Source organism: Peribacillus sp. B2I2, assembly GCF_041261685.1.
Classification (GTDB): Bacteria; Bacillota; Bacilli; order Bacillales; family DSM-1321; genus Peribacillus.
In genome coordinates, this window is sequence record NZ_JBGCCB010000001.1 from 1,558,734 (window position 1) to 1,674,076 (window position 115,343).

The following is a 115,343-nucleotide window of genomic DNA, read 5'->3' on the forward strand; positions in this document are numbered from 1 at the left end:
TATGTTCATGGGAGAGTACCATCATAACATCGATATAAAGGGCCGTTTGATAGTCCCAGTGAAATTCAGGGACAATCTAGGGGAGCAATTTGTTCTTACCCGCGGACTCGATCAATGTTTATTTGGTTACCCTATGGAAGAGTGGAAGCTGCTTGAAGAAAAGCTGAAAGCCCTGCCTTTAACAAAAAAAGATGCCCGAGCCTTTACCCGTTTTTTCTTTTCTGCAGCTACAGAATGCGAAATTGATAAACAAGGGCGAATTAATATCCCCACGCCGCTTACTTCATATGGCCAATTGGAAAAAGAATGTGTAATTCTTGGTGTTACCAATCGTATTGAGATTTGGAGCAAATCCCTTTGGGAAAACTATTTTTCAGCTTCGGAGGATTCTTTCGCTGAGATAGCAGAAAATATGATTGGCTTTGATATTTAAGGCTGCCCTCAGAAATAGAGTCACTCAATAACCGATTGGAAGGATGTCTAGCATGTTTCAACATACAACAGTGTTATTAAAAGAGACGGTTGATGGATTGAACATCAAACCTGATGGAATTTATGTGGATTGTACTTTAGGAGGAGCCGGTCACAGCGAATACTTAATTTCACAGCTCTCTGACAAGGGCAGGCTTTATGCTTTTGATCAGGACGAAACGGCGATTCGGAATGCTAAGGGAAAATTGGAAAGCTATGGCGATCGTATTGTTCTTGTTCCTAATAATTTTAAATACTTAAAAGAAGAGTTGAATGCCCGGGGAATCGAAAAAGTGGACGGGATTCTTTATGATTTAGGTGTATCATCCCCGCAATTGGACACACCGGAGCGCGGTTTCAGTTATAACCATGATGCCCCTTTGGATATGAGGATGGACCAAAGTGCTGCAATTTCTGCCTATGATGTCGTGAATAACTGGTCATTCCATGATTTGCTGAGAATTTTCTTTCAATATGGAGAAGAAAAGTTTTCGAAGCAAATCGCCAGGAAAATTGAAGCGGCACGTGAAATAAAACCGATTGAAACGACGTTTGAGCTTGTTGAGTTGATTAAGGATGGGATACCTGCTCCGGCAAGACGTAAAGGCGGACATCCTGCGAAAAGAGTATTCCAAGCAATAAGAATCGCTGTGAATGATGAACTTGGTGTCTTTGAAGATTCGTTAGAGCAAGCTATATCGCTATTGGATAAAGAAGGAAGAATATCTGTCATTACATTCCATTCGCTTGAAGATAGAATTTGTAAAACGGTATTTAAAAAAGCGAGTGCCCTTCCAGACCTTCCGCCTGGACTTCCAATTATCCCGGATGAATTCAAACCAACCATGAAAATAATAACGAGAAAACCGATATTACCTTCAGAAGAAGAATTGGAAGGGAATAATCGTTCCCGATCGGCTAAACTAAGAATCGCCGAAAAGCAATAATTACAGAAAAAAATCAGTAAGGGGGAACATGAATGAGTTCCATAGCCAAAAAAATGCAAGAACAGCAATATGAAGACCAACAACAGCAACAGACACATCAAACAGTGGTCATCCGTAAAGCGAAGATATCCATTGGTGAAGTTTTCTTACTATGTGCCCTTGCTATAATGGTTACCTTTATGGGAGTGAAAATAGTCTCTAATCAAGCGGCAATTTATGAAACGAATAAAGAAATCCAGCTAGTGGAAACTTCAATTGAAGAACAGGGTAAAGTGAATGATGATTTGAAAGTGCAGGTTGCTGAACTTAGTACATACGAAAGAATTTGGAAAAAAGCTGCAGCGCTAGGGTTCAAGTTAAATGAGAATAATGTGAAGGGTGTGCAGTGATAATGCAGAAACAAAAAAATATGAAGCATGGGGCAGCCGGATTATTCTTCTTATTCGGCCTGCTCTTTTTTGTATTAGTCTGCCGCTTTTTGTATATTCAGGTGACAGGTACAGCAGGCGGGGAGGTACTTGCTTCGAAAATCGACAAGAAATATGAAAAGAAACAGGTCATAGAAGCAAAAAGGGGAAGCATACTCGATACAAAAGGTGATGTCATCGCCGAGGATACTTCGTCCTATATTTTAAGGGCTGTACTCAGTGAAAAGGAACCAGAGCATGTCAAAGATCCTGAGATGACCGCGAACAAGCTTGCAAAATATATCGACATGGATGAACAGGACATCTATGAAAGACTTACAAAAAAAGAGGCATACCAGGTAGAGTTTGGCAGTGCCGGCAAGGATTTGACCCAGGTCGTCAAGCAGAATATAGAAAAACTGGAACTGCCGGGAATTACATTTGGAAGAACCAATAAACGTTTTTATCCTAATGGGATTTTCGCATCCCATCTGATTGGTTATGTAGAAAAAGATGAAGAAACGGGAGAAATGGCCGGTAAGTTCGGCATTGAAAAGTACCTCAATAAAGAATTGCAGGAAACGGACGGGAAGCTTACATATGACAGTGACTCATGGGGACTGCTTTTACCGGATTCAAAGGAAAAGGTGGTTGCTCCGGATAATGGCAGTGATGTCATGCTTACCATCGATAAGAAAATACAAACGTTCCTGGAAGATTCGCTGAGTAAAGTGCAAGCAAAATACGATCCCGAGCAAATCATAGCGATTGTGTCCAATCCTAAAACGGGGGAGATTGTCGCGATGGGGCAAAGGCCTACCTTCCATCCGACAACGAAAGTCGGGCTTACGGATACATGGCGTAACCTGGCTATTGAAGAAAGCTTCGAACCGGGATCAACCATGAAAACATTCACCCTTGCCGCGGCTGTTGAGGAAGGGGTCTTTAATCCAAACGAAAGTTTTGTCGCGGGAACCTATAAAGCCGGATCGGGCAAAATCGGTGATCATAGCGGAATCGAAAGAGGGAAGAGCATGACCTTTCTGGAAGGGGTTCAACGTTCTTCAAACGTCGCATTTGCCACTCTTGCAATGGATAAGATCGGAGCGGATACTTTTCGTGAATATTTGACTAAGTTCGGTTTCGATAAAAAAACGGGAATTGACCTGCCGAACGAGATAACCGGTAAAATTCAATACAAGTATAAGCTTGAAAAAGTTACTACTTCCTTTGGACAAGGTTCGACCGTTACGCCGATTCAACAGATCCAAGCTGCATCCGCAATAGCCAATGACGGAAAAATGATGCGGCCGTACGTGATAAAAAGCATTTCCGATCAGGATACCGGAAAAGTTTTGAAAACGACAAAGCCGAAAGTGACAGGGGAACCGATTTCGGCAGAAACTGCAAAACAAGTCCGTGATTATTTGGAAACGGTGATTTCCGCGAAAAAAGGAACAGGGAAAAAATATGCCATTGATGGATATGAAGTAGCGGGGAAAACCGGTACTGCACAAATTGCGGGCCCGACAGGTAGATATTTAGAAGGAAAAAATAACTATGTATTCTCCTTTTTAGGTATGGCTCCAAAAGATGATCCGCAGTTGGTCATTTATGTGGCGGTCAAGCAGCCGAAGTTAGGTGTATCTTATGTTGGGGCTGATCCATTATCAGAGATATTTAATCCTGTCATGCAAAATAGCCTGCAATATCTAAACATCAAACCTTCTGATGTTAAAAAACAAAAAGCAAATAAAATCGTTGACTATACGAACCAGACCGAGAGTTCGGCGGTCGCAGAACTGAAGGAACTTGGCTATGATGTAAGTACGATCGGGAGTGGACGTAAAGTGCTCGATCAATCCCCAAAAGCCGGGAGTATACTCTTACAGGGTGAAAAAATAATCCTGAGGACCGAAGGCGAAATGAAAGTTCCGGAGATGAAGGGATGGTCTTTGCGCGATGTCATGAAATTAGCTAAGGTTGCAAAACTGGATCTAAAAACTAAAGGAACTGGTTATGTGAGTAAACAGAGTCTCGGGGCCGGAAAAAGGGTGAAGGAAGGAGAAACCTTCAATATTGAATTATCCCAGCCTGAAGGGGCTGCTGAAGATATACAGACTAATGAGAAAACAGAGTGAAAATAACGATGGGGGTCCATTTGGACCCCCATCGTTATTTTTTTGAATGTTTCTTAGTCTAGCAACGAGTAGACAAGCATATATTGAAGCATGTATGAAATGGAGGTGCCTGTTTTTGCGTGTTTCGAATGTTACTGTCCGAAAACGGCTGGCAATCGCATTGGCAGTAGGTATCGTTGTTTTTTTTATCATTGATATCCGTTTGGGAATTGTGCAGTTTTATCTAGGGGATAAGTTGACGGGGCTGGCTAAAGATTCCTGGAGCAGGAATATTCCTTTTGAAGCCAAACGAGGAGAAATTCTGGATCGGAATGGTGTCGAGCTGGCAACGAATATATCCGCGCCAACAGTCTATGTCATCCCAAGACAGATTGAGAATCCTGGGGAGACGGCGGAACAGCTTGCTTCAATATTGGATATGACAAAGGAAAAGGCTTATCAATGGTTAACGAAACAGGCGATGAGCGTCAGAATCCCGGAAGGCAGAAAGATATCTCATGAAAAGGCTAAGGAAATTAAAGCATTAGGGATAAAGGGCGTTTATATCGCTGAAGATTCAAAGCGCCATTACCCCTTTGGTGAATATCTTTCGCATGTTCTTGGCTTTACGGGATCTGATAATCAAGGGCTGATGGGTATTGAATTGTCTTATGATAAGGAACTGAGTGGGGAAAGAGGATTTGTTAAATTTTATTCTGATGCGAAAGGGAAAAGGCTTGAGAATATGGCAGATGACTATAAGCCTCCTGTTGACGGTGATAACCTGAAGCTTACGATCGATAGCAAAATCCAGACAATCGTGGAGAGGGAGCTCGATAATGCGGAGGCCACATATAATCCCGATGGTATTATTGCCATTGCCATGGACCCGAACACAGGGGAAATATTGGCAATGTCGAGCAGGCCAACTTTTGATCCAGCCAATTTTCAAAATGTACCGTCAGAAGTGTATAATCGCAATTTACCAGTTTGGAGTATATATGAACCAGGTTCGACCTTTAAGATCATCACGCTTGCTGCAGCGCTGGAGGAAGGGAAGGTCGACTTACAAAAGGAACATTTTTATGATTCAGGACATGTGGAAGTGTCAGGGTCTACACTGCATTGCTGGAAAAGCGGAGGACATGGGGACCAAACTTTTCTTGAAGTCGTCGAGAACTCATGTAACCCTGGTTTTGTAGAATTAGGGAACCGGCTTGGTAAAGACAAGCTGTTTAAATATATAAATGATTTCGGTTTTGGGCAAAAGACGGGGATTGATTTAACCGGAGAAGGAAAAGGAATCATGTTCAACATGGATCGAGTGGGTCCGGTTGAGCAGGCAACCACTGCGTTTGGACAAGGTGTTGCCGTAACGCCCATTCAGCAGGTGACAGCGGTGTCGGCGGCCGTGAATGGTGGGACTTTGTATACACCTTATATCGCAAAGGAACTGGTGAATCCAAAAAATGGGGAAGTACTGATGCGAAAGACCCCACAGGCGAAGAAAAAGGTGATTTCAGAAGCAACCTCAAAGAAAGTCCGTGAAGCACTTGAATCCGTTGTTGCTCAAGGGAGCGGTAAAGGAGCATTCGTGGAGTCGTACCGAGTTGGCGGGAAGACGGGTACAGCCCAAAAAGCTGAAAATGGCCGATACCTTGAAAATAATTATATTCTCTCATTCATTGGTGTCGCTCCAGCGGATGATCCGCAAATCGTCGTCTATATAGCTGTGGATAATCCGAAAGGAACGGTACAATTCGGCGGTGTCGTTGCAGCACCGATCGTTGGGAATATCATGGAGGATTCACTTAGGGCAATGGACGTCAAGCCAAGAAAAAACCAGATTGAGAAGGAAACGGTCTGGACGGATCCCGTCATGGTCGAGGTACCTGACGTTGTTGGACTTAGTAAAAAAGAGTTGCAAACACAGCTCATCGATCTTAAGCTGGATATTGCCGGTAATGGGGAAAAAGTCATAAATCAAGCACCGGATCCAGGTGTTAAAGTAAAACAAGGCTCTACAATAAGAATTTATCTTGGCGAAAATACAGAATAAGTATAATATAATAGATGAATAGTTAAAGCGGCTGAAGAATCATCAGCCGCTTTGTTTACGGAGTCGTGAAAACCCCGTATAATTGAAATTGGTTTCTCGACAAGCCAAGGCTAATCACATATAATGAATCCTCAAATTAAGTTGAGAGGGATGGAAAAATGAAGCTTCACAAATTACTATCTTATTTAAACTCCTTATTTACGTATGAAGGAGAAAATCCTGAAATCACCTCCATAGAAAATGATAACCGTAAAGTCATAGACGGAAGTTTATTTGTTTGTATAAAAGGTTATACAGTCGATGGTCATGATTTTGCCCAACTCGCTGTAGAACATGGAGCTGCAGCAGTCATTGCGGAAAGGCCGCTTGAACTCGATGTTCCCGTGATCGTTGTCAGGGATTCAAGCAGGGCGATGGCCGTGCTTGCCGATGCATTTTATGGACATCCGACTCAAAAGATGCGTTTGATTGGAATTACAGGAACGAATGGAAAAACGACGACCAGTCACTTATTGGAAAAGATTTTCGAGGATCGACATGAAAAAACAGGACTGATTGGCACGATGTATACAAAAATTGCCGATACGGTATATGAAACCAAGAACACGACGCCAGATAGCGTTACGCTCCAGAAGGCATTTCATGAAATGGCCGAAGCGTCTGTCTCCACGGCCATTATGGAAGTTTCTTCGCATGCACTTGAACTTGGGCGCGTCCATGGCTGTGATTATGATATTGCCGTTTTTACGAATCTCACACAGGATCATTTGGACTTCCATAAAACCATGGACAGATACAGGCAGGCAAAATCCTTATTTTTCTCACAGCTCGGCAATGCTTACATAGAGAATCGTCCTAAATATGCTGTGCTTAATGCTGATGATGAGGCAACAGCTGATTTCATTAAAGCGACAGCTGCTACAGTCGTTACTTACGGCATCGACAAAGAAGCGGATATCAGGGCGAAGGATATAAAAATTGACGCAAAAGGAACATCGTTCACCTTGACAGCAGGTAAAGAAGAGCGTTACATTCAGCTGAAGCTAATTGGTAAATTCAGTGTTTACAATGTACTCTCAGCCATCTCTGCTGCTCTGTGCGCCGGTAACGATCTAGATGAGACCATTAAATCCATCGAGGCAATAAATGGTGTTGCAGGCCGTTTTGAACTCATTACAGCGAATCAGGCCTTCCCGGTCATAGTTGACTATGCCCATACCCCGGACAGTTTAGAAAATGTTTTAAGAACTGTTGGTGAGTTTGCTCAAAAGAAAATCTTTGTGATAGTGGGCTGCGGTGGGGACCGAGACAAGACAAAACGTCCTATCATGGCCGAAATTGCATGCAGCTTGGCGACTGACGCGATTTTCACATCGGATAATCCACGCAGTGAAGATGCTGCCCAGATCCTGCGGGATATGGAAACTGGCGTAGCAGGCAAAGAATATACGGTAATTGAAGACCGTAGGCAGGCGATTGCTTATGCTGTTTCCAAGGCGGAAGAGGGCGACGTTATTTTAATAGCTGGAAAAGGTCATGAAACATATCAATTGGTCGGTGACGAAGTGCTTCACTTCGATGACCGTGAAGAAGCAAAAAAGGCGATTCAAAGTCGTTTGGGTTCAGTTTGAACAATCGGTGAATGAATTTGCCCTGCTGCAAATAAGAACAGACAACAAGCAGAATTTTATATTTGAATTGTGTTAGGAATGAGGGAGTAAGGAATGTTGGAACAAGTAATTTTTTATACGATTTTGGTGGCGTTTTTAGTAACCGTTCTTCTTTCGCCGATTTTTATCCCGTTTTTAAGAAGATTGAAATTCGGGCAAAGTATCAGGGAAGAAGGTCCACAATCGCATCTGAAGAAAACGGGAACACCCACCATGGGCGGTTTGGTCATATTATTATCTGTTACCATCGCTACACTGGTCATGACTTTGAAATTTTCGGTACCTTCGACCGAAACGTATTTATTATTATTCGTTACTTTAGGATTTGGTTTATTAGGTTTCTTGGACGATTTCATCAAAGTGGTCATGAAGCGAAACCTGGGACTGACTTCTAAGCAAAAATTGCTTGGGCAAATTGTGATTTCGGTGATCTTTTACTTCGTCTTTAAACAGACAGACCGTTTTAATCCTGAATTGACGATTCCAGGCACTGACTTTGCCGTTGATTTTGGCTGGTTTTATCTCTTTATCGTTATTTTCTGGCTGGTAGGTTTTTCGAATGCCGTCAATTTGACGGATGGACTTGATGGACTTGTCTCAGGAACATCAGCCATTGCTTTTGGTGCTTTTGCCATATTGGCCTGGAGTCAGTCACAATACGATGTCGCTATTTTTTCGGTGGCGGTTGTCGGTGCGGTGCTCGGATTTTTGGTATTCAATGCACATCCTGCAAAGGTATTCATGGGGGATACGGGTTCCTTGGCCCTTGGAGGAGCGATCGCTACCATCGCCCTGTTAACGAAGCTTGAAATCCTCCTGGTAATCATTGGCGGAGTCTTCGTCATTGAGACGCTCTCAGTCATCCTACAGGTAGGATCTTTTAAAACGACTGGAAAACGTATTTTTAAAATGAGTCCGCTTCATCATCATTATGAGCTTTCCGGCTGGTCGGAATGGCGCGTCGTCGTGACTTTCTGGACAGTGGGGCTGCTGTGTGCGGTACTCGGAATCTATTTAGAGGTGTGGATATAATTGAAAGAGACTGCAAAGTATTCAGAGAAAAAGATATTGGTATTGGGATTGGCAAAAAGCGGAGTGACGGCAGCTTCGCTTCTACATAAATTAGGAGCTTTCGTAACGGTGAATGACATGAAGCCATTATCGGAAAATCCTGAGGCTCAAGGACTTCTTGAACAAGGAATTAAAGTCATCTGCGGTAGTCATCCGATCGAGCTTCTTGATGAGGGTTTCGAGTTGATCGTGAAAAACCCGGGAATCCCTTATCGGAACCCTATCGTAAAAGGGGCATTGGAAAAAGGGATTCCGGTTATTACGGAAGTTGAATTGGCCTATCAAATCAGTGAGGCCCCTTTCATAGGCATCACTGGTACAAATGGGAAAACGACTACGACAACATTAATATTCGAAATGTTGAAGACCGGTGAAAAGTCCCCACTTATTGCTGGGAATATCGGGACAGTGGCTTCGGGGGTTGCTGAAAAGGCAAAATCAGATGACTCGATCGTCATTGAATTATCATCGTTTCAGTTAATGGGAATAGAGGAATTTCGTCCTGAAATCTCAGTCTTGACAAATTTGTATGATGCGCATTTGGATTATCATAGTTCCAAACAGGAATATGCCGAAGCAAAAGCTGCGATTGCGAAAAATCAAATAGGTTCAGATTTCATGATTTATAATGCAGATCAAGATCCCGTTGTATCCATGGCGAAAAAGACCAAGGCTGAACTTGTACCTTTTTCAACTGAAGTGAAACATGAGAATGGAGCCTATGTAGAAGAAGGTGCCGCATACTTCAGAGGAGAAAAAATCATTGATGTTTCAGAGATAGCGCTTCCTGGAAAACATAATTTGGAAAATGTGCTCGCGGCCATATCAGCGGCGAAACTGAAGGGTGTTGCCAACGAAGCCATTCAGACTGTATTGAAAACATTTTATGGTGTGGAGCACCGTTTGCAGTTTGTTGCAACGATCGAAAACCGTAAATTTTATAATGATTCGAAAGCGACGAACATTCTAGCGGCGTCCAAAGCATTAACATCCTTTACGGAACCTGTCATCTTATTGGCAGGCGGGTTGGATCGCGGGAATGAATTCGATGAGTTGAAACCGGCTATGAAAAATGTCAAAGCCTTGATAACTTTTGGCGAAACCGCAGAAAAAATTGAGCGGGTAGCAAAAGAAATAGGAATAGCGAATATAAAACGTGTCGATAATGTAGAAAAGGCCGTACCGGCTGCATTTGAATTATCAAATGAAGGCGACTGCATTCTTCTCTCCCCGGCTTGTGCAAGCTGGGATCAATATAAAACTTTTGAGCAAAGAGGAGACATGTTTATGGAGGCCGTGCATAAACTTAAGTAAGAGCTTTCGCAGAGAGAAGTGAACTTGCTTCTACGTTGACACCTTGGAAAAAAGCGATAATGAGCCGTTATCGCTTTTTTTTTGACTAAAGTGCTGACAAGCAATCAGCAATGATGTTTTTATTCGTACAGGCTCGAAAAACTTCCTAGAGGTGGATGTCCGTGCCATTAAAAAAATCGAATCCTGATCTCATTCTCATTATCGTCACCTTAAGTCTTTTGACCGTTGGATTAATCATGGTTTACAGCGCGAGTGCCATTTGGGCAACATATAAATTTGATGATTCATTTTATTTTGCTAAAAGACAGTTGCTGTTTGCCTGCGTTGGTGTCATAGCCATGTTTTTCATCATGAATGTGGATTACTGGACGTGGCGGACTTGGGCCAAGATTTTGATCATCATTTGTTTCATTATGTTACTGGCTGTGCTGGTGCCGGGTATAGGGATGGCGAGAAATGGTTCGAGGAGCTGGATTGGTGTAGGTGCCTTTTCGGTCCAACCTTCTGAGTTCATGAAGCTAGCGATGATCGCTTTTTTAGCTAAGTTTTTATCCGAACGGCAAAAGCTGATCACCTCCTTCAAAAAAGGTATGCTTCCATCCTTGGGTTTAGTGTTTTTGGCATTTGGATTGATCATGTTACAGCCCGACCTTGGAACGGGAACGGTAATGGTAGGAACCTGCATCGTCATGATCTTTATTTCCGGGGCAAGAATCAGCCATTTTGTCGGCTTGGGTCTTATCGGGGTGGCTGGTTTTATCGGTCTGATTTTGTCAGCGCCTTACCGGATAAAAAGGATCACATCTTTTCTAGATCCTTGGGAAGATCCTTTGGGTAGTGGATTTCAGATGATTCAATCGTTCTATGCAATTGGGCCCGGGGGATTATTCGGGCTGGGACTCGGGCAAAGCCGCCAAAAGTTTTTCTATTTACCAGAACCTCAGACTGATTTCATTTTTGCCATACTGTCCGAGGAACTTGGCTTCATCGGAGGCTCTCTGGTCATTTTGTTATTTGCGCTTATGCTTTGGCGGGGCATACGGATCGCACTTGGTGCCCCTGATTTATATGGGAGCCTTGTAGCGGTGGGAATCATTGCAATGGTCGCCATTCAAGTGATGATCAATATAGGGGTGGTAACGGGATTGATGCCGGTTACGGGTATCACCTTGCCCCTCTTGAGTTATGGTGGTTCATCTCTGACACTAATGTTGATGGCGATCGGAGTGCTTCTGAATATAAGTCGTTATTCAAGATTCTGACATCAGGAAAATATATGATATGAGAAAAGGGAAGTCCTGTTAAATGCAGGGCTCCCTTTTTTTACGTTGAAAGCCCTTGCAGGAAAAAGATTTTGGAGGGGACCTTGCCGGAATTTAGAAATAATTGAAATGTCGCTTAAATATTACCATGTATGAATGTTGGGGAATCCACAATAAATATTGGCAATACGGCTTTGTTTAGACTATAGTATAAGAGGGTTAGGCCGTACTGGGGCTTGCTTCTGTTTATTTTTCTGCTTAAAAGGTGTTATTAATCTTCTAAAATAAGTGACCTCATGGAAGAGGAATTGAAAATCGTAACTTGGAATTTTTGGAACAACAAGGAGGTTTATCATGGATAAAGTGATAAAGCAATTAACTGAAATGAAAATCGGCAAAGTTCTAGAACAGGAACCGCTTGCGAATCATACAACTATGAAAATTGGGGGGCCGGCTGATTTATTCATCGTGCCATCTTCCATTGAAAATATAGAAAAAACGATGCAGGTCATTAAAGAACATGGGATACCATGGAGGGCGATTGGCAGGGGCTCGAACCTACTTGTAAGTGATGGCGGAATTGAAGGTGCCGTGCTTAAATTGGGTAGAGGACTTGATCATCTTGAGATAAATGGCGCCGAGATTAAAGCAGGGGCTGGGGTATCACTTGTCAGCCTGTCCGTACAAATCAGTAAAAAAGGGTATGCAGGATTGGAATTTGCCAGTGGAATCCCTGGTTCGGTCGGCGGAGCTGTCTATATGAACGCTGGTGCGCACGGTTCCGATATGAGTGAAATTCTCAAGGCGGCACATGTCCTTTTTGAAGATGGAACCCTAGCTTGGCTTTCTAAGGAAGAAATGGATTTTTCTTATCGTACTTCCCTACTTCAGAAGAAAAGACCTGGAATCGTACTTGAAGCAATTTTTCAATTGACTGAGGGTGATAAAACCGAAATCGTTGAAAGAATGCAGAATAACAAAAATTACCGTAAAGAGACGCAGCCGTATAATCTTCCATGTGCCGGGAGCATATTTAGGAATCCTCTTCCGCATCATGCAGGTAAACTGGTGGAGAATGCAGGCCTGAAGGGACACTCGATTGGCGGAGCTCAGATTTCACCGATGCATGGGAACTTTATCGTTAACACAGGTAATGGAAGTGCAGCGGATGTTCAAGCCTTGATACAGCATGTGAAGGATACTGTGTATGATATGTTTGAAATTGAAATGGAAACAGAAGTGGAAATTATCGGCCGGAAATAATAATGGAGTTATTTTTTATATCCAAATTTTGTGATATAATGTGTTACCTTTTAAAGTTTATTTATAACCAAATTTTGAGTTTGATTGATTTCGTACTGTGTCAAAAACCATCCATTTTTTCAGGAAGAGGTGAAAGGGATGGAAAAGGGAAAAATCGTTTCCATTGAGGACCGCATCCCGAAATTAAAACAATTAAGAAAAAGTAAAGCAAACAGGCGGCTTGTTCTTTTGCTTTCCCTTTTCTTCATTCTGGTTGCTTGTGTGCTATATTTTTTATCCCCTTTGAGCTATGTGAAATCCGTGCAGGTGGAGGGTAATCGTTATATTACTTCCAAGCAGATCATTAAATTGAGTAAGGTGAAGAAGGATCGAAGCATCTGGAAGGTTGATACAGGGGTAACCGCGGCTAATATCAAAAAGAATCAGGAAATAAAAAGCGTTAAGGTAACACCTGTATTTCCTAATGCCATTAAAATTACGGTTTCGGAACATAATAGGATGGCATACCTGTCCAATAATGGGAAGTTTGCCCCTATTTTGGAAAATGGGACCGTTTTGGAGGAGCTAGCAACAGGAGAAATTCCAGTATTTGCCCCGGTTTTAATTGGTTTCAAAGAGGGTAAAGCATTAAAGTTGCTTTTAGAAGAATTGGACAAGCTTCCTGTCGAGATTCAGAATGCCATTTCCGAAATTCATTATGCTCCAACCAAAACAGATGCCTATCATATCGTCATGTTTATGAACGATGGGTTTGAGGTAAGTGCTACAAGCCGGACTTTATACGAAAAAATGATTCACTATCCATCGATTGTCAGCCAGTTGGATCCTGATGTAAAGGGTGTCATTGATCTGGAAGTGGGTTCTTATTTTAAAGCATATGAAGACGCTGAACAAAAGGAAGACACTAATGAGGAAAATTAATGGCAAACGGGTGGTTTTGCCCCTAGTTTGCGTAGTTCTCGGATTTATGATTGCCTTCTCTTACAATCTGACCAAAGATGGTAAAGGAGTAGGGAAGGACAAAGCCTGGGATCAGGAATATGAACTCAGGCAACAACTGATCGAACAAGAGAAACAGAACCGGGACCTTCAGAAGGAACTCCTTCAAAAGCAAGAAAATGTATCCAAAATAGAAAAGGACCTAGCACAGGAAAAGCAGCTTTTTTTCAATTTGGCAAAGGATACGGAGAAATACCGGATGTTTCTCGGAAAAGTGAAAGTGAAAGGCACAGGCCTTCAGGTGACTCTTGAAGATGGTACAGATATGGACTCAAAAGCCAATGTCAATAACTACCTGGTCCACGAACAGCATGTCTTCAAGGTCGTCAATGAACTATACATATCAGGTGCAGAGGCTGTTGCGATTAACGGTCAAAGGTTAAATCATAATTCGTACATAATCTGTAATGGGCCAGTGATCACAATCGATGGCCATCAGCATCCTGCTCCATTTACCATTTCTGCGATTGGGGACCCTGATGTCCTGGGTGCTTCCCTGGACTTACCAGGTGGCATTAAGGAACAGCTGGTTAATGAGAATATTATCTTTACAGTGGAAAAACAAAAGAATATCATTTTTGATCCAATTATTGGAGGGTGATTAGATCGCCGGATTCGATGAAAGATTGGTGAGAAACTGGAAATGAAAAAAAAGCTTTCTTTTAGTTTGGTTACGTTGATTGCTGGCTTCATGCTCGCTATTCAATTCAATTTGGTGAATCAGCCTGTCATTTCCGATACAAGGGATATGTGGGAGCTGAAAAATGATTTATTGAAAGAACAGCAGACCCAGGTGGAATTAATTGAGGATATCAGTAAGCTTGAGGGGAAAATTGCCTCCTATGAAACAAAGAAAAATGAGAGTAAAGAAGAAGTATTGCGTGACACCCTGACCGAATTAAAGACTGACGCAGGGTTGACCGAAATAAAAGGTAATGGGGTAATCGTGTCTATACAGCCTATCAAAGAAGATATCCTACTTGGTGAGAGAATCGAGTATATTTCACCTGTGCTGATAATTCGGCTCATTAATGAAATGTATAGGTTTGGAGCTGACGAAATTTCCATTTCAGGGCAAAGGTATATATCGACATCGGTTATTCGTGATATTAATGGACAGCCGAAAATGGACGGATATCCCCTAGTCAATTACCCTGTCGAAATGCAGGCAATAACCGTTAATCCAAAGAAACTTAAGCAGCGCATTGAAGGTTCTGAACTTATGGATGATTTCTTTATAGATAATTTTGAAGTGCAGATTAAGGTGCCGACTGGTGAATTAACATTGCCGGCATACCAAAATGCTATTAATGTGGAACACATGGAACCCATTATGGATGGGGGGGAATCGTGATGTGGTTGCCAGTTTTTGGACTCTTAATTGGGATCACCCTTGGTTTTTTGGTGGATTTTGATATTCCCCAAGAATATTCAAATTATCTCTCCATTGCCGTGCTTGCTGCTTTTGATACCTTGTTTGGAGGCATACGGGCGCATCTGCAAAATCTTTATGATGAAGTAGTATTTGTAACAGGATTCTTCTTTAATATTGTTTTGGCCGCAGGTTTGGCTTTTCTAGGTGTACATCTTGGTGTAGACTTATATTTAGCCGCAATCTTCGTGTTCGGCGTAAGGCTCTTTCAAAATATCGCCCTGATTAGAAGGATCCTAATTGAAAAATGGTCCATTTCCCGGAAAAAGCAGAAAAAAAATCTATAATTTTAAAGGGAATTAAGTTATAAATGACGAATAGTTTATGGCAGTATCTAGTTTAGTAATATATCAGTTAAGTTGAGAAGCGAACAATTAGAATCTTAAAGTGAGGAATCTACGAGTTCTGTTTGGGAAATACAAATGAACTGCTTAGTATGACTGTTGTAATCAGTTCTGTTATTCTATAATGAATAAGTCTTTCGATATAAAAATGTTATTCTACTAATACATGTATAAAACTGAAGGAGGTGCCATGGAATGAACAGCAATGAAATATACGTAAGTCTTGACATCGGTACATCCAGTGTAAAAGTTATCATTGGGGAAATGGTCAATGACACATTAAATATAATCGGCGTGGGAAATGTTAAATCAGAGGGGCTCAAAAAGGGTTCGATCGTCGGTATAGATGAAACCGTCCAATCCATTCAAAAGGCTGTAGAGCAAGCAGAACGGATGATAGGGATGGAGATAAAAAAGGTAATCGTCGGTATAAGTGGAAATCACGTGACGCTTCAGCCCTGTCATGGGGTAGTAGCGGTATCCAGTGAAAATAAAGAGATTACTGAGCATGACGTTTTCCGTGTTAGGGAAGCAGCGGAGTTAATAACGATACCATCCGACAGGGAAATAATCGACGTGGTGCCGATTCATTACAAAGTTGATGAACTTGATGAAATAAGTGATCCAAGGGGCATGATAGGTGTTCGGTTGGAAATGAGAGGGATTTTAATCACAGGTCTTCGGACAATTTTACATAATACGCTGCGTTGTGTGGAAAGGGCAGGGTTAGAAATAACAGATATCGCTCTTCAGCCATTAGCCGCAGGTTCCCTTGTTTTATCCAAGGATGAAAAAGAACTTGGTGTTGCACTTGTCGATATTGGCGGAGGTTCCACGACTCTGGCAATTTTCGAACAAGGCTATTTACAATATACGTCTGTGATACCTATAGGCGGTGAAACACTTACGAAGGACCTTTCCATCGTTCTAAGGACAACGATGGAAGAAGCTGAGAAAATAAAAGTAAAGCATGGACATGCCTTTTATGATGATGCGTCTGAAGATGAAGTATTTCAAATACCTATCATCGGCAGCGACCAGCAGCAGACCTGCAACCAGCTAATGCTTTCGGATATCATTGAAGCGCGGGTGACCGAAATATTCGAGTTGATTCAAGATGATTTGAGGAGACTTGGCTTCCAGGATATACCGGGTGGTTTCGTGTTGACCGGAGGCGTCGTCAAGATGCCGGGAGTCCTGGAGCTTGCTCAATATGTGTTCCAAAATCGCGTCAGGACAGCTGAGCCGAATTACATCGGAGTTAGGGAACCCCAATATACTACAGCTGTTGGTCTGATTAAACATGCATGCAAGAAAGAGAGAATGCAAAAAAACACCGCTAATAAAACCCCTGTAGCAGCTGGACAAGCACATGAAGATAACGACCAGCGCAGCCAGAAGGTTTCTCAGAAAAGCAAAGAGAACACGGCTAAAAAACAAGGTGAAAAAGGTGAATCTAAATTCAAAAAAATCCTGGGTTACTTTTTTGAATAACAATCATAAAGAATCGGGAATTTCGTCAAAATAGGAGGATTGTCATGTTGGAGTTTGATTCTAATTTAGAACAATTAGCAACGATAAAAGTAATAGGTGTTGGCGGCGGCGGAAACAATGCGGTAAACAGAATGATCGAGCATGGTGTACAGGGTGTTGAGTTTATTTCTGTCAATACTGATGCACAGGCTCTTAATCTATCAAAAGCAGAAATTAAAATGCAAATCGGTGGGAAGCTTACACGCGGTTTGGGTGCAGGTGCCAATCCGGAGGTAGGAAAAAAAGCTGCAGAAGAAAGCAAAGAGCAGATTGAAGAAGCGCTAAAAGGTGCCGATATGGTATTCGTAACGGCTGGAATGGGCGGCGGTACGGGAACGGGGGCTGCTCCTGTCATCGCTGGCATTGCTAAAGATTTAGGGGCGCTTACAGTCGGTGTAGTTACTCGCCCATTTACTTTCGAAGGCCGAAAACGTGCAACACAGGCACAAGGCGGCATTTCATCCATGAAGGAATCGGTTGATACACTGATCGTCATTCCGAATGACCGTCTCCTTGAAATCGTCGATAAAAGCACACCAATGCTTGAAGCATTCCGTGAAGCCGATAATGTACTTCGTCAAGGTGTACAAGGGATTTCAGATTTAATCGCTGTTCCAGGTCTTATAAACTTGGACTTTGCCGATGTTAAGACCATCATGTCCAACAAAGGTTCCGCACTAATGGGAATCGGGATTTCCTCAGGGGAAAACCGTGCAGCAGAAGCGGCGAAAAAAGCCATCTCCAGTCCGCTGCTTGAAACATCGATTGATGGTGCCCAAGGCGTGCTGATGAATATTACCGGTGGTACGAACCTAAGTCTTTTTGAAGTCCAGGAAGCGGCCGATATCGTGGCTACTGCATCCGATCAAGACGTAAACATGATTTTTGGTTCGGTTATCAATGAAAATCTTAAAGATGAAATCGTCGTTACAGTAATTGCAACAGGCTTTAACGAGGTTGAAGCTTCAATAAGGCCTACAGGACGTCCGACACTCGGACAACAGCAGCAATCAAGACCTCAGACACAACAAACGCCACAGTCAAACGTGAAGCGTGAAGTGAAGAGAGAAGAAGTCAATGAACAGCCTGCACGTAATGCCAATCAAGGTGAAGAGGCCTTGGATATTCCAACCTTCCTCCGTAACCGTAATAGACGCCGTTAATATCGACGTCATATGCCGTTCCCATTTGGGGACGGTTTTTTGTCGTCTGAAAAATGAATTCATAAAAATGCAATTGTGTCCATTGACCTTAATGATGATGGGGCTTTCTCGGGCATTGTCACTCTGATCGAATAGCTAATCGAAATCTGGAAAATTGCACCCTTGATCGGTGTCTGAATGCTCCGGTTCGGTGGAAGGCCCGATTCCGCTTCTTGATGGAGTTCCTGGTCATGCACCTTCGTTTACGGTTACCGGGTCGGGCCATTTATATTTGGTAAATGTAACAAGATAAGAGAGTCAATAAATTATTAAACTTTTATAACATAAATCGACAGTAGTAAAAGGGAGCAGGATAGTCTCTAAGACAGTATTGAAAATATCAATAGCTGTTTTTCTACAAAAAGGGTAAAAATGACTGAAAAAATCTTAAGTTTTTCAGTACAAAAAGTGACACACTTTCTAAGGGCAGGTACGCTATACTTTTTGCTAGTGGAAGGTTAGTTCATAAAAGGAGGGGAGGGTGTTTGACCTTATATTTAGATGTGATCTGGTTATTGAATTGGTTATTTGACTGCCTCCTTTTATATTGGACCGCCATCATTCTCAAACGTAGGGTAGCTCTTTGGCGGGTATGCATCGGCGGGCTGATCGGTTCCTTCATTATCGTATTGGCGTTCACTCCTTTTTATGCAATTGCCGACCGAGCGTACATGAAGATTTTTGTATCCCTGGTCATGGTGCTGGCAACCTTTGGGTTCAATAGGTTAAAACTTTTTATGAAATCGGTGGCCACTTTATATTTTGTGACGTTTTTATCGGGAGGTATCCTGCTGGGACTTCACTACCTATTTGAATTTCAAATCGTTTCCAAGGACCCTGGTCAATATGCAGGAATCAATCGTTTTGGTGACCCTGTCAGCTGGATATTTGTAATGATTGGGTTCCCGCTCGCTTGGCAATTTTCCAAGCGAACACTTGAAGGGATGGAGATGACAAAGCTTACACATGAACAAATGGTTTCGGTCTCGGTTAAAATTTCTGAATTTGAAGGTACGTTTCTTGGTTTGGTGGATAGCGGCAATCAATTATATGATCCGATTACACGTTCCCCAGTGATGATCATCTCTCTTTCAGGCGGAGAAGCAGGAATTCCAAACGACATGCTAGAGCTCTTTAAAAACCCTGATAACCTGATTAAGCAGGAAGTACAGCCCGAATATTCATGGACCGGAAGAATGCGTGTCATCCCTTATAAAGTCGTGGGTCATGAACATCAGCTGTTAACCGCAATCAAGCCGGATTACATTAAAATCGTTCAAGGGGAAAAAGAATATCATGTCAAGCAGGGTCTCGTTTCGTTTACCTTTCAGCAACTCTCTCCCGACAATAGCTATCAATCTATCGTTCACCCGAAAATGTTAACCGGAATACCGGTGCAAAATGCCTCCTGATTCATTGATTCATTCTTAAATTTGAACCATAATCCGTTTATTAGAAGGGAGAATTATTTTGAAGAAATTCATTCTTCGGCTCACTTATTTTTGGTACAAACTATTGTTCAAGCTCGGATTGAAAACGGACGAAATATTTTATATAGGAGGGAGTGAGGCACTGCCGCCGCCCCTTTCAAAGGAAGAAGAGGCAATACTGATCAATAAATTACCCAAGGGCGATGAAGCTGCACGATCGATCTTAATTGAACGGAATTTAAGGCTGGTGGTTTATATTGCCAGGAAATTTGAAAATACGGGCATCAATATTGAAGATTTAATCAGCATTGGTACCATAGGTTTGATCAAAGCTGTGAATACATTCAATCCTGAGAAGAAAATTAAACTGGCTACATATGCTTCGAGATGCATCGAGAATGAAATATTAATGTATTTACGCAGAAATAACAAAATCCGTTCTGAAGTTTCTTTTGATGAACCTCTGAATATCGATTGGGATGGAAATGAACTACTGTTATCCGATGTCCTTGGAACTGACGATGACATCATCACGAAGGACCTCGAGGCAAACGTTGACCGCAAGCTGCTGACAAAAGCACTTACGCAGTTATCCGAACGTGAAAAACAGATAATGGAACTCCGTTTTGGACTTGCAGGTGGGGAAGAAAAAACACAAAAGGATGTTGCCGATATGCTGGGGATTTCCCAATCCTACATTTCACGTTTGGAAAAAAGGATTATTAAGAGGCTTCGAAAAGAATTTAATAAAATGGTGTAAAAAAATAAAGAGCTTAAATGCCAATTAAATCAATACTTTGTTAGCTATTTTGAAAAATAATGATGATTTTCCGTTCTAGCCATGTGCATATTTTTTCCTCCCGCGGAAATACTGTTTTTTGTACAGCGCTCCTGTGAGGAGGGAATAATTTTGTCTCGTAATAAGGTTGAAATCTGCGGTGTGGATACATCAAAATTACCGGTTTTAAAGAATGAAGAAATGAGAAAACTCTTTAAAGAACTGCAAGATGGCGATATTTCAGCAAGAGAGAAACTGGTAAACGGGAATCTTCGACTCGTTCTAAGCGTCATTCAGCGCTTCAACAATCGGGGAGAGTATGTAGATGATCTATTTCAGGTAGGCTGTATAGGGTTAATGAAGTCGATAGATAACTTTGACCTAGGTCAAAATGTTAAGTTTTCAACGTATGCTGTACCGATGATTATTGGAGAAATCAGAAGATATCTTCGTGACAATAATCCGATTCGGGTATCCCGTTCTTTAAGAGACATCGCTTACAAAGCTTTGCAGGTAAAAGAAAAGCTCATAAGTCAGACCCTTCGTGAGCCGACAGCTGAAGAAATCGCCAAGGTGTTGGAAGTACCTCATGAAGAAATTGTTTTTGCACTAGATGCTATACAAGATCCAGTTTCACTTTTTGAACCGATTTATAATGATGGCGGGGATCCGATTTATGTACTCGACCAACTGAGTGACGAAAAAAATAAAGATAGTACCTGGATTGATGAAATAGCTATAAATGAAGGCATGAGACGGTTGAATGACCGGGAAAAAATGATCCTTCGCAAACGGTTTTTCCAAGGGAAGACGCAAATGGAGGTAGCCGAGGAAATTGGCATTTCACAAGCGCAAGTATCCCGATTGGAAAAAGCGGCAATCAAGCAAATGAATAAAAATATCCAACAGTAGAAGCTGAGCATGAGAAAAAGTTAGCTGAAGCGGGTAGGGCAAAAATGTCGATTACCCGCTTATCAGCAACTTATCCATAGCGGCTTTTTTATTTTGTGAAAATCCCTTCCAGAAGGGAATCGGAAACTGTATGTACGTTTATTTATCGTATTCTTCATCCTTGAGTGAATCATGTCATATACATAGGAATAGGACCTTCATCTATGATGAAATTTTGAGGAGTTGAGTGATATGACCAGGATTTCCGAATTTCAAATTAAGGATATCGTCAATATAGCCGATGGAAAGAAATTAGGTAATATGTCAGATCTTGAAATCAATACGGCCACAGGGAAAATAGAGGCCATCATCGTTTCAAATGGAACAAGGCTAATGGGTTTCTTCGGGAGGGAACAGGATATTGTGATTCCCTGGCGCAAAATAAAAAAAATCGGTGCAGATGTCATTCTTGTTGAACATCAGACGGTATTTCAAGCAGAGCTGAAAGATGAACGGTTTTAAAGGTACATGGCGTAAATATATGATACACTAGACTAAAACTAAAGAGGTTTATAGCATGAAAGAGCCATTTGTTTTAGTAAAAGACCAATATATGCTCATTGACAGCTGGAGACAACAAAATCTCCAGCTCGTAGCGGGCTTCACCACAAAAAATGGGGGAGTCAGTTCAGGGGATTTTCAAACATTGAATACCGGTTTTCATGTCGGGGATAAGCTTGAAGATGTCCAGGGAAACCGCAGGATTTTAGCCGATAAGCTGTTGTTTCCGCTTAATGAATGGATAGGCGCCGAGCAGACACATGAAACGAATATCCATCAAGTTACCAGCCGCGATGGCGGAAGAGGTGCAATGGATTATGATTCTGCCTTTAAAGCAACTGACGGATTTTATACAAAGGATCAAAATGTTTTACTGACCCTTTGCTATGCGGACTGCGTGCCCTTATACTTTCTTGCTCCGGCACATGGTATGATTGGGGTGGCACATGCTGGCTGGAAGGGTACCGTTAATGGAATTGCCCGAAAAATGGTTGAGGTATGGCTAGATAAGGGTATAAAGGCAACGGAGATATTTGCTGTTATTGGACCTTCGATTTGTTCGAAGTGCTATGTAGTGGATGATCATGTTATGGATTTAGTGCAGAATTTGCTGGTAGATAATGACGAAAAGCCATATAATTTAATCAGTGAAGGTCAATATCAGTTAGATCTTAAGCAACTTAATGCATTGATTCTTCAAAAATCAGGAATTCCAAAAAGTCAGATCGACGTTACATCATACTGTACAAGCTGTGATCATGAATTGTTTTTTTCGCATCGCCGTGATAACGGGAAGACAGGTAGATTGATGAGTTTTATCGGTTGGAAGGAGGATTTAGGGTAAGTGAAAGTAGTGGACAATTTAAAAAACATCGAAGAAAAAATAAATATAGCATGTGAAAATAGTGGAAGGGACCGTAAAGATATAAGGTTAATCGCAGTGACGAAATATGTTTCGGTCGAGAGGGCAAATGAAGCATTGGAAGCGGGAATAATTGATTTGGGTGAAAACCGTGACGAAGGGCTTTTGAATAAATATGAAGTGCTGAAGGACAAGCCCCACTGGCATTATATTGGTTCCATGCAAACACGAAAAGTAAAGAATGTCATCGATAAAATTTCTTATATCCATTCGTTGGATCGCATTTCTTTGGCGGAAGAAATTCAAAAACGCGCAAATGAGCCGATAAACTGTTTAGTGCAGGTGAACGTTTCAGGTGAGGAATCGAAACATGGCCTGAATTCTGAGGCGACAATGGATTTCATAAAAGGGTTAGCTGTTTTTGATAAGGTGAATGTTGCAGGATTGATGACGATGGCTCCTTTGACGGATGATGAACAGGTTTTGCGGAAATGCTTCCGGAAACTGAAGGGCATCCAGGTGGAAATACAAAATGCCGGGTTGAAGCATGCCCCCTGCACTGAATTGTCCATGGGGATGTCCAATGATTTCATGATTGCCATTGAAGAAGGCGCAACAATGATTAGGATTGGTACTGCACTTGTAGGCGAATAATTTTAAGGAGGTACGCTATAGATGTCGTTCGTATCAAAATTTAAATCTTATTTCGCTCTGGATGATGAGTATGAGTACAAGGATGAAGTGATGGAAGAAGAGGAGGCTGAACCAAAAGTCGTGAAGTCAGGTAAACAGCAGCAGCCCGCTTCTGCAGGGAATAATACCAATCAGAATATCGTAAGTTTGCAAAGCGTACAGAAATCTTCTAAAGTAGTATTATTGGAGCCTCGTGCTTATGCAGAAGCCCAGGAAGTAGCTGATCATTTAAAAAACAGACGTGCTGTTGTTGTGAACCTTCAACGAATCCAGCATGATCAAGGAAAACGAATCATCGATTTTCTAAGTGGGACTGTCTATGCAATCAGCGGGGATATCCAAAAAATCGGAACAGATATATTCTTATGTACCCCGGACAACGTCGATGTTTCCGGTAATATTACCGGCTTTGCGGCCGAAGAGGAGTACGAAGAAGCGAGGTGGTAATGGTTAATGGGTTTAGTGCTTCAGGGTTTATATTATTTAATAGAAATTTATTCAATGGCATTAATCGGTTACATATTGATGTCATGGTTCCCAAATGCAAGGGAGACATCGATTGGTAAATTCCTTGAAAAGATTTGCGAACCGTATTTAGAACCGTTCAGAAAGTTCATACCGTCACTTGGGATGATCGATCTTTCACCTCTTGTGGCCTTGCTGGTGCTTAATTTTGCCAGCGGTTACGGAATCAATTACTTACAGACTTTAATAGGATGATCAACAATTAACCTGACATGCATCATTACTACACAGTCGGAAGAATTTCCGCTGTGTAGTAGCAAGCAACGAAGAACCAGTTAATCAATTCCTTATGATCGACCATTAACTTGATAGCTAAGGAGCATTTATTCAATCATGAGTATTTATCAGCATTTCAGGCCGGAGGAAAAAGAATTTATTGACCAGGCAATGAATTGGATTGATCAGGTTAAAAATTCCTACGCTCCGAAACTATCTGATTTCCTTGATCCGCGTCAGCAGGAAATTCTTACATCCTTATTAGGGAATGATCCGGATGCGAAACTGCAATTTAATGGCGGGAGCGATTACGTAGAGCGAAAACGTGTGCTCATTTACCCTGATTATTACTCTCCTGAACCATCGGATTTCAATATCTCCTTATACGATATCTCCTATCCAAAAAAGTTTGTTACGCTTGAACATAGGCAAATACTTGGAACCTTGATGTCACTTGGGGTAAAACGTGAAAAATTTGGTGATATAATAGTGACGGAGGAGCATATTCAATTTATAGCTGCCGAGGAGATGGATTTATATCTCACAGGAAACCTGGAGAAAATAGGTAACGCTTCCGTTACCATCAAACGGATTCCAATCGGGAATATCATCCAAGTTAACGAAGAATGGGAAGAGCAAGTATCCACCGTCAGTTCTCTTAGGCTTGACAGTGTGCTATCGTCCGTCCTGAATATGTCCCGTCAAAAAACGCAAGCCTTGATAACGTCAGGAAAAGTAAAGGTGAATTTCAAGCAAACGGAAAACGTCTCGGAAGAATGCCGTGAGGGTGATACACTTTCCATCAGAGGTTTTGGCAGATGTAAAATAGCTTCAATTGATGGGAAAACCAAGAAGGATAAGTGGAGAATCTCGTTAGGCAGACAAAAATAATTCAATATCAAGCAGGATTCATACATTTATTGTCGAATATAGAGTTTTAACATACTAGAGTAGAAACCGTTCTGGAGGTGCCGTAATGCCCTTAACCCCGATAGATATACATAACAAGGAATTTAACAAGGTATTTCGTGGGTATGATGAAGATGAAGTAAATGAATTTCTCGACCAGGTCATTAAAGATTATGAACTGATTTTGAGGGAGAAGAAAGAAATTGAAGATAAACTAAACGAGACATATGATCGTTTGGGACATTTTACGACAATTGAGGGTACACTTAATAAGTCGATTATTGTCGCACAAGAAGCAGCCGAAGAATTAAGGCGCAATGCCCAAAAAGAAGCGAAACTGATCATAAAGGAAGCAGAGAAAAATGCTGACCGGATCGTCAATGAGTCACTTGTGAAAGCAAGGAAAATTGCTATGGATATCGAAGATTTGAAAAAGCAATCCAAAGTATTCCGGACGCGTTTCAAAATGCTTGTCGGTGCACAGCTGGATTTGCTGGACAATGACGATTGGGATCATCTTCTGGATTATGAAGTAGATGCGACTGAAATTGAATTAAATGAGAGAGTGGAAGAGGAAATTTAAACGATTCCTTGACTTTGAACACTTTTTTCGCATATAATTTTTTAACAATACTATTCATTATGACATTAGGCGATGACAGGGAAAGTAAATTCTTCACACACTTATTTTTAGCGAACCGGGGATGGTGAAAGCCCGGAATAAGCGAAGATATTGAAGATCACCCTTGAGTTCTGAGTTGAACCTGCTTTTGCAGTAAGTAAATGAAGCGTTTCATTCACGTTACGAATGCTCGAGAGGTTGGATTCACTTTGTGGATCTTTCTAGCCAGGGTGGTACCGCGGGAAGCTAAGCTTTCTCGTCCCTTTTTTCAGGGATGAGAAGGCTTTTTATTTTGGCCGGATATCAAGTCATTGGTTCGAATGAATTTTTGTAAAGACGGATGGAGGATTTTATGATGGAATACAAAGATACCTTATTGATGCCTAAAACTGAATTTCCAATGCGGGGGAATTTGCCGAAACGTGAGCCGGAAATTCAAGAAAAATGGAAAGAAATGAACATCTATAAAAAAGTGCAGGAACAAACGGAAGGACGCCCTTTATTCATTTTGCATGATGGACCTCCATATGCTAACGGCGATATCCATATGGGCCATGCAATGAATAAGGTTTTAAAGGATTTCATTGTCCGATTTAAATCGATGAGCGGTTTTCAAGCACCGTATGTACCTGGCTGGGATACGCATGGGCTTCCAATCGAAACGGCATTGACAAAAAAAGGCGTGAAACGGAAAGAAATGAGCGTTGCCGAGTTCAGGAAGCTTTGTGAAGAGTATGCTTATGTTCAGATTGACAATCAACGTGAGCAGTTTAAGAGAATAGGGGTCCGTGGTGATTGGGATAATCCTTATATCACATTAAAGCCTGAATATGAAGCACAGCAAATCAAGGTCTTCGGTGAAATGGCGAAAAAAGGCTATATCTATAAAGGGAAAAAACCTGTTTACTGGTCTCCATCAAGTGAATCAGCCCTAGCCGAAGCTGAAATTGAATATCAAGACAAACGTTCTGCGTCAATCTATGTTGCTTTTGAAGTCACGGATGGCAAAGGTGTAATCGAAGAAGGCGTAAAAATCATCATCTGGACGACAACTCCATGGACGATTCCTGCTAACCTTGGTATCTCATTACATCCGCAATTAAATTACGTAGTAGTGGCTGTCGAAAATGACAAATTCTTAATTGCTGAAGCACTCCTTGAATCGGTTACAGAAACTTTAGGCTGGGATAACCCGTCTATCCTGAAAACGGTAAAAGGGAGCGAGTTGGACCGTGCTGTTGCCAAACACCCTCTTTATGACCGCGAATCTTTAATCATGTTGGGTGAGCACGTAACAACTGAAGCAGGTACGGGGTGTGTTCATACTGCACCTGGACATGGTGAAGATGACTTTATCATTGGGCAAAAATACGGCTTGGACGTACTTTGTCCTGTAGATGAAAAAGGAGTCATGACGGAAGAGGCAGGGGAATTTGCTGGGTTATTTTATGATCAAGCGAATAAACCAATTACTGAAAAATTAACAGAAGCAGGCGCGTTATTGAACTTGACGTTCATTACACACTCTTACCCACATGACTGGCGGACTAAGAAACCAACGATTTTCCGTGCAACAGCACAATGGTTTGCGTCAATCAAAGACTTCCGAAGTGAACTTCTGGAAGCGATTGAAGAAACCAAATGGGTACCCGCTTGGGGCGAAACTCGCTTATTCAATATGGTCCGTGACCGCGGGGATTGGTGTATTTCCCGCCAACGTGCATGGGGCGTGCCAATTCCAGTCATTTATGCAGAAAATGGCGAGCCGATCATTACAGATGAAACCATCAACCATATTTCAAATCTATTCCGCGAACACGGTTCGAACATCTGGTTTGAGCGTGAAGCGAAAGACATTCTGCCTGAAGGCTATACACATGAAGGCAGCCCGAATGGCATCTTCACGAAAGAAACGGATATCATGGACGTATGGTTTGACTCAGGTTCTTCTCATCAAGCGGTACTTGAAGAAAGAGACGACCTGCAGCGCCCTGCTGACCTTTATTTAGAAGGTTCCGATCAGTACCGCGGCTGGTTTAACTCGTCACTTTCAACAAGTGTTGCGGTTACGGGCAAAGCACCATATAAAGGTGTGTTGAGCCACGGGTTCGCATTGGATGGCGAAGGCCGTAAAATGAGTAAGTCAATTGGGAACGTTGTCCTGCCATCCAAGGTCATGAACCAACTTGGTGCAGATATTTTACGCCTTTGGGTTGCTTCGGTGGATTACCAATCGGATGTCAGGGTTTCCGATCCTATTTTAAAACAAGTTTCGGAAGTGTACCGTAAAATCCGTAATACATTCCGCTTCCTGTTAGGGAACTTGGATGGATTTAATCCAGAAACCGATAAAGTGGCAGTCCAGGAGTTACCTGAAGTCGATCGGTACATGCTAGTTAAATTGAATAAGCTGATCACCCAGTCGAAGCTAAGTTATGAAAATTATGAGTTTGCTACAATTTATAATATGGTCAATAATTTCTGCACTCAGGATTTAAGTTCGTTCTACCTGGATTATGCAAAAGACATTCTTTATTGTGAAGCACCAAATGGTAAAGAGCGGTTAGCCATTCAGACTGTCCTTTACGAATCATTGGTCAGCTTAACGAAATTGGTGTCACCGATCCTTTCGCATACATCTGATGAAGTATGGGCGTTCATTCCGGGTGTAACGGAAGAAAGTGTACAGTTGACATTGATGCCTGAAGCAATTTCCATTGATGGTGCTGACGTCATTGAAGAAAAATGGACGGCGTTCATGAACGTCCGTGATAATGTACTAAAAGCATTAGAAGAAGCCCGTAACCAGAAGGTCATCGGAAAATCACTGAACGCAAAAGTGATGGTATATGTTAATGAAGAAACGAAGAATCTGCTGGATAGCATCAAGGAAAGCTTTGAACAGTTATTCATTGTATCCGAATTTGAAATCGCTGGCGATGTGGCAAGTGCCCCTACAGAAGCGGTGAAGCTTGAGGATATAGCGATTCTTGTTACCAAAGCAGAAGGTGAAACGTGTGAACGTTGCTGGAATGTTTCGAAAGAAGTAGGTCACGTGGAAGAGCATCCAACACTTTGCCCGCGTTGTGCAACAGTCGTTAAAGAGCATTATGTGAATCAATAATTCCAAAAGGTAAGCCGGTCCCTTTATGAAGGGACCGGCTTTTTGGTGGAAATGATAGAAGCAAAGGCTAAAAACTTTTTTGATAGTATAACAACCTCCATAAGGAATGTTGCCTTTTTTCAATCGGCCCTTTATTCTTCAGGTACAGATAACTGACTTCTGTTTTTCGGATTAGTCATTATTTCTAGTTTATGCTACAATTCAAAAGTGAAGATTTGATTAGTTTGGGGGAAAAAATGTGTTTTATTATTTGATTGCCCTTTTGGTCATAGCTCTCGATCAGCTGACAAAATGGATGATTGTGAAAAAAATGGAGTACGGAGAAAGCATTGAAATTATTGAAAACCTTCTATATATCACCTCGCATCGTAATCGTGGGGCAGCATGGGGAATTCTACAAGGTCAAATGTGGTTTTTCTACATCATCACCATCGCTGTCATTATTGGACTTGTCTATTATATTCAGAAAATGGCGAAGGACAGCCGTTTGCTTGGAGTTGCACTTGCTCTCATGCTAGGCGGTGCGATTGGTAATTTCATCGATCGTGTTGCTCGTCAGGAAGTAGTGGATTTCGTTCATACCTATATTTTCAGCTACAGTTTCCCGGTATTTAATGTTGCTGATGCTGCGCTTTCAATTGGTGTCGGTCTGCTCGTGATTCATATGTTTTTAGAAGAAAAAAACGCTAAGGAGAAAGATAATGGATAAAAGGTTATACAGCATCGATGAAACACTAAAAGGAGTCAGGATTGATAAAGCTCTTTCCACTTTGAATGAGGAATGGTCACGTACTCAAGTCCAGCAATGGATTAAGGATGACCATGTTTTAGTAAATGGCTTGGCTATAAAGACGAATTACAAAGCTATCCCTGGCGATACAATCGAAGTAACCATTCCTGAACTTGAGGAATTGGATGCGGTAGCAGAGGAAATGGATTTGGATATCTATTATGAAGATGCAGATGTACTCGTTGTTAATAAACCAAGCGGTATGGTCGTCCACCCGGCACCGGGACATGTATCTGGCACGCTTGTAAATGGATTGATGGCTCACTGCAAGGATCTTTCTGGAATCAACGGAGTCATGCGGCCTGGAATCGTCCATCGAATCGACAAAGATACATCAGGTCTATTGATGGTTGCAAAAAATGATATGGCACATGAAAAACTTGTACAGCAGCTGGTTGACAAAACGGTTACACGTAAGTATCAAGCTGTAGTTCATGGTGTGATCCCTCATGACTTCGGAACGATTGATGCACCGATCGGCCGGGATAAAAAAGATCGCCAAAGCATGACTGTCACAGATTCAAATTCCAAAAATGCTGTCACACATTTCCGGGTCATCGAACGTTTCAATGGTTTCACTTTGGTGGAATGCCAGCTTGAAACAGGCAGAACACATCAAATCCGTGTTCACATGAAATACATTGGCTTCCCACTAGCGGGAGATCCGAAATATGGTCCGAAAAAGACCCTGAAATTAGATGGACAAGCATTGCACGCGGGACTTCTTGGTTTCATTCATCCACGTACGAATGAGTATATGGAATTCGAAGCTCCGATTCCGGAAGAGTTTGAAAATCTAATTAATCAATTACGTAGAAGTAAGGATTGACAAATACATTTTTCTGATATATTATAATAACAACTTAATAAGAACCTTTAACACAGTTCAGAGAGACTGAGAAGGAAACGGATACGCAATGTGGGATAATTATACCCATGGCGATAAAATCCTCATGCCTTCTTGGCATGAGGATTTTTTGTTGAAACTGACCTATCAGAAAAAAGGAATCGGGGTGGCCGACATGTTGAATGAGAAAGCCATAGTACTTGATGAGCAGGCCATTAGCAGAGCCTTGACGAGAATTGCCCATGAAATTATTGAGAAGAATAAGGGGATTGAAGATTGCGTCTTAATCGGGATACGCACACGCGGGATTTTCCTTGCTGACCGACTCGCAAAGCGCATCAATCAAATAGAAGGTAAGGAAATAGAGCTGGGTGAACTGGATATTACACTTTATCGCGATGACCTCTCCAAAAAGACCAATGATGGGGAACCCATCGTAAAAGGTTCAGACATCCCGGTCAATATCAGCGACAAGAAAGTGATTTTAGTGGATGATGTCCTTTTCACCGGCAGGACCGTTAGAGCGGCAATGGATGCTCTGGTGGATTTGGGAAGACCTTCGCAAATCCAGCTTGCCGTATTAGTGGATAGGGGACATAGGGAACTGCCTATACGTGCAGATTTCGTCGGGAAAAACGTTCCGACTTCCCAATCTGAAAAAATTACCGTTACTTTAACAGAAGTAGATGAAGTAGATCAAGTTACTATATTAGAAAACTAAACAACATGAAAATTTCATATCACCCTTTTAAAGACAGTCCAGAGAGGCTGGCAAAGGGGAGTCAATCGGGAGAGTTGTGCCATGCATAGGCATTCACCTTCTGAGAAACCCTCTTTGTATATACTGCAAAGAGGGTTTTTGCAGTTTTGATGCAATTTTCATGAGGGGGATACGAAAATGGAAGAAACAAAAAGGGACATCGTACTGGATGTCGAGGACGTGCCAAAGGTTGGCCAGTGGATTACGTTAAGCATCCAGCATTTGTTCGCCATGTTCGGTGCAACGGTGCTAGTGCCATTCCTGGTAGGGTTAAGTCCGGCGGTAGCACTGGTTTCAAGCGGATTAGGCACACTTTCTTACTTATTGATTACCAAAGGGCAGATACCTGCTTATCTCGGTTCATCTTTCGCCTTCATTACGCCAATCATCGCGGCAAAGGCTTTAGGAGGTCCGGAGGCGGCCATGATCGGCTGTTTTGCAGCAGGATTCATATATGGGATAGTAGCTTTGATCATCCAAAAAGTCGGGTTGCGCTGGTTAATGAATTTACTTCCTCCGGTTGTGGTGGGTCCGGTCATTATCGTAATCGGATTAAGCCTTGCCGGAACGGCCGTGGAAATGGCAATGTATGATCCACAAGATAAATACAGCGTCACATATATAGTTATAGCGCTGATCACTTTAGCGGTAACCATTATCTGCAACGTGTTCTTTAAGGGATTCATCAACTTGATTCCCATCTTAATGGGAATCATAGTGGGCTACAGCTGTTCGGCAGTTGCAGGAATAATAGATTATGAACCAATCAAGTCAGCACAATGGTGGGAAATGCCTGACTTCATGTTTCCATATGTAACCTATACACCGACCTTCTCATGGGAGGTCATTGCCATCATGGTACCCGTTGCCATCGTGACTTTATCAGAACATATCGGGCACCAGATGGTACTGAGCAAAGTAGTTGGCAGAAACTTTTTGGAAAAGCCCGGTTTGCATCGTTCGATTTTAGGAGATGGAGCAGGAATCATGATTGGTTCGTTCATCGGTGGTCCACCGCTGACATCATATGGTGAAAATATTGGGGTCCTTACGATGACAAAGGCATTTAGTGTGTATATCATCGGAGGGGCAGCATTAACTGCGATCATCTTTGGCTTTAACGGTAAGATATCAGCAGTCATCAGCTCGATACCTACAGCTGTAATGGGCGGCATTTCCATCTTACTCTTCGGTATCATCGCATCAAGTGGATTAAGGATGCTGATTGATAATAAGGTTGATTTTGACAAGAAAAGAAACCTGATGATAGCTTCAGTCATCCTGGTGTTAGGAATCGGGGGAGCGTTCGTACAACTATCGGACACGGTATCGCTTTCCGGAATGGCACTTTCAGCCATCGTCGGAATCCTTCTTAACTTGATTCTTCCTGACAGGGAAAAAATATCAGGAGACATCTTTGAAAAATAAGTGAAACTGCATTAAACAATAAATCACCTTTTAAAAGAAGTCCAGAGAGGCTTAAAAGGGTGTTGCTGTAAAGATGAATGAGAACGGGATAGGTTGTTATAACCATTCCGTGACCTCACGCTTCTTTATGACCTACACCCTGTCCTTAATGGCGGGGTGTTTTTTTATGCCCCGCATCACAAATGTGAAAGGAGCAGGATCGATGAAAAAATTATTGACGATGAATGAATTGACTATACCTGAAATTGAAAGAATTCTAGACGAGGCTGAGGGATTTGCCAATGGCTCGGGATGGAATCCTAAACAGCAGACCACAGTTGCCAATCTCTTCTTTGAACCAAGCACACGTACAAAATCAAGCTTTGAAATGGCTGAAAGAAAACTGGGCCTTGAGGTCATTCCTTTTGATGCGGGTACATCATCCGTGTTAAAAGGCGAAACCTTATATGACACTGTTAAAACGTTAGAAGCGATAGGCATCAATGCCTTGATCATCCGTCATGAGCAGGATAATTATTTTGACGAATTGAAAGGGAGGATAAAGATCCCGATAATCAATGCAGGGGATGGATGCGGGAATCATCCAACCCAGTCATTACTGGACTTATTGACGATAAAACAAGAGTTTAAAAGTTTCGAAGGTCTGAAAATTGCGATAATCGGGGATGTCAGGCATAGTCGGGTTGCGAAATCGAATGCAGAAGCATTAACTCGATTAGGAGCGAATGTCGTATTTTCAGGTCCGCCTGAATGGTTTGACAGAACAAACAGTTTAGGAAGGTATGAAGACATCGATCAAGCGGTAGCTACTTCGGATGTGGTCATGCTGCTCAGAATCCAGCATGAAAGGCATAATGAAAAATACGATCAGGCAAACGGAAATTATCTCGAAAGTTTCGGCCTGACCAAACAACGTGAAAAAAATATGAAACCGGATGCGATCATCATGCATCCTGCACCAATAAACCGCGGTGTTGAAATAGACAGTGATTTAGTCGAATGCAGCCGCTCAAGAATTTTCAAACAAATGGAAAATGGCGTGTTCATCAGAATGGCCGTATTAAAAAATGTGCTTGAACAATCTGAAGGGGGAATCATCCATGAAAACCGTAATCAAAAATGGAGTATTGCTAGATAATCAAAACTCATTCAAAAAAGCGGACATCGAAATAGAAGGAAAGGTCATCACAAAAATCGGCGAGAACCTGGCTACGGAAAATTGTAAGGTAGTTGACGCTGAAGGGTTACTCATTACATCGGGATTTATTGACCTGCATGTCCATTTACGCGAACCGGGCGGTGAACACAAGGAAACAATCGCAAGTGGAACGCTTGCAGCGGCAAGAGGCGGTTTCACTACTGTAGCGGCGATGCCTAATACTCGGCCCGTTCCTGATACAGTGGAAAACCTTGAAGCGCTTAACCGGAAAATTGAAGAAACGGCGCATGTCCGGGTACTCCCTTATGCATCCATAACGATTAGGGAAGCTGGCAAGGAATTGACCGACTTTTCTTCATTAAAACAAACGGGTGCTTTCGCCTTTACGGACGATGGCGTAGGAATTCAAGAAGCTGGGATGATGCTGGAGGCCATGAAGCGGGCAGCCGCTCAGGATATGGCCATAGTTGCTCATTGTGAAGATAATAGCTTAATCAATAAAGGCTCCGTCCATGAAGGAAGATTCTCAAAGGAACAGGGGATCAATGGAATTCCGTCGGTATGTGAAGCTGTACATATTGCCCGGGATATCCTCCTTGCGGAAGCGGCGGATTGCCATTATCACGTTTGTCATATATCCACGAAGGAATCGGTTAGAACGGTAAGGGATGCCAAACGCGCCGGTATCCGGGTCACAGCCGAAGTTACACCGCATCACTTATTATTGTGTGAAGATGATATACCGGGACTTGATACGAATTATAAAATGAACCCGCCTTTAAGGGGCCGTGAAGATCGGGACGCGTTGATAGAAGGACTGCTTGACGGAACCATCGATTTTATAGCAACAGACCATGCCCCGCATGCGGCTGAGGAAAAGGCTCAGGGAATGCAGCTAGCACCTTTCGGAATAGTAGGATTGGAAACGGCCTTCCCGCTGCTTTATACCGAATTGGTCAAAAAGGGCGTCTTAACATTAAAGCAATTAGTCGATTTCCTGACAATCAAACCGTCTGAATGTTTCTCCCTTCCATATGGAAAGCTTAAAGAAGGTGCTACTGCCGATATCGTGCTCATCGATTTGGAAACGGAAAAAGAAATCAATAATGAAGAGTTTGCTTCAAAAGGGAAAAATACACCTTTTAATGAAAAGAAATGTTATGGCTGGCCAGTCATGACGATTGCAGAAGGAAAAACAGCTTGGGAAAAAGGACGTGTTCAAGGATGAAAAGACAGCTTATTTTAGAAGATGGAACGGTTTTCCTTGGGGAAGCATTCGGAGGGGACGTAGAAAAAATAGGTGAAGTCGTTTTTAACACAGGAATGACAGGATACCAGGAGATTCTATCCGATCCATCTTATTGCGGTCAAATCGTTACACTTACGTATCCATTGATCGGGAACTACGGGATAAACCGGGATGACTTTGAATCCATCAATCCAGCGATAGCAGGATTCGTCGTTAAGGAAACAGCAGAACTTCCTTCTAACTGGCGAAGCCAAACATCCCTAGATGAATATCTGAAAATGAAGAACATACCTGGAATAAGCGGAATCGATACGAGAAAGCTGACAAGGATCATCAGGAAATCAGGTGCACTTAAAGGAGCGCTCTGCAATATCAATAAAGATGCAAAAGAGGTTGTTTCCCAGTTGAAAGCAACGGTGATTCCTTCTAATCAAGTGAAACAGGTTTCAACAAAATCACCTTATTCTAGCCCGGGCAGAGGCCCGCGGGTAGTTCTTGTAGACTATGGCATGAAGCATGGGATTTTACGTGAGTTGACGAAGCGCGGCTGTGATGTCGTGGTTGTGCCTTATAACGTCACTGCCGAGGAAGTGATGCAATATCATCCAGATGGTGTGATGCTTTCAAACGGTCCTGGGGATCCGAAAAGTGTTCATGAGACACTTGAAATGATCCGTACAATCCAAACGGAAGTGCCATTATTCGGAATCTGTTTAGGACATCAATTATTCGCACTTGCAAACGGGGCGGATACGGAAAAATTAAAATTCGGCCATCGAGGTTCAAATCATCCGGTTAAAGACCTTCGCACCGGGAAGATATCCATCACATCTCAAAATCATGGATATACAGTCGAAGAGTTTTCAATTGAAAAGACTGATCTTATTGTGACACATACAGCATTGAATGACGATACGATTGAAGGACTGCGCCATAAAAAATATCCAGCTTTCACCGTACAATATCACCCGGAAGCATCACCAGGGCCGGAAGACGCAAACTACTTATTCAATGAATTCTTACAAATGATTGAAGCTGCAAACACCAAGGGGGAAACAACATGCCAAAACGCACTGATATAAAAAGCATCCTAGTAATTGGTTCCGGTCCGATCGTCATCGGACAGGCCGCCGAGTTCGATTATGCAGGAACCCAAGCATGTATAGCCTTAAAAGAAGAAGGTTATCGAGTGATCCTGATCAACTCCAACCCTGCCACAATCATGACTGACAGTGAAATGGCTGATGCGGTCTATATCGAACCGATCACATTGGAATTTGTCAGCAAAATCATTCGTAAAGAGCGCCCGGATGCACTGTTACCTACCTTGGGCGGACAGACTGGCCTGAACATGGCCGTCGAGCTTGCCGAAGCGGGAATTCTTGAAGAATGCAATGTACAGATCCTTGGGACGAAACTTTCCGCCATCCAACAAGCGGAAGATCGTGACCTGTTCCGTACCCTCATGAACGATCTTGGAGAACCAGTACCAGACAGCGACATCATTCATAACTTGGAAGAGGCTTATACATTCGTGGAACGAGTCGGCTATCCGGTCATTGTTCGTCCGGCCTTCACGCTTGGCGGAACAGGCGGTGGGATTTGTGATGACGAAGAGCAACTGATTGAGATTGTTGAGGGTGGCCTGAAAAGCAGTCCAGTTCACCAATGTCTGCTAGAGAAGAGCATTGCCGGGTTCAAAGAAGTTGAATATGAAGTGATGCGTGATTCCAATGATAATGCAATAGTTGTATGTAATATGGAAAACTTCGACCCTGTCGGTGTCCATACTGGCGATTCGATAGTTGCCGCACCTAGCCAAACTTTAAGTGACAGAGAATATCAAATGCTCAGAAATACGTCTTTGAAGATTATCCGTGCCTTGAAAATTGAAGGTGGATGCAATGTTCAGCTTGCGCTAGATCCAAACAGCTATCAATATTATGTCATTGAAGTGAACCCAAGGGTCAGCCGTTCGTCGGCACTTGCTTCAAAAGCAACAGGTTATCCAATTGCAAAGCTTGCAGCAAAGATAGCAGTTGGTTTGACGCTTGATGAAATGATGAACCCGGTCACAGGTAAAACCTATGCGAGCTTTGAACCGGCCCTGGACTATGTCGTTACAAAGATTCCGCGCTGGCCTTTTGATAAGTTCGAAAGCGCCAACCGCAGGCTCGGGACACAAATGAAAGCGACCGGAGAAGTCATGGCAATCGGCCGTACATTCGAAGAATCCATCTTAAAAGCTGTTCGTTCCCTTGAAGCGGGTATATACCATCTTGAATTGAATGACGAGTTTGAGGATGAAAAAATAGAGAAACGGATCCGAAAAGCTGGAGATGAACGGTTATTCTATATCGGCGAAGCATTAAGAAGAGGGAAGACGATCGAAACCATTCACGAATGGAGCGAGATCGATTTATTCTTCTTGCATAAGTTGAAAAAGATAATCGACTTTGAAAAGGAACTTAAAGAACATTCCTTTGATAGTGAAGTATTGCAAAAGGCTAAAGAACTAGGGTTTTCTGACAAAACGATTGCAGAAATCTGGGAAGTTCCCGAAATTGACGTCTATGAGTACCGGAAAAAGCAAGGGATCATCCCTGTTTACAAAATGGTCGATACATGTGCTGCCGAGTTCGAATCGGAAACACCGTATTTTTATGGAACTTACGAAGATGAAAATGAATCCATCGTTACTGACAAGAAAAGTGTCATTGTTCTGGGGTCTGGCCCAATTCGGATAGGGCAGGGAGTAGAGTTTGATTATGCGACCGTACATTCGGTATGGGCAATTAAAGAAGCGGGATATGAAGCGATCATCATTAACAACAATCCCGAAACAGTTTCAACGGACTTCAGTATCTCCGACAAACTTTATTTCGAACCATTGACTCTTGAAGATGTCATGCATGTCATCGATTTGGAAAAACCAGAAGGGGTCATCGTCCAGTTTGGCGGACAGACAGCGATTAACCTTGCAGATGGTCTTGTTGAAAGAGGAGTGAAGATCCTTGGTACTTCACTTGAAGACCTGGATAGGGCGGAAAATCGTAATAAATTCGAAAAGGCACTTAAGGATTTAGGCATTCCGCAGCCAAAAGGTAAAACCGCAACATCGGTTGATGAAGCGATCGTCATTGCCGAAGACATTGGTTACCCGGTATTAGTAAGGCCATCGTACGTACTCGGAGGAAGAGCGATGGAAATCGTCTATAAACAAGAGGAATTGCTGCATTACATGAAAAATGCCGTGAAAATAAATCCAGATCATCCTGTCCTGATAGACCGCTACTTGACGGGTAAGGAAGTCGAAGTCGATGGCATTTCCGATGGCGAAACGGTCGTTATCCCAGGGATCATGGAGCATATCGAACGTGCCGGCGTCCATTCCGGTGATTCGATTGCAGTCTATCCGCCTCAAAATTTAACGGAAAAACAAAAAGAAGTAATCATCGACTATACGACCCGATTGGCAAAAGGCTTGAATATAATTGGTCTCTTGAACATTCAATATGTCATCAGCAATGAAGAAGTGTATGTCATTGAAGTAAATCCACGTTCTAGCCGAACCGTTCCATTCTTAAGTAAAATTACGAATGTGCCGATGGCTAACTTAGCAACGAAGGTCATCTTGGGCCACTCGCTTGAAAGCCAAGGTTACCAATCAGGATTAGTGCCAGAACAATCTGGGGTCTATGTGAAAGTGCCGGTCTTCTCTTTTGCGAAATTAAGAGGTGTGGACATTTCGCTTGGACCTGAAATGAAATCGACTGGTGAAGTAATGGGGAAAGATAGCACACTTGAAAAGGCTTTATATAAAGGCCTGGTCGCTTCCGGCTTCAAAATTGAAGGGCATGGTTCGGTCTTATTGACGATATCCGATAAAGATAAGCAAGAGGCGCTGCTTTTAGCAAGACGTTTCCATAATATCGGTTTCAAGCTGATAGCCACCAGCGGAACTGCTGCCCTATTGGAGCAATCCGGCATCCCGACTGCAATTGTCGGTAAAATTGGCGAAGAAGGTACAAACCTACTGGATGTTATCCGAAACGGGGATGCACAATTTGTCATTAACACTTTGACCAAAGGAAAGCAGCCGGAACGCGATGGTTTTAGAATCCGACGTGAATCGGTTGAAAATGGAGTGACATGCCTAACATCACTCGATACGGCAGAAGCCATTTTAAGAGTGATAGAATCCATGACCTTCTCGGCAGAAGCGATGGGAAAAACGGAAATAAGTCGTGAGGTGAGCTATATATGATCAAGAAGGAAAGAATGAAGGTGTTAACTCATAAAGAACTGGCCCCATCCATCTTTGAACTTACTCTGCAAGGTGAATTGGTTTCAGAGATGAAGCAACCAGGCCAGTTTGTCCAAGTCAAGACAACAGATGGTACTGAGCCATTGTTAAGACGCCCGATTTCAATTTCTTCTTATAATGGCAGTGAAAAACAGTTCACGATGATTTATAGGGCTGAAGGTAAAGGAACAACGTTGTTATCACAGCGTAAACAAGCAGAAGCGGTCGATATCCTTGGTCCCCTTGGCAATGGATTTCCCGTTCATGAAGCGAAGAAGGGCGAAACAGCGTTATTGGTTGGTGGTGGGATTGGTGTCCCGCCCCTGTATCAATTATCACAGATGTTGGTTGCGAATGGTGTCAGGGTAATCCATGTATTGGGCTTCCAGACCAAGTCAGCCATCTTTTATGAAAAAGAGTTTAGTGAATTAGGTGATACCCATATTGCCACAGTGGATGGTTCATATGGGACAAAAGGATTTGTTACGACTGTAATTGACAACCTGGAGCAGGAGTTTGCAACGATCTTTTCATGCGGCCCTACACCAATGTTAAAAGCATTGGAAGCGGGCTATCGTGAGAAAAAACTTTTCTTGTCCCTCGAGGAAAGGATGGGTTGCGGCATCGGTGCATGCTTTGCCTGCGTATGTCATACAGGGGATGATCCAACTGGTTTCAGTTATAAAAAGGTATGCAGTGATGGACCTGTATTCCGGGCAGGAGAGGTGCTATTATGAACAGGCTTTCAGTTGAGTTACCAGGATTACACTTGAAAAACCCGGTCATGCCAGCATCTGGATGCTTTGGTTTCGGCCGTGAATACAGTCAATTTTTCGACTTGGATATTCTTGGAGCGATCATGATCAAAGCGACCACTCCTGAACCGAGGTTCGGTAACCCGACTCCGCGTGTAGCGGAGACCTCTTCGGGAATGCTGAACGCCATCGGGCTGCAGAATCCAGGTTTAGAAAAGGTCATCAGTGAAGAACTGGCATGGCTAGGTGGGTATGATGTCCCAATCATCGCCAACGTTGCGGGTTCACAAATAGCTGACTATGTAAAGGTAGCCAGTGACATAAGTAAGGTCGGGAATGTAAAAGCACTCGAATTGAATATCTCTTGTCCGAATGTAAAAGAAGGAGGCATAGCTTTCGGGACGGTACCGGAAGTTGCCAAAGAGGTAACCAAGGCGGTCAAGGAAGTATCTTCGGTTCCTGTATATGTAAAGCTTTCACCGAATGTCAGTAACATTGTGGAAATGGCCAAAGCTGTAGAAGAAGGCGGAGCCGACGGGTTGACAATGATAAACACATTAGTCGGCATGCGATTGGATTTAAAAACTGGCAAGCCGATCCTTTCGAACAGAACGGGTGGGTTATCTGGTCCTGCAATAAAACCGGTTGCTCTCCGGATGATTTATGAGGTAAGCCAGCAAGTGTCGATTCCAATAATCGGAATGGGCGGAATCGCTACAGCAGAAGACGTCATTGAATTTTTCTATGCAGGTGCCAGTGCTGTGGCGGTGGGAACTGCCAACTTCGTGGATCCCTTCGTATGCCCGACCATCATAGAAGATTTACCGAAATTGTTGGATGAGCTGGGATTTGACCATATCTCAGAATGTACCGGAAGGAGCTGGAAGCAGAATGAAGCAGTCATTAATTATCGCTCTTGATTTCCCTAATCTCATTCAAACAGAGAGATTCCTTAAACAGTTCCCCTCGGAAAAACTTGCTGTAAAAGTGGGGATGGAATTATTTTATCAGAATGGACCATCAATTATTTCTTTCGTAAAAGAGCAAGGCCACGATGTGTTTTTGGACTTGAAGCTTCATGATATTCCGAATACTGTCAAAATGGCCATGACAGGTTTGGCAACTTTAGGAGCTGACATGGTCAATGTACATGCGGCGGGTGGCCAAAAGATGATGGAAGCAGCTATGGAGGGTCTTGATAAAGGAACGTCCGCTGGTAAAAAGCGTCCGTTATGCATAGGGGTTACCCAACTGACTAGCACGTCACAAGAACAAATGAATGATGAGCAAAACATTGCCGGATCTCTGGAGGATTCGGTCCTCCATTATGCAAAACTTACTCAACAGGCTGGATTGGATGGCGTCGTCTGTTCCACACATGAAGTAAAGAACATACATGAACGCATCGGACATGAATTCTTAACGGTCACACCTGGAATCCGAAGTGCAGGTGGACAGACGCATGATCAAAAGAGAATTGCCACGCCTGAACAGGCAAGGGATTTTGGAGCGGATGCCATCGTTGTAGGGAGAGCCATAACGGGGGCGAAAGATCCATTAAGGGCGTATTTGGATATGAAAGCAGCTTGGGAGGGAATATCATGATAAATCAAAAGATAGCTGAACATTTATTGGAAATAAAAGCAGTGTACCTACAGCCGAATGACCCCTTTACTTGGGCATCAGGAATTCAATCACCCATTTATTGCGACAACCGCTTAACCCTTTCATACCCAGAGGTTCGCAATGAAATAGCGGAAGGTTTGAAAGGATTGATTGAACAGCATTTCCCTGAGGTTGAACTGATCGCAGGCACTGCAACTGCTGGCATTCCGCATGCTGCTTGGGTGAGTGAAAAATTAAATGCACCGATGTGCTATGTCCGCTCGAAAGCTAAAGAGCACGGAAAGGGTAATCAAATCGAAGGCCGCGCTGTTCCAGGACAAAAAGTGGTTGTTGTGGAAGACTTGATTTCAACCGGCGGCAGTGTGATTACTGCTGTTAACGCGTTGAAAGAAGCTGGCTGTGATGTTCTTGGAGTCGTTTCGATCTTTACTTACGAATTGGAAAAGGGAAAAGAAAAATTCGATGCTGCGGGCATCACTAACCACTCGTTGAGTGACTACTCGACTTTGATAAAAGTCGCTAATGAAAAAGGGTATATCACAGAAGATGAATTGGAAAAGTTGAAAAAATGGCGGGAGAATCCGGCAGATACCGCTTGGATTTCAGCATGAAAATAGAGGTGACCCAATCACACAGGATTGGGCCACCTCTATTTATTTATATACCATTCAATCCTTTACCGCTTCCTTTAAGCGAATGACGATATCGGCATCTGGTGTAATATATACGGTCTGCTGTTGCTCATAAATCACGAAACCGGGCTTTGAGCCATTCGGTTTCTTAACATGGCGAACTTGTGTGAAGTCAACGGGCACTGAGCTCGATTGCTTTGCTTTACTGAAGAAAGCTGCTAATACGGCTGCCTCTTTTATCGTTTTTTCACTTGGTGATTCATTTCGAATCACAACATGGGATCCAGGGATATCTTTGGTATGAAGCCATATTTCATCACGGCGTGCAAACTTATTCGTTAGATAATCATTTTGTTTATTATTTTTTCCGACAAAAATGAGATCTCCATCCGTAGCATAATATGTTTCAAGCTGCGGTTTTGCATTTGCAGGCTTTTTCATGCCTTTTTTCTTTTTTTGCCGAATGTACCCTTCTTCCTGAAGTTCTTCGCGAATCTCCTCTATATCTTTGGGTGAAGCTGATTGGAGCTGCTGATGCAAGGCTTCAAAGTAGGCCAATTCCAATTTTGTCTTTTCAATTTGTTCTTGAACGACACCGACTGCATTTTTGGACTTTTGGTACCTAGAGAAGTACTTTTGTGCATTATCGGATGGATTTTTTAAGGGGTCAAGCGGAATGGTGACCGTATTCTGTTCTTCATCATAATAATTGACGACTTCGATTTCCTTCATGCTTTTTTTCATTTGATATAGATTAGCTGTAAGCAGTTCACCGAATAATTGATACTGTTCTCCCCGTTCCGTATCTTTTAATGTACGTTCGAGCTTGCCGATTTTTTTTGAGTTCTTTTCGATTTCATTGGAAATGAAACGTTCTACATCCTGACTCTTTTGCTTAACTCGATCTCGTTCTGCCTTTCCGAAATAATAGCGGTCGAGCATCTCGCTTAATGAAGAAAACGTACGCTGTTTTCCTGTTAGATGCTCTAGTGAAAGCATATAAAAAACTTCTTTATTGCCATCTTGTTTGATCGACGCAGCATATTTATGTTCCGAGATTTCTTGGATAAGGCCTGAAAAAGCTAATGGAAGGGTGGTGCTGTTGGCTAATCCAGCCCGGTAAACGGCTTCCTTTGCAACCAATGGTGAAATTCCTGAAAAATGGGCAACAAGCTGTCGATCTAGTTTTCCTGCATTGAAGTCAATATTCTTCCTAATATCGTCTTCAGTAGCATTGAAGGGATTATCCTTTGCTTGTGCGGGTGGCACCTTATATTCCTGGCCTGGCAATATCGCCCGATAACTGTTCACGGCATGGGAAACATGCTTAATGCTGTCTAAAATCATATTCCGTTCTTTATCGACTAAAACAATGTTGCTGTGACGCCCCATAATTTCAATGATTAATTGCTTTTGAGAGACATCGCCAAGCTCATTGCGGCCCTTCACCTCAAAAATGATCATCCTATCAAGTTCATACTGATAAATATCTTCTATCGTATAGCCTTCGAGGTGCTTTCTAAGAAGCATGCAGAACATGGGTGCTTCTTTAGGATTTTCATAACTTTCCTCGGTCAATTGCACCCTTGAATAACTTGGGTGTGCCGATAATAAGAGCTTATGGTTCTTACCTCCAGCACGAACAACCAGTATTACTTCATTTTTATAAGGCTGATGTACTTTATTGATTCGTCCACCTTTTAATAAAGAAGCGATTTCTTCCGTCATCGCTTTCGTAAATAATCCATCAAATGACATTCTATTTTTACTTCCTTTACATAAGATTTTCTAAGATACTCATTTTGCTAGGCGTTATCAATGCATCAGGGCTGTCCATTATAGCTGTAGCGAACTGGGTGAAAAGCTGCAGTTCAGGTATATTGAATGGATGCTTTTTGTTAGGTTCCTGAGATTAATTGCAAATTTAGACCATTCATCATTAATGGCGGTCGTTCATTCATTATATTATCCGAATCGTTCTTCTTTCCGCAATTCTGTTTAATTATAGCATTATTTTGGACGAGTCTGAATAATCATGGAAGAAGAGCAGGTTGTTTTATGTATCGGTAAGCAGGCAGGTGTTGGATGAGTAAAGCAAAGAGCGCCTGTTGAGATGTATACAGGAGCCTATTTCATTCTATTCAAAGGGATGTGTGATACTTGATGGAGTTCAAGGAAATGAATAATCAAGAAATGGAGAAAGCGCTTCAAACAAACGTTACACACGGTTTGGACGATGATGAAGTAAAGGACAGGCTGCGTAAGCATGGCTTTAACGAATTGAAGGAAGGAGAAAAACAGTCTGCCATTCTTTTATTTTTCGCCCAATTCAAAGATTTCATGGTCATAGTTTTACTTGCCGCGACATTGGTCTCAGGGATATTAGGTGAATATATCGATGCGATTGCCATCATGGCGATTGTTTTTTTGAATGGATTACTTGGGTTTTTTCAAGAACGGAAGGCAGAAAAATCCCTGGATGCCCTAAAGGAAATGGCAGCGCCGCAAGTTAACGTTCTTCGGGATGGCCAATGGCTGAAAATCCCTTCAAGAGAAGTCGTTATAGGGGATATCCTGAAATTCTCGAGCGGTGACCGAATTGGTGCCGATTTACGGATCATCGACCATTCAAGCCTTGAAATAGAAGAGTCTGCACTTACCGGCGAGTCTCTTCCCGCCGTTAAATGTTCCGATCCGTTGATGAATGAGGTCGAAGGTATCGGTGATCAGGAAAATATGGCTTTTATGGGAACGATGGTTACAAGAGGAAATGGAGTCGGAATCGTAATCGCTACAGGTATGAACACGGCGATGGGCAAGATTGCGGACCTCCTGCAGACTGCAGAAACAAAAGAAACACCTCTTCAACGGAGGTTGGAGCAGCTAGGGAAAATTTTGATCGTCACGGCTTTAATATTAACCGTAATCGTGGTCCTGACTGGCGTCATTCAAGGGCATGACCTCTATACGATGTTTTTGGCCGGGGTATCCTTGGCTGTTGCAGCGATTCCCGAAGGCTTGCCAGCCATTGTGACCGTAGCCTTGTCTTTAGGCGTTCAGCGTATGATCAAACAAAAAGCGATAGTCCGCAAGCTTCCTGCCGTAGAAACGCTTGGCTGCGCAACGGTGATTTGCTCAGATAAGACAGGTACACTGACACAAAACAAAATGACAGTGACGAAGGTTTGGAGTGGAGGAAAAACTTGGAATGTCGGCGGGACTGGTTATAATCCTGTCGGAGAGTTTTCTTTAAATGGAGTTTCAGTTGCCCCGAAAAACCATAATGCCTTGCTTCAAATGATTACTTTCGGCATGCTCTGTAACAAAGCTGAGTTAAACGAGAATGGTAAACAGTTTATATTGGACGGTGATCCGACAGAAGGGGCGATGTTGGTCGCAGCCATGAAAGCGGGTTTGACGAGGGAACACTTGTCTAAGAAGTTTACGATAGTCAAGGAGTTTCCATTTGACTCGAGCCGCAAAATGATGAGTGTCATAGTGAAGGATGAAAAAGATAATCATTTCGTCATCGTAAAAGGGGCCCCTGACGTATTGATCGCCCAGTCCGACACGATTCTTTGGGAAGGAAAGTCGGAAATATTGAATCAGAGGAGTATGGAAAGGGTGCAACAGGACATGAATGAGCTTGCCTCACAGGCACTTCGAATGATTGCCGTTGGTTATAAACCCCTTTCAAAAGGAACGATTTTGCTTCATGAAACCGAAGCTGAGCACAATTTAACCTTCATGGGACTGCAGGGCATGATCGATCCCCCACGTCCGGAAGTGAAGCAGGCAGTTAAGGAATGCCGGGATGCCGGGATCAAAACTGTCATGATTACTGGCGACCATGTCATAACCGCAAAGGCAATAGCTAAAGAACTTGGTATTTTAAAAGGAAAAGACCGTGTACTTGAAGGACGGCAATTGGCGGACATGGAAGTCGGGGAACTTGAGGAAGTTGTTGAAAGTGTTTCGGTATTTGCCCGCGTTTCCCCGGAACATAAGTTAAAAATAGTAAAAGCCTTGCAAAATAAAGGACATGTCGTTGCAATGACAGGGGATGGTGTCAATGATGCACCTGCGATAAAATCAGCGGATATCGGTATATCCATGGGTATCACGGGGACTGATGTCGCTAAGGAAGCTTCCTCCTTGATTTTGGTTGACGATAATTTTGCCACCATTAAATCGGCCATCAAAGAAGGCAGGAATATTTATGAAAACATAAGGAAGTTCATCCGTTATTTGCTTGCCTCCAATGTTGGGGAGATTTTGGTCATGTTTTTTGCGATGCTATGTGCCTTGCCACTGCCTTTGATACCAATCCAGATCTTATTCGTAAACCTTGTTACGGACGGACTGCCTGCGATGGCGTTGGGCTTGGATTCGGCAGAAGAAGATGTAATGAAAAGAAATCCACGAAATGCTAACGAAGGTGTTTTCGGAAGAGGGCTTGGCTGGAAAATCATCTCACGCGGTTTTCTGATTGGGATCTCTACATTGATAGCATTTTATGTCGTATACCGTTCAAATCCGGATAACCTTGCTTATGCACAAACAATCGCATTCGCTACCCTGGTATTAGCTCAACTAATACATGTTTTCGATTGCCGAAGTGAACGTTCGATCTTCTCGAGAAACCCATTCGGTAACCTATATCTAGTCGGGGCGGTACTGTCCTCCCTATTATTAATGCTTGCCGTCATGTATGTGCAGCCCTTGCAAACAATCTTCCATACGGTACCGATTTCGGGAAGGGATTGGCTATTGGTAATAGGAATGGCATCGATCCCAACTTTTTTACTGGCTGGAACCTTTTTAGCAAGAAAAGCACAATGAAATATGATATAATCTTTAAGGTGGTAGAGTCTTGCTCTATTGCCTTTTTATTTTTTTGTAGTATTTTATTTGTAAGCTAAAGTTTTCGTGCTGTAGCTATTATATAAATGAATGTAAACGTCAAATTACTACATTATGTTTGATAGGATGTGGAACCATGGTTACCAGTATGACGGGCTATGGAAGAGAAGAAGCGGAAAACGAACAGGTCAAGATTTTTGCCGAAATTAAGACAGTGAACCATCGTTTTTGTGAATATACGATTCGAATGCCGCGCCAGCTTTTGGTTTTGGAAGAAAAGGTGAAGAAAAAGGCGAATCAATACATAAGAAGGGGACGGGTGGAAATCTTCATTACTGTGGAAGGTGAGAGCCTGGTTTCCAAAAAGGTGAAGATCGATTGGGATCTTGCTGATCAATATGTGGGTTTGATGGATGAAGTCAAGGGAAAATACAATCTGGAAAGTTCCATTACATTACAGGATATGCTGCAACTTGAGTCGATTTTCGTGACGGAAGAAGTACCTGCGGTTCCTGTAGTTTTGGAATCCCTGTTATTGAAGGCTGTTACGGGGGCATTGGAAAATCTAAAAAAAATGCGGACTCTGGAAGGTCAGGAACTGGCCTTGGACATGAAACACCAGCTTGAAAAGTTTGGTGAGATTGTTGCAGGAGTCAAAAACTATGCACCTTCAGTCGTCGGGAAATATAAAGCCCGTTTGGAAATCAAGCTAGCCGAGTTGACGGAGGGATTGATTGAAGATAGCCGTATTGTGACGGAAGCGGCCATTTTTGCTGATAAATGTGATATAAATGAAGAACTGACCAGACTCGAAAGCCATATACAGCAATTTTCAAGGACGCTTACCCATAGTGAACCAATTGGAAGAAAACTCGACTTCCTTGTTCAGGAAATGAACAGGGAAGTCAATACGATTGGATCAAAGGCAAATGATTCGGCCATTACCAAAGAAGTGGTGGAAATGAAAAGTCTGCTTGAAAAATTAAAGGAACAGGTTCAAAATATCGAGTAGTCGGTTTATGATGAACCTAACAAGGTGACAATAGAATATGAATGGGGGACAAAAATGTCAATTAAGCTCATTAATATTGGTTTTGGGAATATCGTTTCCGCAAACCGGATCGTATCCATCGTGAGCCCTGAATCGGCTCCGATTAAAAGGATTATCCAAGACGCCCGAGACCGCGGATCCTTAATAGATGCTACATATGGTAGAAGAACTAGGGCCGTTATAATTACAGACAGCGACCATGTCATCTTATCTGCCGTTCAACCGGAAACGGTTGCCGCACGGCTTCAAGATAGAGATGACAGCGTAGAAGAGGGGTAACTGAAACAATATGAGAGAAAAAGGTTTATTAATCGTTTTGTCCGGTCCATCCGGTGTTGGTAAAGGAACAGTAAGGAAGGCGATTTTTTCCCAGCCTGGAACGGCATTTGAATATTCAATTTCGATGACGACACGGCTGCCTCGCCATGGAGAAGTGGACGGAGTGGATTATTTCTTCAAAAAACGCGAGGAATTCGAAGCACTGATCGAAGAAGGAAAATTGCTGGAATATGCTGAGTTCGTCGGTAATTATTATGGAACACCGGTGGATTATGTCCGTGAAACAATTGATTCCGGAAAAGATGTATTTCTGGAAATTGAAGTTCAAGGAGCTAAACAGGTCAGGGAGAAATTCCCTGAAGGACTTTTCATTTTCCTTGCTCCTCCAAGCTTGACTGAGCTTGAAAGCCGCATCGTTACTCGCGGAACCGAGACGGAGGAAGCGATAAAAGGTCGGATGAAAGTGGCCAAGGAAGAAATAGAACTTATGGATCTTTATGATTATGTTGTAGAAAATGATCATGTGGATGCCGCATGTGCTAGAATTAATGCAATTGTGATTGCCGAGCATTGCCGTCGGGAAAGAGTTGCTGTTTTATATAAAAAAATGTTGGAGGCGGAATAAACTATGTTATATCCATCAATTGATTCACTATTACTTAAAATCGATTCAAAATACTCGCTTGTATCAGTGGCAGCTAAACGTGCCAGGGAAATGCAAATTAAAGATAATTGCCTTATAACCAAACCGGTCTCCCATAAATCCGTAGGTCGTGCCCTTGAAGAAATTCATTCAGGTAAATTGACTTACGATAATTCTTACGAAGAAAACTAAGAGAACACATAAGCTTGACCTATCGGGCCTGACACCCTAAAGCAAACAGGATGCGTTACATTTGGAAAGTTGCTTCCTTCCTGCGGCCAAGGTGTCAGGCCTGTTTGTTTTGATTTTTCAAAAGTAACGGAAGAATTGATCTAGCGGGGAAAGAGATGGATTGTTTACGGAAATCCATATATTTATTGCGCATTTCAAATGAAATTTCTTCTGTTATGCTTCATAATTGATAAAAATAGAATGTATAGTTAGGGGAAATTTGCATGCTTATCGATAAAAAAGTACTTCTTTGTGTCACCGGCGGGATTGCTGTATATAAGGCTGCTGCCCTGACAAGTAAATTAACTCAGGAAGGAGCGCATGTTAAAGTAATCATGAGTGAATCGGCACGTAAGTTCGTGACGCCGCTCACTTTTCAAGCACTTTCGAGAAATGATGTGTACACAGATACATTTGATGAGAAGGATTCTTCAGTCATTGCCCACATCGACTTGGCTGATTGGGCTGACATCATACTTTTGGCTCCAGCTACAGCGAATGTCATTGGCAAGGTAGCCAATGGCATCGCGGATGATATGATCACGACCACACTTCTGGCAACGGAGGCACCAGTTTGGGTAGCGCCGGCAATGAACGTCCATATGTACGCCCACCCAGCGGTTCAGAAAAACATGGAGACACTTCGTACGTTCGGATATCAATTCATTGAACCGGGTGAAGGGTATTTGGCTTGCGGTTATGTAGGGAAGGGACGATTGGAGGAACCGGAAACAATTGTCGAACAGCTCAATCTTTATTTCGGTGAACGGAAATCACAGCCTCAGCCACTAAAGGGAAAGAAATATTTGATAACGGCAGGACCGACTCGTGAAGCAATTGATCCGGTGCGTTACGTGACGAATCATTCCAGTGGGAAAATGGGCTATGCCCTAGCTGAGCAGGCAATTGAAATGGGCGCTGAGGTGACATTGATTACTGGCCCAGTGAATTTGATGCCACCTTCCAAGGCTAGAGTAATACCTGTGGAATCGGCAGCAGATATGTACGATGAGGTATTCGATCAGTTCGATACCAGTGACGTCGTAATCATGACGGCTGCGGTGGCGGATTATAAACCGAAGATTTTTCATGCTCAAAAGATGAAAAAGCAGCCAGGGGAAAATGTGATTGAATTTGAACGGACAAAGGATATCCTTAAGGAACTCGGTGAGAATAAAACCCATCAGATCTTGGTGGGATTTGCGGCGGAAACCAACAACGTTGAAGAATACGCAAGAGGGAAATTAGTGAAAAAGAATGCAGATATGATCGTTGCCAATAATGTTACCATCGCAGGGGCAGGGTTTGGAACGGATACGAACATCGTGACCATTTACGATAAAGATGGAAGTGCTACCGAACTTCCAAAAATGAGTAAAGCGGATATAGCTAAAAGCATCCTGGCAGAAGTATCTCGCATGCAAAAGGAATGATGTCTTATGGATATTGCATCCGTCATCGTGGATGTACCTGCTAAACAAACGGATCGAGAATTTGACTATCGCATACCTGAAAAGTGGAACCAAGTCATTAAGCCCGGCATGCGAGTCATCGTGCCATTCGGTCCAAGAATGGTGCAGGGATTCATCACCGGTTTAAAAGCTGAAAGCGACTTTGCGAAATTACGCTATATAAAAGAACCAATGGATTTGGAGCCCATCCTTAATGATGAATTGCTTAAGCTTGGTGACTGGTTGACCAAAGAGGCCATGTGTTTTAAAATTTCAGCGCTTCAGGCCATGCTTCCGGCAGCGATGAAAGCGAAATATGAAAAAGTGATCAATGTCATAGAAGATAAAAAGAATCAGCTCCCGCCCTTCATTCAAAATCTTTTCGGAAAGAACGATTCAATATCTTGGAAAGAAGTGATAGAAGGGGAGAATGCCTCCCTTTTTCAAAAGGAAATACAAAATGGCAATCTAGAGCTCGTGTATAATGTGAAAAACCGTCTTAACAAGAAGACCGTCCGTGTCATTAAATCTTTGCTTTCCTCTAAGGAACTGACAGAAATGGCGTCGTCCATTTCCAGTCATGCAAAAAAACAGCAGGAACTCCTTCAATACTTTATAGAACATCAAGAGCCCGTTCCGTTAAAAGAATTGCTTGAATTGATCAATACATCAAGCGGTACGGTCAAAGCCCTAGTGTCAAAAGGGGCCTTGGCGGAAATGGATCAGGAAATATACCGTGACCCTTATGAGAACCGTGTGTTCGAAAAATCCAATCCCTTTACTTTAACGGATGAACAAGCGGCTGCCTTGAAGCCCATCCATGAGAAAATACATCATGATGAACATGATGTTTTCCTTTTATATGGTGTAACCGGCAGCGGGAAGACGGAAGTGTATCTGCAGGCAATTGCCTCTGTCATTGAAAAAGGGAAGGAAGCCATCATGCTGGTACCTGAAATCTCCTTGACGCCACAAACGGTGAAGAGGTTCAAGGAACGATTCGGGGAGCAGGTTGCTGTCATGCATAGCGGTTTATCCGTAGGTGAAAAATATGATGAATGGCGGAAAATTCACCGTAAAGAGGTAAAAGTGGTGGTGGGCGCACGTTCAGCCGTATTCGCTCCGTTTGAAAACCTGGGACTGGTCATCATTGATGAAGAGCACGAATCCAGTTATAAGCAGGAAGAAACGCCAAGGTACCATGCCAGGGACGTTGCAATTGAAAGAGCAAAATCATATAAGTGTCCGGTTATACTTGGTAGCGCCACTCCGACACTTGAATCTTTTGCTCGAGCCAAGAAAAACGTTTATAAATTACTGACCCTTAGCCAGAGGATGAATAAAAATGCATTGCCAGCAGTCGATATTGTAGATATGAGGGAAGAACTAAGGACCGGGAATCGTTCCATGTTTTCGGAGCTGCTCTTCACCAAGCTGAAAGACCGGCTTGAGAAGGGGGAGCAAACCGTCTTGATGCTAAATAAACGGGGACATTCTTCCTTTGTGATGTGTCGAAGCTGTGGATTGGTCATCAACTGCCCTAATTGTGACATTTCACTCACCTATCATCGCTTTAATGATATAATGAAATGCCATTATTGTGGATTTGAAGAGGGAATGCCTTCCGTTTGCCCAGAATGCGAAAGTGAACATATAAGGTTCTTCGGTACAGGCACTCAAAAGGTTGAAGAAGAGCTTGCGAAAATCCTCCCTGATGCACGGGTAATAAGAATGGATGTCGACACGACGAGTAAGAAGGGTTCACATGAGCGGTTGCTGAATGCCTTTGGTGAAGGGAAGGCCGATATATTGCTAGGCACTCAAATGATTGCCAAGGGCCTTGATTTTCCTAATATCACACTTGTTGGAGTCCTTTCAGCGGATACGATGCTCCATCTGCCTGATTTCCGTTCTTCGGAAAAGACATTTCAGCTGCTGACACAGGTCAGCGGAAGGGCAGGACGTCATCAGCTTCCGGGAGAAGTGGTCATCCAAACCTATACGCCTGAGCACTACAGCATCGAGCTTTCTGCCTTGCAGGATTATGATGCTTTTTATGAACGGGAGATGCATCTGCGCAGGCAAAGTCATTACCCTCCATATTATTACGTTGTCCTTATAACCGTTTCACATGAAGACTTAATGAAGACCGTGAGTGTCACTGAAAAAATCACCAATTATTTAGGCTCACGATTGAATCGGGATTCTATCGTTCTCGGTCCCGTTGCTTCACCCATTAGTCGAATCAACAATAGATATCGTTATCAATGTCTGATAAAATACAGACGAGAGCCGGACCTTAATCAGCATTTACGTACACTTTTAGAGCATTATCAAAAAGAAACGGCTCAAAATCATCTGCAGATTTCAATAGATTTAAATCCACAGATCATGATGTAATTGTTTAGGCGATGGATGATTACCGCGAGCTGTTCAAGTTTGCGTTTTTATATAATGAAGTGTTGTTTTTCATATCTAGGAGGTTACCTTTAATTTTGGCTATTTTACCGATTGTCTTGTTTCCTGAAAAAATTTTACAACAAAAATGCGATAAAATAACAAGTTTTGATAAGAAATTGGCAAAGCTGTTAAATAACATGTACGAAACGATGGTGGAGGCGGATGGCGTTGGGCTTGCAGCACCTCAGGTTGGCGTGAAAAAGCAAGTGGCCGTCGTCGAAATAGAGGAAGGATCAGGTGCAATCGAACTGATTAATCCAGAAGTGCTGGAAGTGGAAGGCGAACAGACGGGTGTTGAAGGATGCTTGAGCTTCCCGAGTTTATATGGTGAAGTATCGCGACCATACCGCATCAAAGTCCGTGCGCAAGACCGAAAAGGATCTTTTTTCGAGATAGAAGCGGAAGATTTCCTCGCAAGGGCCCTACAGCACGAAATCGATCATTTGCAAGGAGTTTTATTTACAAGTAAGGTTTCCCGCTATATTTCGGAAGAAGAGTTAGAAAGGTTTGAAGAAGAATGACAAAAATCATCTTTATGGGAACACCGGACTTTTCAGTGCCGGTATTGAAAAGAATCATTGATGAAGGGTATGACGTGATTGCTGTCGTCACACAGCCCGATCGTCCAGTTGGCCGTAAAAAGGTGCTAACGCCGCCGCCAGTTAAGGTCGAAGCCGAAAAGCAGGGGATTCCCGTTTATCAGCCCGAAAAAATCCGTGAAAAAGAAGAACTTGAAAAGATCATTGCATTGAATCCTGATTTAGTGGTGACGGCGGCTTTCGGACAAATCCTTCCGAATGAATTGTTGGATGCACCTAAGTACGGATGCATTAATGTACATGCCTCCCTTCTTCCTGAACTGCGTGGAGGGGCGCCCATCCATTATTCCATTTTACAGGGGAAAGAAAAAACTGGAATAACCATCATGTATATGGCGGAGAAATTGGATGCCGGGGATATATTGACTCAGGCCGAAGTAGCCATAGGGGAAGAAGATAATGTCGGTACACTGCATGATAAATTAAGCAAGATAGGGTCCGACTTACTAGCAGAGACATTGCCGAAACTTTTAAATCAGGAGTTACAGGCGATCAAGCAAGATGAGGATCAAGCGACTTTTGCGCCTAACATTAAACGGTCGGAGGAAAAAATCGACTGGTCGAAATCAGGAGAAGACATCTATAACCATATACGTGGCCTGAATCCTTGGCCTGTTGCGTATACAACCTTGGACGGATCCATTTTAAAAATTTGGCAGGCAAAGAAACTGGAAGATAGCAATCTGGCCGTACCGGGCGCGATAATTGATGTGCAAAATGATGGTTTCATCGTTTCGACAGGTAATGAGACGGCAATACTAGTTACTGAACTGCAGCCTTCGGGAAAGAAAAAAATGCCGGCGAAAGATTACTTGCGCGGAGCCGGGTCGTTCATTAAAGCAGGCATGAAGTTAGGAGAACAGAATGAAGCAAACTAAAAAGGGAGTACGTGAAATCGCTCTCGATATTTTGGAATCTGTAGAGAAAAACCAATCCTACAGTAACCTATTACTGAACAACTTGATTAACAAGCACCAGTTATCCGGTGTGGACAGCGGTTTACTTACAGAAATAAGCTACGGTACCATACAGCGGAAGATGACTTTGGATTACTATTTGAAACCGTATATTAAACAACCTAAAAAAACGCAAAGCTGGGTAATCAATTTACTTAGACTTTCCATTTATCAAATGGTCTATTTAGATAAAGTGCCAGATCATGCAATCATTTTCGAGGCTGTTGAAATTTCCAAAAAGCGTGGACATAAGGGTACATCTTCAATGGTCAATGGCGTGCTTCGTAATATTCAAAGAAATGGTGTTCCTTCCGTTGATGATATCAAAGATGATCTGGAGCGGCTTTCCATCGAAGTAAGTCATCCAATTTGGTTGGTCAAGCGTTGGGTAGAGCAATTTGGTTATGAAAAAACCAAGGAAATGTGTGAAATCAACTTAACTGCACCATTACAGACGGGACGGGTAAATTTAAAGAAGATTTCACGCAGTGAAATAATCAGCATATTAACGGAAGAAGGATATGATGTTGAAGCGAGTGAAGTCGTTCCCGAAGCAATCGTCAGCTATAAAGGTAATCTTGCTCATTCAGAAAGTTATAAATTGGGATATTTATCGATTCAGGATGAAAGTTCGATGCTTGTCGCCCATGCATTAGGTGCAAATGAAAATGATGCTGTACTCGATTGCTGTGCTGCACCCGGAGGGAAAACGACACATATCGCAGAAGGCTTGACCACTGGACAAGTATATGCACTTGACCTTCATGAACATAAGGTCAAGCTCATTAAAGAGCAGGCGGAGCGCCTGAAACTCAGAAACAATATTAAGACAATGGCCCTCGATAGCAGAAAAGTGCAAGAACACTTTAATAAGGAAGGGTTTGACAGGGTCCTGATCGATGCACCATGTTCCGGATTGGGAGTCATGCGCCGGAAGCCTGATGTTAAGTATACAAAAACAAAAGATGATATAATGAAACTCTCAAGCATACAAAAACAATTATTGGAAGCGGCTGCCCCGCTCGTAAAGCAAGGCGGACGGTTAGTATATAGTACCTGTACGGTGGATAAAGAAGAAAATGACCAAGTCGCTGCAGCATTTTTGGAAAGCCATCCTGATTTTGAAAGCGATGCAACCTTGTCTACAAGAATGCCTGAAAGCGTTCAGCCATTTATCGAGGGTCATACGCTGCAAGTTTTTCCGCAATATTTTAGCAGTGACGGATTCTTTATTGCGAGTTTTAGAAAGAAGGTGCTGTAATGGCAGAAATCACTAAATCATCAAGAGTAAGAAAAGACACAACACCAGAAAAACCATCAATCTATTCATTGGAGCTACACCAAATTAAAGAATGGCTCATTGAAAATGGTGAGAAGGCATTCCGGGCCGATCAAGTATATGACTGGCTTTATAAAAAGCGTGTTTCCAGTTTTGAAGATATGTCCAACCTTTCGAAATCTTTACGGGATAAGCTGGAATCACAATTCACCTTCACTACATTGAAAACTTTGATTCAGCAAACGTCCAATGACGGAACCATGAAGTTTTTATTTGAACTCCATGATGGGTATTCGATTGAAACGGTGCTGATGCGCCATGAATACGGAAACTCCATTTGTGTGACGACACAGGTAGGCTGCAGAATTGGCTGTACATTCTGTGCGTCAACACTTGGCGGATTAAAGCGAAATCTTGAATCGGGGGAAATTGTTGCCCAGGTCGTTAAAGTTCAGCAAGCACTTGACGAAGTGGAAGAACGTGTTAGTTCTGTCGTTATCATGGGAATCGGTGAACCGTTCGATAACTACGATAATATGATGTCATTCTTAAAGAATATAAATCATGAAAAGGGCTTGAACATCGGGGCACGTCATATTACGGTTTCCACAAGTGGAATCATTCCTAAAATCTATAAGTTTGCAGAAGAAAGCATGCAAATCAACTTTGCTGTTTCCCTTCATGCACCGAACACGGAATTGAGAAGTAAATTGATGCCGATCAACAAGGCCTACAAACTGCCAGACCTGATTGAAGCCATCAAATATTATACAGAAAAAACAGGGCGCCGTGTAAGTTTTGAATATGGTCTATTCGGCGGCGAAAATGATACAGTGGAACACGCCGAAGAATTAGCGGATTTGATAACCGGGATAAAATGCCATGTCAACTTAATACCGGTTAACTATGTACCTGAACGCAACTATGTACGTACACCTCGGGACCAAATTTTTGAGTTTGAAAAAACATTGAAAAAGCGCGGCATTAATGTAACGATCCGTAGGGAACAAGGCAGTGATATTGACGCAGCCTGCGGCCAGCTTCGGGCCAAGGAGCGCAAAGAAGAGACGAGGTGATCCTATGAGGGCAATATTTAAAACAGACCGTGGAAAAGTCCGCCAGCATAATGAAGATAATGGCGGAATTTTTAAGAACTCGGAAGGCGTTCGCCTTGCCATCGTTGCAGATGGCATGGGCGGCCACCGTGCCGGGGATGTAGCCAGTGCAATGACGATAGACCTTTTGAAAAAGAGCTGGGAAGTGTCCCGCGGGATCGATACGGCAAATGATGCCGAGGATTGGCTGAAACAGCAAATCTTCTTGGTCAATCAGTTGCTTTTTGAACATGCCGAAGCGAATACGGAATGTAAGGGCATGGGGACCACGGTTGTTGCTGCCATTTGCACCGATAAGTTTGCTACCATTGCCAACATCGGGGACAGCCGATGTTATTTGTATAATGAGAGCGGTTTTAAGCAGGTCACGGAAGATCATTCACTTGTTAACGAATTGGTCCGTTCTGGGCAGATTTCGAAGGAAGATGCTGAGAACCACCCACGAAAAAATGTTTTATTACGAGCCTTGGGGACAGAAATGCAAGTTGAAATGGACATTACGACGGTCATTTTCGAAGAAAATGATTTACTATTGCTTTGTTCGGATGGTTTGACGAATAAAGTGAATGAACAGGAACTTGAAGAAACTGTAACCAATGGGCAGCCACTTGAAGAAAAGGCAATTTCATTAATAGATAAGGCCAATCACTACGGTGGGGAAGATAATATCACCCTTGTGCTTGTTCAATTTACTGAAGAAAGTGAAAGCAGGTGAATTGAATGTTGATTGGTAGAAGAATCAACGGCCGTTATAAACTGATCCAGATGGTCGGTGGCGGCGGTATGGCAAATGTTTACCTTGCAAGGGATATGATTTTAGATAGGGATGTTGCATTGAAAATCCTTCGCATGGACTTTAATAATGACGAAGAGTTCATCAAGCGCTTCAATCGGGAAGCTCAATCGGCAACCAGTTTGGCCCATCCCAATATCGTAAGTATTTATGATGTTGGTGAAGAAGATTCCATCTATTATATTGTAATGGAATACGTGGACGGTTTTACACTTAAGCAATACATACAAAAATATTTTCCAATTCCAGTTGATGAAGCATTGGATATCATGAAGCAAATCACGGCAGCAATTTCTCATGCCCATCATAATGGGATCATCCATCGTGACATCAAGCCACAGAACATTCTGATTGATAAAGAAGGAACCGTCAAGATTACGGACTTTGGAATTGCACTGGCCCTAAGTGCAACGAACATAACTCAGACTAATGCAGTCCTAGGGTCAGTTCATTATTTATCTCCGGAACAGGCCAGAGGCGGGATGGCCAATAAGAAATCGGACATTTATTCACTTGGCATCGTCATGTTTGAATTGCTGACGGGGAGATTGCCTTTTTCGGGTGAATCAGCCGTTTCGATAGCTCTTAAACATTTACAATCGGAAACTCCTTCGCCAAAACGCTGGAACCCTGAAATACCTCAGAGTGTGGAAAATATTATCTTGAAAGCGACAGCCAAAGATTCATATTACCGCTATGAGAGCGTAGACTCAATGGAAGATGACATGCGGACGTCACTTAATCCTGAGCGTTCGAATGAACTTCCTTTTGCGATTCCTGAAGATCATGATGCAACAAAAGCCATCCCCGTCATCACGGATGATCAGCTTTCAAGCATCGATGAGACAATCATTAGGGGGCCTGAAAAAAATACTTTAGTCTATTCGGATGATGGGGAAAGTGAATCAGAAGTAGAGAGTAAATCGAAAAAGAAACAGAAGAAACAGAAGAAACAGAAAAAACAAAAAACGAAGTCGAAACAAAAAGATAAAAAACGAAAGAAAATGCCTGCCATTTTGGTGACCACCTTTTTAGTTCTGGCCCTGATTGCTGGTACATCTCTTTTATTACCTTCTTTGTTTGTTTCCAAGGAAGTGACGATCCCTGACCTAAAAGGGAAAGAATTGGATGATGCCATTACTGAATTACTTGAATTGGATTTGGTCATCGGAGACACGATTGAGATTGAAGATGAAGAGGTTGAAGCGAGTCTTGTGATCAAAACCAATCCTAAAGAAGGTAAGACGGTCAAGGCCGGAGCAGAAATCGATATTTATCAAAGTATTGGTAAAGAAACGATTTCATTGTCCAGCTATGAAGGACGGGATTACTCAGATGTAAAATCCCTGCTTGATAAAATGGGTTTTAAAAACATAAGCGTGACCGAAAAATATGATGACAGTGCTGCCGGTACGATCATAGAACAAACGCCTTCTGGTGCCACTGAAATCGTACCATCTGAAACGGAGCTTGAGCTAACGGTAAGTAAAGGGGAAGACCTATTGAGCTTGAAGAACTTAACAGGGTTCAATGAAGCTGGCCTTAATGATTATTCCAGTGAAAGTGGAATAAAGATCGATGTGGAAGAAGAAGTTTATGACGATTCCGTTGCAGAGGGGCTTGTCATTTCCCAGTCTCCAGAACCTACTACGAAGGTGGAAAAGGGCAGTACGGTGAAAGTGGTCATTTCGAAAGGGAAAGAAGAGATTCCTCCTAAGAATGTGACGGAGGAAATCAAAATCGAGTATGACCCGGTTGAACCAGGCAAAGCGCAAAAGATCCAAATCTTCATAGAGGATATCAACAATAGCATGACGGAGCCTAAAGAATCATTCTTTATCGTGGAGGATGCCAAGCGAACGATCGAATTAACGGTTTCCCCAGATAAGAAAGCAGGATATAAAGTCATGCGTGATAATCAGGTCATCATCGACCAAGCCGTCTCTTATCCAGAATAAATTTAATAATTAGGAGTGTGGTTATGCCCGAAGGAAAAATTATCAAAGCATTAAGTGGATTTTATTATGTCCTTGAAGGTGAAGAAGTCTATCAATGCCGCGGACGGGGAGTATTCAGGAAAAATAAGGTGACGCCACTTGTAGGTGATTATGTTGTTTTTCAAGCGGAAAATAAAACGGATGGGACCGTGACCGAAATAAAACCGCGAAAGAATGAATTGATCCGGCCACAAATTTCAAATGTAGACCAAGCCATCCTAGTCTTTTCGGCAGTGGAACCTGATTTCAGTCCAGCATTGCTTGATCGATTTCTCGTACTTATCGAAGATAACGAAATCGAACCCATTATCGTCGTGACTAAACTTGACTTGGTTACTTCTGAAAACCAAAAGAAACTGTCTCAGTATATCAAGGACTATCAGAAACTTGGCTATACTGTACTGGAGACATCTTCAGTTACCGCTGGAGGCATTGAAGAACTAGTGCCGTATTTAGAAGGGAAAACGAGTGTATTTGCTGGTCAGTCAGGTGTTGGGAAATCGTCCTTGCTGAATGCGATCAATCCTGAATTGGCTTTAAAGACGGATGATATTTCGTCACACCTAGGACGTGGGAAGCATACGACACGCCACGTTGAATTGATTCATATTGGCTCTGGGCTTGTCGCGGATACACCAGGATTCAGTTCACTTGAATTCATGGAAATGGAAGCTGAACGGTTATCCTATTGCTTCCCGGAAATGCATAAGCATGGGGAAGACTGTAAATTCCGGGCTTGCCTGCATGATAAAGAACCGAAGTGTGCTGTGAAGGAAGCGGTTGAGACAGGGGAAATTCCACATTATCGATATGAACACTATATGCAATTCTTAGAAGAAATTAGAGATAGAAAGCCGAGGTATTAAAATGGTTAAAATCGCACCATCCATTTTATCAGCTAACTTTGCAAAATTGGGAGAAGAAATCATTGATGTTGAAAGGGGCGGAGCGGATTTAATCCATGTAGATGTCATGGATGGGCATTTCGTGCCGAATATTACGATAGGCTCCCTGATTGTAGACGCTATCCGGCCGGTGACAAAGCTTCCGCTGGATGTTCACTTAATGATCGAACAACCTGATCGTTATATCGAGGCGTTTGCGAAAGCTGGAGCCGATTATATAACTGTACATGTAGAGGCATGCACTCATTTGCATCGGACAATCCAATTGATTAAATCTTTTGGTGTAAGGGCTGGCGTGGTGCTTAACCCAGCCACTCCGGCTTCCTTGATCCAACCCATAATCGAAGATATTGACATGGTATTACTGATGACGGTTAACCCAGGTTTTGGCGGGCAAAAGTTCATTTCATCCGTACTGCCCAAAATTGCTGAAGTGAAGGCGATGGCAGAAATGCATAACCAAAATCTAGAAATAGAGATTGATGGTGGAGTAAATGAAGAAACGGCTAAACTATGTATTGAACAAGGGGCGACAATCCTAGTGGCCGGCTCGGCAATATATAATCAAGAAGATCGACACGCAGCGATTCAAAAGATTCGGGGAAAGTGATATAAAGCCGACACTATCGTATTCAAATGATAGTGATCGGCTTTTTTTATCAATTATACAAAACATCTTGTATATGAATATACATAGAAAAGGATGATTACGATGATTATTAGTATAATGGCTGGAGGTCCGGAATGTTTTTGGCCAGATTTAACAAGGTATATAGAGATGACTGATCTATGGGTCGGGGTTGACAGGGGAGTATGGGCATTGCTTGAAGAAGGTATCGAACCTAAGTGCGGATTTGGGGATTTTGATTCAGTTTCGGAAAGTGAATACAAGAAAATTGAGCAAAGGCTGGAACAAATCAATTTATATTCATCGGAAAAGGATGAAACCGATTTAGAAATCGCATTTAAATGGGCAATAGGGAAAAAACCAAGTGAAATTCACATATTGGGCGCTACAGGAGGAAGAATGGACCATTTTCTTGGTAATATCCAGCTGCTCCAAAAAGAAAGTGTCCTCCCTTATCATGGTGACATTGATATATACATAGTTGATAAGCAAAATATATTTACAGTAAAAACAGCGGGGGCATATGAAGTCACCGCTTTGCAAGATAAGAAATACCTGTCATTGCTCCCTGTAACGGCAGAAGTCACCGGCATTACACTTTCGGGTTTCAAATACCCTCTGAGTGATGCAAGCTTGGAAATAGGTTCGACGCTTTGCATCAGCAATGAACTAATTTCCGAATCTGGGAATGTTTCATTTGAGAAAGGCATATTAATGGTGATAAGAAGCAGTGATTAAAATTCATGCTTAGAGCAGATTCGGATATAATTACGATCATCCTATATCCGCTTAAAAGCTTATGTTGTAATAGAAAAATTCCACTTCATCTTTATTTGTGGGATGCAAAGAGGAGGGGCATGATGAAATTTTATACGATTAAATTGCCAAAAGTTCTGGGCAGTTTGGTAAGGGCTATGCTCGGAGCGTTTAAAAAAGGCTGATACTTATCTCCATGACACCTCTCAAATTCAGGGAGGTGTTATTTTTTTCGGGATTTCTGGGGGAATGATAGGGGGTTGGCCATCCATTAATGGGAGATGACTTCTTTTCCTGATGCAGACTGTACCTTATCAACGAAATTAAAACCATCCCCATTAAAATGCAGGCCATTACAAGTAAAAAGGCATCCTAAGAGGATGCCGTAACATTATACGCGTTCTACTTTGCCCGATTTAAGAGCTCTTGCAGAAACGTATACACGTTTAGGTTTACCGTCAACTAAAATACGTACTTTTTGAAGGTTAGCGCCCCATGTACGCTTGCTAGCGTTCATTGCGTGAGAGCGGCTGTTACCAGAACGAGTTCTTCTTCCAGTGATTACACATTTACGTGCCATGTTAAATTCCCTCCTAACTACAACAAGCTTAAGTTATTCGCAGTCGTCTTAAGTCTTTGTAAAATACTTTAATAATTTATCATACCTACCGATAGAATGCAATACTTCAGTTCATTACTTTCAAGAAAAAAACCTTGACATACCTACTTGAAAATTGAAATATATAAAGTGCCGTATGACATTTACTTTTAAAACCATGGACATTATAGTAAAATGTCTTTAGTTGACTTGATTTTTTGGGAGGGAAAAGAAAATGTCTATCGAATTACAAACGAAATATGGACAAATTGATATCTCTAATGATGTTGTCGCTACTGTAGCAGGCGGCGCAGCTGTGGATTGCTACGGAATTATAGGAATGGCTTCCAAAAAACAATTTAAAGACGGCATTGCCGAAATTTTAAGAAAAGAAAACTTTACTAAGGGTGTAATAGTCCGTCAAGAAGAGGAAGAAGTTCATATCGATATGTATATTATCGTAAGTTATGGAACAAAAATCTCGGAAGTTGCACATAATGTGCAATCAAAGGTAAAATACACTCTGGACAAAACTGTAGGATTAGCTGTTGATTCCGTTAACATTTTTGTACAGGGAGTTCGTGTGACGAACCCTTAAGTATAGGAGGAAAGTTTTGTGTCAATTACAAGTTTAAACGGAAAGCGCTTTGCAGAAATGATCATTCAAGGTGCCAACCATTTAGCGGCTAATGCCCAAATGGTTGATGCTTTGAATGTTTTCCCAGTTCCAGATGGAGATACTGGAACGAATATGAATTTATCGATGACTTCCGGAGCGAAGGAAGTGCAAAATAACGTCCAGGAGCATATCGGGAAAGTGGGTACATCCCTATCAAGAGGACTGCTAATGGGTGCACGCGGCAATTCAGGTGTTATCCTTTCGCAACTTTTCCGCGGTTTTGCTAAAGCGATTGAACATAAATCGGAAATCAATAGTGAGGAATTTGCCCAAGCATTTGAAGCAGGGGTTCAGACAGCTTATAAAGCGGTAATGAAACCTGTTGAAGGAACCATTTTAACGGTTGCAAAAGATGCAGCCAAGCAAGCGGTTTCATCAGCATCAAAGCACCAAGACTTTATTCAGGTAATGGAAGAAATCGTTACGGAAGCCAATGCTTCATTAAAACGCACTCCTGAGCTACTTCCAGTCTTAAAAGAAGTGGGGGTCGTTGACAGTGGCGGGCAAGGGTTGGTGTTCGTTTATGAAGGTTTCCTTGCTGAGCTTAAAGGGGAAGCCCTTCCAGTCCGATCTGCAAATGGACCAAGCATGGATGACATGATCAGTGCCGAACATCACATGAACGTACAAGGGCATATGAACACGGAAGATATCGTATATGGTTACTGCACGGAATTCATGGTCCGATTGGAAAGTGAGAAACTTGCCAATAATTCGTTCGATGAAGAAAAATTCCGAAATGATTTAAGTGAATACGGAGATTCTTTATTAGTCATCTCAGATGATGAAGTCGTCAAAGTACATATTCACTCTGAACAGCCTGGCACGTGCCTGAATTATGGCCAGCAATACGGTAGTTTAATCAAACTGAAAATCGATAATATGCGTGAACAGCATACTGCGATCGTAGGTGAAACGAATACACCGCTTCAAACGAAACCGTCCACCAAAGAGAAGTATGGTGTAGTGTCCGTAGCGATGGGTGCTGGCATAAGCGAGTTATTCAAAAGCATCGGCGCTAAGTCCGTCATCGAAGGCGGACAAACGATGAATCCTAGCACAGAAGATATTGTTAAGGCTGTCGAAGAGGCATATGCGGATCATGTCATCATCTTGCCTAACAATAAAAATATCATCATGGCGGCCAATCAAGCTGCAGATGTACTTGGTGATCATGTGACTGTTATTCCAACGAAAACAGTACCACAGGGAATGGCGGCATTGTTGGCTTTCAACCCTTCACTTGATGCTGAAGAGAATAAAAAAGCGATGATCGAAGCCCTTTCACATGTGAAAACGGGCCAGATTACTTATGCTGTCAGGGATACCAACATAGACGGTCTTGCAATTGAGACCGGGGACTTCATGGGAATTGCTGAAGGAACCATCAAAGTGAAGGATAAAGACATGACTCAAGCGGCAAAAGACCTTCTCTCCGATATGATTGATGAAGATTCCGAAATCCTTACCATTTTATATGGAGAAGATGCAACAACAGAAGAAGTAGAAGGTCTTGTTGCGTTTTGTAATGAGAATTTCGAGGACGTTGAAGTTGAAGTCCATAATGGGAAACAACCTTTATATTCTTTTATTTTTTCAATTGAATAAGTTGAGAATCATGAAGATAAGGGAGATTTAATCGTCTCTTTGAAGGATCCAGAAAAAAATAAAAGGCAATAAACTGCATATGTCATTAGGCTATGCAGTTTTATTTTTTATGAAATGAAGGATTAGGGACAGCACGCTTGGAATTACAATAAATATGGCGTTATTATTAAACTAACTCCCAGTGTTTCCTTTGGGTTCAGTTCTAAAGAAGGAGGAGCAATTCATGAAATTTAGAAGTGTATTCGATATAATTGGTCCTGTTATGATTGGTCCCTCTAGTTCTCATACAGCAGGAGCTGCGAGAATCGGAAGGGTTGCCAGGAATTTATTCGACCGGGAACCAAAATGGGCCCATATTTCTTTTTACGGATCGTTTGCCAAAACCTATAAAGGCCATGGAACGGATGTAGCCATTGTAGGAGGCTTACTTGATTTTGATACATTTGATGAGAGAATTAAAGAATCGCTGGAAATAGCCCGCAAAAAGAAAATGAAAATTACTTTTCGCGAAGAAGAAGCCGTACCGGAACATCCCAATACAGCAAAAATAACGGTGGGCGATGATGATGGCGAACTGGAACTTGCCGGAATATCGATTGGCGGGGGAAAGATTGAAATCATCGAATTGAATGGGTTTAAATTGAGGCTATCTGGCCACAATCCTGCCATACTCGTCGTTCATGATGACCGATTTGGTGCCATTGCCAATGTTTCAAACATTTTAGCTAAGCATCAAATCAATATTGGCCAGATGGAAGTCTCCCGTAAGGAGAAAGGGAAGATGGCCTTGATGACCATTGAAGTGGACCATAACTTGGAGGACCACGTCATCGATGAAATTACAGCACTCCCCAACATCACCCAAGTTGCGAGGATTGTTGATTGATAGGGCAATCGTTTCCACTTAGGAAGGAGAAGATATCATGTTTCGGAATGTAGCGGAATTAATAGAATTAGCTGACTCAAAGCAGAAAAAAATATCAGAACTGATGATAGAACAGGAAATGGAAGTAACGGGAAAAAGCCGTGAACAAATCATCCATCAAATGGGAGTCAACCTGGATGTGATGGAGCAGGCTGTGGAAAAGGGACTCCAAGGTGTGCGATCCGTTTCCGGGCTTACGGGCGGGGACGCAGTCCTTCTTCAGAATTACATTAAATCCGGAAATTCCTTATCCGGTGAAATGCTGCTGGATGCTGTCAGCAAAGCCGTGGCAACAAACGAAGTGAACGCAGCCATGGGAACGATTTGTGCGACACCCACTGCCGGATCAGCGGGTGTTGTGCCTGGAACCCTCTTTGCTTTGCAAAATAAATTAAAACCTAATCGGGAACAGAAAATTGAGTTCCTATTTACAGCAGGGGCATTTGGTTTCGTAGTAGCGAATAATGCTTCGATCTCTGGAGCTGCAGGGGGCTGTCAGGCGGAGGTCGGTTCTGCTTCGGGCATGGCAGCTGCAGCCATCGTTGAAATGGCAGGAGGAACACCGGCACAAAGTGCAGAAGCAATGGCCATCACATTAAAGAACATGCTTGGTCTTGTATGTGACCCTGTTGCTGGGCTTGTGGAAGTACCTTGTGTGAAGCGGAATGCCATGGGGGCAGCTAATGCTATGGTTGCCGCAGATATGGCTTTAGCGGGGATTACAAGCCGCATACCGTGTGATGAAGTAATTGATGCGATGTACAAAATCGGGCAAACGATGCCATCTGCTCTAAGGGAAACTGCACAAGGAGGTTTAGCGGCTACACCGACTGGACGGGAGTTGGAAGCGAAAATCTTTGGCTTGCCGCTGAATAAGAAGTGAACTCCACTTTACAGGAACCCATAACGGCAGTTAAAGGCATTGGGGGAGAAACGGCAGCAGCTTTGGAGGAAATGGAGATCCATACCGTCGCGGATCTCCTTGAGCACCTTCCCTATCGCTATGAAGATTACCGATTGAGGGATTTAGAAACGGTTGAGCATGATGAGAGGGTTACCGTAGAAGGAAAGATTCATACGGTGCCCACTTTAGGTTACTTTGGTAAGAAAAAATCCAGGCTTACTATTAAATTATTGACTGGGAGATATTTAATAAATGTCATTTTTTTTAACCAGCCATATCTGAAGCAAAAGCTTGCGATAGGCGAAACCGTAACGGTAACTGGAAAATGGGATCGGCATCGCCAAACCATTACAGGATCGGAATGCCATGTTGGTGATCATAGCCGGGAGAAAGAGTTCGAACCTGTGTATTCAGTGAAGGGCAGCATTACTGTTAAAGGGCTGCGCCGCTTTATCTCCAATGCATTTTCCCAGTATGGGACATTGATCGAAGAAAATCTGCCCATACAATTGTTGGCGACATACAAACTGATGCCGCGTAACGATGCTCTTCGTACCATGCATTTCCCTCTATCGGCCAATGATGTGAAAAAGGCACGACGCCGTTTTGTGTATGAAGAATTTTTATTGTTTCAACTTAAAATGCAGGCGCTTCGTAAAGTGCAGCGAGAGCAGTCAAAAGGAATTGGCCAGGAGTTTGACGAGAAGCAAGTGGAAAAATTCGTTGAAACTCTTCCTTTTCCTTTAACTAATGCTCAAAATAGGGTTGTCGAGGAAATATTGAATGACATGAAATCTCCCTATCGGATGAATCGTCTACTTCAAGGGGATGTCGGGTCAGGAAAAACGGTGGTGGCCGCCATATGCCTGAAGGCGACGATTACAGCAGGTTTCCAAGGTGCTCTTATGGTCCCGACGGAGATTCTGGCTGAGCAGCATACACAATCCCTGAAAGCCATGTTGGAACCCAGTGGAGTAAAGGTCGCATTGTTGACTAGTTCGGTAAAAGGCAAGAAGCGCAAGGAACTATTGCAAATGCTGGAATCCGGGGAACTCGACCTTTTAATAGGAACTCATGCATTGATACAGGATGAAGTGAATTTTCGGAACCTCGGTCTTGTCATTACGGATGAACAACATCGTTTCGGAGTGGAACAGCGTCGGATCCTTCGTGAAAAAGGTGCAAATCCAGATGTCCTGTTCATGACGGCAACACCGATTCCACGAACGCTCGCAATTACAGTATTTGGAGAAATGGACGTCTCCACGATAGACGAAATGCCGGCTGGTCGTAAAGCGATCGAAACCTATTGGGCGAAACACCAAATGCTTGATCGGATCTTGACTTTTGTCGAAAAGGAACTAAAGCAAGGGAGACAGGCATACATCATCTGTCCATTGATTGAGGAATCGGAGAAACTTGATTCTTTACAAAATGTTCTTGATGTTCATGCAATGCTTACACAGTACTTTGCGAACAGGTATAAAGTGGGACTCATGCATGGGCGTCTGCCAGCTGATGAAAAAGACGAAGTGATGCAGCAGTTTAGTGCAAATGAAGCACAAATCCTTGTCTCCACGACGGTTGTCGAAGTTGGGGTGAATGTTCCTAATGCAACGGTAATGGTCATTTATGATGCGGAGCGCTTTGGGCTTTCACAGTTGCATCAGTTACGGGGAAGGGTTGGACGGGGGAGTGATCAGTCCTTTTGCATCCTCCTGGCTGATCCGAAAACGGAAGTCGGCAAAGAACGGATGAAAATCATGACCGAGACAAACGATGGTTTTGCCCTTTCCGAGAAAGATTTGGAACTTCGGGGACCTGGGGACTTCTTCGGTAAAAAACAAAGCGGTCTTCCTGAGTTCAAAGTAGCGGACATGGTCCATGATTACAGGACCCTGGAAGTGGCAAGGGTGGATGCAGCAAAATTAATTGCCTCACAAAGCTTTTGGCATTCCCCGGAGTATGCGCCGCTTCGGAACTATTTAGAGGGAACGGGCGTATTTACGGGAGAAAAACTGGACTGAACCGAGTGAAAATCAATAACAGATTGTGAGATTTTCCACAATATCTTGCAATCTGTTTTTAAAATATATATACTACTATTAGTACCTAGTCATAATACTACGGATGGTGACCTTCAAATGCGAAGAAATAAGAAGGAACGCCAGCAATTATTAATCGAAACGATTAAACAGAATCCTTTTGTAACGGATGAGGAGCTGGCTGAAAAATATTCCGTGAGCGTCCAGACTATTAGGCTTGACCGTCTTGAATTATCGATACCGGAACTGCGTGAACGTATTAAAAACGTGGCCGAGAAGAAATTCAGTGACGAAATCAGGGCATTGCCTTTGGATGAAATCATCGGGGAAGTAATTGATCTTAATTTAGATGACAATGCAATTTCGATTTTGGATATAAATAAAGAGCATGTCTTTAAGCGGAATGGGATTGCAAGGGGACATCACCTTTTTGCCCAAGCAAATTCATTAGCTGTAGCGGTCATAAATGATGAACTGGCATTAACTGCAAAAGCATCCATTTTATTTACTCGTTCTGTAAAGGAAAATGAAAGAGTGGTAGCTAAAGCGAAGGTTAAAAACGTGGACCACACCAACGATCGCTCCGTGGTGGAGGTTAGAAGCTACGTGGGTAATGAACTGGTTTTTAAAGGCGAGTTCGAAATGTATCGCTCTTAACTTTCTAGTAAAGGATGAAAGAAAATGAAAATAACAATAGATGCAATGGGTGGCGATAATGCTCCCAAAGCACAGGTTTTGGGAGCAATGAAAGCTGTCGAGACTTTTTCCGATGTGGAAATTACCTTGGTGGGAAATGAAAGAGAGATTAACCAATACTTAGCGAAACACGGTCGAATAAAGGTTGTACATACTGATGAAAAAATATTAAGTACCGATGAACCGGTTCGTGCGGTTCGCCGCAAGAAAAGCGCCTCGATGGTATTGGCGGCACAACAAGTCGCTGACGGAGAAGCCGATGCGTGCATTTCTTCAGGCAATACCGGTGCGCTAATGGCTGCAGGCCTGTTTGTTGTTGGAAGGATAGAAGGCATTGAACGTCCGGCTTTAGCTCCCACCCTTCCGACAATCGATGGTAAAGGTTTTGTACTTCTGGATGTAGGTGCGAACTCCGATGCGAAACCGGAGCATCTGCTTCAATTCGCCATAATGGGTTCTGTTTATACCCAAAAAGTGCGGGGAATTGAAAAGCCCCGTGTCGGATTACTTAATATTGGAACGGAAGAAAAAAAGGGGAATGAACTGACTAAGCATGCCTTTACATTATTACAGCAATCACCGGAGATATCCTTTATAGGTAACGTAGAGGCCAGGGACCTCCTAAATGGGCCTGCAGATGTTGTCGTAACGGACGGATTCACGGGAAATATGGTGTTGAAGACACTAGAAGGTACTGCTATGGGTGTATTTAAAATGGTGAAAACGGCCTTGATGAGCAACATCAAGAGTAAGTTGGCTGCAGCAATGGTAAAGCCTGAACTAAAAGGCATTAAAAATAAAATGGATTATTCGGAGTATGGCGGTGCTGGCCTATTCGGTTTGAAGGCCCCTGTCATTAAGGCGCATGGTTCTTCAGATGCGAACGCAGTCTATAATGCAATACGCCAGACTCGCGATATGGTTGGCAATGACGTCATATCGACCATTGCAAAGACGATAGAAAAACAATAATAAATCTTAGTAGAGGCAGGGGAGTAACAAATGGGTAAAATTGCTTTTGTCTTTCCAGGACAAGGTTCACAGTCAATAGGAATGGGCCATGGCTTATTTCAGGAAAACGAGCGTGCTCAGCAAATTTTTCGAACAGCTGATGAAAAACTTGATTTTCCACTTTCCGAACTGATCTTTAACGGCACACAACAAGAATTAACGGTAACCTATAATGCGCAGCCAGCTCTATTGACCACGAGTTATGCCTTTGTCAAGGAGTTGCAAGAAGCGGGAATCAAACCCGATTATACAGCAGGGCATAGTTTAGGTGAATATACAGCTTTAGTGGCATCAGGTGCAATTTCTTTTGAAGATGCCGTTTATACTGTGCGTAAGCGTGGTGAATTCATGGAAGCTGCGGTACCGAATGGTCAAGGCTCAATGGCTGCGATACTGGGAATGGACCGTGAAGCTCTATCTGAAGTGACTTCTGAAATAACGGCCACAGGGGAATCCGTCCAATTAGCCAATATTAATTGTCCGGGGCAAATCGTCATTTCAGGTACTTCAGAAGGGGTTAAACTTGCAAGTGAAAAAGCTAAGGAGAACGGGGCTAAACGGGCTCTTCCTCTTGAAGTGAGTGGACCGTTCCATTCGGAGTTGATGAAACCGGCTGCAGAAAAGTTACAGGGGGTCCTAGATGAAGTTAGCTTCAAACAGGCAGAAATTCCTGTCATTTCAAATGTAACGGCCAAGCCGATTACTGCACCTGCTGAAATAAAAGAAAAATTAATCGAACAGCTGTATTCGCCGGTACTTTGGGAGGACAGTGTAAAAAATCTCCTTGAATTGGGCGTGGATACGTTCATCGAGGTTGGCCCTGGGAAAGTATTGGGTGGATTAATTAAGAAAATTGATCGTTCCGTTCAAATTCACTCGGTTTCCGATATAGATACACTAACTAAAACTATTGAAACATTGAAGGGGGAACAAGCATGATCCTCGAAGGTAAAAAAGCACTTGTAACGGGAGCTTCACGAGGTATTGGCAGGGAAGTTGCTTTAGAACTTGCCCGTCAGGGAGCAGACGTTGCCATCAACTACTCTGGCAGTGAAGCTAAAGCGAATGAAGTGGTGGATGAAATCAAGGCATTGGGCCGTAAAGCATTTGCCGTCCAATGCGATGTTGCAAATAGTGAATCTGTGACAAGTATGATCAAGGAAGTTGTCGAACAGTTTGGCAGAGTCGATATTCTGGTTAATAATGCCGGTATCACACGTGACAACCTATTGATGCGCATGAAAGAAGAGGAATGGGATTCGGTGATCAATACGAATCTTAAAGGAGTGTTCCTTTGCACAAAAGCAGTCACAAGACAAATGATGAAGCAGCGCAGCGGCAGGATCATCAATATGGCATCGATCGTCGGCGTCAGCGGAAATGCAGGGCAGGCTAATTATGTAGCGGCCAAAGCTGGTGTGATCGGCCTGACTAAAACTACGGCAAAGGAACTTGCTTCAAGAGGCATTACGGTCAATGCGATTGCCCCCGGTTTCATCTCGACGGATATGACAGGGGAATTGCCTGAAGACGTCCAAAAAGCCATGTTGGACCAAATTCCGCTTGCCCGGTTCGGTGACCCTAAAGATATCGCTGCAGTGGCGTCTTTCCTCGCTTCTGATGCCAGCAAATATATGACTGGGCAAACTCTTCATGTAGATGGCGGTATGGTCATGTAAGTTTCCTTTGATTTTTTTCAAAATTAATTTATAATGTTTTGAGGGGAGGTGAACACATTGGCAGATGTATTAGAAAGAGTAACTAAAATCGTTGTAGATCGTTTGAACGTAGAAGAATCAGAGGTAAAACTTGAAGCTTCTTTCAAAGAAGATCTTGGTGCCGATTCCCTAGATGTAGTTGAACTAGTCATGGAATTCGAAGACGAGTTCGATATGGAAATTTCGGACGATGACGCTGAAAAAATCGCCACAGTAGGTGATGCTGTGAATTACATACAAAGCACTATGTAATGAATTGTCATTTGACTAGAAGCTCCGTTTTTTAACGGGGCTTTCTCTTATACTTAAAGAAGTTTGATGCAGAGGCGATAAGGCTCCGCCTGCATGGCAGTGGTCTTTTGCCATTAGTTTTCTTTAAGCGGATAATAATGTATGATGGTACATAGGAAAGCTTGACAGGAATTCCTGCCAGGTTTCTTTTTATATATAGGAAAAATATGTTTTTTGAACCGTTGTGGAGGGTTTTGTGTGATGCGTAGGAACGGAAATAATCGTAAACCATCAATCAAGGATAATAAATTCAAACAGTTGCAAGAAAGTCTTGGTTTTCATTTTAAAGATGAAAATTTATTGAAACAAGCTTTTACACATTCATCTTATGTGAATGAGCATCGCCGTAAGCCTTATGAAGATAATGAAAGGCTTGAATTCTTGGGAGACGCTGTACTTGAACTGACCATCTCTAAATACTTATATCAAAAATATCCGATGATGAGCGAAGGTGAACTTACCAAATTAAGGGCAGCTATTGTGTGTGAGCCTTCACTTGTTGCTTTTGCCAATAGCCTTTCTTACGGGGAATATGTATTGCTCGGCAAAGGGGAAGAAATGACAGGTGGAAGAGAACGCCCTGCCATGCTTGCGGATGTATTCGAAGCCTATATTGGGGCTTTGTACCTTGATCAAGGATTAGAGCCAGTTGTACAGTTTTTAAAAAATGTTGTGTTTCCGAAGATAGACGAGGGTGCTTTTTCTCATGTGATGGATTATAAGAGCCAGCTTCAAGAGCTGATCCAGCGTGATGCTATCGGTGTCCTGCAATATAAGATCTTGCAGGAAAAAGGACCAGCCCATAATCGTGAGTTTGTTTCGACCGTCTCTCTGAATGGGGAAGAGCTGGGATCTGGTATAGGAAAGTCCAAAAAAGAAGCGGAGCAGCATGCTGCCGAGCATGCATTGATCGTTTTAAAAGAAAAAAACCAACAAGATAGTTGAACAGTAGAGGGGGAAAGGTCATGTTCCTCAAACGCTTGGACGTTGTAGGATTTAAATCTTTCGCAGAAAAAATTTCGATTGATTTTGTACCTGGTGTCACGGCAGTGGTTGGACCGAACGGAAGCGGTAAAAGTAATGTGACCGATGCAGTCCGATGGGTGCTTGGAGAACAGTCTGCAAAATCGCTGCGTGGAGCAAAAATGGAAGATATCATCTTTTCGGGAAGTGACACGAGGAAAGCATTGAATTTTGCAGAAGTATCATTGACCCTAGATAACGAGACCAATTCCCTACCAATTGACTTTCATGAAGTCAGTGTGACAAGAAGGGTTTATCGATCGGGAGAAAGTGAATTCTTCATTAATAATCAAGGTTGCCGTCTGAAAGACATCATAGACCTGTTCATGGATTCTGGTCTTGGGCGTGAAGCATTTTCCATCATCAGCCAAGGGAAAGTGGAAGAAATCCTGAGCAGTAAGGCAGAAGAAAGAAGAGTGATCTTTGAAGAAGCCGCCGGTGTCCTGAAATATAAAACAAGGAAACGAAAAGCGGAATCGAAGCTGACGGAAACGCAGGATAACTTAAACCGTGTCCATGATATCCTCCATGAATTGGAGGCACAGGTGGAACCGTTGAAAATTCAGTCTTCCCTCGCCAAGGAATTTTTGGAGAAGAAAGAAGAGCTTGAGCAAATAGAAGTAGCTTTAACCGTTTTTGAAATAGAAGAACTTTATGAAAAATGGGAAAACCTGTCCCAGGAACTTGAAAAACATAATGAAATGGAACAGCAAATGGCAGGGCAGCTTCATGATAGGGAAGCGCATCTCAAAAAGCTTCGGGATAATCTTGCGACGCTTGAGACATCGATCAATGGACTTCAGGAAATTCTTCTGAATGCCAGCGAAGAACTTGAAAAGCTTGAAGGCCGTAAAGAGGTTTTGAAAGAACGGAAAAAAAATGCTGCCCAAAACAAGTCACAGCTTGAAAAAGCGATTGTGGAAGGTGAGGCTGCTGTCGAGCGTTTATCATTGCAAAAGGAAAGAGAAACGGAAATCCTGAATGCATTGAACTTGGAAGTAAAAGGGATACAGGAAAGCCTGCATGAAAAACAAAAAAGCTTAGGCCTATTCAATAGTGATATCGAAGCCATGATTGAAGTGAAAAAGAGTGACTATATCGAGTGGTTGAACAAGCAGGCCACGGCTAAAAACGAAAAACAGTACCTGCTTCAGCAGCTAACACAGCAGGAACATAAAAATGCTAAACTTGATATGGAAAATGAAAAGTTCTTAACCGAAAGAATGGATATCACTGCGAAAAAAGTGGAATATTCACAGCTGATGGCCAATGTGACCAAGCAGCTTGAAGAGCATGTCACTTATTTCCGAAATCAGCAGAATAAATTGAATGCGGCAAAAGATACGTATCAAAAACAAGAAACCACCCTATATAAGGCCTATCAATTCCTTCAACAGGCAAAATCACGTAAGGAACTTCTTGAAGAAATGGAAGAGGATTATGCAGGCTTTTTTCAGGGTGTTAAAGAAGTTTTGAAAGCGAAAGAAACCCTTCAAGGCATTGAAGGGGCAGTTGCGGAATTGATAAAGGTTCCAAAGGAATATGAAACGGCCATAGAAACGGCTCTAGGCGGAGCGATGCAGCATGTGGTCGTGGAACGCGAAGAGCATGCACGAGAAGCCATTTCCTTCTTGAAGAAAAATAGGTATGGACGTGCAACGTTCTTGCCTTTGTCAGTCATAAAGGCAAGAGAGATTTCAGTGAACCAATTATCGATGCTGAAGAGCCATTCAGCTTTTGTGGGGACAGGTTCCTCATTGATCCAATATGATGATAGACATGCAGCAATTGCGGAAAACCTGTTAGGAACCGTCATAATCACCACAGATTTAAAGGGTGCAAATGATTTGGCGAAAATGATGCAGCACCGTTTCCGCTTCGTAACACTTGAAGGGGATATCGTCAATCCAGGTGGTTCGATGACTGGTGGAGCCTTAAAGCAAAAAACGACTTCCTTGCTTTCGAGGAAAACGGAATTGGAAGAGCTCAATCAAAAACTTGCCGCCATGGAAGCGAAAACGAACCAGCTAGAAAAGCAGGTTAAACAGCTCAAAGTGGATGTGGGTGTTCAAGAGCAAACGCTTGAACAAACGAGAAAAACAGGAGAGAGCCTTCGGTTACAAGAACAAACCCTCAAGGGCGAACTTCGTGAAGTGGAGCTACAGGAAAGAAATGTGAATGACCGGCTCCACCTATATGATTTGGATAAAAATTCATATTTAGAAGAACAACAGCAAAAAACAGCAAGACTTGAAGAGCTGGAAGAACTTTTGGAATCATGTAAAACGGAAATTGAAGGGCTTGACCGGTTAATTTCCGACATGACGGAACAAAAGCAATCTCAACAATCCTCAAAAGAGAGCCTTGCTGAAGAAACGAATGAACTGAGGGTAACACTGGCCTCTAAGCGCGGGCAGTTACAAAACCAAAAAGAGAAGATGGAACGCATTGAAGCGGATCTTTCAAAGGAAACAAGCAGGCTTGCCGAAAATAAAGATGATTTGGGGCTCCTGACCAATGAAATGACAGACAGTTCAAGCGGGGAAGAGTCCCTGGAAGATATGGCGCAGAAGAAATTGCTCGATAAAAATGGAGCAATTGAAGGAATCACGATAAAAAAACAGGAAAAAAATGAACTTTTAAAACAAGTTGAAACGCTTGAACTGGCCTTGAAGGAAGAAAATCGAGTTTATAGAGGCATTGTTGAAGTGATAAAGGATGAAGAAGTAAAATTAACTCGTCTGGATGTGGAACTGGAAAATCGCCTCGACCACTTGAGAGAAGAATATACGCTTTCCTTTGAAGGTGCTAAAGAACAGTATCCATTGATGATGCCTATAGAAGAAGCTCAAAAAAGGGTGAAGCTCATCAAGCTTGCAATCGAGGAATTAGGAACGGTAAATATAGGTGCGATTGATGAATATGCCCGTGTAGCTGAACGCTATGAATTCCTTCTAAGCCAAAAGGAAGACCTTCAACAGGCAAAAGATACACTATTCCAAGTCATCGATGAAATGGATGATGAAATGAAGCGACGCTTTGCCGATACCTTTTATTCGATCCGTGAAGAATTCGAACAAGTCTTCAAAGCTTTATTTGGAGGAGGCAGAGCTGAGCTGAAACTGACTAATCCGGATGATTTACTAAATACAGGGGTAGATATCATTGCACAGCCGCCTGGAAAAAAACTTCAGAATTTGAGCCTCTTATCCGGGGGAGAACGGGCATTGACAGCCATAGCCCTTTTATTCTCCATTCTAAAAGTGCGGCCGGTGCCTTTCTGTATCCTTGATGAAGTCGAGGCAGCCCTTGATGAGGCGAATGTCGTCCGGTTCAGCCAATTTTTAAGGAAGTTCAGCAGGGAAACGCAGTTTATCGTGATTACCCACCGTAAAGGTACGATGGAAGAGGCTGATGTCCTATATGGCATTACGATGCAGGAGTCGGGTGTTTCCAAACTTGTTTCCGTCAGGATGGAAGAATCGGAAAACTTTATTGAAGTTTAAATTCATTAATTAGAGGAAGTGGGACAATGAGTTTTTTCAAAAAGCTAAAAGAGAAATTTACGACCCAGGAACAAAAAGAAAAAGAAGTTGAAGCAGAAGTATCCATTGGGGAAAAATTCAAGCAAGGTTTGACAAAGACGAGAAATTCCTTTACTGGAAGGGTTAATGAACTTGTTGCCCGTTATCGGAAGGTGGATGAGGACTTTTTTGAAGAACTTGAAGAAATCCTAATACAAGCTGATGTAGGCTTTGATACTGTGATGGAACTAATTGATCAATTGAAAATGGAAGTCAAACTCCGCAATATCTCTGATACGAGGGAAGTGCAATCCGTCATTTCCGAAAAGCTTGTTGAAATCTACCAAGGCAATGAAGAGGCAACTTCAAGCTTGAATATACAAGAAGAAGGTTTGACGGTCATCTTGTTTGTAGGGGTTAATGGGGTAGGCAAAACGACGACAATCGGAAAACTTGCCCATAAATTCAAGGAAGAAGGAAAATCTGTTGTATTGGCTGCCGGGGATACTTTCCGTGCCGGTGCGATTGAACAGCTAGAGGTTTGGGGAGAGCGTGTGGGTGTCAGTGTAATCAAACAGGGTGAAGGCTCTGACCCTGCAGCGGTCATGTTCGATGCGATTCAGGCCGCCAAGGCACGAAAGGCTGATATCCTGATCTGTGACACTGCCGGTCGCTTACAGAATAAAGTGAATTTAATGAAGGAATTGGAAAAGGTGAAACGTGTAATTGAACGTGAAGTACCCGGCGCACCACACGAGGTGTTGCTTACCCTTGATGCAACAACTGGACAAAATGCCCTCATTCAAGCCAAGACATTCAAGGAAGCGACCAATGTTTCCGGTATTGTTTTAACAAAGCTTGATGGCACGGCAAAAGGTGGAATTGTCTTGGCAATTCGCAATGAATTGGCCATTCCGGTTAAATTTGTCGGGCTTGGTGAAAAAATGGACGATCTGCAGGAATTCGATGCTGAGAAATATGTTTATGGCCTTTTTGCAGATATCATCGATAAAGAAGAGGTTTAAGAAAAAAAGTGTAAACCGGAAGAGATTTTCTCTTCTGGTTTTTTTTTGACCATTTTTCCAAGAGGACTCAAGATCATTATGGGACTCACTGTGATCTAGCAGAAGAACTACCTAAAAAAGAGGAGGGGAAATCCTCCTTGAAGCGGGAAAAAGAAAAAAATAATGATTTGCAAACAAGTGGTAAGGAGTTTAACTTGACATCAAATAAACAAGGCTATACAATATAAACTTGTAAAGGGTTTTCACTTAACAGCAGGGAGGCTTGCTAAGATGCTTGAAAAGACAACGCGGATTAATTATTTGTATGACTTTTACCAATCGTTGTTAACAGAGAAGCAGCAGAGCTACATGTCCCTCTACTATCTGGATGATTACTCTCTTGGCGAGATTGCCGATGAATACGAAGTCAGTAGGCAGGCAGTCTATGATAATATAAAAAGAACAGAAGCGATGCTTGAGGAATACGAAGCTAAGCTATTGTTATTTCAAAAATTTCAAGAGCGTAACCAGTGGATTGCGAATATGAAGGGACTCATAGAAAAGGATTCCTTTTCAAAAGAGAAGCTGCTAGACGCAATCACAACGCTTGAGAAGTTGGATTAGGAGGCGGCAATATGGCATTTGAAGGATTGGCCGACCGACTGCAGAGCACGATGCAAAAGATCCGTGGAAAAGGGAAGGTCAACGAAGCGGACGTTAAAGAAATGATGCGTGAAGTTCGATTGGCCCTGCTTGAAGCGGATGTTAACTTTAAAGTCGTGAAGGATTTTGTAAAACGTGTCAGTGAACGTTCGGTAGGTCAGGAAGTGCTGAAAAGCTTAACCCCCGGTCAGCAGGTAATTAAAGTAGTAAAGGAAGAATTGACGGATCTGATGGGCGGCGAACAGAGCAAGATTGCTGTTGCCTCGAAACCACCGACCGTCATTATGATGGTAGGGCTTCAAGGTGCAGGTAAAACGACGACCACCGGAAAGCTAGCCAATCTTCTTAGAAAAAAATACAACCGCAAGCCATTGCTCGTTGCGGCTGATATTTACCGTCCGGCGGCGATTAAGCAGCTTGAAACACTTGGCAAACAATTAAGCATGCCTGTTTTCTCCCTTGGGGACCAGGTTAGTCCTGTTGAAATTGCCAAACAGGCGATTGAAAAAGCTAAGGAAGAACATCATGATTATGTGTTGATTGATACCGCAGGCCGCCTTCATGTTGATGAAAACTTGATGGGTGAACTGAAGGATATCAAAGAATTGACAAAACCTGATGAAATCTTCCTGGTTGTCGATGCGATGACCGGTCAAGATGCGGTCAATGTAGCCCAAAGCTTTAATGAACAGCTAGGCCTGACTGGTGTCGTATTAACGAAACTTGATGGGGACACACGTGGTGGTGCGGCACTTTCGATTCGTTCAGTCACCAACACGCCGATTAAATTCGTCGGTATGGGAGAAAAATTGGATGCACTCGAAGCATTCCATCCAGAACGGATGGCTTCGCGGATCCTTGGCATGGGTGATGTATTGACCCTTATCGAAAAAGCACAGGCCAATGTAGATGAAGAAAAAGCGAAAGAATTAGAGAAAAAGATGCGTACAGCCACTTTTACCTTTGATGATTTCCTTGAGCAACTTGGTCAGGTGCGGAATATGGGACCGCTTGATGATATTCTGAAAATGATTCCCGGTGCGAATAAAATGAAAGGGATGGACAACCTTCAGATCGATGAGAAACAGATCGGTCATGTCGAAGCTATCATCCGTTCAATGACAACGCAGGAAAAGGAACATCCAGAAACCATGAATGCATCCCGCAAGAAACGGATTGCCAAAGGAAGCGGCAGATCGATTCAGGAAGTGAACCGTCTACTGAAGCAATTCGAAGAAATGAAAAAGATGATGAAACAGGTTACGAACATGCAAAAAGGTAAGAAAAAGGGATTCAAATTCCCGTTCATGTAAGGTTTTTTTTAGGTCGAAACTGGCGGAAATACGGGTCAAAGCCATGTATTTCAACACTTTTTACACCTGTTAAGAAAAAAACCTTTACAAACATACAAGACATTTGATATTATACTATCTTGTGTGAAACTATTCGGAGGTGCTTATTTAAAATGGCAGTAAAAATTCGCTTAAAACGTATGGGAGCTAAAAAATCTCCTTTCTATCGTATTGTAGTTGCAGATTCTCGTTCACCACGTGACGGACGTTACATTGAAGTGGTTGGAACTTATAACCCGGTGACTCAACCAGCTAAAGTTGAAATCAACGAAGAGCTTGCTCTTAAATGGTTACAAGATGGAGCTAAACCATCTGATACAGTTCGTAACTTATTCTCAACACAAGGCATCATGGAAAAATTCCATGTTGCAAAAAACAGCAAGTAATCGACGTAGTTGATGAAAGCACTAATTGAAACGATTGTTTCAGCACTTGTGGATTATCCGGAAGAGGTCATCGTGGCTTCCAAGGAAGAGTCCGACCGGATTGTTTATACCCTCTCCGTTCATAAGGAGGACATGGGTAAAGTCATCGGTAAACAAGGGCGTGTTGCTAAGGCGATTCGTACTGTGGTATATGCAGCAGGATCTTCACAGCAGAAGAAAATCTATTTGGAGATTTCCGAATAAGGAGGGCTAATACCCCTCCTTTTTTTGTACTTCAAGAAAGTGAAATCCCGCCTTGGATCCTATTTGATTATGACCTTGAGTTTAAACTTTACGCCTTTTTAAGACGCATCTTTTACCGATTTACGTTATACTTAGGAGAATGCCCCCCCTTTTTCAAAAAGATTACCCAATCATACATATTTTTTGAAGGAAATAAGAAATCATAGATAATAGGAGGTGCTGGAATGAAAATTCTCCAAAATGTAATCGTTAACCAAGTATTAACGGAATCCAGCAAGAATCAGCTCCTCGAGAAGTACAAGTCAAAACGCCTTCAGCTTCAAAAAGAGAGTGAACAGCTTCGCTTTGAACTGAAAAAGCTTGAAAAAACAAGAAATCTCCAGCCTGCCAGTCTCCGTGCTCATTTCGAAAAAGAAATAAACCAGAGGCAAGAAAAAATTAAACTGCTTGAATTCCAAATGGAGCAGTTGGAGATCCTTCCCACCGGAAGCGAATTGAAGGAACGGGAAGTTCAAAGTATCATTGATGTGGAAATTGGGGCAGATTGGGACGAAATCATGGCAACGAAGACCATTGTCATTAAAGATGGAATCGTCTCGGAAATTCGTTAGAGGTGAAAGAATGGAAAATTGGTTTAATGTAGGTAAAATTGTCAACACACATGGTCTTTTAGGAGAAGTCCGTGTTATTTCTTCAACAGACTTTCCTGAAAAACGATACAAAGTGGGAAATACACTGTATTTATTTAGGGACACGGATAAAAAGCCTTTGCCGCTTGTCATCAGGTCGCACCGCACCCATAAAAACTTTAACCTATTGACGTTCGAGAACTATTATAACGTCGGACAGGTCGAGGCTTTTAGAAACGGGGTCCTGAAAGTCAAGGAAGCACAGCTTGGTAAATTGGACGAAGGTGAGTTCTACTTCCATGAAATCATCGGCTGTTCGGTATTTACGGATGAAGGTATGGAAATTGGGGAAATCATTGAGGTTCTTACGCCTGGTGCCAATGATGTTTGGGTCATTAAGAAAGCTGGCAGTAAGGATATTTTGATCCCGTATATTGAACAAATTGTAAAAGAAGTAGATATTTCCGCTAAAAAGGTCATCATTACACCGATGGAAGGACTTTTAGACTGATGAAAATCGATGTGCTTTCGCTTTTTCCAGAAATGTTCGAAGGGGTATTCGGTTCGTCAATTTTAAAAAAAGCTGCAGAAAAGCAAGCTGTCAGCTATAAGGTGACCAATTTCCGAGATTATGCAGATAATAAGCATTCGACGGTAGACGATTATCCGTATGGCGGCGGTGCCGGAATGGTATTGAAGGCACAACCGATTTTTGATGCTGTGGAGGCTCTTAAAGGGCAAGCGGAGCTAACCCCAAGGGTGGTCCTGCTTTGCCCTCAGGGAGAGCGTTACACGCAGAAAAAAGCTGAAGAGTTTGCAAAAGAAGAACATCTCATTTTCATTTGCGGGCATTATGAAGGGTATGATGAGCGCATCCGGGAGCATGTCGTCACGGATGAAATATCGATTGGTGACTTTGTGCTTACAGGCGGGGAATTGGGTGCAATGGTCATTATTGACAGTGTTGTTCGCTTGCTTCCTGGCGTTCTGGGAAATGTTGACTCCCCGATTCTTGATTCCTATTCTTCTGGATTATTAGAGCATCCCCATTATACTAGACCTGCAGATTTCCGGGGAATGAAAGTTCCCGATCCGCTAATATCCGGAAATCATAAAAAAATCGATGAATGGCGGATGAAGGAATCTCTGCGTAGAACCTGGATGCGACGTCCGGATTTGCTCGATAGCTATGAACTATCGGAAGTTGAAAAAAAATTAATGTCCGAGATTGAAAAAGAAGACTGATGTCTATTGCATCGACGTTTATAGTATGATAGGATATACCTTGTGACTTGGGCAAAATGCTCAGTCTTATAACGATGTTCCGCTGCAAACAATAAGTATTTGCAAGAGCGTCCAGGAGGAGTTGAAATCGATGCAAAATCTTATTAACGAAATCACAAAAGAACAACTTCGCTCAGATCTTCCATCATTCAGACCTGGTGACACAGTACGTGTACACGTAAAGGTTATTGAAGGAACTCGCGAACGTATCCAGTTGTTTGAAGGCGTTGTAATCAAACGTCGTGGCGGCGGAGTTAGTGAAACTTTCACAGTACGTAAGATCTCTTACGGCGTTGGAGTAGAACGTGCTTTCCCTGTTCACACACCAAAAATTGCGAAACTAGAAGTTATCCGTCACGGTAAAGTACGTCGTGCGAAACTTTATTACCTACGCGAACTTCGTGGTAAAAAAGCACGTATTAAAGAAATTCGTCGTTAATTCTTCGAATATCTTCATGCGGGTTTACCATGATCCACATAAGGTGAATAACCAAACAGTATCATGCAAAAAGGGAGCTTGTTTATCAGGCTCCCTTTTTTGCACTTTAAGAAACCATCAATGCACAGATAAGGTAAAAACCATATAGAATCTTGCTCGCTATAGCGTCCGCAACATGTTAAAATAATTGTTGATATGCTTTCTAAAAGGGTGGGTAAGGATGGCGAAAAAGAAAAATGAATTGTGGGAATGGACAAAGGCGGTCATAATAGCGGTTATAGCTGCGACACTGATTCGTTATTTCCTCCTGGCTCCTATTGTTGTGGACGGTAATTCCATGATGCCGACATTAAAGGATACGGACCGCATGATCGTTAATAAAATCTCCTATTCGATTGGTGAACCGAAAAGATTCGACATTATCGTTTTCGAAGCTCCAGAAGGCAAGGATTACATAAAGCGGGTCATCGGATTGCCAGGGGAAAAAGTGGAATATAAAGATGATACTCTTTACGTGAATGGAAAAGCTTATTCTGAGCCATACTTGGATGAATATAAAAAACAATTGATTGATGGCGGGGCTTTGACGGAACCTTTTACATTAAGTGATGTCATAGAACAAGGAACGGTGCCTGAAGACCACCTATTCGTCTTAGGGGATAATCGCCGTTTCAGTAAGGACAGCCGCCATATTGGCGTTGGTGTCGTTCCTTACGATAAAGTGTTAGGAAAAACTAAATTAGTTTATTGGCCGATCGAAGACCTTCGATTGGCGGAATAGTAGGAAGGTGGATTCCATTGACAATACAGTGGTTCCCTGGCCATATGGCCAAAGCAAGACGGGAAGTAACAGAAAAATTAAAACTGATCGACATCATCTTTGAACTTGTGGATGCCCGGATTCCGGCATCTTCACGAAATCCGATGATCGATGAAATCATACAGCATAAACCGAGGGTTATCCTTTTGAATAAAGCTGATATGGCCGATCCTGTAAAAACGAATAAGTGGCTTGAATATTATAAATCGCAGGGAAAAACGGCAATAGCCATTAACTCACAGGCAGGAAACGGTTTAAACCAGATTACAACTGCTTCTAAAAAACTTTTAAAAGAGAAGTATGACCGGATGGAATCAAGAGGAATAAAACCGAGAGCGATCCGCGCCATGATAGTAGGTATTCCGAACGTAGGGAAATCAACTTTAATAAATCGACTTGCCAAAAAGAACATTGCCAAAACAGGGAATACACCTGGTGTCACGAAAGCACAGCAATGGATAAAAGTTGGTAAGGAATTGGAATTGCTGGACACGCCGGGGATTCTTTGGCCTAAATTCGAGGATCAGCAAGTAGGCTTGAAGCTTGCTTTGACAGGAGCGATCAAGGATACGATTTTAAACTTGCACGAAGTTTCGTTATACGGTCTTCGCTTTTTGGAAAAAGAATATCCGGATAGATTGAAATCCCGTTATAACTTGGATGCAATTCCTCAGGAAACGCTCGAACTATTCGATGCGGTCGGAAAGTTCAGGGGCTGTTTAGCATCTGGAGGCTTCATTGATTATGACAAAACCGCAGAGTTGGTCGTACGTGAAATCCGTTCAGAAAAGATGGGTCCGCTTACGTTTGAGGTCCCTAAGGATTATGAAGAAGATAATATCCCCGAATAACATTAAGTAGAATTTACAAGACATTGACCTGATTTTTGAAGACAGTCAGTGAAAAGGTTGATACGGAGCTGGAGTTGGATGTCGAAAAGGTTATTTCTTTTTGATGTCTCTTTTCCACTCCGTATTTTTGTTTGAACTGTAGAAGGAAAGCAAGACTGCCGATAATTAATATGATGGGTGATAGATGATGAAAACTGCAATGAGCATTAAGGAAATCTCCTCAAAGTTAAAGACAATAAGTGAGCCTGGAGATTTATTTTTACAGGAATGCCGGGAGGACAGCCGAAAGGGTGTAACCGACTTAGTGAGCAAATGGCAAAGAGCCTATGAAAAAGAACAACAGGTAAAGGATGCTTTCACGGAAATGACGGAGTTTGAGCGGCAATTGCGAAAACAGGGGTTTTCCATTCTTGCTGGTATCGATGAAGTAGGGAGAGGGCCGCTGGCAGGACCAGTTGTGACGAGTGCAGTCATCTTGCCGGAATCTTTTTATTTGCCAGGGCTGAATGATTCTAAAAAGATTCCAGAGTCAAAAAGGGAACTGTTTTATGAAATGATTTTTAAGGAAGCACTATCCATAGGTATAGGTGTTGTACATAGCGAAGTAATTGATGAAATCAATATATACCAAGCTACGAAAAAAGCGATGGTGGCCGCAGTGAACGATCTTTCAGAACTTCCTGATCATTTGTTGGTCGATGCGATGGAACTGGATGTGCCGATTCCGCAGCTTTCACTCATAAAGGGGGACGCAAGAAGCATTACCATCTCTGCGGCCTCCATTATCGCGAAAGTGACTCGTGATAGGATGATGAAGGAATATGGTGAAAAATATCCGGAATATGGTTTCGACAAGCACATGGGTTATGGGACAAGCCAACATTTAGAAGCGCTCGACAAGCACGGGCTTACACCTTGGCATAGAAGAAGTTTTGCACCAGTAAAGGAAATCGCTGCACGAACGAAGGACTAAGGGAGGATGAGTGATGCAATCCATAACAAGCGGTCAAACCGTATCTTCACCCGTTGAAATGCATGGAACTGCAAGTTTGAAAAACGGGCAAATCCTTTTCGGCAAAGTGAATAAGGTTTCTCCTAACCAGACGGCCGAGGTACAGATTGGCCATCAAAAAATGATTGCCACTCTCGATATCCCGCTTCGGACAGGTGAAAGGTATTGGTTTCAAGTACAGCAGACAAATGAGGGGAAGGTCGTGTTAAAAGCGTTAGATCCCCTGAATTTGAACTATTCCAGCTTAAAGGGAACAGCTGCACAATTAACCGCTCATCTCGGCATGACGCACGAACCGGCCGCAGCGAAGCTTGCCGAATATCTCCTGAAAAATCGTCTCCCGATAACCAAGGAAACTTTTCAGTCCGCTTTGCAATGGCTAAAAGCTGCTGATGCTGAAGAAGTTGGTCTGCCAGTCATAAAAACAATGTTCGTTCAGCAATTGCCTTTTGTAAAAGAAGTATTTTATGCATTATTTGCACAGGCTAAAGGCGAACCTTTCCACAAACTGCTCAGTGGCCTTGAACAGCTACTGCAGGGTTGGGGTTCGGAAACGAGGACGGCTGTCAAGCTTATGGAGGTATTGGATTCCTTGCATGTTGCCAGAAAGAACCAGCTACAACAAATCGGTTTGCAAAAGCTAGTTACCGCTGGCTGGATTCCGATTCAACACCCGTAATGAAATCCGGCGCATTTTCCCTGCTTCAAAAAACGGGTTTTGTTCCAAAGGGAATAACGGAATCTGTTTTTCTGGAGGATTTAATTTATGGAGCTGAGGCGAGGTCCAGTATTCCGGAAAATTCAGCGATTGAAAAATTACACCAAGGATTGCAATTGCTTTCCAAGGTGAAAATCGGAGCATTTGGTAAAGTTGAAGATATAGAATTGAATATAAATCGCATATTGAACGGACTTGATCATGAAGGGGCAAAAATGAGACCTGATATCCAATCGATTCAGAAAATAAACATTTCTGCAGAAAAACTTTCTCTTCTTGCCTTTCGTTTGCTTGAGAGTACTTTTACAGAAGCAACGGCAGAAATAAAGGGAGTAGGCGGAAAAATAGTAGTGGATGACCTTTTAGGCTATTTGAATAAGGATACAGAGCAGGTGGTTAAGTCGAAGGGTATGGTGGCTGAATTGCTTTTTCAGTCGCTTAAACAGCTTCCTGAGGCTCTATCCGTCATGGGTAATGAGAAACTGGCCCTTGCACATGTATTGGATGCTGAGTTTCAAACAATCGATTTCACAAATGGGCCATCAGTTGCACACCAACTTAAAGAATGGACCAAGATCCTTGGTCTTCAGCTGGAACATGCACTCATTAATCGTTCTGGAGATGATATGTCAGAGTTCTCGAAGGATTTAGAGACACTTAAACCACTGCTGCTTAAATTGCTGAATGAGCAAATTCCGGGAGCCATAAAGGAGATGGCAGAACAAATCCTTAATCGGGTTACTGCTCAACAGATCCTTTCACAGGAAAATGGGCCGATTCAGAATTTGCTCCTTACACTTCCGCTTAATCTGGGATCTACACAAACGGACCTAACATTACAATGGAGCGGAAGGAAAACAAAAGATGGCAAGATAGACCCGAATTACTGCCGAGTCCTATTTTATTTAGAACTAGAACGCCTTAAAGAGGTGGTCATCGACATGCAGGTTCAAAATCGAATCATAAAAGTGACTGTCATTAATGGGTATGGTGCAGTCCTTGAAGAGGCAGCTGATCAATATCTAGACCTCCTGAGAGAGAATCTGGAAAAAATGGATTACAAATTATCAGGGGTTTCATTTGTAAATCCCGTGAATGGAAAAGAGAGGGACAAGGGTTTGAAATCCGTTCCTTTTTCAGAAACAGGTCCATATAGTGGAGTGGATATTCGAATATGAAAAATGATAGACGAAAAGAAGCGATTGCTTTAAAGTATGATCAAACGACATCAAAGGCTCCCGTCATATTGGCGAAGGGGAAAGGTAAAACGGCTGAAAATATTCTGGAAAAGGCTATGAAACTGGATATACCGATCCAAAAGGACGGATCGCTTGCTGCACTTTTAGGTCAATTAGATATGAATCAAACAATTCCCGAAGAATTGTACGGAGCTGTTGCTGAGGTATTTGCATTCATTTATAAAGTTGACAAGGACATGAATCGGTAGGAGACTGATTATTTAATTTCACTAAAGAGATTCATGTTGGTTCATGTAGAATTTTAGGGAAAACAATAACGAATTTTCATTATATTAAAAAAATACTAAACTATCAGCAAAAGGACAAAGCCATAGCTTTGTCCTTTTGCTTTTCCTATGAATCAACACAATGGAAACCCAAATTTTTCATGAAAGGATGTCTGGATTAAAATGGCGATAAAGGCTTTGATAGGAGGTGTTTTTACTAGTCTTATAACTGGAATGGGTTTTGTTGTAATAGAAGTTCAGAAACAAAATAGATGATTTTCATAAGAAAAAACACAACGGCGAAGAAAGTTTTTTCCACTTTATACAAGGTTGTGGAAGTATATTATGATAATATTTTAAAAATTATGTGAAAGAAAATTATGCACGAAGGAGAATTTTGTTGTAATATAGTAGAGAAATCGCGCATTAAATTTCAAAGTTGTTTTTTAGTAGATAAGGAGGATGGGAAATGAATATCCATGAGTATCAGGGGAAAGAGATATTGCGACAATACGGGGTATCCGTTCCAAATGGCCGGGTTGCCTTTACTGTTGATGAAGCAGTGGAAGCAGCGAAGGAGTTAGGTACGGAAGTTGTTGTCGTCAAAGCTCAAATTCATGCGGGCGGCCGCGGGAAAGCCGGCGGAGTTAAGGTAGCGAAGAACCTTGATGAAGCGCGTACATATGCAGAAGAGATTCTTGGTAAGACGCTGGTGACCCATCAAACAGGACCTGCAGGCAAGGAAGTTAAGCGTTTACTTATTGAAGAAGGCTGCGACATTACGAAGGAATATTATATCGGGCTGGTCCTTGACCGTGCTACGAACAGTGTCGTATTGATGGCTTCTGAAGAAGGCGGAACGGAAGTTGAGGAAGTGGCTGAAAAGACACCAGAGAAAATTTTCAAAGAAGTAATCGATCCGGTTGTCGGCCTGACTGGCTTCCAGGCACGTAGGATTGCATTCAATATCAATATTCCGGTTTCACTTATAAATAAAGCTTCCAAGCTTATGGTTAACTTATATACAGCTTTCGTTGAAAAAGATTGCTCAATCGCTGAAATCAACCCATTAGTGGTAACGGGCGATGGTAATGTAATGGCGCTGGATGCTAAATTGAATTTCGATGATAATGCCATTTACCGCCATAAAGACATCGCGGAGTACCGTGATTTGGATGAAGAGGATGCGAAAGAGATTGAAGCATCAAAACATGGCCTAAGTTACATATCGCTTGACGGAAATATCGGATGCATGGTTAATGGTGCAGGACTTGCTATGGCAACGATGGACATCATTAAACATTATATGGGAGACCCGGCTAACTTCCTTGACGTTGGTGGCGGCGCTACTGAGGAAAAAGTAAAAGAGGCTTTCAAAATCATCCTATCCGATCAAAATGTTAAAGGCATCTTCGTTAACATCTTCGGAGGAATCATGAAATGTGACATCATCGCTGCAGGCGTAGTATCTGCTGCTAAAGAGCTTGGCCTGGATGTCCCTCTTGTTGTTCGTCTTGAAGGAACGAATGTGGACCTTGGTAAAAAGATTCTAAAAGAGTCAGGTTTAAATATTACGGCTGCTGAATCAATGGCAGATGGAGCACAAAAAATAGTATCACTTGTAGGATAATAGGCAGGGGGGAACATTATGAGCGTTTATATTAATAAAGATACGAAAGTGATCGTTCAGGGAATCACTGGTTCAACAGCATTATTTCATACAAAACAAATGTTGGAATACGGCACGAAAATCGTTGGAGGCGTCACTCCGGGTAAAGGCGGAACAGAAGCGGAAGGGGTACCTGTATTCAATACAGTTTCCGAAGCTGTCAATGAAACCGGAGCGAATGCATCGGTTATCTATGTACCGGCTCCATTTGCTGCCGATGCGATTCTAGAAGCCGTTGACGCAGAACTTGATCTTGTTATTTGTATAACTGAACATATTCCTGTCCTGGATATGGTCAAGGTGAAGCGATACATGGAAGGTAAAAAAACTCGCTTGATCGGACCTAACTGCCCGGGTGTCATTAGTCCGGAAGAGTGTAAGATTGGTATCATGCCAGGATATATCCACAAAAAAGGCCATGTAGGTGTAGTTTCACGTTCTGGAACTTTAACGTACGAAGCCGTTCACCAATTATCGCAAGCAGGAATTGGGCAATCATCGGCTGTCGGTATCGGTGGGGATCCCGTTAATGGAACCGACTTCATCGATGTACTGAAAGCGTTCAATGAAGATCCGGAAACACATGCGGTGATCATGATCGGGGAAATCGGCGGCACGGCAGAAGAAGAAGCAGCTATCTGGGTGAAAGAAAATATGACTAAGCCAGTTGTTGGTTTCATTGGTGGCCGTACGGCTCCAGCCGGTAAACGCATGGGACATGCTGGTGCCATTATCTCTGGAGGAAAAGGGACAGCTGACGAGAAAATCCGCGTAATGAACGAATGTGGAATTAAAGTTGCTGAGACTCCATCCGTAATGGGTGAAACTTTGATTTCCGTTCTAAAAGAAAAAGATATTTACGAACCTTGTAAAACCCATTGATTTAAGTTGGGCCGACCTGTTTTTTTGGGTCGGTCTTTATTTCCCTCCAATATCCTCGGTAAACACATTTCGTTTACCCAGTCCATCACAATCAACCTACTTTTAAAAATATCCGATTAGGGGCGTTTCCAATTGAATAAAATTGAAAAGTTAATCCATCTCCATCATTGTCGCGGAGCAGGATGGAAAACAATCCAAAAAATCATGTCCAATGACCCATCACTATCTTCCCTCTTTACAACAAACCACATTGAATGGGTGAAAATGCTTCCTATCCCTTCAAATAAGCTCAACCTTTTTCTCAAAGATTTATATTCACTCAATGTCATCGATAAACTTAAACTTTACGAAGATAGTCAAATTCATTGTTTGACCATCTTCGATGATGATTACCCATTTTTGCTGAAGCAAATATTCGATCCTCCGTGGGTTCTTTATTTTAAGGGCGATAAGAAGCTTCTAGCGAGGAGGAATACCTTAGGTGTTGTTGGGACACGTAAGCCAACCTCGTATGGACTGGGGGCCTTAAAAACGATTCTGTTACCCCTTGTAAAGAAAGAATTCGTGATCATAAGTGGGGTGGCGGCAGGAATCGACGCAGAGTCACATAAGATAACTTTGGAGGAAGGCGGAGATACGATTGGGGTTTTAGGAGGAGGGCTTTTGCAAATATATCCTAAATCCAATATTTCCCTTGCTGAGGAAATCAGCGATAGAGGGTTACTTATATCTGAGACTCCACCGGAAATGATAGCGAAACCCTGGATGTTTCCGCTTAGGAATCGAATCATCAGTGGATTATCACAGGGCGTATTCGTAGTCGAGGCAAAAGAAAAAAGCGGTTCCCTCATTACGGCACAAGCTGCTTTGGAACACGGCAGGGAGGTATTTGCGCTTCCTGGTAACGTAACGAGTCCCGAATCACTAGGGGCCAATCAATTGATTCAGGATGGTGCAAAACTTGTTTTGAGTTCTAAGCAGATTGAAGAAGAATTTTGAACGATATAATATAGAAGATAGACGGAGAATCAAATGAAAAAAATAGAAAAATAAGGTATTCTTTTAGTGAGATGGGTTGAAATATTAGACAAAAAGGTTGAAAATATTGTAAAACTGTTATAAGTTTTGCAAATGCACCTCTTGTCAAATTCCCTATAAATAAATAAATCAGCATGCTTTGAAAAGTAAAGAGGTGTTGACAAATGATTTTTGAATGATTAATAATAGTGAAGATTTATATTACCTCTTTGAGGAGGATTTATTGGATGTCAGAATACTTAGTGATTGTGGAATCGCCCGCAAAGGCGAAAACAATAGAACGTTACTTGGGAAAAAAATATAAAGTAAAGGCTTCCATGGGGCATGTGCGCGATTTGCCTAAAAGTCAAATGGGTGTCGATGTTGAACATGAATATGAACCTAAATATATAACTATCCGCGGCAAAGGCCCGGTTTTAAAAGAATTGAAAACCGCTGCAAAAAAAGCGAAAAAAATCTATCTCGCGGCTGACCCCGACAGAGAAGGGGAAGCCATTGCCTGGCATTTGGCTCACAGTCTCGATGTTGACATTAATTCAGATTGCCGCGTGGTATTCAACGAGATCACGAAAGAGGCAATCAAAGAATCATTTAAATCACCGAGGCCAATAAATATGAAATTGGTTGATGCCCAGCAGGCAAGAAGGGTCTTGGATCGTTTGGTCGGATACAATATCAGCCCGCTTTTATGGAAAAAAGTGAAAAAAGGCTTAAGTGCAGGCCGGGTTCAATCGGTCGCTGTACGGATGATCATAGACCGGGAGAAAGAGATCAAAGATTTTATCCCAGAGGAGTATTGGACAATCAAGGCGGATTTTGTAAAAGGAAAAGAACAGTTTGAAGGTTCCTTTTTCAGCCTGGGTGGCGAGCGGAAGGAATTAAATACAGAAGAGGATGTCAAAAAAGTACTCGCTTCTTTAAATGGTGGCGAATTTACGATAGGGGCTGTGGCTAAAAAGGAAAGAAGACGTAATCCGGCTGCACCTTTTACAACTTCTTCCCTGCAACAAGAAGCGGCTCGTAAATTAAATTTCCGTGCAAAGAAAACCATGATGCTCGCTCAGCAGCTTTATGAGGGAATCGAGCTTGGAAAGGAAGGTACAGTCGGGTTAATCACTTATATGAGAACCGATTCGACCCGGATTTCCGATGTTGCGAAACAGGAAGCCCATACCTTCATTCAAAATAGTTACGGAGAAGAATATGTTCAGGTTGAACAGCGCAAGGAGAAAAAACAGACTAATGCTCAGGACGCCCATGAAGCGGTTAGACCAACAAGCACATTGCGTGAACCGGGTATAGTCAAGGAGTTCTTATCCAGAGATCAATTCCGTCTTTATAAATTGATTTGGGAACGATTCGTTTCTAGTCAAATGTCTTCGGCGGTCATGGATACAATGAGCATCGACCTGCATAACGGGGATGTCATCTTCAGGGCCAATGGTTCAAAAATTAAATTTCCGGGCTTCATGAAGGTATATGTTGAAGGGTCCGATGACTCAGTGGAAGAAAAGGAAAATGCTTTACCTGATGTGAAAAAAGGAGATGAATTCTTTTCAAAAGATGTCGAGCCGAAGCAGCATTTCACTCAGCCTCCGCCCCGATATACTGAAGCCCGTCTTGTCAAAACGCTAGAGGAACTGGGAATAGGCCGTCCTTCTACATATGCTCCTACCTTGGATACGATTCAAAAACGGGGCTATGTTACCTTGGATAATAAACGGTTCATCCCTACTGAGCTTGGTGAGATCGTTCTTGAATTAATACGTGAGTTCTTCCCGGATATTCTTGATGCAGAGTTCACTGCCAAGATGGAACAGGAGTTTGATAGCGTCGAAGAGGGCAGTATCGAATGGATAAAGGTAATCGATGAATTTTATAAAGAATTTGCCGTTCATTTGGCTAAAGCCGAAGTCGAAATGGAGAAAATAGAAATTAAAGATGAGCCTGCTGGTGAAGATTGCTTGGAATGCGGACATGAGATGGTCTATAAGATGGGGCGTTATGGAAAGTTCATGGCATGCAGTAATTTCCCGGATTGCCGTAACACAAAACCAATCGTTAAAGAAATCGGTGTCAAATGCCCGAAATGTAAAGAAGGAAACATCATTGAAAGGAAAAGTAAAAAACGCCGCATATTTTACGGGTGTGATACCTACCCTGGATGTGACTTCATTTCTTGGGATAAGCCGCTTCCGCGGAGTTGTCCAAAATGTGAAGGTACACTTGTTGAGAAAAAACTCAAAAAAGGCGTCCAGGTTCAGTGCATGGATTGTGATTTCAAAGAGACGCCTCAAGCATAGAAAAGACCGTGAATTCGTTTACTTTCCTTATTTACAAGTGAGAAATCCTAATATAAATGAACTCGGCATCTGCCGAGTTTCTTTATGTTCGGGGAAGTGTGATATCATGATAATGAGTGGAATTACTTCTAAGAAGAAAATGGATAAAGCTTGAAACTTTTTTATTTGGGCCATGTGATGTAAAATTCAGTGGACAAGTATATTCTTTTAAAGATATAATTCCTATTTGCGTCCGTTATCCTTTTTAGAAAAGATGGATTGCAGGAAGAATGCCGGATTGCGGCATATGCTTTAAATTAATAACAGGAATGGGTATTTTGGGTATAAATACATAGATATCGTTAAAAATGAAACTTTTATGAAAGCAATTTTAATGATAAATGATCCTGTCTTATCATATCTATACATGGAGGTTCGAAAAATGAAAGAAACAAAAGTAAGTGTAATCGGTGCTGGGCTTGCTGGAAGTGAAGCGGCGTGGCAGTTAGCTAAAAGAGGAATTAAAGTCGATCTATACGAAATGCGCCCGGTAAAACAAACGCCAGCCCATCATACCGATAAATTCGCTGAACTTGTTTGTTCCAATTCACTTCGGGCAAATACGTTAACAAATGCAGTTGGTGTATTAAAAGAAGAAATGCGTATACTTGATTCGGTCATCATGTCCGCAGCAGATGCTTGCGCTGTGCCGGCTGGGGGTGCTTTAGCTGTTGATCGCCATGAATTTGCCGGACTAGTGACGGAAAAGGTCAAAAATCACCCAAATGTAACGGTCATTAATGAGGAAGTGACGGAAATTCCGGATGGTCCTACGGTCATTGCAACCGGTCCGCTTACAAGCCAGTCACTTTCGGACAGCTTAAAGCAAATCATGGATGAAGAATACTTGTATTTCTACGATGCTGCCGCTCCAATTCTTGAAAAAGACAGCATCAACATGGATAAAGTATATTTGAAATCCCGCTATGATAAAGGGGAAGCCGCTTATTTGAACTGTCCGATGACGGAAGAGGAGTTTGACCGCTTTTATGAAGCATTGATTGCCGCTGAAACAGTCCCACTTAAAGAATTTGAAAAAGAAATCTTTTTTGAAGGTTGCATGCCGATTGAAGTGATGGCCTCACGTGGGAAGAAAACGATGTTATTTGGTCCATTGAAGCCTGTTGGATTGGAAGATCCGAAAACAGGAAAACGCCCTTTTGCTGTAGTTCAATTGCGCCAAGATGATGCGGCAGGAACTCTCTACAACATTGTTGGTTTTCAGACACATTTGAAATGGGGGCCGCAAAAAGAAGTATTGCAGCTCATACCTGGATTGGAAAATGCGGAAATTGTACGTTATGGAGTTATGCATCGCAACACTTTCATAAACTCACCTAATGTTCTGAAGCCTACGTACCAATTCAAAAATCGGGATGATTTATTCTTTGCAGGTCAGATGACTGGCGTCGAAGGGTATGTAGAATCGGCAGCATCGGGACTAGTTGCAGGTATCAATGCTGCAAGGATCGTCCAGGGATTGGAGCCTACCATTTTCCCTGCTGAGACGACAATGGGCAGCATGGCAAGGTACATAACGTCGACAAATGGAAAGAGTTTTCAGCCGATGAATGCCAACTTTGGATTGCTTCCAGACCTTGAAGTGAGAATCAAATCCAAAAAAGAGCGTAACGAAACACATGCTAAACGCGCTTTGGACACAATTCAGAACTTTGTGAAAAATTTGTAAAATATTTGCCTGCTGTTTTAAAGTATGATACTATTTATTAGCCTTTGCGAGGTGTTTCCATGATTAATCAAAAAAAGGCATTATCATCCTTCATCGAATATTTACAAATTGAAAAAAACAGTTCACATTACACCATTGAAAATTACAAACGTGATATTCAAGAACTTTTCCTGTTCCTTAACGAACAGGGCATTGCCGATATCACGTCTGTTGAATATTTTGATGTCCGGTTGTTTTTAACGAATTTATATGAGAAAAAACTTTCTAAGCGCACTGTAGCCAGAAAGACTTCTTGCTTACGGAGCTTTTATAAATTTTTACTACGTGAAGGTGATGTGAAGGATAATCCTTTTTCTCTTGTTTCTTTACCTAAAAAGGATCAAAGACTGCCACGTTTTCTTTATGAGAAGGAAATGAAACTGTTGTTTTCTTCTTTAAAGAAAGATTCACCGATAGGAATAAGGAACAATGCATTATTGGAATTACTTTATGCGACAGGCATTCGCGTTAGTGAATGCTGTGAGATTAAACTGCAGGATATCGATCTTTCCTTAGGTACAGTACTGGTCCATGGAAAAGGAAAAAAAGATCGCTACGTTCCGGTTGGTAGATATGCTCAAGAAGCGATAGATTTATACATACGTACAGCCAGGATGGAAATGACTTCGTCTGACGCCAAGGCGCATGTTTATTTATTTGTTAATTTTCGTGGAGACCCTCTTACACCTAGGGGAGTTCGCTATATATTGAATGAATTGATTAAAAAGTCAGCCGCAGATGGAAGTCTTCATCCCCATATGCTAAGGCATTCCTTTGCTACACACCTATTGAATAATGGGGCGGACATTCGGACGGTACAGGAATTGCTTGGTCATTCTAAAATTTCATCAACGCAAGTGTATACGCATGTTACAAAAGACCAATTAAAAAAAGTCTACAATGCATCACATCCGCGGCCTTAAATGTTGAAAGGGGACACTTTATGACAACGATATTTGCAGTGCATCATAAAGGTGAATGTGCCATGTCCGGTGATGGGCAGGTTACTTTAGGAAATTCAGTAGTGATGAAGCATACAGCAAGGAAAGTAAGAAAAATCTTTAATGGTAATGTACTTGCAGGTTTTGCAGGTTCTGTTGCAGATGCATTCACTTTATTTGAGATGTTCGAAGCTAAACTTGAAGAGTATAATGGCAACCTTCAGCGTGCTGCCGTCGAAATGGCAAAACAATGGAGAAGTGACAATGTATTGAGAAAGCTCGAAGCCATGCTGGTCGTGATGGATAAGAACCATTTGCTGCTCGTTTCTGGTACCGGGGAAGTAATTGAACCGGATGACGGAATTCTCGCCATAGGATCGGGAGGGAATTATGCACTGGCTGCCGGCAGGGCATTAATGCGATTTTCCAGTGACCATTTATCGGCAAAGGAAATCGCAGAATCATCTTTACAAATTGCAGCGGAAATTTGTGTATTTACCAATACGAATATAATCGTGGAAGAGTTGTAAGGAGGAGCGCAAATGTCAAAAAAAGCTAATTTAACACCGAGGCAAATCGTTGAAAAACTGGATCAGTATATCGTAGGGCAGCGTGAAGCAAAACGGGCAGTGGCAGTGGCTCTTCGGAATCGCTACCGACGTTCCCTTCTCTCGGATCAACTTCGTGATGAAGTCGTTCCGAAGAACATATTAATGATTGGACCGACTGGCGTTGGGAAAACAGAAATAGCTCGGAGAATGGCTAAATTGGTAGGTGCTCCTTTTGTAAAAGTCGAAGCAACGAAATTTACGGAAGTCGGATATGTCGGCCGGGATGTAGAGTCCATGGTTCGTGATTTGGTGGAGACTTCCGTCCGCCTCGTGAAGGAAGAAAAGATGGCCAGCGTAAAGGAACGGGCTGAAGAAAATGCAAATAGACGTTTAATAGAGCTATTAGTGCCATCAACCAAAAAACAGAGTAATTTCAAGAATCCTCTTGAAGTCTTTTTTGGAGGCAATAACAATCAAGATGAACAGGATTCGGAAGAAAATTCCGAAGATTTAAGTTTGCAGGAAAAAAGAAAAATCGTCGCTGAAAAACTGACAAATGGTGAGTTAGAAAGTGAAATGATAACAGTCGAAGTGGAAGAACAGGCTGCTTCGATGTTTGATATGCTCCAAGGTTCGGGAATGGAACAAATGGGGATGAACATGCAGGACGCTTTAGGAAGCTTGATGCCAAAGAAAAGCAAGAAGCGCAAATTGAAGGTAAGTGAAGCGAGAATCGTTTTAACAAATGAAGAAGCGGCAAAATTGATTGATATGGATGAAGTAACGTCCGATGCAGTATACGGTGCTGAGCAAAATGGAATTATCTTCATTGATGAAATCGACAAAATTGCCAGTAAGAAGTCTGGAAGTTCATCCGCGGATGTATCAAGAGAAGGTGTCCAAAGGGATATCCTGCCAATTGTTGAAGGTTCGACAGTCGTGACTAAATATGGTTCAGTTAAAACGGATCATGTCTTATTCATTGCAGCAGGAGCCTTTCATATGGCTAAACCATCCGACCTTATCCCTGAATTACAAGGTAGATTTCCAATCCGTGTAGAATTGAACAAACTGACTGTAGACGACTTTGTACGGATTCTTCATGAGCCGGATAATGCCTTGTTAAAACAATATGTTGCTTTATTAGAAACTGAAGGTATAGAAATTGAATTTTCTGACGATGCTGTTCGTAAGATAGCTGAAGTGGCCTTCGAAGTGAATCAAAACACAGACAATATTGGTGCAAGAAGACTTCATACCATTTTAGAACGGCTGCTGGAAGACTTATCGTTTGAAGCACCGGAAATTACGATGGAGAAGATTACAATTACGCCCCAATATGTCGAAGGTAAGCTTGGTTCTATCGCCCGGAACAAAGATTTAAGCCAGTTTATCCTTTAATTTAGAAACAATTGGCAATAATTTGCCTATGCAATGAACATAAAATTACGGAAATACAACTTCATAGTTATTGTGAACCATGGTATTTTTAGGAGGAACAAATCAAATGAACTTATTAGCAAAAACAAGAAAAATCAATGCAATGCTCCAAAAAGCAGCAGGTAAAGCAGTTAACTTCAAAGAAATGGCCGAAAGTTTAAGTGAAGTTATCGAAGCAAATGTTTTTGTCGTCAGCCGCCGCGGGAAATTACTAGGCATAGCGGTAAGTCAGCAAATCGAAAATGAACGCATGTACAAAATGTTGGAAGATAAACAATTCCCTGAAGTGTACACAAAAAACCTATTCAATATTCCCGAAACATCTTCCAATCTTGATATCGAAAGTGAATACACTGCTTTCCCAGTGGAAAACAAAGAGCTTTTCGCAACTGGTTTAACAACGATCGTACCGATTATGGGTGGGGGAGAGCGTTTAGGAACTCTGGTTCTTGCTCGATTACAAGAAAAATTTCACGATGACGATTTAATTTTGGCTGAGTATGGTGCGACTGTAGTAGGTATGGAAATCCTTCGTGAAAAATCAGAAGAGATAGAAGAAGAAGCTCGTAGTAAAGCTGTGGTTCAAATGGCAATTTCCTCGTTATCGTACAGCGAATTGGAAGCTATTGAGCACATTTTTGAAGAGCTTAAAGGTAATGAAGGTCTGCTTGTAGCATCAAAAATCGCAGACCGTGTAGGCATCACTCGTTCCGTAATCGTAAATGCGCTTAGGAAACTAGAGAGTGCAGGAGTCATTGAATCACGCTCCCTTGGGATGAAAGGTACTTATATCAAAGTATTGAATGATAAATTCCTTCTTGAATTAGAAAAGCTTAAAAATAATTAACATACAGAAAGGCAGCCCTTGAAAAAGGGCTGCCTTTTTTTGTGAGTTTTTTCCATGTGAAGCTGGCTAGGACAAGACAAACAAGCAAAAAGAGGTAATTCGAATTAAAGATCTTAAATGGAAATGCGAATAAAGCGTGTTTTTTACGAGGAGCAATAAATATAGTTAAATTTTTCTTTAAAAGGGCAATTATATTATTATAACTATTGAAATGATGAAAACTAAAAGTTGCTGGGGGTAATTAATTTTATGTAATCAATGACTTTTAGGTAAAGAGTTTCAGTCCTTCTTTATTGTTAAAGCGAAATTTGTCGAATGGGTAATAACTTTGAAATGATTTATTTTAAAAAAAAACGAAATAGTGCATTTGCCATATGTTTTTTAATAAACCCTTTATTTAAAAGGATGAAATTAATTAAATGGAAATAATTACTTGAAAGTAAATGTAAAAATTAGTTCTAAAGTATCAGGTATATAGATCGGTTTTTCGATATGATAAATAAGCTAATAGAAGTAAAATTTGGTTAAAATGTAGAATATCATAATAAAATGTAATATACGTAATATTAATCCTAGAATAATACTAAAAATTACGACAAATTTTTGCAATTTGCGACAAATTTCGACGATAATAGGTCTAAAGTCTTTGTGTTGTTTATGGACATACTTATTATGTTTCTTTAAAATTAAACCATAAATGCATTGGGTTAATTTATTGGTAAAGTAATTATCTGTTAAATAAAGAAAGAGGTGATCGATATGGAATTATTTTCGAATACTTTTCAATCACTAGAAAATGCTCTTAATTATTCTAATACAAAACAAAAAGTCATTTCACAGAACATAGCCAATTCGGATACGCCTAACTATAAAGCTAAAGAGGTCGACAAAACACAATCCTTTAAAGCAGAGCTGGAAGATTCCCTGGAGTCATATCGAACCGATGAACGACATTTCACCTTCAATTCAGAGGGCAGTCATGTTTCTCCCATCGTGACGCAGAAAAACGTCCAATATAACAATAACGGAAATAGTGTGGACGTTGATAAGGAAATGACGGATCTTGCTGCCAATCAGATTTATTATAATGCAGTCACAGACAGGCTTTCAGGTAAGTTTCAATCATTGGAGAATGTAATTAGAGGAGGTAAGTGATGGGAATCTTCCAAAGTATAAATATGACTGGGTCTAGTCTGACCAGTCAAAGGTTAAGGATGGATGTAATATCTGCGAATATGGCTAATGCCGATACGACCAGGGGAGAATATGACGCGGAATCGAAAACATGGAAACCATACACAAGAAAAGCGGTTGTGATGCAAAGTAAGGAAGAAGGTTTTTCAAGTTTTTTAAACGCAGCATCCGGAAAAACAAGCGAGGTCGGGAATGGAGTAAAGGTGACTGGAATTGTTAAAGACAAAACACCTTTTGAACTGGATTACAATCCCGAACACCCAGATGCCAATGAAGACGGTTATGTTGAAATGCCAAATGTCGACCCGCTTAGGGAAATGGTCGATTTAATGAATGTAACACGTTCATACGAAGCAAATGTGACAGTTATGCATCAAAGGGAATGATGATGAAAGCGTTGGAAATCGGAAAATAAAATTTGAATGGAGAGTGTTGATATGGAGGGGATTTCTCTTTCGCCAATGGACCATCCAGGTAATGTGCTGAAAAAAAATCAGAACAATACTAATACACCATACGAAGCACACCGGAATTTTGCGTCGGTATTAAAAGAATCAATGAATAAAGTCAACGAAACACAAGCGACATCTGATGACCTTACAACCAAACTGGTTAATGGAGATGATGTTGAGCTTCATTCGGTGATGATAGCTTCACAAAAAGCCAGCGTTACCATGCAGGCTACATTAGAGGTTCGGAATAAGGTTGTTGAAGCCTACCAAGAAATGATGGGAATGAGTATATAGCATTCATTTTTAAGACCTCATTAATATTGAGAAAAATGACCAGGGGGAAAATGAATCCCCCACTCATAAATTCATAGACTGACCGGGGGATTTAAATGAATGAAGTATTAGTGAATGTTAAGAACAAATTAACTACTTACTGGACGAGCCGCAGTAAAAAACAAAAAATGATGATGATTGGTTCAGCAGCATTGATTATCATCATCATTACGGCTGTTTCAATTTTAACCACTCGTACGACGCTGGTGCCCTTATATTCCAATTTAACTCCATCGGAGACGGGGAGTATCAAAGAAAATTTAGACAGTCAAGGGATTAAGAACGAAGTATCTGAAAATGGTACAACCATAATGGTTCCTGAAGAAAGCCTGGATTCACTGAAAGTGGAACTGGCAGCTGAAGGAATTCCTGAATCCGGCAGTATCGACTATTCTTTTTTTAGTCAAAGTGCTGGTATCGGGATGACTGAAAATGAATTCAATGTCATTAAACTGGACTCGATGCAAACGGAATTGGCCAGTTTAATAAAAAAAATTGATGGAGTAGAAGATGCCAGTGTAATGATCACTCTTCCTGATAAGGGAGTTTTCGTCAGTGATTCAGCTGGGGAATCGTCAGCATCCATTGTATTGAATACAAAACCCGGTTATAAATTTGAAGAAAGTCAAATCAATTCCCTTTATCATCTGGTCTCAAAAAGTGTCCCTAATCTTCCTACAGATAATATCGTCATTATGAACCAAGACTTTGAGTACTTCGATCTTGAAAATAAAAATTCTTCTTTTGCGTCGGCTTTTGCTACCCAAAACGAAATTAAAAAAGAAATAGAACGCGATATTCAAAGACAGGTACAAAATATGCTTGGAACGATAATGGGGAGAGACAAAGTGGTTGTTTCTGTCACGACAGAGATTGATTTCACTCAAGAAAACCGGGAAGAGAATTTAGTTGAACCGGTCGATGAAGAAAATATGGCTGGAATTGAGATTTCTGCGCAAAGGATCAATGAATCGTATAGTGGGGACGCAGCAGGTGCAGGAGGCGTTCCGCAAAGTGAGGATTCCTCTGATTCATTGGGATCCAGTTACGTTGAAGGCACAACCGGATCCGGTGATTATGAAAAAGTGGATGAAAAGATAAATAGTGAAGTGAACCGAATCAAGAAGGAAATAGTCGGAAGCCCATATAAAGTTAAGGATTTAGGCATTCAGGTCATGGTTGAACCGCCCACTGCTGACGATCCAAATTCTTTATCTCAACAGAGTGTGGATGATATTTCCCAAATCCTTGGTACGATAATACGCACGACAATCGAGAAAAAAGTTGAAGGGGAAGAACTGACGGACGAGGAGCTTAATAATAAAATTGCGATTTCCGTTCAACCTTTTAACGGAAAAATGAAGTTGCCAAAAGATGAAACGAGTCCATCGTTACCAATATGGGCATACATCGTCGGTGGAGTGCTTTTACTAGTCATTATCATTCTCTTAATCTTATTCTTCCGTTCCCGAAAGCAAGCTGAAATGGAAGAGGAGTACGAGGTTGAAGAGGAAGAAGTTGTATTTGATGTTCCGGATTTAAACAAAGAGAAGGAAACGGAAGCATCTTTAAAACGAAAACAGCTTGAGAAACTTGCAAAAGAAAAACCAGATGAATTTGCAAAATTATTAAGAAGCTGGATAGCAGAAGACTAGGAGGCAGGGAAAGTGACAGAAAGAAAAAAAAAGACTGGATTGACTGGCAAACAGAAAGCTGCCATCCTCCTTATTTCCTTAGGCCCGGATGTTTCTGCATCCGTATATAAGCATCTCTCTGAAGAGGAAATTGAAAGATTGACTCTAGAAATTTCGGGAGTGAGGAAAGTGGACTCCCATGATAAAGAAGAAATCCTGGAAGAATTCCATAATATTGCTTTAGCACAGGATTACATCTCACAGGGCGGGATAGGATACGCGAAGCAGGTACTTGAAAAGGCATTAGGTACTGATCAGGCAGCCGCCATCATTAACCGTTTAACATCTTCCTTACAAGTTCGTCCATTCGACTTTGCCCGAAAGGCAGATCCTGGACAGATCTTGAATTTCATCCAGAACGAGCATCCGCAGACTATTGCATTAATTTTGTCCTATCTTGATCCCACACAGGCTGGACAAATATTGTCTGAACTTCCGCAAGAGGTGCAGGCCGATATTGCAAGAAGGATAGCTTTAATGGACAGCACGTCGCCGGAAATCATCAATGTAGTTGAGCAAATACTCGAAAGGAAACTTTCTGCGACCGTGACCCAAGATTATACACAGACTGGTGGAGTAGAAGCGGTTGTGGATGTGTTGAATGGTGTTGACCGTTCCACGGAAAGAACAATCTTGGATGCACTCGAAATTCAAGATCCAGAGCTTGCTGAGGAAATCAAGAAACGAATGTTTGTTTTTGAAGATATCGTGACCCTTGATGGCAGGGCGATTCAGCGTGTAGTAAGGGATTCTGATAATGAAGACCTTAAACTTTCTCTTAAAGTGGCAAGTGATGAAGTGAAAGAAATCGTTTTCCGAAACATGTCAAAACGCATGGTCGAAACGTTCCAGGAAGAAATGGAATATATGGGGCCTGTACGTTTGCGTGATGTAGAAGAAGCACAATCCAGAATAGTTGCTGTCATTCGTCACCTGGAAGAAAATGGAGATATTGTGATTGCCCGCGGTGGAGGGGATGATATCTTTGTCTAGGATTATCAAATCCCAGCAGGCCCATCAGGAGAAAAGCAAAAAGATAGCGATAAAAGTTCGACCTTTTTACTTTCTTCAAAATGATGATGCAGATGAACGGAGAAACGTTCAACATTTTCAATCTGATGAATTTCTGAATGATGCTAAGCAGGAAGCCGAAATGTTATTACTGGAGGCTAAACAAAAAGCCCAAACGATAGCTGCAGAAATCCAGTTAGAACGAGAACATTGGGAAAATCAAGAAAAAGTGATGTTTATCGAACAAGTTCAAAAAGAAGGGTATCAGCAAGGAGTCGAAGATGGAATCCAAAAGGGTTATAACGAGATTGCAGGGGAAATAGCTTTCGCAAAAGAAGTGGTAGAGTCCTCTAAAAAAGATTATCGGCAGCATATCGAATCATCTGAAACCGTTATTTTGAATCTTGCCGTGAAGGTGGCGGAGAAAATTATCGGGCACCAGCTTGAAAACGATGAAGTGTCTTTTCTATCCATAGTCAAGAGAGCCATCAAAGAGGTGAGGGATTACCGTGAAGTGCAATTGCATATCCACCCGGTCCAATATCAATCGATTCTCTCTCGTAAGGAAGAGTTGATGGCAATCTTTCCAAAGGATACCGAGTTATATATCTTTCCGGATGATGAACTTGAAGAAAACAGCTGTATTATCGAATCCGAAAATGGAAGAATGGATGCAAGTGTCGACAGTCAGTTGCAGGAAATAAAAGTGAAACTAACTGAATTGCTGGAAGGGGAGTAAAGATGAAAACTAGAGACCTATTGCCCTTAGTCGATGAAGTTGATCCATTCAAACATTATGGACGGGTCAAACGTGTCGTAGGGTTAATGATAGAATCTCAAGGCCCTGAAAGCTCTGTAGGCGATGTTTGTTATATCTATACGGGTATACAAAAAAAGAAAAACAGAATATTAGCTGAAGTTGTCGGTTTCCGTGATGAAATGGTTATTTTAATGCCATTTACAGCAGTTAGCGATATTGCACCGGGTTGTATCGTGGAAGGAAGCGGACGGAGCCTTGAGATAAAGGTGGGAAGTGGACTTATTGGGAAGGTAGTCGATCCATTGGGACATCCGATTGATGATTCACGGCTTCCAAAAGGTCTAGCTACAGTTCCTGTGGATCAAGATCCGCCAAATCCGATGAAACGACCTCCCATTGATGAACAGATAGATGTAGGAGTGCGAGTGATTGATAGTTTATTAACAGTTGGAAAAGGTCAACGTGTTGGTATCTTTGCAGGGAGCGGAGTAGGGAAAAGTACGCTACTTGGAATGGTAGCAAGGAATACGACTGCTGACTTAAACGTAATCGGTCTTGTTGGAGAACGTGGCCGGGAAGTTCGTGAATTCATTGAGAAAGATCTTGGACCTGAAGGGCTGGCACGATCAATTGTTGTAGTGGCAACATCTGATCAACCAGCGTTGATGAGGATAAAAGGTGCTTTAACGGCAACGGCCATCGCCGAACATTTTCGTGATAAGGGATTGAACGTGATGCTGATGATGGATTCAGTCACGAGGGTTGCAATGGCCCAGAGGGAAATCGGACTTGCTATCGGAGAACCGCCGACGACCAAAGGGTATACGCCATCCGTTTTTGCCATCCTTCCAAGATTACTCGAGAGAACTGGAACAAATCAGCTAGGTACCATTACAGCGTTTTATACGGTTCTAGTCGACGGTGATGATATGAATGAGCCGATTGCTGATGCTGTCAGGGGGATTTTGGATGGTCACTTCATACTAGACCGTAACTTAGCCAATAAAGGTCAGTTTCCAGCCCTCAATGTATTAAAGAGCATAAGTCGTGTCATGAATAATATTGTTGGGGACAAGCATAAAAACTCCGCAGAAAGATTAAGGGCAAGTTTATCAACCTATATGGAATCGGAAGATTTGATTAATATAGGAGCTTATAAGAAAGGGTCTTCCAAACAAATTGATAACTCCATTACCCGCTATCCGGAAATCATTTCATTTTTAAAGCAAGGCACCCATGAAAAAGCTCCCAAAGATAATAGTATTAACGCCCTTGTCGAATTGATGGAGAAAGGTGATTAGTTATGATTTATCAATACAAATTCGAGAAGATCCTGACCATCAAAGAAAAAGAAAAAACCGATGCACTAGCTAAATATAATACTGCTTTAAAAAAATTTGAAGAAGTGGCAGAAAAGTTATATAAGCTTTTAAGGAAAAAAGAAGAGTTGCTCGAGTTTCAACAGGAAAAGCTGCGAAATGGATTATCCGTTCAGGAAATTCGTCACCATCAGTTATTTATGGACAACTTGGAGAAACTCTTAAGCCACTGTCAACAGGAGGTCATTGAAGCGCGATACAAGATGAATGTTCAACGGGGTATATTGATGGCAAGGAATATTGAGGTTAAAAAGTACGAGAAAATGAAAGAAAATGATTTTCATAAATTTCTGGACGTTATTAAGGAAGCTGAGAATAAACAAATGGATGAAATATCAATCCGGCAATTCTTAAGCAAAGGCGTTAGGTGATAAAATGCGTAAAAAAAGTAATGAATCTACTGGATTGGAAGAATTGGAAGAAAACAAAATAAGTAAGTTTCAATGGTTTCTTGTCATCTTCATTCCTTTAATCTTTGCGGTAACTGTAGCGTTGATCGTTTTTACAGTTGCGGGGGTCGATGTTGTGGAAAAGGCAAAGGAAATGTCAGGGAAAATACCATTCATTGAATCGAATCAAAATGGTGAAGAGAAAGGTAATCCATCCAAGAATGATGAGAAAGTTTTGATGAAGCTCGAAAAATTAGAAACCGAGATTGAAAACAAGGAAAAAGAGATAGACAAGCTTGAGGGCATCATTGATACACGTGACAAGGCCATTAAAAAGGCAGAAGCTGAAAAACAGCAGCTTCAAACAGAAATGAATCTACTTAAGGATAGTCAGAATGGTAGTAAACAGGCATTCAAAGATATAATCCGCACTTATGAAACCATGGCTCCCAAGAAGTCTGCACCCATCATTACAGAAATGAATGATGAAGACGCGGTGGAGATTCTCTCAAGTATGAAGGCAGCCACTTTAGCTAAGGTATTGGAGCAAATGACAACCGCTGATGCTGCAAGGTTAACGAAGAAACTAACGGAACAAAGTTCTTAAGAGAAAAGAGTACGGAGGTGAATAATATATGAATTCAGCCATCAATTCTTTACTTACCTTGGCATCATTAGATCAAAAGATACCAATTAAGCAAAATCAGCAAACTTATACCGGGTTTGGTTTCGTCCTTCAGTCTGTCGTAGAGGTGGAACCATCCCTTCCATCGGAATCAGGTGGCATCACTGAAGAACGATTGTCCGTTTTAAAGGATTTGCTTGTTTTTTTGAAACTTGAAAGGTTAAGTGATCCAGGCGAAGAGAGTGTTGTTGAAAGTCGTTCAGTAAACAACCAAGAAGAATTTAGCAACCTTCTTTTACTGGTATTAAAAAAAGTAACCGGAAATGATGAGGGTGCCCTTACTGATTTCTTTGCGAGCATCGAGGAAATGGATTTAGAACAAGAACAGGATGACTTGAGCCTGAATCCACAAAGTTTGTTATCAGCCAATGTCATGGAACTTTATTCAATCCTAAAAAAAGTTACAGTCTTGAGTGATGAAGAATCGAATGGGCTCCCTTTACCTGGTGTGGTGAATCTTTTGAAATTGGTGAAAATTCAAGATCTTCTCTCGGAGAATAAGGATATGACACAAGATGAAGCAGCTATCCAGAAACAATTGAAAAACCTGCTTGAAGGTATGACGGGAAAACTGGAGAAAATGCTGTCCAATCAGTCAAAACAAAAGTCAGAACCTGAACATTCCGACATTGTGGAAAAAGGGCAAAATAAAACAATGGAAACATTGAAAAGCGCATTCTCACAATTATCCGGGAGTGACAAGGTAAGTAAAGAAGGGACAATCCGAAGCGGTGTGACATTGCAGAATGGGGATAGCGGTAACCATCAAGGTTCCATGCCTTTTCTCATGACAAAGTTGGAGCAATTTGTCTTGACAGCTTCCAAAGGTGATCAAACTGTAAGTCAAGAAGAGTTTATCAAACAATTTGAAAATATTTTGAGTAAAACGAAATTTATCGGAACTAACGGAGTAAATAAACTGTTGATCAGATTGAATCCCGAACATTTGGGCTCCCTTAGGATCGAGTTGATTCAAAAGGATGGTATGCTGTCAGCCAAGATTATGGCTACTACTGCTCAGGCCAAAGATATACTTGAAAAACAGATTCATGGCTTAAAACAAGCATTTAGCGGCCAAAACATTCAGATAGAAAAAATTGAAATATCACAGTCCTTCAATGCTTTTAACTCCGAGAAATTCAGCCAGAAAGACACGGATGAACATAATGAGCAACAAGAGAGTAAGGAAGAAAGCAATGATGAGACGGAAAGCGAGTTTACGGGATCCCTTGCCGATGCTCTGTTAAATCTGGAAGTGTAGGTGGAAAAATGACGACCATCGATAAGTCACTATTATTATCAAAATCCCAAACTGAAAACAGAAAAACCGGGGATGCATTGGGAAAAGATGATTTCTTGAAATTGCTGCTTACCCAGCTTCAAAACCAAGATCCGTCAAGTCCGATGGACAATACGGAATTCATCGCCCAAATGGCCACTTTTTCTTCTCTGGAACAAATGATGAATATGGGATCCCAAATGGAAGAAATAATTGGGATCAATCAACAAAATAGTTTAATGAACTATAACTCTTTTGTCGGTAAGGAAGTCAATTGGCACAAATTGGATGAAGGTGATGATGACCTTGCGATAGAAGAAGGGACAGGCATCGTTAAGTCGATCCAATATAAAGGTGATGGTGTTCATTTCCTTCTGGAAGATGGCACAAAGCTTGAACCCGCAAATATTTCAGCGATGAAACAATCTAGTTCCACGACGAATAGCTTGACGGCGGCAAGTGAATTAATAGGCAAGCGTGTTTCCTGGATGGATGAAAAAAATGGAGAGTCGTCTGCTGTCGTAATCTCGGTATCCCTGAATAAAGGCAAGCTGCAAATTGAAGTGGATGATGAAAACAACACCAAGCTATCATCAGAGCAATTGATTAAAATCGCTGAAGCTTAAGGAGCGGGAATATGAATGAACTTGGTTTTCAAGCAAATTCCGCTCAGATGATGTCACAAACAAAAGTACCTTTGCCGCAAAGGTAGATCGTCCGACAAGGTTTTCAACAGCATTTTCAAGCAGCTGTTTCCACTTATGAAAAGTTGACCATTAGTAAACATGCTCAAATGCGGATGTATGAAAGAAATATAGAAATAGCACCGCAAACCAAATAGCCGATAAAGCTAATGAGGCCAAAAAGATGGGCGTGACCGAATCTCTTATAATTTCAGATAATAGGCACTCATAGTAAGTACGAAAAACAACAAAGTCATCACAGTCATGGACAGGGATGAAGCATCATCTCGAATTTTCACGAACATCAATGGAACCATAATTTTGGATTAATGGGCTTTACCTAGAAAAGGAAGCCTGGACTGTGAAATGACAGAAGCAGTCGCTATATGAAAGGGGAGCTTTTACATGCTTCGTTCAATGTATTCGGGAATAAGCGGATTAAAAAACCTACAAACAAAATTGGATGTTATCGGTAATAACGTCGCCAATGTCAATACTTACGGTTTCAAAAAAAGCCGCGTGACATTCAGCGATGCGATGAACCAAACGGTATCTGGTGCAAGTGCAGCAACAGCCAATAAAGGTGGAACCAATTCTAAACAAATTGGGTTGGGCTCAACGATTGCTACAATCGATACCATACATACACAGTCAAGCTTGCAAACCACTGGCCGTGATCTTGACTTAGGTATATCAGGGGATGGCTATTTCATCGTCAAACAAGGCGATGCACTTTCGTATACACGTGCAGGAAACTTTTATCTGGATGATAATGGTACGCTTGTCAACTCGAATGGTTTGAAGGTACAGGCTTATAAGGTTGATGAAAACGGAAAACGATCAAAAACAATCGGTGACGTTGCTGTTAACGTCAATGCGATTTTACCTGCTGTAACCTCTACTAAAATATCAGTAAGTGAAAATCTAGCTGCTGACGCAATTGATGGTACCGTATTTAGCCAGCAAATGAAAGTTGTGGATGAAAAGGGTAAAGAACAAACGGCAACTATCTATTTCCAAAAGACCGGTGATGATAAATGGGAGCTTTTTGATGAAGAACCTGCTACTTTTGGGGATACTTCAGCTACTAAACCAAAATCGTTCACTTCGTTGAACTTCGATGCTAATGGTCAGTTAGTGGCAGCTGATAAAACCCTGGCTGGTCAAACCATTAACATTTCAAGCGGCAAAGAGGATGACTCGAATACAGCAGTTGACGAAAGCGTTCAGAAGATTAAATTGGATTTTGATTTCTCGAACCTTACTCAAGTTAAAGGTTCTACGACTGCTCTTGTCAATCCGAATGGTAATAAAGAAGGGAAACTGGAGAGCTTTAATATTGGTTCATCAGGGGAAATAAATGGCGTATATTCCAACGGTCTGATCACAACATTAGGCCAATTGGCCGTTGCCAAGTTTTCCAATTCATCAGGCTTGACGAAAACCGGTGGTAATACTTTTCAGGAATCTATCAATTCAGGTACTGCAAACATCAATATTGCAGGTGAGGGCCGCGGGGTGATTGCATCAGGTTCTTTGGAAATGTCCAATGTGGATTTATCCGAAGAGTTTACTGAAATGATCGTTGCGCAACGTGGGTTCCAGTCGAATTCCCGGATTATCACGACATCGGATGAAATTTCACAAGAATTGGTCAACTTAAAACGATAGGTTAAGGGAGGGAGGAGCCAGGGGCTTATTGCTTTGGCTCCTAAATATCATTATCAAAGTTACAAGGCTCAATGGAAAATGCTTTCATATCAATGCATTGTACATAAATACAGTCGAGTCATTGCCAGATACGACCATTACTTTTACAAATGGTAAGAAAATCGTTGTGCTTGAGAAGGAAGAGGAAATGGTTGAAGCCATTATACAATTTTATCGTACCGTGAAAATTCTCGGTTTTCGTAATGATGTGGAGGAAAGATCATGAAAAAAAATCTATGGACTATTATGTTGATTATACTCGTAGCCATCACGCTTGTTGGTGTCATAGCGGTCGTGGTTGTGACAAAGTTATCTGATCCCACATCTGCCGAAGAAAAACCCAGCATTGACGAAATAGTCGAATCATCAGTTGAAATTCCCGAAATTACAACGAATCTTGCCGGCAATGATTATATTAAAATCTCATTTATGGTCCAAACAGAAAATAAAAAGGCAAAAGAAGAGCTGGAAAAAAGAAGTTTTCAAGTGAAAAATATCATCATTACCGAACTTTCCGAAATGAAAGCGGAAGAGTTGACCGGTAAAAAAGGTAAGGAAAAGCTTCAGGAAGCGCTAAAGACTAGAATGAATGAATTAATGGAAGAAGGAAACGTTGAAAAGGTTTATATAACCTCCTCGATTCTTCAATAAGGACATCCTTGCGACTTTAAATAAGAAGGAGAAGCTTTGGAGGTGAGTGTTAATGTCCGGGGAAATATTATCGCAAAATGAAATCGATGCTTTGTTATCGGCCATTTCCACAGGTGAAATGGATGCAGATGATTTAAAGAAAGAAGAAGTAGAAAAAAGAGTGAAAGTTTACGACTTTAAAAGGGCCCTTCGGTTTTCAAAGGATCAAATCCGGAGTTTGACCAGGATACACGAGAACTTTGCAAGGTTGCTGACCACATACTTTTCGGCTCAACTTAGGACATATGTTCAAATATCCGTTGCTTCGGCAGATCAAATACCATACGAAGAGTTTATTCGATCAATCCCGAAAATGACCATCCTGAATGTGTTTGAGGTGCCACCCTTGGATGGACGTATCATTCTTGAGGTCAACCCGAATATCGCCTATTCCATGATGGATCGAGTTTTGGGCGGGCGGGGCATAAGCGTGAATAAGGTAGATAGTTTAACGGAAATAGAAACGAAAATCATGTCGAATTTATTCGAGAAGGCTTTTGAAAATTTACAGGAGGCTTGGAGTACGATTGTTGAAATCGAACCGGTGATGACAGAGTTCGAGGTGAACCCACAATTTCTTCAACTGGTTTCGCCAAACGATACTGTTGTTGTCATTTCCTTGAATACACAAATCGGCGAAACGAGCGGAATGATTAATATTTGCATTCCACACGTCGTATTAGAACCAATCATACCAAAGTTATCTGCTCATTATTGGATGGAAAATTCCCAAAAGGAAAAAATCCCAGAGGAAATCATGATTTTGGAAAAGCGTATCAGAAACGCAGACCTTCCCATAATATCGGAACTTGGTTCTACGGATATCACCATCCAGGATTTTTTGCTGCTTGATGTTGGTGATGTCATTGATTTAAATAAGACAATAGATGAACCTTTGACGATTAAAATTGGAGGGGTCCCCAAATACAGTGGGCAGCCAGGAAAAGTGGGAAAAAAACACGCCATCCAGATTCTTGAAATTTTGAAAGGGGGAGACGAAGATGGTAAGTGATGAAATGCTTTCACAAGACGAGATAGATGCCCTTTTAAAAGGTACAAGTGATATAGAAGGTGAGGTGAACTCTCTTTCGATTGACGATTATTTATCAATGATGGAACTCGACGCCCTTGGTGAAATTGGTAATATCTCCTTCGGAAGTTCGGCCACTGCCCTATCCACTTTGTTGAATCAGAAAGTGGATATCACCACCCCGACGGTTACCTTAATTGAAAGGGGACAGATCACGGAAGAATTTCCGCATCCGTATGTAGCGATTCAAGTGCAATATACAGAAGGTTTCTCAGGTATTAATATGCTGGTCATCAAGCAGAGCGATGCTGCTATCATTGCAGATTTGATGCTTGGCGGTGATGGGGAGAATCCTTCTGACCTGCTGGGAGAAATTCAATTGAGTGCGGTCCAGGAAGCCATGAACCAGATGATGGGTTCTGCTGCGACATCGATGTCGACCATTTTTGGTAAAAAGGTGGATATTTCTCCTCCTAGCATAGATTTACTTAACTTTATAAAAGGACAAGGTGAAAATGCGATACCGGACGAGGATTTATTTGCGAAAATCTCGTTCCGTCTTCGTGTCGGTAACTTAATTGATTCCAGTATTATGCAATTGTTGCCAGTGGAATTTGCTAAAGGGTTAGTTTCTGAATTATTAAAGGGAACAAGCGATAGCGAACCTACCGATATGAAAACGCAAAAGGCACTAAGTGATCCAGTAACAAACATTCCATCTCAGGAGCCGGCGGCAGTCCAGAACTCCCGGCCTACTCAATCGTCTAATGAATTTTATGGACAAGGGGGTTACCAACCCCAACCTACGAACCAAATACCGAATGTGCCGCAGCATTTTGGGGCTTCATCCGTACCAACAGGGCAGCCGGTAAATGTTCAGCCTGCCAGTTTCACTAGTTTTCAGCCTTATCAGCTTCAAGAGTCTGAATCGAAAAATCTCAGTATGCTGATGGATATCCCTTTGCAAGTAACTGTGGAGCTTGGGAGAACGAAGCGCTCAGTCAAGGATATTTTGGAGCTGTCATCCGGATCTATCATCGAATTGGATAAATTAGCAGGCGAGCCAGTGGATATCCTGGTAAACAGCCGCTTGATAGCAAAAGGTGAGGTAGTGGTGATTGATGAAAATTTTGGAGTGCGTGTTACGGATATCATGAGTCAAAGTGAAAGATTAAATAAAATCAGGTAATTTGGGGGACGAAAATAATGGCTAATAGAATTTTAATTGTGGACGATGCAGCATTTATGAGAATGATGATAAAGGATATCCTTTCTAAAAATGGTTTTGAAATAGTAGGGGAAGCAGCGGATGGTGCCCAAGCAGTGGAAAAATATAAAGAAACGCATCCGGATCTTGTAACGATGGATATTACTATGCCTGAAATGGATGGAATTACAGCATTAAAGGAAATTAAAAAGGTAAATCCTCAAGCGAAGGTCATTATGTGTTCAGCAATGGGGCAACAAGCCATGGTCATTGATGCAATCCAGGCGGGCGCAAAAGACTTTATCGTGAAGCCATTCCAGGCAGACCGGGTGTTGGAAGCCATAAATAAAGCATTAAGTTAAGAGGGTGTCTTCATATTGTTTTTTATTAAAAAATGGCTTCAGGCCACACTGCTGATAGCAGTAATCTTTTCAGGGGCCATACAGGCCCATGCAGAAGATCTTGAAAAAACGGTGAAGGATGTTTATGAACAGCCAGATGATTTAAAAGTGGATAAGGATGAATCAAAAGACTCGCAATCTACCAACCAGGCTACGAATCCAAATAAAGTGGGGATAACTGTTTGGGAGTTTCTGAGGATGATTTTTGCTACCATTTTTGTAGTTGCGCTTCTATATATCCTATTAAAGTTCATCAATAAAAAAAGTAAATCGTATCAAAAGGCAAATTCAGTGGAGAATTTAGGCGGTACGAGCCTTGGCGCAAATCGTTCTGTCCAGCTTGTTAAAGTCGGCGGGCGAATATTGGTGATCGGGGTTGGCGAAAATATTCAACTCTTGAAAGAAATAGATAATCCTGAGGAATATGAGCAGCTTTTGAAAGATTACAACGATAAGATGGATCAAATGATCCAGCCTGGAGAATTTGCAATTAAGGTGAAACATAAGTTGTTGAAGAAAAGAGAACCCGAAACCGCAAGTTTCTCTACAGAGTTCAAAAATCAACTCGATCAAATGTCTGATAGCAGGAAGAAGCTGTTAAATGAGCTTGAAAGGAAAGGGAGAGACAATGAATGAGTTCATGGAGTTTTTTAATAACAGTGATCCCACTAATGTCTCTACTTCCGTCAAACTTGTTCTTCTAATGACCGTTTTATCGCTGGCTCCAAGCATATTAATCTTGATGACCTGTTTTACAAGAATCATCATTGTCCTGAGTTTTGTGAGAACGTCGCTAGCTACACAGCAGATGCCGCCGAATCAGGTGTTGGTCGGCCTGGCTCTTTTCATGACATTC

113 protein-coding genes and 1 pseudogene (1 of these 114 only partly in view) are annotated in these 115,343 nt (G+C 42.0%); 112 read left to right on the forward strand and 2 right to left on the reverse strand.

Annotated features, from left to right (window positions below; translation table 11 throughout):
* Position 1 precedes the first annotated feature (1 nt).
* The 39 genes from mraZ to pyrE all read left to right on the forward strand — a co-directional run bounded on the left by mraZ (position 2) and on the right by pyrE (position 42,236).
* On the forward strand, positions 2-433 hold the full coding sequence (mraZ, locus tag ABIE66_RS07955) for a division/cell wall cluster transcriptional repressor MraZ (RefSeq protein WP_053345229.1): 432 nt from the start codon (positions 2-4) through the stop codon (positions 431-433).
* A 52-nt stretch (positions 434-485) separates the two neighbouring features.
* Entirely contained in the window at positions 486-1,418 is a 933-nt protein-coding gene (gene rsmH / locus ABIE66_RS07960) for a 16S rRNA (cytosine(1402)-N(4))-methyltransferase RsmH (RefSeq protein WP_370014365.1), read from the forward strand.
* Positions 1,419-1,450: 32 nt separating this feature from the next.
* Positions 1,451-1,807, forward strand: coding sequence for a cell division protein FtsL (ftsL, locus tag ABIE66_RS07965; RefSeq protein ID WP_289324324.1), 357 nt, complete (start codon positions 1,451-1,453; stop codon positions 1,805-1,807).
* Positions 1,808-1,809: 2 nt separating this feature from the next.
* Positions 1,810-3,966 carry a penicillin-binding protein gene (locus tag ABIE66_RS07970; protein ID WP_289324325.1) on the forward strand — a complete coding sequence of 719 codons (2,157 nt, stop codon included), beginning with the start codon at positions 1,810-1,812 and terminating at the stop codon, positions 3,964-3,966.
* Positions 3,967-4,081: 115 nt separating this feature from the next.
* Positions 4,082-6,004 carry a stage V sporulation protein D gene (locus ABIE66_RS07975; protein WP_289324326.1) on the forward strand — a complete coding sequence of 641 codons (1,923 nt, stop codon included), beginning with the start codon at positions 4,082-4,084 and terminating at the stop codon, positions 6,002-6,004.
* Between the two features lie 158 nt (positions 6,005-6,162).
* Positions 6,163-7,635 (forward strand): UDP-N-acetylmuramoyl-L-alanyl-D-glutamate--2,6-diaminopimelate ligase, encoded by a 1,473-nt coding sequence (locus tag ABIE66_RS07980; protein ID WP_370014366.1) that lies wholly within the window; start codon positions 6,163-6,165, stop codon positions 7,633-7,635.
* Between the two features lie 93 nt (positions 7,636-7,728).
* A complete protein-coding gene (gene mraY / locus ABIE66_RS07985; RefSeq protein ID WP_289324328.1) occupies positions 7,729-8,706 on the forward strand; it encodes a phospho-N-acetylmuramoyl-pentapeptide-transferase in 978 nt (325 codons plus the stop codon).
* On the forward strand, positions 8,707-10,059 hold the full coding sequence (murD, locus tag ABIE66_RS07990; RefSeq protein WP_289317230.1) for a UDP-N-acetylmuramoyl-L-alanine--D-glutamate ligase: 1,353 nt from the start codon (positions 8,707-8,709) through the stop codon (positions 10,057-10,059).
* 155 nt (positions 10,060-10,214) lie between these two features.
* On the forward strand, positions 10,215-11,321 hold the full coding sequence (spoVE, locus tag ABIE66_RS07995) for a stage V sporulation protein E (protein WP_034313896.1): 1,107 nt from the start codon (positions 10,215-10,217) through the stop codon (positions 11,319-11,321).
* Positions 11,322-11,675: 354 nt separating this feature from the next.
* Positions 11,676-12,584, forward strand: a complete 909-nt coding sequence (murB, locus tag ABIE66_RS08000; RefSeq protein ID WP_289324330.1) for a UDP-N-acetylmuramate dehydrogenase — start codon at positions 11,676-11,678, stop codon at positions 12,582-12,584.
* A 138-nt stretch (positions 12,585-12,722) separates the two neighbouring features.
* Positions 12,723-13,505: a cell division protein FtsQ/DivIB gene (locus tag ABIE66_RS08005; RefSeq protein WP_289324331.1), complete on the forward strand. Its 783-nt coding sequence runs from the start codon at positions 12,723-12,725 to the stop codon at positions 13,503-13,505.
* The gene (locus ABIE66_RS08010; RefSeq protein WP_289324332.1) at positions 13,492-14,184 is read left to right on the forward strand and encodes a DUF881 domain-containing protein; all 693 of its coding nucleotides are present in this window, start codon (positions 13,492-13,494) and stop codon (positions 14,182-14,184) included. Before ABIE66_RS08005 ends, ABIE66_RS08010 begins: the two co-directional genes overlap by 14 nt.
* A gap of 42 nt (positions 14,185-14,226) precedes the next feature.
* Positions 14,227-14,937, forward strand: coding sequence for a DUF881 domain-containing protein (locus tag ABIE66_RS08015; protein ID WP_289324333.1), 711 nt, complete (start codon positions 14,227-14,229; stop codon positions 14,935-14,937).
* On the forward strand, positions 14,937-15,302 hold the full coding sequence (locus ABIE66_RS08020; protein WP_289317225.1) for a small basic family protein: 366 nt from the start codon (positions 14,937-14,939) through the stop codon (positions 15,300-15,302). The genes ABIE66_RS08015 and ABIE66_RS08020 overlap by 1 nt, the downstream gene beginning before the upstream one ends.
* A gap of 252 nt (positions 15,303-15,554) precedes the next feature.
* Positions 15,555-16,853: a cell division protein FtsA gene (gene ftsA / locus ABIE66_RS08025; RefSeq protein WP_289324334.1), complete on the forward strand. Its 1,299-nt coding sequence runs from the start codon at positions 15,555-15,557 to the stop codon at positions 16,851-16,853.
* 44 nt (positions 16,854-16,897) lie between these two features.
* A complete protein-coding gene (ftsZ, locus tag ABIE66_RS08030; protein WP_289317223.1) occupies positions 16,898-18,055 on the forward strand; it encodes a cell division protein FtsZ in 1,158 nt (385 codons plus the stop codon).
* A 524-nt stretch (positions 18,056-18,579) separates the two neighbouring features.
* Positions 18,580-19,506 carry a sigma-E processing peptidase SpoIIGA gene (gene spoIIGA, locus ABIE66_RS08035; protein WP_289324335.1) on the forward strand — a complete coding sequence of 309 codons (927 nt, stop codon included), beginning with the start codon at positions 18,580-18,582 and terminating at the stop codon, positions 19,504-19,506.
* Between the two features lie 58 nt (positions 19,507-19,564).
* Positions 19,565-20,284 carry an RNA polymerase sporulation sigma factor SigE gene (sigE, locus tag ABIE66_RS08040; protein ID WP_053345247.1) on the forward strand — a complete coding sequence of 240 codons (720 nt, stop codon included), beginning with the start codon at positions 19,565-19,567 and terminating at the stop codon, positions 20,282-20,284.
* Positions 20,285-20,434: 150 nt separating this feature from the next.
* Positions 20,435-21,214, forward strand: a complete 780-nt coding sequence (gene sigG / locus ABIE66_RS08045; RefSeq protein ID WP_034313871.1) for an RNA polymerase sporulation sigma factor SigG — start codon at positions 20,435-20,437, stop codon at positions 21,212-21,214.
* A gap of 231 nt (positions 21,215-21,445) precedes the next feature.
* Positions 21,446-21,715, forward strand: a complete 270-nt coding sequence (locus ABIE66_RS08050; protein WP_053345249.1) for a YlmC/YmxH family sporulation protein — start codon at positions 21,446-21,448, stop codon at positions 21,713-21,715.
* Positions 21,716-21,770: 55 nt separating this feature from the next.
* A complete protein-coding gene (gene pgeF, locus ABIE66_RS08055) occupies positions 21,771-22,598 on the forward strand; it encodes a peptidoglycan editing factor PgeF (protein WP_370014367.1) in 828 nt (275 codons plus the stop codon).
* On the forward strand, positions 22,599-23,270 hold the full coding sequence (locus ABIE66_RS08060; protein ID WP_289324337.1) for a YggS family pyridoxal phosphate-dependent enzyme: 672 nt from the start codon (positions 22,599-22,601) through the stop codon (positions 23,268-23,270). It abuts the gene before it with no gap.
* A 21-nt stretch (positions 23,271-23,291) separates the two neighbouring features.
* On the forward strand, positions 23,292-23,756 hold the full coding sequence (locus tag ABIE66_RS08065) for a cell division protein SepF (RefSeq protein WP_289324338.1): 465 nt from the start codon (positions 23,292-23,294) through the stop codon (positions 23,754-23,756).
* 6 nt (positions 23,757-23,762) lie between these two features.
* Entirely contained in the window at positions 23,763-24,029 is a 267-nt protein-coding gene (locus ABIE66_RS08070) for a YggT family protein (RefSeq protein WP_289324339.1), read from the forward strand.
* 138 nt (positions 24,030-24,167) lie between these two features.
* Positions 24,168-24,941, forward strand: a complete 774-nt coding sequence (locus tag ABIE66_RS08075; RefSeq protein WP_370014368.1) for a YlmH family RNA-binding protein — start codon at positions 24,168-24,170, stop codon at positions 24,939-24,941.
* Between the two features lie 85 nt (positions 24,942-25,026).
* Positions 25,027-25,542: a DivIVA domain-containing protein gene (locus ABIE66_RS08080; protein ID WP_057913479.1), complete on the forward strand. Its 516-nt coding sequence runs from the start codon at positions 25,027-25,029 to the stop codon at positions 25,540-25,542.
* Positions 25,543-25,936: 394 nt separating this feature from the next.
* On the forward strand, positions 25,937-28,705 hold the full coding sequence (gene ileS / locus ABIE66_RS08085) for an isoleucine--tRNA ligase (protein WP_370014369.1): 2,769 nt from the start codon (positions 25,937-25,939) through the stop codon (positions 28,703-28,705).
* A 238-nt stretch (positions 28,706-28,943) separates the two neighbouring features.
* Positions 28,944-29,414 carry a signal peptidase II gene (lspA, locus tag ABIE66_RS08090; protein WP_289324342.1) on the forward strand — a complete coding sequence of 157 codons (471 nt, stop codon included), beginning with the start codon at positions 28,944-28,946 and terminating at the stop codon, positions 29,412-29,414.
* Positions 29,407-30,324 (forward strand): RluA family pseudouridine synthase, encoded by a 918-nt coding sequence (locus tag ABIE66_RS08095; RefSeq protein ID WP_370014370.1) that lies wholly within the window; start codon positions 29,407-29,409, stop codon positions 30,322-30,324. Before lspA ends, ABIE66_RS08095 begins: the two co-directional genes overlap by 8 nt.
* 193 nt (positions 30,325-30,517) lie before the next feature.
* The gene (gene pyrR, locus ABIE66_RS08100; protein WP_289318440.1) at positions 30,518-31,063 is read left to right on the forward strand and encodes a bifunctional pyr operon transcriptional regulator/uracil phosphoribosyltransferase PyrR; all 546 of its coding nucleotides are present in this window, start codon (positions 30,518-30,520) and stop codon (positions 31,061-31,063) included.
* 177 nt (positions 31,064-31,240) lie between these two features.
* Entirely contained in the window at positions 31,241-32,530 is a 1,290-nt protein-coding gene (locus tag ABIE66_RS08105) for a solute carrier family 23 protein (RefSeq protein WP_370014371.1), read from the forward strand.
* Positions 32,531-32,732: 202 nt separating this feature from the next.
* On the forward strand, positions 32,733-33,668 hold the full coding sequence (locus tag ABIE66_RS08110; protein WP_370014372.1) for an aspartate carbamoyltransferase catalytic subunit: 936 nt from the start codon (positions 32,733-32,735) through the stop codon (positions 33,666-33,668).
* Positions 33,631-34,917 (forward strand): dihydroorotase, encoded by a 1,287-nt coding sequence (locus tag ABIE66_RS08115; protein WP_370014373.1) that lies wholly within the window; start codon positions 33,631-33,633, stop codon positions 34,915-34,917. Before ABIE66_RS08110 ends, ABIE66_RS08115 begins: the two co-directional genes overlap by 38 nt.
* The gene (locus tag ABIE66_RS08120; RefSeq protein ID WP_370014374.1) at positions 34,914-36,020 is read left to right on the forward strand and encodes a carbamoyl phosphate synthase small subunit; all 1,107 of its coding nucleotides are present in this window, start codon (positions 34,914-34,916) and stop codon (positions 36,018-36,020) included. Before ABIE66_RS08115 ends, ABIE66_RS08120 begins: the two co-directional genes overlap by 4 nt.
* Positions 35,999-39,205: a carbamoyl-phosphate synthase large subunit gene (gene carB, locus ABIE66_RS08125; RefSeq protein ID WP_289324347.1), complete on the forward strand. Its 3,207-nt coding sequence runs from the start codon at positions 35,999-36,001 to the stop codon at positions 39,203-39,205. Before ABIE66_RS08120 ends, carB begins: the two co-directional genes overlap by 22 nt.
* Positions 39,202-39,981 carry a dihydroorotate dehydrogenase electron transfer subunit gene (locus ABIE66_RS08130; protein ID WP_063231913.1) on the forward strand — a complete coding sequence of 260 codons (780 nt, stop codon included), beginning with the start codon at positions 39,202-39,204 and terminating at the stop codon, positions 39,979-39,981. Before carB ends, ABIE66_RS08130 begins: the two co-directional genes overlap by 4 nt.
* Positions 39,978-40,919 carry a dihydroorotate dehydrogenase gene (locus ABIE66_RS08135; RefSeq protein WP_370014375.1) on the forward strand — a complete coding sequence of 314 codons (942 nt, stop codon included), beginning with the start codon at positions 39,978-39,980 and terminating at the stop codon, positions 40,917-40,919. The genes ABIE66_RS08130 and ABIE66_RS08135 overlap by 4 nt, the downstream gene beginning before the upstream one ends.
* Positions 40,891-41,604 carry an orotidine-5'-phosphate decarboxylase gene (pyrF, locus tag ABIE66_RS08140; RefSeq protein ID WP_370014376.1) on the forward strand — a complete coding sequence of 238 codons (714 nt, stop codon included), beginning with the start codon at positions 40,891-40,893 and terminating at the stop codon, positions 41,602-41,604. The genes ABIE66_RS08135 and pyrF overlap by 29 nt, the downstream gene beginning before the upstream one ends.
* Positions 41,601-42,236, forward strand: a complete 636-nt coding sequence (gene pyrE / locus ABIE66_RS08145; protein WP_370014377.1) for an orotate phosphoribosyltransferase — start codon at positions 41,601-41,603, stop codon at positions 42,234-42,236. The genes pyrF and pyrE overlap by 4 nt, the downstream gene beginning before the upstream one ends.
* A gap of 57 nt (positions 42,237-42,293) precedes the next feature.
* On the opposite strand, the gene ABIE66_RS08150 is transcribed toward pyrE, so the two are convergent.
* Positions 42,294-44,015 carry an Rqc2 family fibronectin-binding protein gene (locus tag ABIE66_RS08150; protein WP_370014378.1) on the reverse strand — a complete coding sequence of 574 codons (1,722 nt, stop codon included), beginning with the start codon at positions 44,013-44,015 and terminating at the stop codon, positions 42,294-42,296.
* A 405-nt stretch (positions 44,016-44,420) separates the two neighbouring features.
* Here ABIE66_RS08150 and ABIE66_RS08155 point away from each other — a divergent pair, with 405 nt between their 5' ends.
* The 17 genes from ABIE66_RS08155 (at position 44,421) to spoVM (ending at position 62,448) form a co-directional block, all read left to right on the forward strand.
* A complete protein-coding gene (locus ABIE66_RS08155; RefSeq protein ID WP_370017000.1) occupies positions 44,421-47,099 on the forward strand; it encodes a calcium-translocating P-type ATPase, SERCA-type in 2,679 nt (892 codons plus the stop codon).
* Positions 47,100-47,256: 157 nt separating this feature from the next.
* Entirely contained in the window at positions 47,257-48,132 is an 876-nt protein-coding gene (locus ABIE66_RS08160) for a YicC/YloC family endoribonuclease (protein ID WP_289324350.1), read from the forward strand.
* A gap of 54 nt (positions 48,133-48,186) precedes the next feature.
* Positions 48,187-48,450 carry an extracellular matrix/biofilm regulator RemA gene (gene remA / locus ABIE66_RS08165; protein WP_034313813.1) on the forward strand — a complete coding sequence of 88 codons (264 nt, stop codon included), beginning with the start codon at positions 48,187-48,189 and terminating at the stop codon, positions 48,448-48,450.
* A gap of 10 nt (positions 48,451-48,460) precedes the next feature.
* On the forward strand, positions 48,461-49,075 hold the full coding sequence (gene gmk / locus ABIE66_RS08170) for a guanylate kinase (RefSeq protein WP_034313809.1): 615 nt from the start codon (positions 48,461-48,463) through the stop codon (positions 49,073-49,075).
* 3 nt (positions 49,076-49,078) lie between these two features.
* On the forward strand, positions 49,079-49,285 hold the full coding sequence (rpoZ, locus tag ABIE66_RS08175; RefSeq protein WP_101224607.1) for a DNA-directed RNA polymerase subunit omega: 207 nt from the start codon (positions 49,079-49,081) through the stop codon (positions 49,283-49,285).
* A gap of 263 nt (positions 49,286-49,548) precedes the next feature.
* A complete protein-coding gene (gene coaBC, locus ABIE66_RS08180) occupies positions 49,549-50,757 on the forward strand; it encodes a bifunctional phosphopantothenoylcysteine decarboxylase/phosphopantothenate--cysteine ligase CoaBC (protein WP_289324351.1) in 1,209 nt (402 codons plus the stop codon).
* 6 nt (positions 50,758-50,763) lie between these two features.
* Positions 50,764-53,175: a primosomal protein N' gene (gene priA / locus ABIE66_RS08185; protein ID WP_289324352.1), complete on the forward strand. Its 2,412-nt coding sequence runs from the start codon at positions 50,764-50,766 to the stop codon at positions 53,173-53,175.
* Between the two features lie 95 nt (positions 53,176-53,270).
* Positions 53,271-53,756, forward strand: a complete 486-nt coding sequence (gene def / locus ABIE66_RS08190; RefSeq protein WP_370014379.1) for a peptide deformylase — start codon at positions 53,271-53,273, stop codon at positions 53,754-53,756.
* Positions 53,753-54,712: a methionyl-tRNA formyltransferase gene (fmt, locus tag ABIE66_RS08195; RefSeq protein ID WP_370014380.1), complete on the forward strand. Its 960-nt coding sequence runs from the start codon at positions 53,753-53,755 to the stop codon at positions 54,710-54,712. The genes def and fmt overlap by 4 nt, the downstream gene beginning before the upstream one ends.
* Entirely contained in the window at positions 54,699-56,051 is a 1,353-nt protein-coding gene (rsmB, locus tag ABIE66_RS08200; RefSeq protein ID WP_370014381.1) for a 16S rRNA (cytosine(967)-C(5))-methyltransferase RsmB, read from the forward strand. Before fmt ends, rsmB begins: the two co-directional genes overlap by 14 nt.
* Positions 56,051-57,145 (forward strand): dual-specificity RNA methyltransferase RlmN, encoded by a 1,095-nt coding sequence (rlmN, locus tag ABIE66_RS08205; protein ID WP_289324356.1) that lies wholly within the window; start codon positions 56,051-56,053, stop codon positions 57,143-57,145. Before rsmB ends, rlmN begins: the two co-directional genes overlap by 1 nt.
* 4 nt (positions 57,146-57,149) lie before the next feature.
* Positions 57,150-57,899 (forward strand): Stp1/IreP family PP2C-type Ser/Thr phosphatase, encoded by a 750-nt coding sequence (locus tag ABIE66_RS08210; protein ID WP_370014382.1) that lies wholly within the window; start codon positions 57,150-57,152, stop codon positions 57,897-57,899.
* A 5-nt stretch (positions 57,900-57,904) separates the two neighbouring features.
* The gene (gene pknB / locus ABIE66_RS08215; protein WP_370014383.1) at positions 57,905-59,935 is read left to right on the forward strand and encodes a Stk1 family PASTA domain-containing Ser/Thr kinase; all 2,031 of its coding nucleotides are present in this window, start codon (positions 57,905-57,907) and stop codon (positions 59,933-59,935) included.
* A gap of 23 nt (positions 59,936-59,958) precedes the next feature.
* Positions 59,959-60,840 carry a ribosome small subunit-dependent GTPase A gene (gene rsgA / locus ABIE66_RS08220; protein WP_289317196.1) on the forward strand — a complete coding sequence of 294 codons (882 nt, stop codon included), beginning with the start codon at positions 59,959-59,961 and terminating at the stop codon, positions 60,838-60,840.
* 1 nt (position 60,841) lies between these two features.
* Positions 60,842-61,489, forward strand: a complete 648-nt coding sequence (rpe, locus tag ABIE66_RS08225; protein ID WP_289317195.1) for a ribulose-phosphate 3-epimerase — start codon at positions 60,842-60,844, stop codon at positions 61,487-61,489.
* A gap of 102 nt (positions 61,490-61,591) precedes the next feature.
* A complete protein-coding gene (locus ABIE66_RS08230; RefSeq protein ID WP_289324359.1) occupies positions 61,592-62,245 on the forward strand; it encodes a thiamine diphosphokinase in 654 nt (217 codons plus the stop codon).
* Positions 62,246-62,367: 122 nt separating this feature from the next.
* A complete protein-coding gene (gene spoVM / locus ABIE66_RS08235; RefSeq protein WP_034313769.1) occupies positions 62,368-62,448 on the forward strand; it encodes a stage V sporulation protein SpoVM in 81 nt (26 codons plus the stop codon).
* Positions 62,449-62,654: 206 nt separating this feature from the next.
* On the opposite strand, the gene rpmB is transcribed toward spoVM, so the two are convergent.
* A complete protein-coding gene (gene rpmB / locus ABIE66_RS08240; protein WP_034313767.1) occupies positions 62,655-62,843 on the reverse strand; it encodes a 50S ribosomal protein L28 in 189 nt (62 codons plus the stop codon).
* A gap of 253 nt (positions 62,844-63,096) precedes the next feature.
* Between rpmB and ABIE66_RS08245 the strand changes: the two genes are divergently transcribed.
* From ABIE66_RS08245 to fliP, 56 genes and pseudogenes are all read left to right on the forward strand, one after another.
* Entirely contained in the window at positions 63,097-63,459 is a 363-nt protein-coding gene (locus ABIE66_RS08245) for an Asp23/Gls24 family envelope stress response protein (RefSeq protein ID WP_289324360.1), read from the forward strand.
* Between the two features lie 18 nt (positions 63,460-63,477).
* A complete protein-coding gene (locus ABIE66_RS08250) occupies positions 63,478-65,148 on the forward strand; it encodes a DAK2 domain-containing protein (protein ID WP_370014384.1) in 1,671 nt (556 codons plus the stop codon).
* Between the two features lie 223 nt (positions 65,149-65,371).
* Positions 65,372-66,034 (forward strand): L-serine ammonia-lyase, iron-sulfur-dependent subunit beta, encoded by a 663-nt coding sequence (gene sdaAB / locus ABIE66_RS08255; protein ID WP_370014385.1) that lies wholly within the window; start codon positions 65,372-65,374, stop codon positions 66,032-66,034.
* Positions 66,035-66,071: 37 nt separating this feature from the next.
* Positions 66,072-66,956 (forward strand): L-serine ammonia-lyase, iron-sulfur-dependent, subunit alpha, encoded by an 885-nt coding sequence (sdaAA, locus tag ABIE66_RS08260; RefSeq protein WP_289324362.1) that lies wholly within the window; start codon positions 66,072-66,074, stop codon positions 66,954-66,956.
* A complete protein-coding gene (gene recG / locus ABIE66_RS08265; RefSeq protein ID WP_289324363.1) occupies positions 66,953-69,004 on the forward strand; it encodes an ATP-dependent DNA helicase RecG in 2,052 nt (683 codons plus the stop codon). The genes sdaAA and recG overlap by 4 nt, the downstream gene beginning before the upstream one ends.
* 117 nt (positions 69,005-69,121) lie before the next feature.
* On the forward strand, positions 69,122-69,679 hold the full coding sequence (gene fapR / locus ABIE66_RS08270) for a transcription factor FapR (RefSeq protein ID WP_289317188.1): 558 nt from the start codon (positions 69,122-69,124) through the stop codon (positions 69,677-69,679).
* 24 nt (positions 69,680-69,703) lie between these two features.
* Positions 69,704-70,690, forward strand: coding sequence for a phosphate acyltransferase PlsX (gene plsX / locus ABIE66_RS08275; RefSeq protein WP_370014386.1), 987 nt, complete (start codon positions 69,704-69,706; stop codon positions 70,688-70,690).
* A 30-nt stretch (positions 70,691-70,720) separates the two neighbouring features.
* Entirely contained in the window at positions 70,721-71,668 is a 948-nt protein-coding gene (gene fabD, locus ABIE66_RS08280; RefSeq protein ID WP_289324364.1) for an ACP S-malonyltransferase, read from the forward strand.
* On the forward strand, positions 71,665-72,408 hold the full coding sequence (gene fabG / locus ABIE66_RS08285; protein ID WP_289317185.1) for a 3-oxoacyl-[acyl-carrier-protein] reductase: 744 nt from the start codon (positions 71,665-71,667) through the stop codon (positions 72,406-72,408). Before fabD ends, fabG begins: the two co-directional genes overlap by 4 nt.
* A gap of 57 nt (positions 72,409-72,465) precedes the next feature.
* Positions 72,466-72,699 carry an acyl carrier protein gene (locus ABIE66_RS08290; RefSeq protein WP_034313729.1) on the forward strand — a complete coding sequence of 78 codons (234 nt, stop codon included), beginning with the start codon at positions 72,466-72,468 and terminating at the stop codon, positions 72,697-72,699.
* Between the two features lie 240 nt (positions 72,700-72,939).
* Positions 72,940-73,683, forward strand: a complete 744-nt coding sequence (gene rnc, locus ABIE66_RS08295) for a ribonuclease III (protein ID WP_289318437.1) — start codon at positions 72,940-72,942, stop codon at positions 73,681-73,683.
* 20 nt (positions 73,684-73,703) lie between these two features.
* Complete coding sequence (gene smc / locus ABIE66_RS08300) at positions 73,704-77,267, forward strand: chromosome segregation protein SMC (RefSeq protein ID WP_370014387.1); 3,564 nt, start codon at positions 73,704-73,706, stop codon at positions 77,265-77,267.
* A 26-nt stretch (positions 77,268-77,293) separates the two neighbouring features.
* Positions 77,294-78,310 (forward strand): signal recognition particle-docking protein FtsY, encoded by a 1,017-nt coding sequence (ftsY, locus tag ABIE66_RS08305; RefSeq protein ID WP_370014388.1) that lies wholly within the window; start codon positions 77,294-77,296, stop codon positions 78,308-78,310.
* 270 nt (positions 78,311-78,580) lie between these two features.
* Positions 78,581-78,913 (forward strand): putative DNA-binding protein, encoded by a 333-nt coding sequence (locus ABIE66_RS08310; protein ID WP_061462382.1) that lies wholly within the window; start codon positions 78,581-78,583, stop codon positions 78,911-78,913.
* 11 nt (positions 78,914-78,924) lie between these two features.
* On the forward strand, positions 78,925-80,265 hold the full coding sequence (gene ffh / locus ABIE66_RS08315) for a signal recognition particle protein (RefSeq protein ID WP_289317182.1): 1,341 nt from the start codon (positions 78,925-78,927) through the stop codon (positions 80,263-80,265).
* A 152-nt stretch (positions 80,266-80,417) separates the two neighbouring features.
* On the forward strand, positions 80,418-80,690 hold the full coding sequence (gene rpsP, locus ABIE66_RS08320; RefSeq protein ID WP_034313715.1) for a 30S ribosomal protein S16: 273 nt from the start codon (positions 80,418-80,420) through the stop codon (positions 80,688-80,690).
* 12 nt (positions 80,691-80,702) lie between these two features.
* Complete coding sequence (locus ABIE66_RS08325; RefSeq protein WP_289317181.1) at positions 80,703-80,933, forward strand: KH domain-containing protein; 231 nt, start codon at positions 80,703-80,705, stop codon at positions 80,931-80,933.
* A 224-nt stretch (positions 80,934-81,157) separates the two neighbouring features.
* Positions 81,158-81,544 carry a YlqD family protein gene (locus ABIE66_RS08330; RefSeq protein WP_230158129.1) on the forward strand — a complete coding sequence of 129 codons (387 nt, stop codon included), beginning with the start codon at positions 81,158-81,160 and terminating at the stop codon, positions 81,542-81,544.
* 10 nt (positions 81,545-81,554) lie between these two features.
* Positions 81,555-82,073 carry a ribosome maturation factor RimM gene (rimM, locus tag ABIE66_RS08335; protein WP_289324368.1) on the forward strand — a complete coding sequence of 173 codons (519 nt, stop codon included), beginning with the start codon at positions 81,555-81,557 and terminating at the stop codon, positions 82,071-82,073.
* Positions 82,073-82,807, forward strand: coding sequence for a tRNA (guanosine(37)-N1)-methyltransferase TrmD (trmD, locus tag ABIE66_RS08340; protein WP_370014389.1), 735 nt, complete (start codon positions 82,073-82,075; stop codon positions 82,805-82,807). The genes rimM and trmD overlap by 1 nt, the downstream gene beginning before the upstream one ends.
* Before the next feature lie 130 nt (positions 82,808-82,937).
* Entirely contained in the window at positions 82,938-83,285 is a 348-nt protein-coding gene (rplS, locus tag ABIE66_RS08345; RefSeq protein WP_034313702.1) for a 50S ribosomal protein L19, read from the forward strand.
* A gap of 220 nt (positions 83,286-83,505) precedes the next feature.
* The gene (gene lepB / locus ABIE66_RS08350) at positions 83,506-84,066 is read left to right on the forward strand and encodes a signal peptidase I (RefSeq protein WP_289317178.1); all 561 of its coding nucleotides are present in this window, start codon (positions 83,506-83,508) and stop codon (positions 84,064-84,066) included.
* A 17-nt stretch (positions 84,067-84,083) separates the two neighbouring features.
* Positions 84,084-84,956 (forward strand): ribosome biogenesis GTPase YlqF, encoded by an 873-nt coding sequence (ylqF, locus tag ABIE66_RS08355; RefSeq protein ID WP_289317177.1) that lies wholly within the window; start codon positions 84,084-84,086, stop codon positions 84,954-84,956.
* Between the two features lie 187 nt (positions 84,957-85,143).
* Positions 85,144-85,929, forward strand: a complete 786-nt coding sequence (locus ABIE66_RS08360) for a ribonuclease HII (RefSeq protein ID WP_289324370.1) — start codon at positions 85,144-85,146, stop codon at positions 85,927-85,929.
* A 13-nt stretch (positions 85,930-85,942) separates the two neighbouring features.
* Positions 85,943-86,647: a hypothetical protein gene (locus ABIE66_RS08365; RefSeq protein WP_370014390.1), complete on the forward strand. Its 705-nt coding sequence runs from the start codon at positions 85,943-85,945 to the stop codon at positions 86,645-86,647.
* On the forward strand, positions 86,647-87,864 hold the full coding sequence (locus tag ABIE66_RS08370) for a hypothetical protein (protein ID WP_370014391.1): 1,218 nt from the start codon (positions 86,647-86,649) through the stop codon (positions 87,862-87,864). The genes ABIE66_RS08365 and ABIE66_RS08370 overlap by 1 nt, the downstream gene beginning before the upstream one ends.
* Positions 87,861-88,133: an EscU/YscU/HrcU family type III secretion system export apparatus switch protein gene (locus ABIE66_RS08375; protein ID WP_370014392.1), complete on the forward strand. Its 273-nt coding sequence runs from the start codon at positions 87,861-87,863 to the stop codon at positions 88,131-88,133. The genes ABIE66_RS08370 and ABIE66_RS08375 overlap by 4 nt, the downstream gene beginning before the upstream one ends.
* A gap of 487 nt (positions 88,134-88,620) precedes the next feature.
* Positions 88,621-89,781: an ADP-forming succinate--CoA ligase subunit beta gene (gene sucC / locus ABIE66_RS08380; RefSeq protein ID WP_370014393.1), complete on the forward strand. Its 1,161-nt coding sequence runs from the start codon at positions 88,621-88,623 to the stop codon at positions 89,779-89,781.
* Between the two features lie 18 nt (positions 89,782-89,799).
* Positions 89,800-90,702 carry a succinate--CoA ligase subunit alpha gene (sucD, locus tag ABIE66_RS08385; protein ID WP_289324375.1) on the forward strand — a complete coding sequence of 301 codons (903 nt, stop codon included), beginning with the start codon at positions 89,800-89,802 and terminating at the stop codon, positions 90,700-90,702.
* 132 nt (positions 90,703-90,834) lie between these two features.
* Positions 90,835-91,701: a DNA-processing protein DprA gene (gene dprA / locus ABIE66_RS08390; RefSeq protein ID WP_370014394.1), complete on the forward strand. Its 867-nt coding sequence runs from the start codon at positions 90,835-90,837 to the stop codon at positions 91,699-91,701.
* A gap of 266 nt (positions 91,702-91,967) precedes the next feature.
* Positions 91,968-94,043, forward strand: a complete 2,076-nt coding sequence (gene topA, locus ABIE66_RS08395; RefSeq protein WP_370014395.1) for a type I DNA topoisomerase — start codon at positions 91,968-91,970, stop codon at positions 94,041-94,043.
* Between the two features lie 421 nt (positions 94,044-94,464).
* Positions 94,465-95,772, forward strand: a complete 1,308-nt coding sequence (gene trmFO / locus ABIE66_RS08400; protein ID WP_289317168.1) for an FADH(2)-oxidizing methylenetetrahydrofolate--tRNA-(uracil(54)-C(5))-methyltransferase TrmFO — start codon at positions 94,465-94,467, stop codon at positions 95,770-95,772.
* 59 nt (positions 95,773-95,831) lie between these two features.
* Positions 95,832-96,734 (forward strand): tyrosine recombinase XerC, encoded by a 903-nt coding sequence (gene xerC / locus ABIE66_RS08405; RefSeq protein ID WP_370014396.1) that lies wholly within the window; start codon positions 95,832-95,834, stop codon positions 96,732-96,734.
* 20 nt (positions 96,735-96,754) lie between these two features.
* Positions 96,755-97,282, forward strand: coding sequence for an HslVU peptidase proteolytic subunit (gene hslV, locus ABIE66_RS08410; protein WP_289324380.1), 528 nt, complete (start codon positions 96,755-96,757; stop codon positions 97,280-97,282).
* A gap of 12 nt (positions 97,283-97,294) precedes the next feature.
* Positions 97,295-98,704 carry an ATP-dependent protease ATPase subunit HslU gene (hslU, locus tag ABIE66_RS08415; protein WP_289324381.1) on the forward strand — a complete coding sequence of 470 codons (1,410 nt, stop codon included), beginning with the start codon at positions 97,295-97,297 and terminating at the stop codon, positions 98,702-98,704.
* Positions 98,705-98,810: 106 nt separating this feature from the next.
* Positions 98,811-99,590 (forward strand): GTP-sensing pleiotropic transcriptional regulator CodY, encoded by a 780-nt coding sequence (gene codY, locus ABIE66_RS08420; RefSeq protein WP_053345318.1) that lies wholly within the window; start codon positions 98,811-98,813, stop codon positions 99,588-99,590.
* A gap of 759 nt (positions 99,591-100,349) precedes the next feature.
* Positions 100,350-100,745, forward strand: a complete 396-nt coding sequence (gene flgB / locus ABIE66_RS08425; RefSeq protein WP_370014397.1) for a flagellar basal body rod protein FlgB — start codon at positions 100,350-100,352, stop codon at positions 100,743-100,745.
* A pseudogene (gene flgC, locus ABIE66_RS08430) lies at positions 100,745-101,199 on the forward strand (flagellar basal body rod protein FlgC). The gene flgB and the pseudogene flgC overlap by 1 nt, the downstream one beginning before the upstream one ends.
* A 46-nt stretch (positions 101,200-101,245) precedes the next feature.
* Positions 101,246-101,530 carry a flagellar hook-basal body complex protein FliE gene (fliE, locus tag ABIE66_RS08435; RefSeq protein WP_370017001.1) on the forward strand — a complete coding sequence of 95 codons (285 nt, stop codon included), beginning with the start codon at positions 101,246-101,248 and terminating at the stop codon, positions 101,528-101,530.
* Positions 101,531-101,625: 95 nt separating this feature from the next.
* Complete coding sequence (fliF, locus tag ABIE66_RS08440; RefSeq protein WP_370014398.1) at positions 101,626-103,224, forward strand: flagellar basal-body MS-ring/collar protein FliF; 1,599 nt, start codon at positions 101,626-101,628, stop codon at positions 103,222-103,224.
* A 12-nt stretch (positions 103,225-103,236) separates the two neighbouring features.
* Complete coding sequence (gene fliG, locus ABIE66_RS08445) at positions 103,237-104,256, forward strand: flagellar motor switch protein FliG (protein ID WP_370014399.1); 1,020 nt, start codon at positions 103,237-103,239, stop codon at positions 104,254-104,256.
* Positions 104,249-105,013 (forward strand): flagellar assembly protein FliH, encoded by a 765-nt coding sequence (gene fliH, locus ABIE66_RS08450; RefSeq protein ID WP_370014400.1) that lies wholly within the window; start codon positions 104,249-104,251, stop codon positions 105,011-105,013. Before fliG ends, fliH begins: the two co-directional genes overlap by 8 nt.
* A 2-nt stretch (positions 105,014-105,015) precedes the next feature.
* Complete coding sequence (fliI, locus tag ABIE66_RS08455; RefSeq protein ID WP_289324387.1) at positions 105,016-106,335, forward strand: flagellar protein export ATPase FliI; 1,320 nt, start codon at positions 105,016-105,018, stop codon at positions 106,333-106,335.
* Between the two features lie 2 nt (positions 106,336-106,337).
* Entirely contained in the window at positions 106,338-106,784 is a 447-nt protein-coding gene (gene fliJ, locus ABIE66_RS08460; protein WP_289324388.1) for a flagellar export protein FliJ, read from the forward strand.
* A 4-nt stretch (positions 106,785-106,788) separates the two neighbouring features.
* Positions 106,789-107,409: a MotE family protein gene (locus ABIE66_RS08465; RefSeq protein ID WP_370014401.1), complete on the forward strand. Its 621-nt coding sequence runs from the start codon at positions 106,789-106,791 to the stop codon at positions 107,407-107,409.
* 28 nt (positions 107,410-107,437) lie between these two features.
* Positions 107,438-108,748, forward strand: a complete 1,311-nt coding sequence (locus ABIE66_RS08470) for a flagellar hook-length control protein FliK (protein WP_370014402.1) — start codon at positions 107,438-107,440, stop codon at positions 108,746-108,748.
* Between the two features lie 8 nt (positions 108,749-108,756).
* A complete protein-coding gene (gene flgD, locus ABIE66_RS08475; protein WP_370014403.1) occupies positions 108,757-109,392 on the forward strand; it encodes a flagellar hook assembly protein FlgD in 636 nt (211 codons plus the stop codon).
* Positions 109,393-109,713: 321 nt separating this feature from the next.
* The gene (locus ABIE66_RS08480) at positions 109,714-109,779 is read left to right on the forward strand and encodes a hypothetical protein (RefSeq protein WP_289327273.1); all 66 of its coding nucleotides are present in this window, start codon (positions 109,714-109,716) and stop codon (positions 109,777-109,779) included.
* Between the two features lie 75 nt (positions 109,780-109,854).
* On the forward strand, positions 109,855-111,120 hold the full coding sequence (locus ABIE66_RS08485; RefSeq protein ID WP_370014404.1) for a flagellar hook protein FlgE: 1,266 nt from the start codon (positions 109,855-109,857) through the stop codon (positions 111,118-111,120).
* Positions 111,121-111,148: 28 nt separating this feature from the next.
* Positions 111,149-111,385 (forward strand): flagellar FlbD family protein, encoded by a 237-nt coding sequence (locus tag ABIE66_RS08490; RefSeq protein ID WP_370014405.1) that lies wholly within the window; start codon positions 111,149-111,151, stop codon positions 111,383-111,385.
* Positions 111,382-111,810, forward strand: coding sequence for a flagellar basal body-associated protein FliL (gene fliL / locus ABIE66_RS08495; protein ID WP_289324393.1), 429 nt, complete (start codon positions 111,382-111,384; stop codon positions 111,808-111,810). Before ABIE66_RS08490 ends, fliL begins: the two co-directional genes overlap by 4 nt.
* 52 nt (positions 111,811-111,862) lie before the next feature.
* On the forward strand, positions 111,863-112,861 hold the full coding sequence (fliM, locus tag ABIE66_RS08500) for a flagellar motor switch protein FliM (protein ID WP_289324394.1): 999 nt from the start codon (positions 111,863-111,865) through the stop codon (positions 112,859-112,861).
* Positions 112,851-114,068, forward strand: coding sequence for a flagellar motor switch phosphatase FliY (fliY, locus tag ABIE66_RS08505; protein ID WP_370014406.1), 1,218 nt, complete (start codon positions 112,851-112,853; stop codon positions 114,066-114,068). The genes fliM and fliY overlap by 11 nt, the downstream gene beginning before the upstream one ends.
* 17 nt (positions 114,069-114,085) lie before the next feature.
* Complete coding sequence (locus ABIE66_RS08510; protein WP_063231856.1) at positions 114,086-114,448, forward strand: chemotaxis protein CheY; 363 nt, start codon at positions 114,086-114,088, stop codon at positions 114,446-114,448.
* A 15-nt stretch (positions 114,449-114,463) separates the two neighbouring features.
* Positions 114,464-115,123, forward strand: a complete 660-nt coding sequence (locus ABIE66_RS08515) for a flagellar biosynthetic protein FliO (protein WP_370014407.1) — start codon at positions 114,464-114,466, stop codon at positions 115,121-115,123.
* Positions 115,116-115,343 carry the beginning of a flagellar type III secretion system pore protein FliP gene (gene fliP, locus ABIE66_RS08520; protein WP_370017002.1) on the forward strand. It continues 438 nt past the right edge of the window, so 228 of the gene's 666 nt are visible here — the first part of the coding sequence; it begins with the start codon at positions 115,116-115,118; its stop codon lies off the right edge, out of view. The genes ABIE66_RS08515 and fliP overlap by 8 nt, the downstream gene beginning before the upstream one ends.

Coding starts and splice junctions, on each gene's coding strand:
- ABIE66_RS08370 (WP_370014391.1), top strand. CDS start 86,647: ATGAAATCCGGCGCATTTTCCCTGCTTCAAAAAACGGGTTTTGTTCCA.
- remA (WP_034313813.1), top strand. CDS start 48,187: ATGTCAATTAAGCTCATTAATATTGGTTTTGGGAATATCGTTTCCGCA.
- carB (WP_289324347.1), top strand. CDS start 35,999: ATGCCAAAACGCACTGATATAAAAAGCATCCTAGTAATTGGTTCCGGT.
- xerC (WP_370014396.1), top strand. CDS start 95,832: ATGATTAATCAAAAAAAGGCATTATCATCCTTCATCGAATATTTACAA.
- ABIE66_RS08470 (WP_370014402.1), top strand. CDS start 107,438: ATGAATTCAGCCATCAATTCTTTACTTACCTTGGCATCATTAGATCAA.
- pyrE (WP_370014377.1), top strand. CDS start 41,601: ATGATAAATCAAAAGATAGCTGAACATTTATTGGAAATAAAAGCAGTG.
- ABIE66_RS08465 (WP_370014401.1), top strand. CDS start 106,789: ATGCGTAAAAAAAGTAATGAATCTACTGGATTGGAAGAATTGGAAGAA.
- priA (WP_289324352.1), top strand. CDS start 50,764: ATGGATATTGCATCCGTCATCGTGGATGTACCTGCTAAACAAACGGAT.
- lepB (WP_289317178.1), top strand. CDS start 83,506: ATGGCGAAAAAGAAAAATGAATTGTGGGAATGGACAAAGGCGGTCATA.
- fliE (WP_370017001.1), top strand. CDS start 101,246: ATGGACCATCCAGGTAATGTGCTGAAAAAAAATCAGAACAATACTAAT.
- fliL (WP_289324393.1), top strand. CDS start 111,382: ATGAAAAAAAATCTATGGACTATTATGTTGATTATACTCGTAGCCATC.
- ABIE66_RS08050 (WP_053345249.1), top strand. CDS start 21,446: ATGACCAGGATTTCCGAATTTCAAATTAAGGATATCGTCAATATAGCC.
- ABIE66_RS08130 (WP_063231913.1), top strand. CDS start 39,202: ATGATCAAGAAGGAAAGAATGAAGGTGTTAACTCATAAAGAACTGGCC.
- smc (WP_370014387.1), top strand. CDS start 73,704: ATGTTCCTCAAACGCTTGGACGTTGTAGGATTTAAATCTTTCGCAGAA.
- rsmB (WP_370014381.1), top strand. CDS start 54,699: ATGAAGCAAACTAAAAAGGGAGTACGTGAAATCGCTCTCGATATTTTG.
- ABIE66_RS08010 (WP_289324332.1), top strand. CDS start 13,492: ATGAGGAAAATTAATGGCAAACGGGTGGTTTTGCCCCTAGTTTGCGTA.
- ftsZ (WP_289317223.1), top strand. CDS start 16,898: ATGTTGGAGTTTGATTCTAATTTAGAACAATTAGCAACGATAAAAGTA.
- trmFO (WP_289317168.1), top strand. CDS start 94,465: ATGAAAGAAACAAAAGTAAGTGTAATCGGTGCTGGGCTTGCTGGAAGT.
- ABIE66_RS08120 (WP_370014374.1), top strand. CDS start 34,914: ATGAAAAGACAGCTTATTTTAGAAGATGGAACGGTTTTCCTTGGGGAA.
- ABIE66_RS07980 (WP_370014366.1), top strand. CDS start 6,163: ATGAAGCTTCACAAATTACTATCTTATTTAAACTCCTTATTTACGTAT.
- fmt (WP_370014380.1), top strand. CDS start 53,753: ATGACAAAAATCATCTTTATGGGAACACCGGACTTTTCAGTGCCGGTA.
- ABIE66_RS08135 (WP_370014375.1), top strand. CDS start 39,978: ATGAACAGGCTTTCAGTTGAGTTACCAGGATTACACTTGAAAAACCCG.
- fliF (WP_370014398.1), top strand. CDS start 101,626: ATGAATGAAGTATTAGTGAATGTTAAGAACAAATTAACTACTTACTGG.
- mraZ (WP_053345229.1), top strand. CDS start 2: ATGTTCATGGGAGAGTACCATCATAACATCGATATAAAGGGCCGTTTG.
- fliY (WP_370014406.1), top strand. CDS start 112,851: ATGGTAAGTGATGAAATGCTTTCACAAGACGAGATAGATGCCCTTTTA.
- ftsY (WP_370014388.1), top strand. CDS start 77,294: ATGAGTTTTTTCAAAAAGCTAAAAGAGAAATTTACGACCCAGGAACAA.
- ABIE66_RS08015 (WP_289324333.1), top strand. CDS start 14,227: ATGAAAAAAAAGCTTTCTTTTAGTTTGGTTACGTTGATTGCTGGCTTC.
- fliM (WP_289324394.1), top strand. CDS start 111,863: ATGTCCGGGGAAATATTATCGCAAAATGAAATCGATGCTTTGTTATCG.
- ABIE66_RS08330 (WP_230158129.1), top strand. CDS start 81,158: ATGAAAATTCTCCAAAATGTAATCGTTAACCAAGTATTAACGGAATCC.
- pyrF (WP_370014376.1), top strand. CDS start 40,891: ATGAAGCAGTCATTAATTATCGCTCTTGATTTCCCTAATCTCATTCAA.
- ABIE66_RS08160 (WP_289324350.1), top strand. CDS start 47,257: ATGGTTACCAGTATGACGGGCTATGGAAGAGAAGAAGCGGAAAACGAA.
- topA (WP_370014395.1), top strand. CDS start 91,968: ATGTCAGAATACTTAGTGATTGTGGAATCGCCCGCAAAGGCGAAAACA.
- ABIE66_RS08155 (WP_370017000.1), top strand. CDS start 44,421: ATGGAGTTCAAGGAAATGAATAATCAAGAAATGGAGAAAGCGCTTCAA.
- ABIE66_RS08510 (WP_063231856.1), top strand. CDS start 114,086: ATGGCTAATAGAATTTTAATTGTGGACGATGCAGCATTTATGAGAATG.
- hslU (WP_289324381.1), top strand. CDS start 97,295: ATGTCAAAAAAAGCTAATTTAACACCGAGGCAAATCGTTGAAAAACTG.
- coaBC (WP_289324351.1), top strand. CDS start 49,549: ATGCTTATCGATAAAAAAGTACTTCTTTGTGTCACCGGCGGGATTGCT.
- murB (WP_289324330.1), top strand. CDS start 11,676: ATGGATAAAGTGATAAAGCAATTAACTGAAATGAAAATCGGCAAAGTT.
- ABIE66_RS08150 (WP_370014378.1), bottom strand. CDS start 44,015: ATGTCATTTGATGGATTATTTACGAAAGCGATGACGGAAGAAATCGCT.
- spoVM (WP_034313769.1), top strand. CDS start 62,368: ATGAAATTTTATACGATTAAATTGCCAAAAGTTCTGGGCAGTTTGGTA.
- pyrR (WP_289318440.1), top strand. CDS start 30,518: ATGTTGAATGAGAAAGCCATAGTACTTGATGAGCAGGCCATTAGCAGA.
- rnc (WP_289318437.1), top strand. CDS start 72,940: ATGCGTAGGAACGGAAATAATCGTAAACCATCAATCAAGGATAATAAA.
- ABIE66_RS08080 (WP_057913479.1), top strand. CDS start 25,027: ATGCCCTTAACCCCGATAGATATACATAACAAGGAATTTAACAAGGTA.
- rlmN (WP_289324356.1), top strand. CDS start 56,051: ATGGCAGAAATCACTAAATCATCAAGAGTAAGAAAAGACACAACACCA.
- ABIE66_RS08365 (WP_370014390.1), top strand. CDS start 85,943: ATGCAATCCATAACAAGCGGTCAAACCGTATCTTCACCCGTTGAAATG.
- ABIE66_RS08110 (WP_370014372.1), top strand. CDS start 32,733: ATGAAAAAATTATTGACGATGAATGAATTGACTATACCTGAAATTGAA.
- ffh (WP_289317182.1), top strand. CDS start 78,925: ATGGCATTTGAAGGATTGGCCGACCGACTGCAGAGCACGATGCAAAAG.
- ABIE66_RS08230 (WP_289324359.1), top strand. CDS start 61,592: ATGATTATTAGTATAATGGCTGGAGGTCCGGAATGTTTTTGGCCAGAT.
- codY (WP_053345318.1), top strand. CDS start 98,811: ATGAACTTATTAGCAAAAACAAGAAAAATCAATGCAATGCTCCAAAAA.
- fliI (WP_289324387.1), top strand. CDS start 105,016: ATGAAAACTAGAGACCTATTGCCCTTAGTCGATGAAGTTGATCCATTC.
- ileS (WP_370014369.1), top strand. CDS start 25,937: ATGGAATACAAAGATACCTTATTGATGCCTAAAACTGAATTTCCAATG.
- fabD (WP_289324364.1), top strand. CDS start 70,721: ATGGGTAAAATTGCTTTTGTCTTTCCAGGACAAGGTTCACAGTCAATA.
- ABIE66_RS08375 (WP_370014392.1), top strand. CDS start 87,861: ATGAAAAATGATAGACGAAAAGAAGCGATTGCTTTAAAGTATGATCAA.
- mraY (WP_289324328.1), top strand. CDS start 7,729: ATGTTGGAACAAGTAATTTTTTATACGATTTTGGTGGCGTTTTTAGTA.
- fliJ (WP_289324388.1), top strand. CDS start 106,338: ATGATTTATCAATACAAATTCGAGAAGATCCTGACCATCAAAGAAAAA.
- pgeF (WP_370014367.1), top strand. CDS start 21,771: ATGAAAGAGCCATTTGTTTTAGTAAAAGACCAATATATGCTCATTGAC.
- sdaAB (WP_370014385.1), top strand. CDS start 65,372: ATGAAATTTAGAAGTGTATTCGATATAATTGGTCCTGTTATGATTGGT.
- fapR (WP_289317188.1), top strand. CDS start 69,122: ATGCGAAGAAATAAGAAGGAACGCCAGCAATTATTAATCGAAACGATT.
- sdaAA (WP_289324362.1), top strand. CDS start 66,072: ATGTTTCGGAATGTAGCGGAATTAATAGAATTAGCTGACTCAAAGCAG.
- spoVE (WP_034313896.1), top strand. CDS start 10,215: ATGTCCGTGCCATTAAAAAAATCGAATCCTGATCTCATTCTCATTATC.
- ftsL (WP_289324324.1), top strand. CDS start 1,451: ATGAGTTCCATAGCCAAAAAAATGCAAGAACAGCAATATGAAGACCAA.
- ABIE66_RS08065 (WP_289324338.1), top strand. CDS start 23,292: ATGTCGTTCGTATCAAAATTTAAATCTTATTTCGCTCTGGATGATGAG.
- ftsA (WP_289324334.1), top strand. CDS start 15,555: ATGAACAGCAATGAAATATACGTAAGTCTTGACATCGGTACATCCAGT.
- rpe (WP_289317195.1), top strand. CDS start 60,842: ATGGTTAAAATCGCACCATCCATTTTATCAGCTAACTTTGCAAAATTG.
- sucD (WP_289324375.1), top strand. CDS start 89,800: ATGAGCGTTTATATTAATAAAGATACGAAAGTGATCGTTCAGGGAATC.
- ABIE66_RS08485 (WP_370014404.1), top strand. CDS start 109,855: ATGCTTCGTTCAATGTATTCGGGAATAAGCGGATTAAAAAACCTACAA.
- fabG (WP_289317185.1), top strand. CDS start 71,665: ATGATCCTCGAAGGTAAAAAAGCACTTGTAACGGGAGCTTCACGAGGT.
- ABIE66_RS08210 (WP_370014382.1), top strand. CDS start 57,150: ATGAGGGCAATATTTAAAACAGACCGTGGAAAAGTCCGCCAGCATAAT.
- ABIE66_RS08245 (WP_289324360.1), top strand. CDS start 63,097: ATGTCTATCGAATTACAAACGAAATATGGACAAATTGATATCTCTAAT.
- ABIE66_RS07970 (WP_289324325.1), top strand. CDS start 1,810: ATGCAGAAACAAAAAAATATGAAGCATGGGGCAGCCGGATTATTCTTC.
- ABIE66_RS08095 (WP_370014370.1), top strand. CDS start 29,407: ATGGATAAAAGGTTATACAGCATCGATGAAACACTAAAAGGAGTCAGG.
- gmk (WP_034313809.1), top strand. CDS start 48,461: ATGAGAGAAAAAGGTTTATTAATCGTTTTGTCCGGTCCATCCGGTGTT.
- trmD (WP_370014389.1), top strand. CDS start 82,073: ATGAAAATCGATGTGCTTTCGCTTTTTCCAGAAATGTTCGAAGGGGTA.
- hslV (WP_289324380.1), top strand. CDS start 96,755: ATGACAACGATATTTGCAGTGCATCATAAAGGTGAATGTGCCATGTCC.
- ABIE66_RS08115 (WP_370014373.1), top strand. CDS start 33,631: ATGAAAACCGTAATCAAAAATGGAGTATTGCTAGATAATCAAAACTCA.
- ABIE66_RS08020 (WP_289317225.1), top strand. CDS start 14,937: ATGTGGTTGCCAGTTTTTGGACTCTTAATTGGGATCACCCTTGGTTTT.
- rplS (WP_034313702.1), top strand. CDS start 82,938: ATGCAAAATCTTATTAACGAAATCACAAAAGAACAACTTCGCTCAGAT.
- ABIE66_RS08075 (WP_370014368.1), top strand. CDS start 24,168: ATGAGTATTTATCAGCATTTCAGGCCGGAGGAAAAAGAATTTATTGAC.
- plsX (WP_370014386.1), top strand. CDS start 69,704: ATGAAAATAACAATAGATGCAATGGGTGGCGATAATGCTCCCAAAGCA.
- ABIE66_RS08005 (WP_289324331.1), top strand. CDS start 12,723: ATGGAAAAGGGAAAAATCGTTTCCATTGAGGACCGCATCCCGAAATTA.
- ABIE66_RS08105 (WP_370014371.1), top strand. CDS start 31,241: ATGGAAGAAACAAAAAGGGACATCGTACTGGATGTCGAGGACGTGCCA.
- ABIE66_RS08325 (WP_289317181.1), top strand. CDS start 80,703: ATGAAAGCACTAATTGAAACGATTGTTTCAGCACTTGTGGATTATCCG.
- rpoZ (WP_101224607.1), top strand. CDS start 49,079: ATGTTATATCCATCAATTGATTCACTATTACTTAAAATCGATTCAAAA.
- ABIE66_RS08310 (WP_061462382.1), top strand. CDS start 78,581: ATGCTTGAAAAGACAACGCGGATTAATTATTTGTATGACTTTTACCAA.
- ABIE66_RS08070 (WP_289324339.1), top strand. CDS start 23,763: ATGGGTTTAGTGCTTCAGGGTTTATATTATTTAATAGAAATTTATTCA.
- rpsP (WP_034313715.1), top strand. CDS start 80,418: ATGGCAGTAAAAATTCGCTTAAAACGTATGGGAGCTAAAAAATCTCCT.
- rpmB (WP_034313767.1), bottom strand. CDS start 62,843: ATGGCACGTAAATGTGTAATCACTGGAAGAAGAACTCGTTCTGGTAAC.
- rsmH (WP_370014365.1), top strand. CDS start 486: ATGTTTCAACATACAACAGTGTTATTAAAAGAGACGGTTGATGGATTG.
- sucC (WP_370014393.1), top strand. CDS start 88,621: ATGAATATCCATGAGTATCAGGGGAAAGAGATATTGCGACAATACGGG.
- flgB (WP_370014397.1), top strand. CDS start 100,350: ATGGAATTATTTTCGAATACTTTTCAATCACTAGAAAATGCTCTTAAT.
- rsgA (WP_289317196.1), top strand. CDS start 59,959: ATGCCCGAAGGAAAAATTATCAAAGCATTAAGTGGATTTTATTATGTC.
- pknB (WP_370014383.1), top strand. CDS start 57,905: ATGTTGATTGGTAGAAGAATCAACGGCCGTTATAAACTGATCCAGATG.
- ABIE66_RS08360 (WP_289324370.1), top strand. CDS start 85,144: ATGAAAACTGCAATGAGCATTAAGGAAATCTCCTCAAAGTTAAAGACA.
- flgD (WP_370014403.1), top strand. CDS start 108,757: ATGACGACCATCGATAAGTCACTATTATTATCAAAATCCCAAACTGAA.
- rimM (WP_289324368.1), top strand. CDS start 81,555: ATGGAAAATTGGTTTAATGTAGGTAAAATTGTCAACACACATGGTCTT.